The sequence below is a fragment of the Amycolatopsis sp. NPDC049253 genome (assembly GCF_040678995.1).
GTDB lineage: Bacteria > Actinomycetota > Actinomycetes > Mycobacteriales > Pseudonocardiaceae > Amycolatopsis.
This window is the reverse complement of the sequence record NZ_JBFAQX010000022.1, coordinates 1-111,094: the sequence shown is the minus strand read 5'-3', so window position 1 is coordinate 111,094 and position 111,094 is coordinate 1. Positions and strand designations below refer to the sequence as shown.

At 71.2% G+C, this 111,094-nt stretch carries 111 protein-coding genes, 1 tRNA gene and 1 pseudogene (1 of these 113 cut by a window edge); 42 read left to right on the top strand and 71 right to left on the bottom strand.

Features of this window, described 5'->3' with window-relative positions:
- Together uvrA and AB0K15_RS35380 are read right to left on the bottom strand one after the other, a co-directional pair.
- On the bottom strand, window positions 1-1,702 hold the 5' portion of the coding sequence (gene uvrA, locus AB0K15_RS35385; RefSeq protein ID WP_364060633.1) for an excinuclease ABC subunit UvrA. Its footprint begins 1,160 nt before the window's first position; the window shows 1,702 of its 2,862 coding nt (coding positions 1-1,702); it begins with the start codon at window positions 1,700-1,702; its stop codon lies beyond the left edge, outside the window.
- 76 nt (window positions 1,703-1,778) lie between these two features.
- A complete protein-coding gene (locus AB0K15_RS35380; protein ID WP_364060630.1) occupies window positions 1,779-2,927 on the bottom strand; it encodes an acyltransferase in 1,149 nt (382 codons plus the stop codon).
- A 168-nt stretch (window positions 2,928-3,095) separates the two neighbouring features.
- On the opposite strand from AB0K15_RS35380, the gene AB0K15_RS35375 reads away from it, so the two are divergent.
- Window positions 3,096-3,773 (top strand): MBL fold metallo-hydrolase, encoded by a 678-nt coding sequence (locus tag AB0K15_RS35375; protein ID WP_364060627.1) that lies wholly within the window; start codon window positions 3,096-3,098, stop codon window positions 3,771-3,773.
- A 159-nt stretch (window positions 3,774-3,932) separates the two neighbouring features.
- A complete protein-coding gene (locus tag AB0K15_RS35370) occupies window positions 3,933-4,466 on the top strand; it encodes a hypothetical protein (RefSeq protein WP_364060624.1) in 534 nt (177 codons plus the stop codon).
- 323 nt (window positions 4,467-4,789) lie between these two features.
- On the opposite strand, the gene AB0K15_RS35365 is transcribed toward AB0K15_RS35370, so the two are convergent.
- The 18 genes from AB0K15_RS35365 to AB0K15_RS35280 all read right to left on the bottom strand — a co-directional run bounded on the left by AB0K15_RS35365 (window position 4,790) and on the right by AB0K15_RS35280 (window position 23,271).
- Window positions 4,790-5,758 (bottom strand): hypothetical protein, encoded by a 969-nt coding sequence (locus AB0K15_RS35365; protein ID WP_364060621.1) that lies wholly within the window; start codon window positions 5,756-5,758, stop codon window positions 4,790-4,792.
- Window positions 5,759-5,782: 24 nt separating this feature from the next.
- Window positions 5,783-6,286 carry a hypothetical protein gene (locus AB0K15_RS35360; RefSeq protein ID WP_364060618.1) on the bottom strand — a complete coding sequence of 168 codons (504 nt, stop codon included), beginning with the start codon at window positions 6,284-6,286 and terminating at the stop codon, window positions 5,783-5,785.
- A gap of 97 nt (window positions 6,287-6,383) precedes the next feature.
- Window positions 6,384-7,643 (bottom strand): MlaD family protein, encoded by a 1,260-nt coding sequence (locus tag AB0K15_RS35355; protein WP_364060616.1) that lies wholly within the window; start codon window positions 7,641-7,643, stop codon window positions 6,384-6,386.
- Entirely contained in the window at window positions 7,644-8,810 is a 1,167-nt protein-coding gene (locus AB0K15_RS35350) for an MCE family protein (RefSeq protein ID WP_364060613.1), read from the bottom strand.
- Window positions 8,807-9,979, bottom strand: coding sequence for an MCE family protein (locus tag AB0K15_RS35345; RefSeq protein WP_364060610.1), 1,173 nt, complete (start codon window positions 9,977-9,979; stop codon window positions 8,807-8,809). The genes AB0K15_RS35350 and AB0K15_RS35345 overlap by 4 nt, the downstream gene beginning before the upstream one ends.
- Complete coding sequence (locus tag AB0K15_RS35340; protein WP_364060607.1) at window positions 9,979-11,007, bottom strand: MCE family protein; 1,029 nt, start codon at window positions 11,005-11,007, stop codon at window positions 9,979-9,981. The genes AB0K15_RS35345 and AB0K15_RS35340 overlap by 1 nt, the downstream gene beginning before the upstream one ends.
- Window positions 11,004-12,038, bottom strand: coding sequence for an MCE family protein (locus AB0K15_RS35335; RefSeq protein WP_364060604.1), 1,035 nt, complete (start codon window positions 12,036-12,038; stop codon window positions 11,004-11,006). Before AB0K15_RS35335 ends, AB0K15_RS35340 begins: the two co-directional genes overlap by 4 nt.
- Complete coding sequence (locus AB0K15_RS35330; protein ID WP_364060601.1) at window positions 12,035-13,309, bottom strand: MCE family protein; 1,275 nt, start codon at window positions 13,307-13,309, stop codon at window positions 12,035-12,037. The genes AB0K15_RS35335 and AB0K15_RS35330 overlap by 4 nt, the downstream gene beginning before the upstream one ends.
- On the bottom strand, window positions 13,306-14,157 hold the full coding sequence (locus tag AB0K15_RS35325) for an ABC transporter permease (protein WP_364060598.1): 852 nt from the start codon (window positions 14,155-14,157) through the stop codon (window positions 13,306-13,308). The genes AB0K15_RS35330 and AB0K15_RS35325 overlap by 4 nt, the downstream gene beginning before the upstream one ends.
- Window positions 14,157-14,888, bottom strand: a complete 732-nt coding sequence (locus AB0K15_RS35320; protein WP_364060765.1) for an ABC transporter permease — start codon at window positions 14,886-14,888, stop codon at window positions 14,157-14,159. The genes AB0K15_RS35325 and AB0K15_RS35320 overlap by 1 nt, the downstream gene beginning before the upstream one ends.
- 50 nt (window positions 14,889-14,938) lie before the next feature.
- On the bottom strand, window positions 14,939-16,027 hold the full coding sequence (locus AB0K15_RS35315) for an ATP-binding cassette domain-containing protein (RefSeq protein ID WP_364060595.1): 1,089 nt from the start codon (window positions 16,025-16,027) through the stop codon (window positions 14,939-14,941).
- 22 nt (window positions 16,028-16,049) lie between these two features.
- Window positions 16,050-16,457, bottom strand: coding sequence for an SCP2 sterol-binding domain-containing protein (locus AB0K15_RS35310; protein WP_360606121.1), 408 nt, complete (start codon window positions 16,455-16,457; stop codon window positions 16,050-16,052).
- A 32-nt stretch (window positions 16,458-16,489) separates the two neighbouring features.
- The gene (locus AB0K15_RS35305) at window positions 16,490-17,752 is read right to left on the bottom strand and encodes a cytochrome P450 (RefSeq protein ID WP_364060592.1); all 1,263 of its coding nucleotides are present in this window, start codon (window positions 17,750-17,752) and stop codon (window positions 16,490-16,492) included.
- Window positions 17,749-19,197: an aldehyde dehydrogenase gene (locus AB0K15_RS35300; protein ID WP_364060589.1), complete on the bottom strand. Its 1,449-nt coding sequence runs from the start codon at window positions 19,195-19,197 to the stop codon at window positions 17,749-17,751. Before AB0K15_RS35300 ends, AB0K15_RS35305 begins: the two co-directional genes overlap by 4 nt.
- Window positions 19,197-20,411, bottom strand: coding sequence for an FAD-dependent oxidoreductase (locus AB0K15_RS35295; protein ID WP_364060586.1), 1,215 nt, complete (start codon window positions 20,409-20,411; stop codon window positions 19,197-19,199). Before AB0K15_RS35295 ends, AB0K15_RS35300 begins: the two co-directional genes overlap by 1 nt.
- A 13-nt stretch (window positions 20,412-20,424) precedes the next feature.
- Complete coding sequence (locus AB0K15_RS35290; protein WP_364060583.1) at window positions 20,425-20,616, bottom strand: ferredoxin; 192 nt, start codon at window positions 20,614-20,616, stop codon at window positions 20,425-20,427.
- A gap of 4 nt (window positions 20,617-20,620) precedes the next feature.
- A complete protein-coding gene (locus AB0K15_RS35285) occupies window positions 20,621-21,724 on the bottom strand; it encodes an NAD(P)-dependent alcohol dehydrogenase (RefSeq protein WP_364060580.1) in 1,104 nt (367 codons plus the stop codon).
- 35 nt (window positions 21,725-21,759) lie between these two features.
- Window positions 21,760-23,271 (bottom strand): acyl-CoA synthetase, encoded by a 1,512-nt coding sequence (locus AB0K15_RS35280; protein ID WP_364060577.1) that lies wholly within the window; start codon window positions 23,269-23,271, stop codon window positions 21,760-21,762.
- 212 nt (window positions 23,272-23,483) lie between these two features.
- On the opposite strand from AB0K15_RS35280, the gene AB0K15_RS35275 reads away from it, so the two are divergent.
- Window positions 23,484-24,122 carry a TetR/AcrR family transcriptional regulator gene (locus AB0K15_RS35275; RefSeq protein WP_364060574.1) on the top strand — a complete coding sequence of 213 codons (639 nt, stop codon included), beginning with the start codon at window positions 23,484-23,486 and terminating at the stop codon, window positions 24,120-24,122.
- A gap of 6 nt (window positions 24,123-24,128) precedes the next feature.
- Here the strand turns inward: AB0K15_RS35275 and AB0K15_RS35270 are convergent, their stop codons facing one another.
- Genes AB0K15_RS35270 through AB0K15_RS35260 form a run of 3 tightly spaced genes read right to left on the bottom strand, consistent with a single transcriptional unit; the run spans window position 24,129 to window position 26,573 of the window.
- A complete protein-coding gene (locus AB0K15_RS35270) occupies window positions 24,129-24,791 on the bottom strand; it encodes a TetR/AcrR family transcriptional regulator (RefSeq protein WP_364060571.1) in 663 nt (220 codons plus the stop codon).
- 43 nt (window positions 24,792-24,834) lie between these two features.
- On the bottom strand, window positions 24,835-25,590 hold the full coding sequence (locus tag AB0K15_RS35265; protein WP_364060568.1) for a 3-hydroxyacyl-CoA dehydrogenase: 756 nt from the start codon (window positions 25,588-25,590) through the stop codon (window positions 24,835-24,837).
- 11 nt (window positions 25,591-25,601) lie between these two features.
- Window positions 25,602-26,573 (bottom strand): nitronate monooxygenase family protein, encoded by a 972-nt coding sequence (locus AB0K15_RS35260; protein WP_364060565.1) that lies wholly within the window; start codon window positions 26,571-26,573, stop codon window positions 25,602-25,604.
- 140 nt (window positions 26,574-26,713) lie between these two features.
- Between AB0K15_RS35260 and AB0K15_RS35255 the strand changes: the two genes are divergently transcribed.
- The 3 genes from AB0K15_RS35255 to AB0K15_RS35245 are packed head-to-tail and all read left to right on the top strand — an operon-like array spanning window position 26,714 to window position 30,086.
- Window positions 26,714-27,868 (top strand): acyl-CoA dehydrogenase family protein, encoded by a 1,155-nt coding sequence (locus tag AB0K15_RS35255; RefSeq protein ID WP_364060562.1) that lies wholly within the window; start codon window positions 26,714-26,716, stop codon window positions 27,866-27,868.
- 31 nt (window positions 27,869-27,899) lie between these two features.
- Complete coding sequence (locus AB0K15_RS35250; protein ID WP_364060559.1) at window positions 27,900-29,288, top strand: 4-hydroxyphenylacetate 3-hydroxylase N-terminal domain-containing protein; 1,389 nt, start codon at window positions 27,900-27,902, stop codon at window positions 29,286-29,288.
- 36 nt (window positions 29,289-29,324) lie between these two features.
- On the top strand, window positions 29,325-30,086 hold the full coding sequence (locus tag AB0K15_RS35245) for an enoyl-CoA hydratase-related protein (protein ID WP_364060556.1): 762 nt from the start codon (window positions 29,325-29,327) through the stop codon (window positions 30,084-30,086).
- 3 nt (window positions 30,087-30,089) lie between these two features.
- On the opposite strand, the gene AB0K15_RS35240 is transcribed toward AB0K15_RS35245, so the two are convergent.
- Window positions 30,090-30,884 carry a DUF1684 domain-containing protein gene (locus tag AB0K15_RS35240; protein ID WP_364060553.1) on the bottom strand — a complete coding sequence of 265 codons (795 nt, stop codon included), beginning with the start codon at window positions 30,882-30,884 and terminating at the stop codon, window positions 30,090-30,092.
- 67 nt (window positions 30,885-30,951) lie between these two features.
- Here AB0K15_RS35240 and AB0K15_RS35235 point away from each other — a divergent pair, with 67 nt between their 5' ends.
- The 4 genes from AB0K15_RS35235 to AB0K15_RS35220 all read left to right on the top strand — a co-directional run bounded on the left by AB0K15_RS35235 (window position 30,952) and on the right by AB0K15_RS35220 (window position 34,218).
- Window positions 30,952-31,794 carry an alpha/beta hydrolase gene (locus tag AB0K15_RS35235; RefSeq protein ID WP_364060550.1) on the top strand — a complete coding sequence of 281 codons (843 nt, stop codon included), beginning with the start codon at window positions 30,952-30,954 and terminating at the stop codon, window positions 31,792-31,794.
- A gap of 86 nt (window positions 31,795-31,880) precedes the next feature.
- Window positions 31,881-33,356 carry a glycosyltransferase family 39 protein gene (locus AB0K15_RS35230; RefSeq protein WP_364060547.1) on the top strand — a complete coding sequence of 492 codons (1,476 nt, stop codon included), beginning with the start codon at window positions 31,881-31,883 and terminating at the stop codon, window positions 33,354-33,356.
- A gap of 21 nt (window positions 33,357-33,377) precedes the next feature.
- Window positions 33,378-33,848: a ribonuclease HI gene (gene rnhA, locus AB0K15_RS35225; protein WP_255638179.1), complete on the top strand. Its 471-nt coding sequence runs from the start codon at window positions 33,378-33,380 to the stop codon at window positions 33,846-33,848.
- A complete protein-coding gene (locus AB0K15_RS35220; RefSeq protein ID WP_364060544.1) occupies window positions 33,835-34,218 on the top strand; it encodes a YchJ family metal-binding protein in 384 nt (127 codons plus the stop codon). Before rnhA ends, AB0K15_RS35220 begins: the two co-directional genes overlap by 14 nt.
- A 34-nt stretch (window positions 34,219-34,252) precedes the next feature.
- Here the strand turns inward: AB0K15_RS35220 and AB0K15_RS35215 are convergent, their stop codons facing one another.
- Window positions 34,253-35,674: a carboxylesterase family protein gene (locus AB0K15_RS35215; protein WP_364060541.1), complete on the bottom strand. Its 1,422-nt coding sequence runs from the start codon at window positions 35,672-35,674 to the stop codon at window positions 34,253-34,255.
- Between the two features lie 95 nt (window positions 35,675-35,769).
- On the opposite strand from AB0K15_RS35215, the gene AB0K15_RS35210 reads away from it, so the two are divergent.
- Window positions 35,770-37,644 carry a Na+/H+ antiporter gene (locus AB0K15_RS35210; protein ID WP_364060538.1) on the top strand — a complete coding sequence of 625 codons (1,875 nt, stop codon included), beginning with the start codon at window positions 35,770-35,772 and terminating at the stop codon, window positions 37,642-37,644.
- Window positions 37,645-37,684: 40 nt separating this feature from the next.
- A complete protein-coding gene (locus tag AB0K15_RS35205; protein WP_364060535.1) occupies window positions 37,685-38,371 on the top strand; it encodes a histidine phosphatase family protein in 687 nt (228 codons plus the stop codon).
- Here the strand turns inward: AB0K15_RS35205 and AB0K15_RS35200 are convergent.
- The 3 genes from AB0K15_RS35200 to AB0K15_RS35190 all read right to left on the bottom strand — a co-directional run bounded on the left by AB0K15_RS35200 (window position 38,347) and on the right by AB0K15_RS35190 (window position 40,396).
- Entirely contained in the window at window positions 38,347-39,153 is an 807-nt protein-coding gene (locus tag AB0K15_RS35200; protein ID WP_364060532.1) for an ABC transporter permease, read from the bottom strand. The two genes, AB0K15_RS35205 and AB0K15_RS35200, sit on opposite strands and share 25 nt — an antisense overlap.
- Before the next feature lie 49 nt (window positions 39,154-39,202).
- On the bottom strand, window positions 39,203-39,700 hold the full coding sequence (locus AB0K15_RS35195; RefSeq protein WP_364060529.1) for an MmpS family transport accessory protein: 498 nt from the start codon (window positions 39,698-39,700) through the stop codon (window positions 39,203-39,205).
- Between the two features lie 297 nt (window positions 39,701-39,997).
- Entirely contained in the window at window positions 39,998-40,396 is a 399-nt protein-coding gene (locus AB0K15_RS35190; RefSeq protein ID WP_364060526.1) for an NUDIX domain-containing protein, read from the bottom strand.
- 39 nt (window positions 40,397-40,435) lie between these two features.
- On the opposite strand from AB0K15_RS35190, the gene AB0K15_RS35185 reads away from it, so the two are divergent.
- Entirely contained in the window at window positions 40,436-41,107 is a 672-nt protein-coding gene (locus AB0K15_RS35185) for a helix-turn-helix domain-containing protein (protein ID WP_364060523.1), read from the top strand.
- Here the strand turns inward: AB0K15_RS35185 and AB0K15_RS35180 are convergent.
- Complete coding sequence (locus AB0K15_RS35180; protein WP_364060520.1) at window positions 41,089-42,588, bottom strand: FGGY-family carbohydrate kinase; 1,500 nt, start codon at window positions 42,586-42,588, stop codon at window positions 41,089-41,091. The genes AB0K15_RS35185 and AB0K15_RS35180 overlap by 19 nt on opposite strands.
- A 90-nt stretch (window positions 42,589-42,678) precedes the next feature.
- Between AB0K15_RS35180 and AB0K15_RS35175 the strand changes: the two genes are divergently transcribed.
- From AB0K15_RS35175 to AB0K15_RS35165, 3 genes are all read left to right on the top strand, one after another.
- Window positions 42,679-43,656, top strand: a complete 978-nt coding sequence (locus tag AB0K15_RS35175) for a LacI family DNA-binding transcriptional regulator (protein ID WP_364060517.1) — start codon at window positions 42,679-42,681, stop codon at window positions 43,654-43,656.
- Window positions 43,657-44,066: 410 nt separating this feature from the next.
- Complete coding sequence (locus tag AB0K15_RS35170; protein ID WP_364060514.1) at window positions 44,067-44,648, top strand: DNA-binding protein; 582 nt, start codon at window positions 44,067-44,069, stop codon at window positions 44,646-44,648.
- Window positions 44,649-44,698: 50 nt separating this feature from the next.
- Entirely contained in the window at window positions 44,699-45,355 is a 657-nt protein-coding gene (locus AB0K15_RS35165; RefSeq protein WP_364060511.1) for an RES family NAD+ phosphorylase, read from the top strand.
- A gap of 4 nt (window positions 45,356-45,359) precedes the next feature.
- Here AB0K15_RS35165 and AB0K15_RS35160 read toward each other — a convergent pair whose 3' ends face one another.
- The gene (locus AB0K15_RS35160; RefSeq protein WP_364060508.1) at window positions 45,360-47,318 is read right to left on the bottom strand and encodes a S9 family peptidase; all 1,959 of its coding nucleotides are present in this window, start codon (window positions 47,316-47,318) and stop codon (window positions 45,360-45,362) included.
- A gap of 38 nt (window positions 47,319-47,356) precedes the next feature.
- A complete protein-coding gene (locus tag AB0K15_RS35155; protein WP_364060505.1) occupies window positions 47,357-48,322 on the bottom strand; it encodes a TerC family protein in 966 nt (321 codons plus the stop codon).
- A 417-nt stretch (window positions 48,323-48,739) separates the two neighbouring features.
- Between AB0K15_RS35155 and AB0K15_RS35150 the strand changes: the two genes are divergently transcribed.
- The 5 genes from AB0K15_RS35150 (at window position 48,740) to AB0K15_RS35130 (ending at window position 55,388) form a co-directional block, all read left to right on the top strand.
- A complete protein-coding gene (locus AB0K15_RS35150) occupies window positions 48,740-51,631 on the top strand; it encodes an alpha/beta fold hydrolase (protein WP_364060502.1) in 2,892 nt (963 codons plus the stop codon).
- Complete coding sequence (locus tag AB0K15_RS35145) at window positions 51,628-52,566, top strand: ABC transporter permease subunit (protein ID WP_364060499.1); 939 nt, start codon at window positions 51,628-51,630, stop codon at window positions 52,564-52,566. The genes AB0K15_RS35150 and AB0K15_RS35145 overlap by 4 nt, the downstream gene beginning before the upstream one ends.
- A gap of 57 nt (window positions 52,567-52,623) precedes the next feature.
- On the top strand, window positions 52,624-53,376 hold the full coding sequence (locus AB0K15_RS35140; RefSeq protein ID WP_364060496.1) for an enoyl-CoA hydratase/isomerase family protein: 753 nt from the start codon (window positions 52,624-52,626) through the stop codon (window positions 53,374-53,376).
- Window positions 53,377-53,484: 108 nt separating this feature from the next.
- Entirely contained in the window at window positions 53,485-54,888 is a 1,404-nt protein-coding gene (locus AB0K15_RS35135; protein ID WP_364060493.1) for a S28 family serine protease, read from the top strand.
- Between the two features lie 104 nt (window positions 54,889-54,992).
- A complete protein-coding gene (locus tag AB0K15_RS35130) occupies window positions 54,993-55,388 on the top strand; it encodes a VOC family protein (protein WP_364060490.1) in 396 nt (131 codons plus the stop codon).
- 78 nt (window positions 55,389-55,466) lie between these two features.
- On the opposite strand, the gene AB0K15_RS35125 is transcribed toward AB0K15_RS35130, so the two are convergent.
- The 3 genes and pseudogenes from AB0K15_RS35125 to AB0K15_RS35115 all read right to left on the bottom strand — a co-directional run bounded on the left by AB0K15_RS35125 (window position 55,467) and on the right by AB0K15_RS35115 (window position 59,379).
- Entirely contained in the window at window positions 55,467-55,826 is a 360-nt protein-coding gene (locus tag AB0K15_RS35125; RefSeq protein ID WP_364060487.1) for an MmcQ/YjbR family DNA-binding protein, read from the bottom strand.
- A 95-nt stretch (window positions 55,827-55,921) separates the two neighbouring features.
- Window positions 55,922-58,081, bottom strand: a complete 2,160-nt coding sequence (gene uvrB / locus AB0K15_RS35120; protein WP_364060484.1) for an excinuclease ABC subunit UvrB — start codon at window positions 58,079-58,081, stop codon at window positions 55,922-55,924.
- 79 nt (window positions 58,082-58,160) lie between these two features.
- A pseudogene (locus AB0K15_RS35115) lies at window positions 58,161-59,379 on the bottom strand (DUF5685 family protein).
- Window positions 59,380-59,532: 153 nt separating this feature from the next.
- Between AB0K15_RS35115 and AB0K15_RS35110 the strand changes: the two are divergent.
- The 8 genes from AB0K15_RS35110 (at window position 59,533) to AB0K15_RS35075 (ending at window position 67,550) form a co-directional block, all read left to right on the top strand.
- Window positions 59,533-60,051 (top strand): DUF402 domain-containing protein, encoded by a 519-nt coding sequence (locus tag AB0K15_RS35110; RefSeq protein WP_364060481.1) that lies wholly within the window; start codon window positions 59,533-59,535, stop codon window positions 60,049-60,051.
- A gap of 141 nt (window positions 60,052-60,192) precedes the next feature.
- A complete protein-coding gene (locus AB0K15_RS35105) occupies window positions 60,193-61,098 on the top strand; it encodes an ABC transporter ATP-binding protein (protein WP_364060478.1) in 906 nt (301 codons plus the stop codon).
- Between the two features lie 26 nt (window positions 61,099-61,124).
- Window positions 61,125-61,850: an ABC transporter permease gene (locus AB0K15_RS35100; RefSeq protein WP_364060475.1), complete on the top strand. Its 726-nt coding sequence runs from the start codon at window positions 61,125-61,127 to the stop codon at window positions 61,848-61,850.
- A gap of 125 nt (window positions 61,851-61,975) precedes the next feature.
- Window positions 61,976-63,364: a glycosyltransferase family 39 protein gene (locus tag AB0K15_RS35095; protein WP_364060762.1), complete on the top strand. Its 1,389-nt coding sequence runs from the start codon at window positions 61,976-61,978 to the stop codon at window positions 63,362-63,364.
- 111 nt (window positions 63,365-63,475) lie between these two features.
- Entirely contained in the window at window positions 63,476-65,002 is a 1,527-nt protein-coding gene (locus AB0K15_RS35090; RefSeq protein ID WP_364060472.1) for a glycosyltransferase family 39 protein, read from the top strand.
- Window positions 64,999-66,330 carry a sensor histidine kinase gene (locus tag AB0K15_RS35085; protein WP_364060469.1) on the top strand — a complete coding sequence of 444 codons (1,332 nt, stop codon included), beginning with the start codon at window positions 64,999-65,001 and terminating at the stop codon, window positions 66,328-66,330. The genes AB0K15_RS35090 and AB0K15_RS35085 overlap by 4 nt, the downstream gene beginning before the upstream one ends.
- Window positions 66,327-66,953 carry a response regulator transcription factor gene (locus AB0K15_RS35080; RefSeq protein WP_364060466.1) on the top strand — a complete coding sequence of 209 codons (627 nt, stop codon included), beginning with the start codon at window positions 66,327-66,329 and terminating at the stop codon, window positions 66,951-66,953. Before AB0K15_RS35085 ends, AB0K15_RS35080 begins: the two co-directional genes overlap by 4 nt.
- A gap of 21 nt (window positions 66,954-66,974) precedes the next feature.
- Complete coding sequence (locus AB0K15_RS35075; protein ID WP_364060463.1) at window positions 66,975-67,550, top strand: HD domain-containing protein; 576 nt, start codon at window positions 66,975-66,977, stop codon at window positions 67,548-67,550.
- A gap of 4 nt (window positions 67,551-67,554) precedes the next feature.
- Here the strand turns inward: AB0K15_RS35075 and thrS are convergent, their stop codons facing one another.
- Both thrS and coaE read right to left on the bottom strand, forming a co-directional pair.
- Window positions 67,555-68,796, bottom strand: a complete 1,242-nt coding sequence (gene thrS / locus AB0K15_RS35070) for a threonine--tRNA ligase (RefSeq protein WP_364060460.1) — start codon at window positions 68,794-68,796, stop codon at window positions 67,555-67,557.
- A gap of 154 nt (window positions 68,797-68,950) precedes the next feature.
- A complete protein-coding gene (gene coaE, locus AB0K15_RS35065; protein WP_364060457.1) occupies window positions 68,951-70,138 on the bottom strand; it encodes a dephospho-CoA kinase in 1,188 nt (395 codons plus the stop codon).
- Window positions 70,139-70,353: 215 nt separating this feature from the next.
- Here coaE and AB0K15_RS35060 point away from each other — a divergent pair, with 215 nt between their 5' ends.
- Window positions 70,354-70,569 (top strand): hypothetical protein, encoded by a 216-nt coding sequence (locus AB0K15_RS35060; protein ID WP_220242033.1) that lies wholly within the window; start codon window positions 70,354-70,356, stop codon window positions 70,567-70,569.
- Between the two features lie 45 nt (window positions 70,570-70,614).
- Here AB0K15_RS35060 and AB0K15_RS35055 read toward each other — a convergent pair whose 3' ends face one another.
- The gene (locus AB0K15_RS35055) at window positions 70,615-71,604 is read right to left on the bottom strand and encodes a DJ-1/PfpI family protein (RefSeq protein WP_364060454.1); all 990 of its coding nucleotides are present in this window, start codon (window positions 71,602-71,604) and stop codon (window positions 70,615-70,617) included.
- An 18-nt stretch (window positions 71,605-71,622) separates the two neighbouring features.
- A complete protein-coding gene (locus tag AB0K15_RS35050) occupies window positions 71,623-72,063 on the bottom strand; it encodes an OsmC family protein (protein ID WP_364060447.1) in 441 nt (146 codons plus the stop codon).
- Between the two features lie 224 nt (window positions 72,064-72,287).
- Between AB0K15_RS35050 and AB0K15_RS35045 the strand changes: the two genes are divergently transcribed.
- On the top strand, window positions 72,288-72,920 hold the full coding sequence (locus AB0K15_RS35045) for a TetR/AcrR family transcriptional regulator (RefSeq protein ID WP_364060444.1): 633 nt from the start codon (window positions 72,288-72,290) through the stop codon (window positions 72,918-72,920).
- Between the two features lie 157 nt (window positions 72,921-73,077).
- Here AB0K15_RS35045 and rpsA read toward each other — a convergent pair whose 3' ends face one another.
- The gene (rpsA, locus tag AB0K15_RS35040; protein ID WP_364060441.1) at window positions 73,078-74,580 is read right to left on the bottom strand and encodes a 30S ribosomal protein S1; all 1,503 of its coding nucleotides are present in this window, start codon (window positions 74,578-74,580) and stop codon (window positions 73,078-73,080) included.
- A 302-nt stretch (window positions 74,581-74,882) separates the two neighbouring features.
- On the opposite strand from rpsA, the gene AB0K15_RS35035 reads away from it, so the two are divergent.
- From AB0K15_RS35035 to AB0K15_RS35010, 6 genes are all read left to right on the top strand, one after another.
- Window positions 74,883-75,746, top strand: a complete 864-nt coding sequence (locus AB0K15_RS35035) for a class I SAM-dependent methyltransferase (RefSeq protein ID WP_364060438.1) — start codon at window positions 74,883-74,885, stop codon at window positions 75,744-75,746.
- Window positions 75,747-75,765: 19 nt separating this feature from the next.
- Complete coding sequence (locus tag AB0K15_RS35030) at window positions 75,766-76,680, top strand: GNAT family N-acetyltransferase (RefSeq protein ID WP_364060435.1); 915 nt, start codon at window positions 75,766-75,768, stop codon at window positions 76,678-76,680.
- A gap of 142 nt (window positions 76,681-76,822) precedes the next feature.
- Window positions 76,823-77,539 carry an ABC transporter ATP-binding protein gene (locus AB0K15_RS35025; protein WP_364060432.1) on the top strand — a complete coding sequence of 239 codons (717 nt, stop codon included), beginning with the start codon at window positions 76,823-76,825 and terminating at the stop codon, window positions 77,537-77,539.
- On the top strand, window positions 77,536-79,461 hold the full coding sequence (locus AB0K15_RS35020) for a YhgE/Pip domain-containing protein (protein ID WP_364060429.1): 1,926 nt from the start codon (window positions 77,536-77,538) through the stop codon (window positions 79,459-79,461). Before AB0K15_RS35025 ends, AB0K15_RS35020 begins: the two co-directional genes overlap by 4 nt.
- Window positions 79,458-80,030 carry a TetR/AcrR family transcriptional regulator gene (locus AB0K15_RS35015; protein ID WP_364060426.1) on the top strand — a complete coding sequence of 191 codons (573 nt, stop codon included), beginning with the start codon at window positions 79,458-79,460 and terminating at the stop codon, window positions 80,028-80,030. The genes AB0K15_RS35020 and AB0K15_RS35015 overlap by 4 nt, the downstream gene beginning before the upstream one ends.
- A 279-nt stretch (window positions 80,031-80,309) precedes the next feature.
- Window positions 80,310-81,137: a DUF72 domain-containing protein gene (locus tag AB0K15_RS35010; protein WP_364060759.1), complete on the top strand. Its 828-nt coding sequence runs from the start codon at window positions 80,310-80,312 to the stop codon at window positions 81,135-81,137.
- 115 nt (window positions 81,138-81,252) lie between these two features.
- Here AB0K15_RS35010 and AB0K15_RS35005 read toward each other — a convergent pair whose 3' ends face one another.
- The 3 genes from AB0K15_RS35005 to polA all read right to left on the bottom strand — a co-directional run bounded on the left by AB0K15_RS35005 (window position 81,253) and on the right by polA (window position 85,300).
- Entirely contained in the window at window positions 81,253-81,750 is a 498-nt protein-coding gene (locus tag AB0K15_RS35005) for a MarR family transcriptional regulator (protein WP_364060423.1), read from the bottom strand.
- Window positions 81,751-81,808: 58 nt separating this feature from the next.
- On the bottom strand, window positions 81,809-82,363 hold the full coding sequence (locus AB0K15_RS35000) for an EF-hand domain-containing protein (protein ID WP_364060420.1): 555 nt from the start codon (window positions 82,361-82,363) through the stop codon (window positions 81,809-81,811).
- Between the two features lie 195 nt (window positions 82,364-82,558).
- A complete protein-coding gene (polA, locus tag AB0K15_RS34995; protein ID WP_364060417.1) occupies window positions 82,559-85,300 on the bottom strand; it encodes a DNA polymerase I in 2,742 nt (913 codons plus the stop codon).
- A gap of 62 nt (window positions 85,301-85,362) precedes the next feature.
- Between polA and AB0K15_RS34990 the strand changes: the two genes are divergently transcribed.
- Entirely contained in the window at window positions 85,363-85,806 is a 444-nt protein-coding gene (locus AB0K15_RS34990) for a hotdog fold thioesterase (protein ID WP_364060414.1), read from the top strand.
- A 58-nt stretch (window positions 85,807-85,864) separates the two neighbouring features.
- Here the strand turns inward: AB0K15_RS34990 and AB0K15_RS34985 are convergent, their stop codons facing one another.
- The 6 genes from AB0K15_RS34985 to AB0K15_RS34960 form a co-directional block, all read right to left on the bottom strand.
- Window positions 85,865-86,578: an ABC transporter ATP-binding protein gene (locus AB0K15_RS34985; RefSeq protein ID WP_364060411.1), complete on the bottom strand. Its 714-nt coding sequence runs from the start codon at window positions 86,576-86,578 to the stop codon at window positions 85,865-85,867.
- Window positions 86,565-87,494, bottom strand: coding sequence for an ABC transporter ATP-binding protein (locus AB0K15_RS34980; protein ID WP_364060408.1), 930 nt, complete (start codon window positions 87,492-87,494; stop codon window positions 86,565-86,567). The genes AB0K15_RS34985 and AB0K15_RS34980 overlap by 14 nt, the downstream gene beginning before the upstream one ends.
- Window positions 87,491-88,639: a branched-chain amino acid ABC transporter permease gene (locus AB0K15_RS34975; protein WP_364060405.1), complete on the bottom strand. Its 1,149-nt coding sequence runs from the start codon at window positions 88,637-88,639 to the stop codon at window positions 87,491-87,493. The genes AB0K15_RS34980 and AB0K15_RS34975 overlap by 4 nt, the downstream gene beginning before the upstream one ends.
- Window positions 88,636-89,646, bottom strand: a complete 1,011-nt coding sequence (locus tag AB0K15_RS34970) for a branched-chain amino acid ABC transporter permease (protein ID WP_364060402.1) — start codon at window positions 89,644-89,646, stop codon at window positions 88,636-88,638. The genes AB0K15_RS34975 and AB0K15_RS34970 overlap by 4 nt, the downstream gene beginning before the upstream one ends.
- A gap of 93 nt (window positions 89,647-89,739) precedes the next feature.
- Window positions 89,740-90,918, bottom strand: coding sequence for a branched-chain amino acid ABC transporter substrate-binding protein (locus tag AB0K15_RS34965; protein ID WP_364060757.1), 1,179 nt, complete (start codon window positions 90,916-90,918; stop codon window positions 89,740-89,742).
- Between the two features lie 447 nt (window positions 90,919-91,365).
- Window positions 91,366-91,977 (bottom strand): response regulator, encoded by a 612-nt coding sequence (locus AB0K15_RS34960; protein ID WP_220242049.1) that lies wholly within the window; start codon window positions 91,975-91,977, stop codon window positions 91,366-91,368.
- 171 nt (window positions 91,978-92,148) lie between these two features.
- Between AB0K15_RS34960 and AB0K15_RS34955 the strand changes: the two genes are divergently transcribed.
- Window positions 92,149-92,222 (top strand) — tRNA-Leu (locus AB0K15_RS34955).
- Between the two features lie 145 nt (window positions 92,223-92,367).
- Here the strand turns inward: AB0K15_RS34955 and AB0K15_RS34950 are convergent.
- The 14 genes from AB0K15_RS34950 to AB0K15_RS34885 form a co-directional block, all read right to left on the bottom strand.
- Window positions 92,368-93,777, bottom strand: a complete 1,410-nt coding sequence (locus tag AB0K15_RS34950) for an integrase (protein WP_364060399.1) — start codon at window positions 93,775-93,777, stop codon at window positions 92,368-92,370.
- Window positions 93,774-93,974: a helix-turn-helix domain-containing protein gene (locus tag AB0K15_RS34945; protein WP_364060396.1), complete on the bottom strand. Its 201-nt coding sequence runs from the start codon at window positions 93,972-93,974 to the stop codon at window positions 93,774-93,776. Before AB0K15_RS34945 ends, AB0K15_RS34950 begins: the two co-directional genes overlap by 4 nt.
- Before the next feature lie 399 nt (window positions 93,975-94,373).
- Entirely contained in the window at window positions 94,374-95,981 is a 1,608-nt protein-coding gene (locus tag AB0K15_RS34940; RefSeq protein WP_364060392.1) for a hypothetical protein, read from the bottom strand.
- A 75-nt stretch (window positions 95,982-96,056) separates the two neighbouring features.
- On the bottom strand, window positions 96,057-96,980 hold the full coding sequence (locus AB0K15_RS34935; protein WP_364060389.1) for a hypothetical protein: 924 nt from the start codon (window positions 96,978-96,980) through the stop codon (window positions 96,057-96,059).
- Window position 96,981: 1 nt separating this feature from the next.
- Entirely contained in the window at window positions 96,982-97,320 is a 339-nt protein-coding gene (locus AB0K15_RS34930; RefSeq protein ID WP_364060387.1) for a hypothetical protein, read from the bottom strand.
- On the bottom strand, window positions 97,320-97,610 hold the full coding sequence (locus AB0K15_RS34925) for a hypothetical protein (protein WP_364060384.1): 291 nt from the start codon (window positions 97,608-97,610) through the stop codon (window positions 97,320-97,322). The genes AB0K15_RS34930 and AB0K15_RS34925 overlap by 1 nt, the downstream gene beginning before the upstream one ends.
- Window positions 97,610-98,515 carry a bifunctional DNA primase/polymerase gene (locus AB0K15_RS34920; protein WP_364060381.1) on the bottom strand — a complete coding sequence of 302 codons (906 nt, stop codon included), beginning with the start codon at window positions 98,513-98,515 and terminating at the stop codon, window positions 97,610-97,612. The genes AB0K15_RS34925 and AB0K15_RS34920 overlap by 1 nt, the downstream gene beginning before the upstream one ends.
- Before the next feature lie 265 nt (window positions 98,516-98,780).
- A complete protein-coding gene (locus tag AB0K15_RS34915; protein WP_364060378.1) occupies window positions 98,781-99,167 on the bottom strand; it encodes a hypothetical protein in 387 nt (128 codons plus the stop codon).
- Between the two features lie 300 nt (window positions 99,168-99,467).
- Complete coding sequence (locus AB0K15_RS34910; RefSeq protein ID WP_364060375.1) at window positions 99,468-101,786, bottom strand: FtsK/SpoIIIE domain-containing protein; 2,319 nt, start codon at window positions 101,784-101,786, stop codon at window positions 99,468-99,470.
- 129 nt (window positions 101,787-101,915) lie between these two features.
- Window positions 101,916-102,242 carry a hypothetical protein gene (locus tag AB0K15_RS34905; protein ID WP_364060372.1) on the bottom strand — a complete coding sequence of 109 codons (327 nt, stop codon included), beginning with the start codon at window positions 102,240-102,242 and terminating at the stop codon, window positions 101,916-101,918.
- A gap of 16 nt (window positions 102,243-102,258) precedes the next feature.
- Complete coding sequence (locus AB0K15_RS34900) at window positions 102,259-103,467, bottom strand: hypothetical protein (protein ID WP_364060369.1); 1,209 nt, start codon at window positions 103,465-103,467, stop codon at window positions 102,259-102,261.
- Between the two features lie 93 nt (window positions 103,468-103,560).
- Complete coding sequence (locus tag AB0K15_RS34895; RefSeq protein ID WP_364060366.1) at window positions 103,561-104,280, bottom strand: hypothetical protein; 720 nt, start codon at window positions 104,278-104,280, stop codon at window positions 103,561-103,563.
- A gap of 77 nt (window positions 104,281-104,357) precedes the next feature.
- Window positions 104,358-104,600: a hypothetical protein gene (locus tag AB0K15_RS34890; RefSeq protein WP_364060363.1), complete on the bottom strand. Its 243-nt coding sequence runs from the start codon at window positions 104,598-104,600 to the stop codon at window positions 104,358-104,360.
- 92 nt (window positions 104,601-104,692) lie between these two features.
- A complete protein-coding gene (locus AB0K15_RS34885; RefSeq protein ID WP_364060360.1) occupies window positions 104,693-104,890 on the bottom strand; it encodes a hypothetical protein in 198 nt (65 codons plus the stop codon).
- Window positions 104,891-105,040: 150 nt separating this feature from the next.
- Here AB0K15_RS34885 and AB0K15_RS34880 point away from each other — a divergent pair, with 150 nt between their 5' ends.
- Window positions 105,041-105,496, top strand: a complete 456-nt coding sequence (locus tag AB0K15_RS34880) for a hypothetical protein (RefSeq protein ID WP_364060357.1) — start codon at window positions 105,041-105,043, stop codon at window positions 105,494-105,496.
- Between the two features lie 7 nt (window positions 105,497-105,503).
- Here AB0K15_RS34880 and AB0K15_RS34875 read toward each other — a convergent pair whose 3' ends face one another.
- The 9 genes from AB0K15_RS34875 to AB0K15_RS34835 all read right to left on the bottom strand — a co-directional run bounded on the left by AB0K15_RS34875 (window position 105,504) and on the right by AB0K15_RS34835 (window position 109,376).
- Window positions 105,504-106,004, bottom strand: coding sequence for a transglycosylase SLT domain-containing protein (locus AB0K15_RS34875; RefSeq protein WP_364060354.1), 501 nt, complete (start codon window positions 106,002-106,004; stop codon window positions 105,504-105,506).
- Between the two features lie 136 nt (window positions 106,005-106,140).
- Window positions 106,141-106,479 carry a hypothetical protein gene (locus AB0K15_RS34870; RefSeq protein WP_364060351.1) on the bottom strand — a complete coding sequence of 113 codons (339 nt, stop codon included), beginning with the start codon at window positions 106,477-106,479 and terminating at the stop codon, window positions 106,141-106,143.
- A 12-nt stretch (window positions 106,480-106,491) separates the two neighbouring features.
- Complete coding sequence (locus AB0K15_RS34865) at window positions 106,492-106,695, bottom strand: hypothetical protein (RefSeq protein WP_364060348.1); 204 nt, start codon at window positions 106,693-106,695, stop codon at window positions 106,492-106,494.
- Entirely contained in the window at window positions 106,692-106,943 is a 252-nt protein-coding gene (locus AB0K15_RS34860) for a hypothetical protein (protein WP_364060345.1), read from the bottom strand. Before AB0K15_RS34860 ends, AB0K15_RS34865 begins: the two co-directional genes overlap by 4 nt.
- A gap of 79 nt (window positions 106,944-107,022) precedes the next feature.
- Window positions 107,023-107,475 carry an RRQRL motif-containing zinc-binding protein gene (locus AB0K15_RS34855; protein ID WP_364060342.1) on the bottom strand — a complete coding sequence of 151 codons (453 nt, stop codon included), beginning with the start codon at window positions 107,473-107,475 and terminating at the stop codon, window positions 107,023-107,025.
- Window positions 107,476-107,539: 64 nt separating this feature from the next.
- Window positions 107,540-107,962, bottom strand: a complete 423-nt coding sequence (locus tag AB0K15_RS34850; protein WP_364060339.1) for an SsgA family sporulation/cell division regulator — start codon at window positions 107,960-107,962, stop codon at window positions 107,540-107,542.
- Between the two features lie 37 nt (window positions 107,963-107,999).
- The gene (locus AB0K15_RS34845; RefSeq protein ID WP_364060336.1) at window positions 108,000-108,710 is read right to left on the bottom strand and encodes a hypothetical protein; all 711 of its coding nucleotides are present in this window, start codon (window positions 108,708-108,710) and stop codon (window positions 108,000-108,002) included.
- Window positions 108,711-108,810: 100 nt separating this feature from the next.
- Window positions 108,811-109,029, bottom strand: a complete 219-nt coding sequence (locus AB0K15_RS34840; protein WP_364060333.1) for a hypothetical protein — start codon at window positions 109,027-109,029, stop codon at window positions 108,811-108,813.
- Window positions 109,029-109,376 carry a hypothetical protein gene (locus AB0K15_RS34835; RefSeq protein WP_364060330.1) on the bottom strand — a complete coding sequence of 116 codons (348 nt, stop codon included), beginning with the start codon at window positions 109,374-109,376 and terminating at the stop codon, window positions 109,029-109,031. Before AB0K15_RS34835 ends, AB0K15_RS34840 begins: the two co-directional genes overlap by 1 nt.
- Before the next feature lie 123 nt (window positions 109,377-109,499).
- Between AB0K15_RS34835 and AB0K15_RS34830 the strand changes: the two genes are divergently transcribed.
- A complete protein-coding gene (locus AB0K15_RS34830) occupies window positions 109,500-109,844 on the top strand; it encodes a winged helix-turn-helix domain-containing protein (protein WP_364060327.1) in 345 nt (114 codons plus the stop codon).
- Window positions 109,845-109,962: 118 nt separating this feature from the next.
- A complete protein-coding gene (locus AB0K15_RS34825; protein WP_364060324.1) occupies window positions 109,963-111,012 on the top strand; it encodes an XRE family transcriptional regulator in 1,050 nt (349 codons plus the stop codon).
- The last annotated feature ends 82 nt before the right edge of the window (window positions 111,013-111,094 follow it).

Below are 111,094 nucleotides of genomic sequence, written 5' to 3'. Positions count from 1 at the left end.
CCCAGTCGCTCGCGCGGATCGTGTCCTCGTCGTGCTCCACGACGATCAGCGTGTTGCCGAGGTCGCGCAGGCGCGTGAGTGTCTCGATGAGGCGGTGATTGTCGCGCTGGTGCAGGCCGATCGACGGCTCGTCGAGCACGTAGAGCACACCCACCAGGCCCGAGCCGATCTGCGTGGCCAGCCGGATGCGCTGCGCCTCGCCGCCCGACAGCGTGCCCGACGCGCGGTCGAGCGAGAGGTAGGTGAGGCCGACGTCGAGCAGGAAGCGCAGGCGCGCCTGGATCTCCTTGAGCACCGCGCCGGCGATCATCGCCTCGCGCTGCCCGAGCACCAGCTCGTCGAGGAACTTCGACGCCTCGTCGATCGACAGGGCGCAGACCTCGGCGATCGAGCGCTCACCCTGCGTCGCGTGCTCGAGGGTGACGGCGAGGATCTCCGGCTTGAGCCGCGTGCCCTGGCACGTAGGGCACGGCACTTCGCGCATGTAGCCCTCGTACCGCTCGCGCATGTACTCGGACTCGGTCTGCTCCTGGCGCCGCTCGAGGAACGGGATCACGCCCTCGAAGTTGGCGTAGTACGAGCGCTGCCGGCCGTAGCGGTTGCGGTAGCGCACGTGGACCTGCTCGTCGACGCCGTGCAGCACCGCCTTCTGGACCTTCGCCGGCAGCTGGCGCCACGGCGTGTCCATGCGGAAGCCGATGGCCTCCGACAGCGATTCCAGCAGGCGGATGAAGTAGTCGGCGCTCTGCCCGCCGGCCCACGGCGCGATGGCGCCCTCGCCCAGCGACAGCTCGTCGTCCGGGACCACCAGCTCCGGGTCGACCTCCTTGCGGATGCCGATGCCGGTGCACACGGGGCACGCGCCGTAGGGCGAGTTGAACGAGAACGACCGCGGCTCGAGGTCCTCGATCGCGAGCGGGTGCCCGTTGGGGCACGCCAGGTTCTCGGAGAAGCCGCGCACGCGCCGCGGGTCGTTCTCCGGCAGGTCGACGAACTCCAGCTCGACCAGCCCGTCGGCCAGCCGCAGCGCCGTCTCGACCGAGTCGGTGAGCCGCTGGCGCGAGCTCGTCTTCACGCTCAGGCGGTCGATGACCACGCCGATCTGGTGCTTCTCCTGCTTCTTCAGCTTCGGCGGGTCGGTGAGCGGGTGCACCTTCCCGTCGACGACCACACGCGCATAGCCCTGCTGCTGCAGGTTCTGGAACAGGTCGAGGTACTCGCCCTTGCGCCCGCGCACGACCGGCGCGAGCACCTGGAAGCGCGTGCCCTCGTCCATGTCGAGCACCTGGTCCACGATCTGCTGCGGCGTCTGCTTGCTGATCAGCTCGCCGCACTGGGGGCAGTGCGCCTTGCCCGCACGGGCGTAGAGCAGCCGCAGGTAGTCGTAGACCTCGGTGATCGTGCCCACCGTGGAGCGCGGGTTGCGCGAGGTGGACTTCTGGTCGATCGACACCGCGGGCGAAAGGCCCTCGATGAAGTCGACGTCCGGCTTGTCCATCTGCCCGAGGAACTGCCGCGCGTAGGCCGAGAGCGACTCGACGTAACGGCGCTGCCCCTCGGCGAAGATCGTGTCGAAAGCGAGGCTCGACTTGCCCGACCCGGACAGGCCCGTGAACACGATCAGGCTGTCGCGGGGCAGATCGAGGTCGACACCGCGGAGGTTGTGCTCGCGGGCCCCGCGAACAACGAGGCGATCAGCCACGCCCACGTCCCTTCAACTCAAATCTCGGCTCGGAGGCCGGCCCGGTGGAAGTCCTGCACGGGCGGCCGCGTCCATGCTAGGACGCACCACCGACAGAAACGGGCTCCGGCTCTTCGACCTGGGCTTTTGCGGGTTCCTGGGCGGGTTTGCCCGCCCGCCGGGCGGTCAGGCGCCGGTGCAGCGGCCGTTCCACCCACGCGGTGAGCGCCCAGCCGGCCAGCACGGCGCCGGCCAGCACCGCGGAGAGCCGCAGCCAGCCGGGGACACCGATGTCCAGCAGGGCGCGCGCCAGGATGTAACCCAGTTCCTGGTGCACCAGGTAGAGACCATACGAGATCCCGGCGAGCCAGGTGAGCGCCGGGGCGACCCGCGCGAGACCCGGGAACCGCCAGTCGGGGCCGCGTGCCGCGAGGCAGATCACCAGCAGCAGCACGGCGAAGCCGATCGTGGAGGGCCAGCGCGCGGGGTCCTGGGGCATCGCCCGGTGGAACGGGAAGACGTGCAGGTCCTGTACCACGATACAGGCCGCGACGAGCAGTCCCAGGTGCCAGGACTTCAGCCGCTTCCGGCTCCACAGCCACAGCGCGATGCCCATGGCGAACAGGTGCGTGCGCTGCAGGCCGAGCCCGAAGAAGACGTTGACGACCTGGATCGGCGTGCGGCCCGGGTCGAAGATCAGGAACCGGCCCACCGCCGGCGCGACCATCAACACCCAGACGAGCCACATCATCACTCGATCGGTGCGCCACCGCCGCGGGAACAACCACGCGGCGGCGCAGAACGCGAACAGCTGGACCGGCAGGGTCCACCACGAGCCGTCGAGGTAGTGGAACCCGTAGTAGTCCCACGCCTGGACCATCCCCAGGTTCGTGAGCAGGTCCTGCCACGTCGGGATGTACCACGGGGACGGGTCCGCCGGCGGGCCCTGCGGCACGCCGAACAGGAAGTCGGTGAACCCGCCGGGCATGGGCAGGCCGCTGAAGCGGAGGGCGGCGTAGCGCGTGACGACGTAGGTGACGAGCACCGCCACGAGATACGCCGGCACCAGCCGCGCGACGCGGCTCCACAGCCACCGGCCGGGGTTCGCCTTACGGACGCTCACGCACACGAAGTACACGGAGATCACCATCAGCCCGGCTGCCCCGAACTGCACGGGCACGCGGAACGGGTAGCCGGTGAGCTCGCCGTGCAGCAGCGCGCCCTGGTGCGTGACGTGGCCGAGCACAACGAGACGATGGCGATGACTCTGAGGAGGTCCCAGCTGATCCGTCGGGTGGACTGGCGCGGTGACGCGCTGTTCGGCACTGGTTCCCTGGGGTCGCCCGGCTGGTCGCGCCGAGCCTACGTGCGCGGGGGTGGGACAGACCGCGTTTGCCCCGGCTACCGTGTGGACGTGAACATCGCCGACACCTACACCGGGCACGTCGAACCGGGCGGCGACGCCGCCCGCCGGACGCTGGACGCGCTGACCATCACCAAGCTCTCCGTGGGGCCGATGGACAACAACGCGTACCTGCTCGTCTGCCGCGCCGAGAACGAAGCGCTGCTGATCGACGCCGCCAACGACCCCGAGCGCATCTCCGACCTCATCGGCCACGGCCCCGACCGGCCCGCGCTGCGCACCGTCGTGACCACCCACCAGCACCAGGACCACTGGCAGGCCCTGGGCGCCGTGGCGGGCGCGAACGGCTCGAACACCGCCGCGCACCCGCTGGACGCCTCGCCGCTGCCCGTACCCCCCGACTTTTTGGTCGAACACGGCGACACCCTCCGGGTGGGCCAGGTCACGCTCGAGGTGATCCACCTGCGCGGCCACACGCCGGGCTCCATCGCCTTGCTGTACCGCGACCCGGGCGGCCACCCTCACCTGTTCACGGGCGACTCGCTGTTCCCGGGCGGAGTGGGGAAGACGTCCTCGCCGGAGGACTTCACGTCGCTGCTGGACGACGTTTCGGCGCGGATCTTCGACGAGCTGCCGGACGAGACCTGGTTCTACCCGGGACATGGGGACGATTCGACGTTGGGGGCCGAGCGGCCGAAGCTCGCGGAGTGGCGTTCGCGGGGCTGGTGAGCTGAGGATCGACCCGTCCGGACTGGGCTGCCTGGTTTTCAGGCAGCCCAGTTCTGTTTCGCCGCAACGAACCCGCCTGGCCGGGACGCGGTTGTGACCCGCTGTAACGGGCGAACGGCTCCGCACGACTATCGGGCACACCACGTCGAGGGGCCCGCCATGACCAAGCGCACCATGCTCTTCACCGCTGTAGCCGTCGCCGCGCTCGCGCTGATGACAGGCTGCGGTTCCGGCGGAAATCTGGGCGTCGCGGTTCAGCAGGCTGTGGAGACTCCGGCCTCTCCCAGCACTTCCGTGCCGTCCTACCAGCCGCAGGGATCCTGTCCCGCGCTCCAGGAAGGTCAGTCCTGTGTGAACGGCGAGCTCGTCGACACGCCGCCGCCCGCGATCGACCCCGCGAAGTTCACGATGTCGCTCAAGGTGCTGAGCAAGCATTGCTTCGGCTCGGCAGGCTGCAACGTCGAGGTGATCCCTGACGAGTCGCTCAAGTACGACGGTCCGCAGAGTGACCTGGCGTACTCCGGCGGCTGCAGCCTCACCTACGAGATCGACGGGGACGAGTCCGGCGAGGTCGTCGAGACGGCACAGTCGTCCGGGGCCGGGTCGTGGCAGGTGCACTCCACGTTGCTGGCCACGGCTTCGGCCGAGACGAAGATCGCGGCGAAGGTCACCGACGTCAGCTGCAACTCCTGATCTCGGGGGGTCTTCGGCTCGGCGTGCAGCAGGAGCCACAGGTGTGCCGACGGCGCACCGCCGAGGGAGCTTGGCCAGGGCGGCCACAGGGCCAGGATCAGGCTCGTCCGATCGAACTCCGTCTCCAGCTCCCACCCCGGCGGGCAGGAACCGGCCGAGTGACGGGAGCAGTTCGAGCGCGCTGATCGAGCGGGCGGCGGCGGTGGGATCGGCGCCGGTCACCTTCGCGCGGACGGTCGCGGCCGAGGTCAACTTCGCCCGTCGCCGGGGACGGCAACGTGGTCGAAAGGGTCGTCGCGGCGAGACGAATGGCCGGTTTTCGCTTACAGGACCTCGATGTCGCTGATGCGCCAGTGGCCGTTGTCCTCCGTGGCGGTGAGGCGGACCTGCGCGCCGCCGCTGGAGGTGTCGGGGGTGCCGGCGCGGGAGGTCGTCTGGTCGGCGAAGACGAGGACGTGGGCGGTCGTGCCGGTGATGTCCTTGATGCCGATGGTGCGGACGCGGCTGGTGAGGGTGAGGTGGTGGGGGACGGCCTGTTGCTGGACGGCCGAGAGCAACTGGCGGTATTGGGTGACGGCGTTGCCGGTGAGGTATTGGTCGGCGGCCCGTTGGGTTTTGGCGACGTCCTGGTAGTCCAGGGAGAAGACGGATTCGAAGGCGGCGCTGAGCTGGCCGGTGACGGCGGAGGTGGCGGCGCTGTCGGAGAAGGCGGTGTTGGCGGCCGGGCCGGAGGTCGTGGACCGGTGGGCCTGGAAGGCGAACCAGCCGGCCGTGGCCAGGAGGACGACGGCCAGCGCCGACAACCCGATTGTCACCGGACTGCGACGGGGTTTGCCGGGCCCGGCGGTTGCCGGTTCTTCGGTGGGTTCGGCAGAGAGTTCCTCGGCATCCGTTGTGTCGGCAGCGCGGCTGGGCGGGGCGGTGTCGGAGTTCGGCACGACCACACCGCGAGTCGTCGACACGACGTCGGAGTCCGGCCCGACCGCAGCACGGCTGCGCGGGTCAGCATCGGCGCCCGGCACGACCGCATCCCGAGGCGGCGACTCCACCGCGGTGTCCGGCCCGACCACAGCGCGGCCGCGCGGGTCAGCATCGGCGCCCCGCGCGGCCGCACCCCGAGCCGGCGACTCGACGTCGGACTCCGGCGCGGCGGCCTCGGCGGCAAGATCCGGCCCGCCGACCGGCGCCACCACGTCGACGGCCGAAGCGGCGGCCTGCGCAGCGCGCGGCTTTCCGGCCACCGCGGTGCGGCGCGGGCGGGGGGACGGCGGGCGGTGGCGGGTGAGGGCCATGGCGGGAATCCGTTCGGAGGGGTCTCAGAGGCTGACGGTGACCGGCTGGACGGCGGAGAGCTTCCAGCCGTCCGGGGTTCGCGTGACGGTCGCCTGGAAGCGGTTGCGTTTGACGGCCGCGGGGGTGGTGCCCTCGCGCGCGGTGACTTCGACGACGGCCATGAGCTGCGCGGTGCCGGCCTGGGGGTCGAGCTGGGACAGCGCGGCGTCGAGCACGCGGGCGGTGGTGGTGCTCTTGGCGGTCTGCAAGGCCGTGACGCCCTGGGCGTGGCCGGCGCGGATCTGGTCGAGCAGCGGGCCGGTGGTGACGGTCTCCCACTTGCGCAGGTCGGCGTCCGCGGTGGTGTAGTTCGCGGTCGTCAGGGTGGCGACGGCGGTTTCGCCCGCGGACTCCGCCGCCTCGCGGTCGGCGGCGATCGAGACGGGGTCGCTGTGGGCCGCCGAGGCCCACCACCAGCCGGTGCCGGCGGCAGCCAGCGCCGCGATCACCGCGAAGGTCGCGGCCAGTCGTTTTCCGGAGAAGTGCATGGGAATCCTCATTTCGCGCGAGACCCGACGGCCGAGGTAGTGATCCAGGGCAGGGACGGGCCGAGGGCGACAGCCGGGACAGGGCGCACCGGTATCCTCATTTCGCACCGGAGAGGCCGAGCAGCCCGGCCAACGACGTGGGCCCGGAAAGCGCCGGGGCACCGAGCAGGCCCGGCAACGGCGCACCGCCGGCGGGAGAGCCGCTGGAAGACACGGCAGCGGGAGGCGGCACGGCCACCGGCTTCCCGCCGTAGGGAGCGTTCTGCGAACCCCGCACCGAGGTCGGGCTCCCCTGCGGCAGAGCGCAGTAGGCCGTGGTGTTCGCCGGCGCCGGCGAAACCTGGTCGGCGGGCCGGCGGACGGTGTTCTCGTAGCCCCGCGTGCAGACGTAGGGGTCGAAGAAGTTGAGCACCAGGCCCAGGTGCGCGGTGCCGTCGCCGGGGACGACGGTATTGGCGAGGGTCATCAGCTGCGGGTACGACACCAGGATGTCCTCGATGCCGTCGCGGCGGGGCGCGATCACGTCGGCGGTGGTCAGCACATTCGCGAGCAGCACGCCGAGCTGCGGGCCGGTCTCGGTGAGCACGGCGTCGATCTGCTGCGCCGCCTGCGGGGCGGCCGTGATGAGGTGGCGGAGGTCGCCGTCGGAGGACTTCAGCTGGGCGGCCAGGACCCGCAGGTTCGCCGAGAAGTCCTTGATCTGCCCGGACTGCGCATTCTGCGTGTCGAGCACGACGCGCGCGCTCGACAGCAGCTGCCGGGTGTCGTCGAGGTGGTCGAGCGCGGCCGAGGTGAAGGTGTCCGTCGAGTCCAGCAGCTGCCGCAGGTCGGGCGCGGCGGAGCCGGAGAGCGCGTTGTCGAGCTCGTCGACGACCGTGCGCAGCTGGCCGGTCGGCACGCTGCCGGCGAGTGCCTCCACGTGGTCGAGCAGCTGCTCGGTGGGCACCGGCGTCTGGGTGTCGCCCGAGGCGATGACGGAGCCGTCGCCCAGGAACGGGCCGGAGCCGGTGCGCGGCAGCAGGTCCACGTACTGCTCGCCGACCGCGGAGCGGTTCGCCACCACGGCCTCGACGTCGGCGGGCACGGGCGGCGCATCGCGGTCGAGGACGAGGTCGGCCTCCGTGCCGCCCTGCGCGCCGAGGCGGACGGCGCCCACCTTGCCGACGGTCACACCGCGGTAGGTGACGTCGGCGTCGGGGTAGATGCCGCCGGAGTCGGCCAGCTCCAGGTGCACGGTGGCGCCCTGGCCGCCGAAGAACCGGCCCAGCCCGGCGTAGCGGACGCCGACGTAGCCGACGGTCACCAGCGACAGCACGACGAACACGAGGATCTTGAACCGGGTGCCACGCGTCAGCATCTACAGCCCTCCCAGGATCGCGCCGAGCACGCCGCCGAGACCCGGCGCGGCGGGCGGCGGCGCCGAGGGGCCCGACGGGACGGCCGTGCCCGGCAACGGCAGCACGGGTGAACCCGGCGGCAGCGACCGCGAACCCAGCACCGAGATCGGCAGCCGCGGCGCGCCCAGGATGTTCGGCAGCACCGAGTCGAGGTCCAGGTCGAGTTTCGCGGTGAAGTTCGTGTAGTCCCCGCGGATCGAGTCCAGCGACTTGGTGTTGAACGGGAACGTCAGCAGGTAGTCGAGGCTGCGCGGAATGTCCTGCCCGGTCTTGGTGAGCTGCTCCAGCGTCGGCCCGAGCGAGCGCAGGTCGGCGACGAGGTCGGCCTGGCTGCGCCGAACCGTGTCGACCGTGACGCCCGACAACGACGTCAGCGCCTGCAACATCCCGACGAGCTGCCCGCGTTGCTGCTCCAGCACCTGCAGTCCGGGCCCGAGGTCCGAGAGCGCGCGGCCGAGGTTGTCGCGCTGGCCCTCGAGCGTGGTGGCGAGCCGGTCGAGCCCGTCGAGCGCGCGCACGATCGTGCCGCGCTGGGCGTCGAGGGCGGACACGAGGGAGTCCACACTGGACAGCAGTCCGCGCAACTCGCCTTCGTTGCCCTTCAGCGCCTTGGTCACTTCCTGGCTGATGGTGCGGATCTGCTCCACTCCCCCGCCGTTGAGCAGCAGCGACAGCGCGCCGAGCACCTCCTCCACCTCGGGGTAGCGGTTGGTGCGGTCGGCGGTGATCACGGCGCCGTCGGCGAGCGTGCCGGCCGGTTGGCCCGTGGCGGGCGGGGAAAGCGCCACGTACTTCTCCCCCAGCAGGCTCGACTGCACGAGCTGCGCGTCGGCGTTGGCGGGCAGGTGCACGTCGCCGTTCACCGTCAGGCGCACCTGCACCGTCCAGCCGTCGTCGCCGAGGTCGACGGAGTCCACGCTGCCGACGGGCACGTCGTCCACCTTCACCGCGGCGTGCGGCACGAGGTCCAGCACGTCGGGGAACTGCACGGTCACGTGGTACGGGTGGTCGCCGGTGTCGGCACCGCCGGGCAACGGCGCGTCGTACAGCCCGGAGTAGTCGCCCGCGCCGCAGCCGGACACCAGCAGGCAGACCGAACCCAGGGCGAGCACGCGGAACCGGTTCATCGGGCGCCTCGGGCGGTCACGAGCGGCAGCGGCAGGTTCCCGGTCTGCAGGCCGTTGAGCACCTGCGCGCCCGACGGCAGCGGCACCACGCCGTTGAGAATGGGTGCGAGCCGGTCGCACGCGTCGGCGAGCGTGGCGGGCAGCTGCTTCGGGGTGCTCTGCCGCACGAGCTTGCACACGGTGACCAGCGGCGGCGAGGTCAGCTCGTTGATGTCGAGCCGCGCGTCGAGGGTGCCGCTGGTCTCGTTGTACGCGTTGACGAGGTTGTTCAACGCCAGCGGCGCGACGTCCAGGATCTCCGCGAGCGACGCGCGCTGGTCCGAGAGCACCTGCGTCACCGCCGCCAGGTTGTCCACATTGGACTTGATCCCCGAGCGGTTGTCCTGGATGAACCCGCGCACCCGGTCCAGCGCTCCGCTCAAAGTGGACAACGCGGCCGCGAGCTGGTCCTTCTGCCCGGCCAGGAAGCCCGACGCGTCGGACAGCCGGCCGGTCAGCTCGCGGAACTGGCCGTCGCTGCGGGCGAGCGTGGTGGTGAACTTCTGCAGGTTGTCCACGGTGCTGAACAGGTCGCCGCTGTTGTCCGACAACGTCTTGCTCAGGCTGCTGAGGTCGTGCAGCGTCTGGTTGATCGTCTCGCCGGTGCCGTCGAGGTTCTTCGCGGCGGTGTCGAGCACGTCGGTCAGCGCGCCGCCGGAGTTGGCGCCTTTCGGCCCGAGCGCGGTGCTCAGCTGGTCGAGGCTCTGGTACAGCTGGTCGATCTCGGCCGGCGTCACGGTGCGCTCCCGCGGGATCACGGCCCCGTCGGCGAGCACCGGGCCGCCCTGGTACACCGGCGTGAGCTGCACATACCGGTCCGCGACCAGGCTCGGCGCGACCACGACCGCACGCGCCCCGGACGGCACCGCCACGTCGCCGGACACCGACAGCACCACCTGCACGTCCGCCGCCCGCGGCGTCACGCTCTCGACACTGCCCACCTTCACCCCGAGCACGCGCACGTCGTTGCCCGGGTACACGCCGATGGCGCGCGCGAAGTACGCGGTGAACTGCCGGTCACCCGGCCGCGACGAGAGCCACCACAGGCCCGTCGCGGCCACCAGCCCCAGCACGACGGCGACCACGGCGTAGCGGAACGCGTGCCGACGCACCGCACCGACGAAACCCATCAGTTACCTCCCGGCACGCCGGAGTTGGTCCCCGCCGGCAGGCAGCCCTCGGGGTTCACGACGAGGAGATCGAGGTTCACGTTCGGCGGGACCACACCGCACGCGTAGGTGTCGAACCAGCGGCCGTTGCCCAGGGTGTTGGTGAAGACCCGGTAGAACGGCGCGAGGTTGCGCAGGCCCGCCGCCAGGTTGTCCTGGTTGTTCTCGAGCAGCGTGGTCACCTGGTTCAGCTGGTCGAGCGCGGGTTTCAGCTGCGCCTCGTTGTCCTGCACCAGCCCGCTCACCTGCATGGCGAGCGACTGCGCGCCCGAGAGCAGCGCCGCGATCGCCTGCTCGCGCGCCTGGATCTCGCCCAGCAGCAGGTTTCCGTCCGACAGCAGCTTCTGGAACTGCTCGTCGCGGTCGGCGAGGATGCCGCTCACCTGACGGGTGCTCGCCAGCAGCGCGGCCAGCTGCTGGTTGCGCGAGGACACCGTCTGCGACAGCGCGGACAGCCCGCCCAGCGCCTCCTTCAGCGATTCCGGTGTGCCGCGGAACGCGTCGGAGATCGTGGTGAAGCTCTGCGCCAGCTGCCGCGTGTCGATCTGCCCGACGGTGTCCGACAGGTGCTCGACCGCCGTCGTCACGTCGTAGGGCGACACCGTGCGCGAGCGGGGGATCGCCACGTCCGGGTCGAGCGGCGAGGTGCCCTCGGGGTCGAGCGCGAGGTACTTCTGGCCCAGCAGGGTCTTGATCTGGATCGACGCCGACGTCTGGTCGCCCACCCACGCGTTCTTCGCGGTGAAGGCCACGCGCACGTGGTCGTGCTCCAGCGAAACGTCCTTGACGGCACCGACCTTCACCCCGGCGATCCGCACCTCGTCACCGGAGGCCAGCCCGGCCGCCTCGGAGAACTCGGCCGAGTAGCGTGTGCCGTCGCCGATCACCGGCAGGTCCTCGTAGAAGTACGCGGCGAGGCTGCCGAGCAGGATCACGACCACCCCGACGATGCCGATCGGGACCGGGTGGCGTTCTTCGAAGGCCTTCACCGCGTGCACCTCGCCGGCTGCTGCGTGGTCGGCACCGGCAGCACCGGGACCTCCACGTCGAGGGAGCTGATGCCGACCTGGCCGGTGACCTGGCAGGCGTAGAAGTTGAACCACGACCCGTACGTCGCGGTCGGCGTGATCTTGGCGGCGTTCTCGGGCAGGTGCCGCAGGAACTGCTGCACGAGGTCCTGGCCCTGGTTGAGGTTCGCCGCGAGCGAGCCGAGGCCCGCGATGTCGCGTTTCAGCGGCTCCCGCCCCTGCGCCAGCAACCCGGACACGGAGTCGCTGACGTCGGCGAGCGCGCTGACCGAGTCGCCGATCGGCTTGCGGTCCGCGGCCAGGCCGGACACCAGCTGCTGCACGGTCGTGACCAGGCCGGAGAGCTGGTCGCCGTGGCTGGTGACGGTGTCGAGCACCGAGTTCAGGTTGTCGATCACTCGCCCGATCACCTCGTCCTTGCCCGCGATGGTCGACGCGAGCGACGCCGTGTGCTGCAGCAGCGAGGTGATCGTGCCGCCCTCGCCCTGCAGCACCTGGATCAGCTCGAAGGACAGGCTGTTCACGTCGTCGGGCGAGAGGGCCTGGAACAACGGCTTGAACCCGTTGAACAGCACGGTCAGGTTGAGCGCCGACGTCGTCTGCGCGAGCGGGATGGTCGCGTCGGCCGCCAGGACCGGGCCGGGCGCGGCGGAGTCGCGTTCCAGCGCGATGTAGCGCTGCCCCACCAGGTTGCGGTACTTGATCTCGGCGTGCACCGCGGCCGGCAGCTTGCGCCGGCTGTCCACGGTGAACTCGACGAGCGCCAGCTTCCGGTCCGTGATCCCGATCTCGGACACCGAGCCGACGCGCACGCCGTTGATGCGCACGTCGTCGCCGGTGTTGAGCGCGGTCACGTCGGAGAACACCGCGCGGTAGCTCGACTCGCTCGAGAACGTGATGTTGCCGATCGTGAATGCCAGCAGCGCCGTGGTGAGCACGGTGACGGTGACGAACACGGCGATCTTGAGCAGCGTCGGCGTGAGGCTCCTCATCGGACGGTCACCTCCGTTCCCCGGTACAGCGGGCCGACGAGCAGCGAGCTCCACGACGGCACCTCGGTCTGCGGCACGCCCAGCTGCGGCGCCAGCAGCGCCGACAGCAGCTGCTGCTCCGCCCCCGAGTTGGCCAGTGAGGCGCCGCCGCCGACGGGCGACGAGCCGTCCTGGATCGGCCGGCCCTCGGGGTACTGCGGCGCCTTCTCCCCCGGCGGCATCGAGTAGCAGCGCGGGCCGCGGTGCTCGTCGTAGGCCGGCGTGTCCTGCCCGGGCACGTACTTGCCGCGGCTGTTGGCGATCTCGATCGTCAGGTGCAGCTTGTGGTCGCCGGCAGCGCCGCCCCAGACGTCGTTGAGCTTCGGGCCGAAATCGGCGAGCTGCTTGGTCAGGCACGGGTACTCGGGCGCGTAGCGCTCCAGCAGGTGCAGCGTCGGGCGCGAATCGCTCGTGACGCGGATCAGGTTGTCCTTGTTGGCGGCGAGGAAGTCGCGCAGGTTCAGGCCCGTGGTGGTGAGGTCGGAGTACAGCGAGCGCAACGAGTCCTGTTGCTGCGCAATCGTTTTCGTGGTCGTGGTGAGGTCGCTCAGCGCCTGCAGCAGATCCGGCGCGGCCTGGGCGTAGGTGTCCGCGACGCCGGGCAGGGCGGCGAGGTCGGCCGTCAGGTCGGGCACCGACGGGTTGATCCGGTGCACGTAGTCACCGAGCCGCGTCAACGTCTGCCCGAGCTGCTCGCCGCGGCCGTCCAGCGCGTCGGACACCGCGCTGAGCGTGGTCGAGACCTTCTGCGGCTGCACGGCCTGCAGCACCGGCATCAGCTTGTCGAGGATCTGGTTGAGCTCCACGGCCTCGGCGCTGGTGTCCTGGTGGATCACCGCGCCCTCGGCCAGCCGCGCGCTCGTGGGGTGAGCCGGCTCGACGAGGTCGACGTAGCGCTCGCCGAAGAGCGTCTTCGGCAGCAGCCGCGCGGTCACGTCCGCGGGGATCAGGCCGGCCTGCGCCGGGTCCAGCGCCAGGGTGAGCGAGGTGCCGTCGCCGGAGGTGCTGATGTCGCGCACCTCCCCCACGAGAACGCCGCGCAGCTTCACGTCGGCGAGCCGGGTGAGCTGGTTGCCGATGTGTCCCGCGCGCAGCGTCACCGTGGTGACGGACGTGAACACCTTGTCGTAGGCGGCGATCGTCAGGCCCAGGAAGGCGAGGATCGCGGCGAAGTAGGCCAGCCCCATCAGGCGCCGGGGCACGGCGGGCAGGCGCCCGCGCTCGGCGGTCATCCCGCGATCCGCACGGTCGTGGTGGTGCCCCAGATGGCGAGGCTGAGGAAGAAGTTCAGCACGACCACCGTCACGATCGCGCTGCGCACGGCCTTGCCCACGGCCACGCCGACCCCGGCGGGCCCGCCGTTCGCGGTGTAACCGTGGTAGCAGTGGATGAGGATCAGCACCACCGCGAACACCAGCACCTTGCCGAAGGACCACAACACGTCCCCCGGTGGCAGGAACAGGTCGAAGTAGTGGTCGTACGTCCCAGCTGACTGTCCATTGAGGACCACCGTGATCTCGCGCGAGGCGACGTAGGAGCTCAGCAGCCCCAGCGCGTAGAGCGGGATGATCGCCACGAACCCGGCGATCATCCGCGCGGTGACGAGGAAGGGCAGGCTCGGGATGCCCATCACCTCGAGCGCGTCGATCTCCTCGGAGATCCGCATCGCGCCCAGCTGCGCGGTGAAGCCGGACCCGACCGTCGCCGAGAGCGCGATGCCCGCGACCAGTGGCGCGATCTCGCGCGTGTTGAAGTACGCGGACACGAACCCGGTGAACGCGGCGGTGCCGATCTGGTTCAGCGCCGCGTAGCCCTGCAGGCCCACGACCGTGCCGACGAACAGGCTCAGCGCCATCATCACGCCCACCGTCCCGCCGATCACGGCCAGCGCGCCGGTGCCGAAGCTGACCTCCGACAGCAGGCGCGTGATCTCGCGCGGGTAGCGGCGCAACGTGCGCGGGGTCCACAGCAGCGCGCGCAGGTAGAACCACAGCTCGTCCCCGTGCCGGTCGAGCGAGCGCACGGGGACGCCGGCCAGGCCGAGGAAGTCTTCGCGCAGGGCGCGCGTGGTGGTCGTCATCAGCTCCCCTTCGCGGGAACGACCTGCAGGTAGATCGTGGTGATCACGAAGTTGGCGAAGTACAGCAGCAGGAAGGTGATGACCACGGCCTGGTTCACCGCGTCGCCGACCCCCTTGGGCCCGCCCGAGGGGTGCAGCCCGCGGTAGCAGGCCACGATCCCGGCGGTGAACCCGAAGATGAACGCCTTGAGCTCGCTCACCCACAGGTCGGGCAGCTGTGCCAGCGCGTTGAAGCTCGCCAGGTAGGCACCGGGTGTGCCGTCCTGGAGGAAGACGTTGAAGACGTACCCGCCGGCGACGCCGACGATGCTGACCAGGCCGTTGAGGAGCACGGCGACGCCGACCATGGCCAGCACGCGCGGCACGACCAGGCGCTGGACCGGCGAGACGCCCAGCACCTTCATCGCGTCGATCTCCTCGCGGATGGTGCGCGCGCCCAGGTCCGCGCAGACAGCGCTTCCTCCGGCTCCCGCGATGATCAGCGCGGTCACGATCGGCGCGGCCTGCTGCACCGTGGCCAGCACCCCGGCGGCACCGGTGAACGACTGCGCGCCCAGCTGTTTGGTCAGCGAACCGAGCTGCAAGGCGATCACCGCGCCGAACGGGATCGCCACCAGCGCGCTCGGCAGGATCGACACACTGGCCACGAACCAGAACTGGCCCACGAACTCGCGCGTCTGGAACGGCCGGCGCGGCACGAGCCGCAGCACGTCGAGACCGAGGGCGAACATCCGGCCGGTGTGGCCGAACGCGCGCGAGCCGGGAAACGTCCACGTGGTGCTCACGAGACCTCCTCGACGCGGTGGCGGCCCTCGTCCACGCGGTCGACGCGGTCGACGCGGTCCACGCCGTCCAGACGGTCCAGGCGGGCCACGCCGTGGCGGCGCCGTTCCTCGGGGGTGAGCGACGCGAGGATCCCGTCCTGCGCCGCTTCGGGCAGCGTCGGCAGCAGGCGCAGCACGCGTTCCTTGCGCCGCACCTCACCCGGCCGCGCCGGCAGACCGGGCGCGGGCTGCATCTGCGGCGGGATGCCGGCGACCTCCTCGACACCACCGGCGTGGTGCCCGGCCGCGAACTTCGCGCGTTCCGCGGCCATGGTCGCCGAGTCCTTCTCCTCGCTCATGCCGATCGGGCCGTCCATGCGGCCGTTGAGGAACTGGCGGACCACCGGCTCCTCGCTGGTCAACAGCACTTCGCGCGGCCCGAACATCACCAGCTCGCGGCGGAAGAGCATGCCGAGGTTGTCGGGCACGGTCCGGGCGAGGTTGATGTTGTGCGTGACGATGAGGAACGTCGCGTCGCTCTGGGCGTTGACGTCGAGGAACAGCTGCGAGATGTAGGTGGTGCGCACCGGGTCCAGGCCGGAGTCGGGCTCGTCGACGAGCACGATCTCCGGGTCGAGCACGAGCGCGCGGGCCAGCCCGGCGCGTTTGCGCATGCCGCCGGAGATCTCGCCGGGCAGCTTGCGGTCGGCGCCGGCCAGGCCCGTGAGCTCCAGCTTCTCGTGCACGATCCGCCGGATCTCCGTCTCCGACTTGCGGGTGTGCTCGCGCAGCGGGAACGCGATGTTGTCGAACAAGGTCAGCGAGCCGAACAGCGCGCCGTCCTGGAACAGCACCCCGAACAGCTTGCGCACCTCGTAGAGGCGGTGCTCCGAGCAGGTGACCACGTCGACGCCGTCGACCACGCAGCGGCCGCGGTCGGGCTTGAGCAGCCCGATCAGCGACTTGAGGAACACCGACTTCCCGGTTCCCGAGGGACCCAGCAGGACGGACACCTCACCCGGGGGCAGGGTGAGGGTCACGTCCCGCCAGATCGTCTGGCGCCCGAACGACTTCGTCAGGCCCTCGACGACGACTTCCGCACCCACCGTTGTGCTCGCCCTTCCCGGCTCAGCCGACGATCAGGTCCTCGCGCCCGTCGGCGCGCAGCTTTTCGACGTACACGGGGAAAAGCTTCTTCGACAGCGGGGCGAGCTTGATCAGCTTCGACACCGGACCGTCCACCTTGACCTTGCCGCGGGCCATGGCGAACGTGAGGTTCACCTTGCCCTGCCAGTAGCCGTTGGCGACCTCGCTGTCCATCGTCATGGTCGCGTCGGCCGGGGCGTCGAACGCGTCGCCGGTCACGCGGCGGTTCTGCGTGTCGATCAGCAGCGCGGACTCGGGGTTGGTGCACACCATCTTCAGCACCAGTCCGGTGCCCGCGAGCTTGGCGGCGAGGTCGGCGTCGGCGAACGCGGTTTCGAAGATGCCGCCGATGTACTGGTAGATCTCTTCGGGCTTGCTGAACGCGGGCATGGCTGGCCTCCGGTCTGTTCGGGAACGTGGTCTCAGAAGAAGCAGGGCATGGCGCGCACGGCGTGCACGAAGTTCCCGGCCAGGTAGTCGGGCTCGCCGGCCGTGATGGCCGGCAGGGTGCGCAGCAGCTCGCCGAACAGGGCGCGCAGCTGGGCCTTGGCGACCTGGTTGCCGAGGCAGAAGTGCGCGCCGCCCCCGCCGAAGCTCACGTGCGGGTTGGGGCTGCGGCTGAGGTCGAAGCGGCCGGGCTCGTCGAACACCTCGGGGTCGAAGTTGCCGGACGCGTAGAACATCACCACCTTGTCGCCGGTGCTGATCCGCTGCCCGCCCAGCTCGAAGTCGGCGACGGCCGTGCGGCGGAACGTCATCACCGGCGAGGCCCAGCGGACGAACTCCTCGAGCGCGCTGCCGATGCGGCCGTCGAAGTCGGCCATCAGCCACTCGCGCTGCTCCGGGTGGTCGGTGAGCGCGCGCAGCGTGTGGCTGGTGGTCTGGCGGGTGGTGTCGTTGCCCGCCACCGACAGCAGCACGAAGAAGGCCGCGATCTCCTCGTCGGTGAGCCGCTCACCGTCCACTTCGGCCTGCACGAGGTTGGTCATCAGGTCCTCGGCCGGGTGGGCCCGGCGGTGCTCGGCCATCTCGAACGCCACGCCGTGCAGCGTCATCTGGGCCTCGAAGATCATGTCGATCGGGTCGCGCCCGGCGAGGTAGACCGGGTCGGCCCAGGACACCGACGCGTCCGCGGCGTGGGCCACGCTCTCGCGGTGGGACTCCGGGATGCCGACCATGTCCGACAACGTGCGGATCGGCAGCTGCCCGGAGCACTGGCGCACGAAGTCGGCGCCGCTGCCCGCTTCGGCCAGCTCGCGCACGATGTCGCGGGCGTTGGCCTTGATCTGCTCCTCGATGCGGCGCACCTGCTTCGGCGTGAACGCGGCACTGACGAGCTTGCGGATCTTCGTGTGCCGCGGCGCGTCCATCGCCAGGAACGACTGCGACGCCTCGAGCATCTCCTCGGGGATGTTCTCGAACATCACGCCCTGGCCGGACACGAACACGTCGCTGCGGCGGCTCACGTCGACGATGTCGGCGTGGCGGACCACGGCCCAGTAGCCGGGGTCCTCGGGGTCCTCCATCAGCGCGTCCTCGACCGGCCGGTGCCAGGACACCGGACGTGCCTGGCGCAGCGTGGCGAAACTGCGCTCGCGGTCGGCGGCGCGGGTCGACCAGAAGGCCCGCGACGAAAGGTCGATCTCGTCGTACTCGCGCTGCTGCGGGGTCACGATGGCGGTCATGCGGGGATCTCCTGTCCCAAGTAGACGGACTTGAGCTGCTGGTAGGCGGCCAGGCCCTCCGGGCCGAGCTCGCGGCCGACGCCACTGGCCTTCACGCCGCCGAACGGGGCGCCCAGGTCGAGGTCGTAGAAGTTCACGCCGACGCTGCCGGTCTCCACGCGGCGCGCCACGTCGAGGCCCTTCTCCACGTCGGAGGTCCAGATGGTGCCGCCGAGGCCGTAATCGGAGTCATTGGCGATAGAGACCGCTTCGTCGACATCGGTGTACGGGATCACGGTGAGCACCGGGCCGAAGATCTCCTCGCGCGCGATCCGGCTGCCGTTGTCGACGCCGCCGAACACGGTCGGCTGCACGTACCAGCCCCGGTCGCGATCGGGCCGCCCGCCGCCGGCCGCCAGCGTGGCGCCGGACTGTCGGCCCACCGCCACGTACTCCTCGACCTTGCGCCGCTGCTTGTCGCTGACGAGCGGGCCGACGTGCGTGCCGGGGTCGAGCGGGTCGCCGACGGTCAGCGCCGACGCCAGCCCCGACAGCGCGGCGACGACCTCGTCGTGGCGCGAGCGCGGGGCGAGGATGCGCGTGGAGAGGTAGCACGTCTGGCCGTTGTTGAGCAGGCTGGCGGTGGCCAGGCCCTGCACGGTGGCCGCCAGGTCGGCGTCGTCGAGCACGATCGCGGCCGACTTCCCGCCCAGCTCCAGCGTCACCGGGCGCAGCAGGCGGCCGCAGGCTTCGCCGATCTTGCGGCCCACGGGGGTGGACCCGGTGAACGCGACCTTCTGCACACCGGGGTGTGCCACGAGGTACTCGCCGATGTCGGCGCCGCCGGAGATCACGTTGAGCACGCCCGCGGGCAGGCCGGCGCGTTCGGCGGTGGCCGCCAGTTCCAGAGCGTCCAAAGTGGTCTCGGGCGACGGCTTGAGCACCACGGTGCAGCCCGCGGCCAGGGCCGGCGCGAGCTTGAACATCGTGAGCACCTGCGGGAAGTTCCACGGCACCACGAGCGCGACCACGCCGACCGGCTCCTTGCGCACCACGGTGACGCCCTGCCCGTCCAGCCGCGGCCGGCGCGCCTCGGCGGGCGCGGCCCCGAGCGCGGCGTAGTACTGCAGGATCCCGACCGGGCCGGCCCCCTCGGCCGCGGTGGCGACGGTGATCGGCATGCCGTTCTGGATCGTGGTGAGCTCGGCGCGCTGGGCCACGTTCTTGCCCAGCTCCTCGGCGAACGCCATCAGCAACCCGGACCGGGCTTCCGGCGTGAGCCCGCCCCACTCCGCGGACCGCAGCGCGCGGCCGGCCGCGGCGACGGCGGCGTCCACTTCGGGCTCCCCGGCGAGCGGCACCGTGCCGATGCGTTCCTCGGTGTCCGGCGAGACCACGGCGAGCGTGGCACCGCCGGCCGGGCGCACCCACGCGCCGTCGACGTACAGGGCTTCGTGTTCGTGCATCAGCGCACTCCTTCGGACACGGGTTCCCGCCGCCGGGCGGCGAAGTCGAGCGCGCCGGACCAGTCGGTGCGGCGTGCGATGAGGGCCCGGAACTTCATGATCTCCCGCTGCTTGTTCACCGCGAGCACGCCGGTGAGGCGGTCGCCGGAGCGGTACAGCGCGACGAACCGGCCCTCGTCCGGATCGCCCAGCACCACCCGGATCTCGTCGGCGTCGGGCACGCCGGCGAACTGGATGCGGGCGTCGTACCAGTCCGACCAGAAGTAGGGCACGGTCTCGTACGGCTTGGCCGTCCCCGGCAGCGCGGCAGCAACGCCCGCCGCGGCCCCCTGCTCCGCGGCGCTGCTCCAGTGCTCCAGGCGCATGGCCCGGCCGAACAACGGGTTGGCCCACCGGGCGACGTCACCCGCGGCGTAGACGCCCGGCAGCCCCGTCGCGAGCGTCTCGTCGCACACCACGCCGTCCTCCAGCGTGAGCCCGCTGCCCGCGAGCCAGTCCGTGGCCGGGACCGCGCCGGCACCGACCACGACGAGGCCGGCGTCGAGTGTGGTGCCGTCGGCCAGCCGCACGCGCTCGACGCGGCCGCGGCCCTCGACCCCGGTCACGGCGACACCGCAGCGCAGGTCCGTGCCGTTCGCGCGGTGCAGCGCCGAGCACGGTTCGCCCATGGCACCGATCGCGCGCAGCAACGGCGTCGGCGCCGCCTCCACCACGGTCACCGGCAGGCCGCGTTTGCGCGCCGCCGAGGCGACTTCCGAGCCGATGAACCCGGCGCCGATCACGACCGTGCGCGAGCCGGCGTCGAGGGCCGCGCGCACGGCGAGCGCGTCGTCGAGCGTGCGCAGCGTGTGCACGCCGGCCAGGTGGCTCGTGCCGGGCAGCGTGCGGGCGGTCGCGCCGGTGGCGATCACGAGGCCGTCGTAGGGGATTTCGCCCTCGCCCGCGTGCACCACGCGCCCGGCCGGATCCAGGGCGTGCGCCCGGGTGCCGAGCACCAGCTCGACCCCCAGCTCGTCACGCAGCACCTGCTCCTCGCGGAACACCGGCGCGGCGACCGGGCCGTCGAGGAACGCCTTCGACAGCGGCGGCCGGTCGTACGGCAGGTGTTCCTCGGCGCCGACGAGCGTGACGGACCCGGTGAACCCGGCCTTGCGGGCGCCCTCCACGGCCCGCAACCCGGCCAGGGAGGCACCGACCACGACGAGACGGGTCACTTCTCGAGCCCCGTCACTTTTCAAGCCTCAGCGCCTCGGTCGGGCAGCCCGTCACGGCTTGCTCCACTTCGGACTCGAGCCCGTCGGGCACGGTCTCGGACGACACCACCAGGTCACCGTTGTCGTCCACCTCGAACACCTCGGGCGCGAACGATTCGCAGATGCCCAGCCCGGTGCAGCGGGCGCGGTCCACGACGATCTTCACGTGCTCACTCCTTCCGCGCGGCGGGAACCAGGACGGGCTTCACGACCTCGCCCTTCAGGCTCGCCTGCTCGGCTTCGTTGATCTCCTCGAACGGGAACGTCTCCACGAGCCGGTCGAACGGGAACCGGCCCTGGCGCCACAGCTCGATCAGCCGCGGGATCATCACCTGCGGCACGGCGTCGCCCTCGAGGATTCCCATCACGTTGCGGCCCACGGCGAGCGCCGTCGGGTCGAGCACCAGGTCGCCCTGCTGCACGCCCACGAGCCCGCAGGTGCCGGTGGGGCGCAGCACCGCGATCGCCGTGGTGATCACCGAGGGCACGCCGGTGGTGTCCAAGGTGTACTGAGCGCCGCCGGTGGCCGCCAGCAGCTGCTCGACCAGGTCGGCCGCGGCGCCGTCGACGGTGTGCGTGGCGCCGAGCTCCTTCGCCAGCTCCAGCCGGCGCGGGTTGAGGTCCACGGCGACGATCCGCGCGGCACCGGCCACCCGCGCGGCCATCACCGCGGACAGGCCCACGCCGCCGGCGCCGAACACGACGAAACTCGTGCCGGGCTCCACGCCGAGCGCGCTGAACACCGAGGCCGCGCCGGTCTGGATGCCGCAGCCGAGCGGGCCGAGCAGCTCCAGCGGCAGCTCCGGGTCGACCTTCACCGCGTTGCGCGCCGCGACCACCGAGTGCGACGCGAACGACGACTGCCCGAACCAGCGCGCCGCCACGGCCTCGCCGGCGGCGTCGAGCACGGGCTGCTCGCCGTCCGGGTCGTGGCCGGTGAGGTTGCGCGGGAAGAACGTCTCGCAGTACGACGGGTGCCCGGCGACGCAGTTGGCGCAGTGGCCGCAGAAGTCGAACGACAGCACCACGTGGTCACCCGGCGCCAGGCTCGTCACGTCGGCACCCACGGCCTCGACGATCCCCGAGCCCTCGTGGCCGGTGATGATCGGCGGCGCCGCCAGGAAACCCGGCGCGCGCGGCAGCAGGTCCGTGTGGCACAGCCCGGCGCCGGCGATGCGCACCAGCACCTGGTCCGCGCCCGGTGCGGGCAGCTCGACGTCCTCGATCCGGTAGGGCCCGTCGGCGGCGCGCAGCACCGCGGCCTTGATCTGCATGGTCTTCTCGCTCCTGGTGAGTCCGAGGTGGTCGGTCAGCGGGTGAGCTCGCCCTTGACGAGCTTTCCGGTGGGAGTGCGGGGCAGCCGGTCCACGAACGTGAACGCCCGGGGGACCTTGTAGTGCGCGATGCGCTCGCGCAGGTACTCGCGCAGCTCGTCGCCGAGCCCGGGCGCGGCCTCGCCCGCGGGTTCGACGAACGCCTGCACCGCCTCGCCCATCTCCGGGTCGGGCACGCCGACCACGGCGACGTCGAGCACCTTCGGGTGCAGCGTCAGCGCGTTCTCGATCTCCTGCGGGTAGATGTTCACCCCGCCGGAGATGATCATGAAGGCCTTGCGGTCGGTGAGGAAGAGGAAACCGTCCTCGTCGACGTACCCGACGTCACCCGTGGTGGTCCACGTCGGGTGCTCCGGGTGCTGCGCCTCGGCGGTCTTGCCCGGGTCGTTGTGGTAGGCGAACGGCAGCGCGTCGCGTTCGAAGTAGACGGTGCCGATGCCGCCCGCCGGCACCTCTTCGCCGTCCTCGCCGCAGATCCGGATCACGCCGACGCCGGCCGGCCCGACCGAGCCCGGCTTGCGCAGCCACTGCTCGCTGTCGATGAACGTGATGCCGCTGCCCTCGGTGGACGAGTAGTACTCGTGCAGGACCGGGCCCCACCAGTCGATCATGGCGCGCTTGACGTCGACCGGGCACGGCGCCGCGGCGTGGACGGCCACGCGCTGGCTCGACAGGTCGTACTTCGCGCGCGTGGCTTCGGGGAGCTTGAGCATGCGGACGAACATCGTCGGCACCCACTGGCTGTGTGTCACGCGGTGGGTCTCGATCGCGGAAAGCGCTTGCTCCGCGTCGAACCGCTCCATCAGCACCACCGTGCCGCCCAGCGCCTGCACCACACCGCCGAACCGCAGCGGCGCCGCGTGGTAGACCGGCGCGGGCGAGAGGTAGACCGTGTCGGGGCCGAAGCCGTACAGGGGACCGAAAACCGCGGTGTAGACGTCACCCGGCTCGTCGACCCGGCGCTCGGGCAGCGGCGGCTTGATGCCCTTGGGCCGGCCCGTGGTGCCGGACGAGTAGAGCATGTCCATGCCGCGCGGCTGCTCCGGCAACGGCTCGGCCGAGACGCTCGCCAGCGCGTCCTCATAGGACTCGTAGCCGGCCGCGCTCCCGCGGTAGGCCAGGCGGATGCGCACCTTCGGCGTGTCGGCGACGACAGCCTCGGCCACGTCGGCGAGCCCGGCGGACACGATCAGCGCCTCGGCGCCGCAGTCGTCGACGATGTAGGCGACCTCGGCCGGCGACAGGTGCCGGTTCACGGCCGTGATGTAGAGGCCCGAGCGCAGCGCGGCCCAGTAGACCTCGAACACTTTCGGGTCATTTCCCGAAAGGAGCGCGATGTGGTCGCCGCGGCGCAGGCCCGCTTCGTGCAAGTAGCGCGCCAGCCGCGCCGAACGCTCCTCCAGCTGCCCGTACGTGAGCACCTCGCCGCCCGCCACGACGACGGCGGGCTTGTCGGGGAACTGCTCGGCGTGGACACCGGGGTACATGGGCGCTCCTGGCAGGGGAACCGGACGGGGAGCCGACCGGTGCGCCGCGGGCGCCCGAACCGGTCGACTGTGACCTCGGGAGAGCTATCTAGCGTTCGTTAAGTTGAGCGTATGGCCCAGCTCACATGTTGTCAAGACAGTATGTCTGGATTCTCTGTCCAGTCAATTCGAGCGGCGAGCCGGTAGGGTGAGAGCGAGGACAAGGAGGCTGGATGCCGTCGGTGACCCGCAAGCCCCAGACCGCTCGCAAGCAGCAGCGCCGGGAGACCCTCGGCCGCCAGTTGCTGGAGGCCACCGAGCGCCTCATGGGCGAGGGACTCACGTTCACCGAGCTGAGCGTCGACCGCCTGGCGTCGGAGGGCGGTATCTCGCGCGCTACGTTCTACGTCTACTTCGAGGACAAGGGCCAGCTGCTGCGGCTGTTCGCCCAGCACGTGTTCGCCGACCTCACCGAGGCCGCGCAACGCTGGTGGAACAGCGCCGACGCGCGCGACCCCGAGGACCTGCGGGCGTCGATCACGGAGATCATCGCCCGCTACCGGGACCACCGTTCGGTGCTCTACGCCGTGATCGAGATGGCGGCCTACGACTCCGAGGTCGACGAGCTCTACCGCGGCATCATGGACGGCCTCGTCGATGCCATCGCGGCGATCATCGAACGCGGCCAGGCCGCCGGCACGATCGCCCCGATGCCCGTGCGCGCCACGGCTTCCGCGCTCACGTGGATGGTCGAGCGCACGTGTCACCAGACGCTGCGCTTCACCCCGGAGTCCGAGGACGGCGCGCTGGCCGACTCCATGACCGAGGTCATCTGGCGCACCCTGTACCTGGAGCCCGCACCGCGTCCGTGACGCGCCTCAGCGCTTGCGCTTCACCGCCCGCGCGCCGACGGTGCGCAGCGCCAGGTCCACGTACCGTTCGGCGAGCTCTTCGGGCTTCAGCGGCCCGCCGGGCTGGTACCAGCGCGCGATCGACTGGCACATGCCGAGCACTGCGCGCACGGTCTCCTCGGGGTGGGCCACGGTGAACACCCCCTCGCGCGCGCCGTCCTCGATGATGCCGGTCAGGACGGTCTCGATCTCCTTGCGGCGCGCGGCGTACCGCTTGCGCGAGTCCGGCGAGAGGTGCCGCAGCTCGAGGTCCAGTGCGGCCAGCCGCGTGCGGTGCGTCATGTGCAGCACCACGGCTTCGACGACGTTGACCAGCTGCGCACGCGGGCCGGACGCGTCGGCCGCCGCCGCGATGACCCGGCTGACGGCTTCGCCGGTGCCCAGGTCGAGCAACGCGACGAAGGCGCCTTCCTTGCTGTCGTGGTGGTAGTACAGCGAGGGCACGGTCTGCCCGACCCGGCGGACGATGTCGCGCACCGACGTGCCGTGGAAACCGTGCTCGTAGAACGCGTCGAGCGCGGCGGCGAGCAGGGGCGTCAGCTCCAGCTCGTCGTAGTGCCGCCAATCGGCCCCCGGCTCGACCTCGATCGAGACCGAAGCGGAGGCCACCGCCTCCCGCGCACGCACCATGTTCCACCCATCGAGTCCGGAAGCTTCCCCGCCGAGTCTAGGCTCAGCGCGGGGCCATGCGGATGGCGCCGTCGAGCCGGATGGTCTCGCCGTTGAGCATCGGGTTCTCCACGATGTGGCAGGCCAGCGCCGCGTACTCCGCCGGATCGCCCAGCCGGGACGGGTGCGGCACCTGCGCGCCGAGCGACTCGACGGCCTCGTCGGGCAGGGTGGCGAACAGCGGCGTGTGGAACAGCCCCGGCGCGATGGTCATCACGCGGATCTTGAGGCTGGCCAGGTCGCGCGCGATCGGCAGTGTCATGCCGACGATCCCGCCCTTCGACGCCGAGTACGCGGCCTGCCCGACCTGACCGTCGAACGCCGCGACGGACGCCGTGTTCACGATGACCCCGCGCTCCTCCCCCACCGGTTCGGTCTGCGCCACCCGCTCGGCGGCCAGCCGGAGCACGTTGAACGTGCCGATCAGGTTGACCGACACCACCTTCGTGAACGCCTCCAGCGGGAACGCGCCCTTCTTGCCGACGGTCTTCACCGCGTTGCCGATGCCCGCGCAGTTGACGACCACCCGCAGGTCGCCCAGCGACGCGGCGGTGTCGACGGCGGCCCGCACGTCGGCCTCGCTCGTCACGTCGGCCGGGGCGAACACGCCGGCCAGCTCCGCGGCGACCGCGGCACCGTCCGAAGTGGGCAGATCGACCACGACCACCTTCGCACCACGCCGGTGCAGCTCCTTCGCGGTGGCCAGGCCCAGCCCCGACGCCCCGCCGGTCACGAGCGCGACCGTGTTCGCGATGTCCATCCGTGTCCTCCTCAGGCCAGCACGCCGGCCAGGCGGCCGGCGATGATCTCGTGTGCCTCGGCGACGATGCGGGAGACCAGCTCCGCCACCGTCGGCACGTCGTGGACCAGTCCCTGCACGACACCGGCGGACCAGATGCCGAGGTCGGTGTCGCCGGTCTCGTACACCTTGCGCCCGCGGCTGCCCGCCACCAGGTCGCGCACGTCGTCGAAACCACCGCCGCCCGCGAGGATGTCGACCACCTCACGGCTCGTGGCGTTGGACGCCACCCGCGCGGTGTTGCGCAGCGACCGGAAGATCAGCTCCGTGTCGCGCTCGGTGGCCTCGACGAGGCGCTGCTTCACGTTGTCGTGCACCGGCGCCTCGGCCGTGGCGAGGAACCGGGTGCCCATGTTGACGCCGTCGGCGCCGAGCGCGAGGGCGGCGACGAGGCCGCGGCCGTCGGCGAACCCGCCGGAGGCGATCATCGGGATGGTGACCTGCTCGGCCGCGGCGGCGATCAGCACCAGTCCCGGGACGTCGTCCTCACCGGGGTGCCCGGCGCATTCGAACCCGTCGATGGAAACCCCGTCCACGCCGAGGGCCTGCGCCTTCACCGCGTGGCGGACGCTGGTGCACTTGTGCAGCACCTTGACCCCGGCCGCGCGGAACGCGGGCAGGTGCTCGGCGGGGTTGAACCCGGCCGTCTCGACGACGGGCACGCCGGAACCGGTGATCACGTCGCGGTACTCGGCGTACGGCGGCGGGTTGATCGACGGCAGGATCGTGAGGTTCACCCCGAACGGTTTGTCCGTGAGCTCCCGGCAGCGGACGATCTCCTTCGCCAGGTCCTCCGGCGTCGGCTGCGTGAGCGCGGTGAGGAACCCGAGCGCGCCCGCGTTCGCCACGGCGGCCACGAGCTCCGCGCGGCCCACCCACTGCATGCCGCCTTGGACGATGGGGTGCGCCACCCCGAAAACCTCGCAGAAGCGCGTGCGCAGCATCCGGACTCCCTTGTTCGGCCCACGGTTTCGGTACCGACGGTAACTTAGCGATCGTTAGATATACAGTGACCCGTGTCTCTTGACAGCGGCGGACGTGTTTAACGATCGTTAGATAACTTTCGACGACGCAGGGGGCACCCGTGCAGCGCCAGCTCTTCACCGCCGACCACGACGCCTACCGCGAACTGGTCCGCGAGTTCGTCTCGCGTGAGGTCGTGCCGAACCTCGACCGGTGGGACGCCGACCGCCTGATCGACCGCGAGGTCTGGCGCGCCGCCGGCAAGCAGGGCGTGATCGGGCTGGCCGTGCCGGAGGAGCACGGCGGCGCCGGGCAGCCCGACTACCGCTACCGCGTGGTCGTGGCGGAGGAGCTGGCGCGGGCCGGGGCGGCTTCGCTGCACTCGAGTTTCGGGCTGCAGGACGACATCGTCATCCCGTATGTGCAGGACCTCGGCACCGACGAGCAGCGGCGGAAGTGGCTGCCGGGCATGGCTTCCGGCGAGCTGATCGGCGCCATCGCGATGACCGAGCCCGGCGCGGGCAGCGATCTGCAGGGCGTGCGCACCACGGCCGTGCGCGACGGCGGCGAATGGGTCCTCAATGGACAGAAGACGTTCATCACCAGCGGCATCAACGCCGATTTCGTGATCGTGGTGGCGCGCACCGACCCGGCGGCGGGGTCGCGCGGGTTCAGCCTGATCGTGGTCGAGGACGGCACCCCCGGTTTCACGCGCGGGCGCAAGCTCGACAAGGTCGGCCTGCACGCGCAGGACACCGCGGAGCTGTTCTTCTCCGACGTTCGGGTGCCGGTGGCGAACCTTCTCGGCACCGAGGGCCGCGGGTTCGCGCACCTGATGGAACGGCTGCCGCGCGAGCGCATGTCGATCGCCGTCGGCAGCCTCGCGAGCATCGACGCGGTGTTCGCCGAAACGCGCGAATACTGCTTCAGCCGCACGGCGTTCGGCAAGCCGATCGGCGACTTCCAGAACACCCGCTTCGTGCTCGCCGAGATCGCCACCGAGCGCGACGTGACGGCCGCGTACCTCGACGCGTGCGTGCACGGGCTCAACGCCGGCACGCTCACCGCGGTCGACGCGGCGAAGGCCAAGTGGTGGGCCAGCGAGCTGCAGAAGCGCGTCGTCGACCGCTGCGTGCAGCTGCACGGCGGCTACGGCTACATGCTGGAGTACCCCGTCGCCCGGGCTTTCGTGGACTCCCGCATCCAGACGATCTACGGCGGCACCACCGAGATCATGAAGGAGATCATCGGCCGTGATCTCGCCGCAGGCAACTGACCACCCCACCGACACGGAAAGCGGACGACACATGGGTTTGCGCACGGCGAAGGAGTACCGGGACGGGCTGCGGGACGGCCGGCGCGTGTTCTACCGCGGGCAGCGGGTGACGAGCGTGGGCGACCACCCGGAGCTGACGCTCGCGGTGGACCACTCCGCGCACTGCTTCGGCATCGCGCAGTCGCACCCCGAGCTGGCCGTGGCCGACGGGTATTCGGCGTTCTACCGGGTGCCGCGTTCGGCCGAGCAGCTGCGGGCACGCGGTGAGCTGATCGAGACCGTCTCCCGATTGGGCGGCGGCATCATCGTGCTCAAGGAAGTGGGCAGCGACGCGATGTTCGCGCTGCTGCGCACACTCGAAGGTGAGGAGCTGGAGCGCGCGAAGGCGTTCCACGAGCGCGTGTGCCGCGACGACCTGGCGCTGGCCGTGGCGCAGACGGACGTGAAGGGCGACCGTTCGCTCGCGCCGCACCGGCAGGCCGACCCGGACCTGTACCTGAGGATCGTCGACGAGGACGCCGACTCGATCACCGTGCGCGGCGCGAAGTGCCACACGTCGTACTCGGCCAACGCCGACGAGCTGATCGTGCTGCCGACGCGCGCGATGGGACCCGACGACGCGGACTACGCGGTGTCGTTCGCGATCCCGGTCGACACGCCGGGCCTGAACATCTACGTCTCGCCCTACCTCGCCGGCGAGCGCAACGAGTTCGAGTTCCCGTTGTCGTCGAAGCACAAGATGCTCGAGAGCCTGACGGTGTTCGACGACGTGCGCGTGCCGAAGGAACGCGTGTTCCTGAACCGGCGCCCGGAACTGGCGGGACCGCTGGCGATCGCGTTCGTGGACTACCACCGGTTCACCGCGATCAACTACAAGCTGCCGCTGCTCGACCTGCTGGTGGGTTCGGCGTCGCTGATCGCGGAGTACAACGGCATCGCGCGCGCCGGGCACGTGAAGGACAAGATCACGCAGCTCATCGCGTACGCCGAGACCGTGCGGGGGCTCGCGGAGCTGGCGGCGCTGCGGTCTCGGCCCGGGCAGGACGGCATCCAGCAGCCCGACCCCGTCGCGGTGAACACGGCGAAGTACACCTTCGCGCACGGCTTCCACGACGCGGCGGCGAAGCTCATGGATCTCGCGGGCGGGCTGCTCGCCACCGGCCCCGGTGGTGAGGACTGGGCGAACCCGGAGATCCGCGCCGTGCTGGAGAAGTACTACGCGGCCGCCGTACCGGCCGAGCCCCGGCTGCGGTTGCTGAACCTCATCGCCGACCTCACCGCCCGCGACTACGGTGGCTACCAGGCCGTGCTCGCCACGCACGCGGAAGGTTCGCTGGAGGCGGAGAAGCTGCAGATTGCCCGTACCTACGACCCGACGCGCGCCCGGGCGTACGTCAGCCACCACGCCGGACTCGCCTGAAAGGGGCCTTCCTTGACCGCGCCAGTTGATGTGCCAGTGAAGATCGCGCAGGACGGTGCCGCGCTGCGCATCGAGTTCGACCGGCCCGACCGGCTCAACGCGGTGACCACCGCGATGCTCGTGCGCGCGGGCGACGCCGTGGCGGAGGCAGTGGCGGACGCGAGCGTGCGGGTGGTCGTGCTGACGGGCGCCGGGCGCGCCTTCTGCGCCGGCGCCGACCTGGCCGGCCGCGACATCGAGGCCGACCCGGACACCGGCACGATCGACGCCGCCAACCGGCTCACCCGCCTGTTCCGCGACATCCCGAAGCCGGTGGTGGCCGCCGTGAACGGCCCGGCCGTGGGCGTGGGCTGCTCGTTCGCGCTGGCCGCGGACCTGTGCGTGGCGCGGGAGTCGGCCTACTTCCTGCTGGCGTTCGCCAACGTCGGCCTGATGCCTGACGGCGGCTCCACCGCCCTGGTGCCCGCCGCCATCGGCCGCGCCCGGGCGGCGCGGATGGCGATGCTGGCCGAGCGCATCGCCGCTCCGCAGGCCCTGGAGTGGGGCATGATCTCCCACGTCGTGCCGGACGCCGGCTTCGACGCGGAGGTCGCCCGCCTCACCCGGCGGCTCGCCGAGGGCCCCACGGCTTCCTTCGCGCAGACGAAGCGGGCGCTGGCCGCGTCTTCCCTGGCCCAGCTCGACGGCGCGTTCGAGCTGGAGCGGGCCGGTCAGTCGTCGTTGTTCGCCACCAAGGACTTCGCCGAAGGCCTGGCCGCCTTCCGCGCCAAGCGTCGCCCCGAGTTCCGCGGCGAGTGAGGCCTACTGCCGCTCGTAGGGCAGCTTTTCCCCCGCCTCCACGGCGAACGGGAGCCGGTTGCCCTCGGGCGGCAGCGGGCAGGTCGCGAAGTCGGTGAACGCGCAGGGCAGGTTGCGGGCCCTCGTGAAGTCCACCGTGACGCGGCCATTCTCGTCCGGCTTGTCCACGGCGAGCGACCGGTTGGCGGCGTAGGTGGTCACGCCGCTGGTGGCGTCGGTGAACAGGATCGTGAAGCCGCCTTCGCGCCCGTTGAACGCGGTGAGCGTGTACTCGGTGCCTTCGTGGGTGAACCGGACCTTGCCGGGCGCGGTGTACACGTGCGACAGCCCCTCGACCACCGCCCCCACCGTGACCGGCCTCGGCTCCTCGAACGCCTCGAACCGCCCGGTGACGGACCACTTCTCGTCGGGCTCGTACGCCGGCACACCGCGGAACGTCTTCAGCACCGGCGCCTCGGGATCGTGCACGCGGATCAGGTACCCCGACCGCCTCGCGATCTCCACTTCGACGGCCCCGGCCGTCACCCGCGTCCCGGCGCCGCTGTTCACCAGCTCGATCCGCTTGACGCCGGTGATCTTCTCGCCCTCGTGCTCGAGGTCGGCACCGTCAGGGTCGACGTACGCGGCTTCCTCGTCCTGCCACCACTTCCCGGGCAGGTCCCCGTAGCTCCGCGGCTCGTCGTCCAGCCAGTCGAGGGACACCAGCGCCAGCCAGCCGTAGGGATCGGCCAGCTCCTTCTCGCGCTGGAGCTTCCAGTCCTGCCAGGCTTGGGTGAAGTCCCTGGTGCTCGCCGTCATGCCTGCCCCTTCCGTCGACCCGTGCCGGGAACAACGCGGCGCCGCGGGCGTTGTTCCACGTCCCATCATGCGGGCACGGTCCGGCACCGGTGGGCCGCCCGCGGTGTTCCTGGCCGGTGGCGGCATGTTCGGCCTCTACTACTGGACCGTGCACAACCTCGTCGCGGAGTTCACCACGAGCGTGCTCTACGACCGGCTCGGCACGGGCTGGAGCGACCTGGTGGACCTCCCCCGCAGCGGCACGCAGGTGACCGACGACCTGCGTGGGCTGTTGCGCCGCGCGGGTGTGCCCGGCCCGTACGTGCTGGTCGGGCATTCGCTCGGCGGGCTCTACGCGCGGCTGTACGCGAAGCGGTTCCCCAGTGAGGTCGCCGGCCTGGTCCTGCTCGACCCGACGCACGAGGACATCGCCGGCTACCTGCCGGAGGAGAAGGCGCGGCTGCTGCGGAACTCGAGCACCGACGACCTGTTCTCGCCCGAGCAGCTGGACGCGATGCGGAACGCGTACCGGGCCACGTTCGGCCGGGCGCTCGCTGGCCGGCCTGCCGAGATCCGCGAACCGCTGCTGGACCAGGGGTTCGGCCGCGAGCGCTACCGGCAGTCCCTGCGCGAGCCGATGAACCTGCCGCGGCTGTTCGGCGAGGTCCGCGACGCCGGGCCCGATCCCTACGTGCCGCTGATCTTCGTGTCCGCCATGGGGGTGGACCGGTTCGCCGAGGAGCTGGTGCCGCCCGAGGCGCGCGCCTCGCCGGCCGAGTCCACCCAGGCCAAGCACCGGCTGTACACCGACCTGGCCGCCGCGCTCCCCCGGGCCGAGGTGCGCCGCCTGGACGACGCCGGGCACGCGGGTCTCGCCTGGCTCCGGCCGGACGCCGTGGTCCAGGCGGTCCGCGACGTGTCGTCGCGCTGACCCGGCCGCCGAGTCTCGGGTCGGAAACGGGGGCCCTGTCGATCTCGGGGCGGCGTTACGATCCGCCTTCCGGGTGAGGGGGAGCCATGGGGGAAACCGCTTCGGAGACCGCGACGAAGACCCGGGCGCCGTTTGCGGCGGGCGGGGTCGGGATCGTGGTGCTGGTGCAGGCCGCCGTGCTCACGGTGTTGTCCGGCGGGTACGGGTTCCACCGCGACGAGTTCTACTACGTGGCCGCCGGGAACAGGCTCGCGTGGGGTTATGTGGACCAGCCGCCGTTGACGCCGGCGCTGGCGAGGCTCGCGACGAGCCTGTTCGGGGACACCGCGCCCGGGCTGAGGGTGGTCGCGACACTCGCCGGGGTGGCGACCGTGGTCGTCCTGGCGTCGCTCGCGCGGGAGTTCGGGGCCGGGTATGCGGGCCAGGTGATCACCGCCGTGGTCACGGCGCTGTCCGGCTACGTCCTCGTCGTCTCGCACATGCTGTCCACCACCACGATCGACATGCTCGTCTGGTCGGTGCTGGGGCTGTTCACCGTCAAGCTGCTCAAGACCGGCGACCACCGCTGGTGGCTCGCGATCGGTGCGGCGACGGGCGTCGGGCTGCTCAACAAGTGGCTCGTGCCCCTGCTGCTGCTCGCGCTGGGCGTCAGCGTGTTCATCACGGGGCCTCGCAAGGTGTTCCGGACGTGGTGGCTGGCCGCGGGCGCCGCGATCGCGCTCGCGGCGGTCGCGCCCGTGCTCGTCTGGGAAGCCCGCAACGGCTGGCCCATGGTCGCCTTCGCCGGCGGCATCAGCGAGAACGACGGCGCCGAGAACCGCCTGATGTTCGTCCCGCTGCAGATCGCGTACCTCTCCCCCGCACTGGTGCCCGTGTGGATCGCCGGGATCGTGCGGCTGTGGAAGACACCGCGATTGCGGTCGCTCGCCCTCGCGTACCCGGTCCTCTGCGTCGTCCTGCTCGCGCTCGGCGGCAAGGCGTACTACTCGCTGCCGCTGCTGATGCTGCTGACCGCCGCCGGCGTGCAGCCCGCGCTGGAGTGGTTCGCGCGCCGCCGCGCGAGGCGGTGGTGGCTGGCGGCCGCGGCGCTCGGGGCGGCCGTCTCCCTCGCCATCGGGCTGCCGATCGTGCCGGCGCAAGCGCTCGGCCCGGTGCTCGCGCTGAACAAGGAGCAGGGCGAACAGATCGGCTGGCCCGGGTTCGTCACGACCGTCGCCGACGCGTGGCGGCAGATTCCCGAGAAGGCCAACGCCGTCGTGTTCACCAGCAACTACGGCGAAGCGGGTGCGATCGAGCACTACGGCCCGGCCCACGACCTGCCCGCGCCGTACTCGGGTCACATGTCCTACGCGGACTGGGGCCCGCCGCCCGACCGGATAGACGGGGCCGTGGTGCTCGTCGGCTCGTTCGACCGCCCGGCCCGCGCGTTCACCGGCTGCCGCGAGGTCGCCGTGCAGGACACCGGGATCGACAACGACGAGCAGGGCACCCCTGTCGCCCTGTGCACCGGGACCACGGCCGCGTGGTCGGCACTCTGGCCGAGCCTCCGCCACTTCGGCTGACCCGCTCGGTAGGGTCGCTGCGTGAGTGAAGAGGCCGTGGAGATCTACACCGACGGAGCCTGCAGCGGCAACCCTGGCCCGGGCGGCTGGGGCGCCTTCCTGCGCTACGGCCGCCACGAGCGCGAGCTCTACGGCGGCGAGGACACCGTGACCACCAACAACCGCATGGAGCTGATGGCGCCGATCCGCGCCCTGGAAAGCCTCACGCGGCCCTCGGTCGTGCGCATCTACACCGACAGCACCTACGTGCGCAACGGCGTGATGCAGTGGATGCCGCGGTGGAAGAAGAACGGCTGGCAGACCGCGGCGAAGCAGCCCGTGAAAAACGCCGACCTGTGGCAGCGCCTCGACGCCGCGGGCGAGCGCCACGAGGTCGAGTGGCTGTGGGTCAAGGGCCACGCGGGCCTGCCCGAGAACGAGCGCGCCGACCGGCTGGCCGTGAAGGGCGCGCAGGAGTCCGCTCAGGCCGGGGTCAAGCGTGCCCGCGGCTGACCCTCGCTGTCCCTGCGGCCTGCCGCAGGCCTACGCCGAGTGCTGCGGCCGCTTCCACGACGGCCGCCAGACCGCGCCGACCGCGGAGCTGCTGATGCGCTCGCGTTACAGCGCGTTCGCCGTCGCCGATCCCGCGTACCTGCTGGCGACCTGGCACCCGGAAACCCGCCCGAAACGGCTGCGCCTCGACGACGGCCAGGAGTGGACCGGCCTCGACATCCTCGGCGGCACGGGCGGCGGGCTGCTGCAGAATGAAGGCACCGTGGAGTTCCGCGCGCACTACCGCTTCCGTGGCCACGAAGACACGCTGCACGAGAACAGCCGCTTCGTCCGCGAAGCCGGCCAGTGGTTCTACGTCAGTGCCCTCTGAAACTGCGCGCTGAACCTGCCCTGGGAAACCGCGCTCACAGGGAATCCCACAGCAGGCGCTGCTCGGCGTCCGGGTCGGACACGGTCGTGCTCACGTCGTCGAACAGCCGCGTGATCCGCGACCCGGGCTCGTACGGCGCCCAGCCGGGGTCGCCCGTCGCGACGAAGCGCACCCACACGTCGAACATCTGCGTGGCCAGCGCCTGCAGCCGCGCCGGATCCGGTTTCGCCAGCGCGAACAGGAAGCGCCAGTTCTTGTTGCCGATGTCGTCGAACATCAACGGCAGGTCGAGCCCGTGCACGGCGCCGAGCCCCTTGCCGCGCGGCGCGATCCGCCAGTCGAGCCGGTACATCCACGCGGTGCCGCCCGCGGCGTGCTGTGCCTCGGCCAGCCGGATGGCGGGCAGCCACCAGTCGCCGGCCGTCCGCACGCGGTTGCGCAGCTGGTCCTCGGGCCAGTCCGGCAGCAGCTCGCGGTAGGCGGCGACGCCCTTGGCGATCGTCTCGTCGTCGAGCATCGTCGACCCGGTGCCCAGCAGCTTCGCGCGACCGGTCTGCAGCCAGGTGAACAGGTCCTGCTCGTCGGCCGTCGTGCCGGTGAGCACCCGTACGTCGCGCGCGGCGCCGTCGGCCACGGCTTCATCCGGGTACCGCGGCAGCAGGTCGCCGTCCACGATCACGCGGTAGGTCACGAGCGTCCCCGAAGCGGCCGCGACCCGTTGCTGCGCCTCGAGGATCCGCGGCGCCGGAAGCGCGGCGAGCTCGCTCGCGGACACGCCGAGGTCGGCCAGCAACGCCGCCGCCACGGCCTCGCCCTCGGCCGGCGTGTGCACGACCGAGCCGACGCCCGTGCCGCTCTGCACGATCGCTTGGTGGACCAGGCCCCGCGTCCGCGGCACGGCCAGCAGCGTGCCCACCGTGCGCCCGCCGTTCGACTGCCCGGCGAGTGTCACCCGCTCCGGGTCGCCGCCGAACGCGGCCACGTTGTCACGCACCCACTCCAGCGCGAGCACCTGGTCGTGCAGGGAAAGATTGCCTTCGGACACGCCCGGCAGCCGCAGCATGCCCAGCACCCCGAGGCGATAGCCGACGGTCACCACGACCACGCCGCGGCGCGCATACGCCGACGCGTCGAACTGGTGCGGCGAGCCCATCACCCCGCCACCGCCGTGGATCCATACCAGCACCGGGTACGGCCCGGGCGAGGCCGGCGCGTAGACGTTGACGTGGAGGCAGTCCTCCTCGCCGGTGAACCCGCGCCCGGTCACCTCCGGCTGCGGGGCCCGTGCGGAGAACTGCGTCGCGTCGCGGACGCCGATCCAGCGGCCGACCGGCCGCGGCGGCCGGAACCGCAGCGGACCCACGGGCGGCTCGGCGTAGGGCACGCCCAGGAAATACCCGACCCCGTCGCGCACTTCGCCACGCACCGCACCGGCCCGCGTCTCCACCGTCGTCACGCGGGCCAGCCTAGTGATCGGGGTGGACACGCGGGCCGGTGGCGAGTTCCGTGTCCCGCGAGCACCCGCGGCCGCGAGCGGGTCATGATTACCCCGTGCACATCGCGGCGGAATTGGTGGCGCTGGTCGTGACGGTCCTCGTCGTCACGGTCATCGCGCGGCGTCTGGACTGGTCGGCGCCCCTGTGTCTGGTCGCGGTGGGGGTCGCGGCGTCGTTCATCCCCAGCCTGCCCGACTACCAGCTCGACCCCGAGGTCGTGCTGATCGGGCTGCTGCCCCCACTGCTGTACTCGGCGTCGATCCAGACGTCCCTGGTGGCGTTCAACAAGCTGCGCGGGCCGATCCTCGTGCTGTCGGTGGGGCTGGTCGTGTTCACCGCGTTCGGCGTCGGCGTGGTCGCCTGGGCCGTGGTGCCGGGGCTGCCGCTCGCCGCGGGGATCGCGCTCGGCGCGGTGGTCGCGCCGCCCGACGCGGTGGCGGCGAGCGTGGTCGCGCGCCGGGTCGGCATGCCGCGCAAGCTCGTGCGGCTGCTGGAGGGCGAGAGCCTGTTCAACGACGCGGCCGCGCTGGTCACCCTGCGCACCGCGATCGCGGCCATCGCCGGGTCGATCAGCCTGTGGCAGGTCGGGCTCGACTTCCTGCTCGCCGCGGTCGGCGGGATCGTGGTCGGCCTGCTGGTCGGCCTGGTCGCGACCCAGCTGCGCAAGCGCCTGGAGGAACCGGTCACGGACACGGCGCTCTCGTTCGCCGTGCCGTTCGTCGCCTACCTGCTGGCCGAGGTCGCGCACGGCTCAGGGGTGCTCGCGGTCGTCGTCTGCGGTCTCATGCTGGGCCACGAGTCGCCGCGCATCCTCTCCGGCTCCACGCGGCTCGCGTCGCGGCTCAACTGGCAGACGGTGCAGTTCCTGCTGGAGAACATGGTCTTCCTGCTGATCGGCCTGCAGCTGCGCGGGATCCTCATCGAGGTCTCCAAGACGGGCCTGTCGGTGTGGGAGCTGGTCGGCATCTGCGCCGCCGTGCTCGGCACGGTGATCCTCACGCGCGTGCTCTGGCTCGTGGGCATCGGCGTGCAGAAACGCCTCACCGCCCGCTTCGTGAAGAAGCCGAAGATCTGGCCCTGGCGCTACTCCGCGGTGATCGCGTGGGCCGGCATGCGCGGCGTCGTCACGCTCGCCGCGGCGTTCGTGCTCCCGGCCGACACGCCGCAGCGCGCCGTGCTGGTGCTGGCCGCGTTCGTGGTCGTGGCGGGCACGCTCGTGGTGCAGGGCATGACGCTGCCGACACTGATCCGCCGCCTGCGCCTGCCGCGGCCCGACCCGGCCGAGGACGCGCTGCAGGAAGCCGCGGTGGTCAACGACATGACCCGCGCCGCGCTCGCGAAGCTCGAGGAGATCAGCACCCCGGACGACCCGCCGGACATCATCGAACGGCTGCGCGACCGCCTCCAGTACCGCGCCGACTCGGCGTGGGAGCAGCTCGGCCGCCAGAGCGCGCTCGCCGAGACGCCCAGTGACGCCTACCGCCGGCTGCGCCTGCAGCTGCTGGAGGTCGACCGCGAGCAGTTCCTGCTGGCGCGAGACAACGGCACGGCCGACGACACCGTGCTGCGCCGTGTGCTGGCCCGGCTCGACATCGAGGAGTCTCTGCTCGACCGCGTCGAAGAAGAAGCGCCGGTCGTCGAACGCGAGCTGAGCACGCCGGCCGTCACGGCGCGCTCGTGCAAGCACCTGGCGCACCCGTGGCGCGACGTGGACCCGAGCTCCGCCGACGTCTGCGCCGCGTGCATCGCGGAAGGCACGACCTGGGTCCACCTGCGCATGTGCCTCAAGTGCGGCAACGTCGCGTGCTGCGACTCCTCCCCGCGCAAGCACGCGACGCTGCACTTCCACGACAGCCGCCACCCGGTGATGCGCAGCTTCGAACCGGGCGAGACGTGGCGGTGGTGTTTCGTGGACAAACAGCTGGGCTGAGGACGCCGGCTCGCAACCCGGCCCGGATAGGGTCGGGGCCATGAGCACGCCCGAGCAGGAAGTCGAATACCGCCAGCACCGGTTCAGCCCCCCGCCGGGAGCGACCGAGATCTTCCTGGTGCGCCACGGAGAATCCGCGCCCGCGCGGATCAGCGCACCGTTCGACCTCGTCGACGGCCAGGCCGACCCCGACCTCGCCCCCGAAGGCCGCGACCACGCCCTCCGCATCGGCGAACGGCTCGTGGGCGAGCGCATCGAGGCGCTCTACGTGACCACGTTGCGGCGCACGGCGCAGACCGCCGCGCCGCTGGCCGAGAAGCTGGGCCTCACGCCGGAGGTCGTGCCCGAGCTGCGCGAAATCCACCTGGGCGAGTGGGAGAACGGGCTCTTCCGCCAGTACACGACCGAGGGCCACCCGATCGTCGACCGGCTCTGGACCGAGCAGCGCTGGGCGGTGATCCCGGGCGCGGAGTCCGACGAGGCGTTCGGCCGGCGCATCCGCCGGGCGCTCACGCGGATCGCCGCGGCCAACCCCGACCGGCGCGTCGCGGTGTTCACCCACGGCGGCGTGATCGGCGAAGTCTTCGCGCAGGCGAGCCGCGCGGTCGACCGCTTCTCGTTCCTGGGCGCGGACAACGGGTCCATCTCCCACCTCGTGGTGCACGGCGACCGGTGGCTGGTGCGGCGCTTCAACGACACCGCTCACCTGGCGGCCCCGCTCGGCTGACGCCGCGGCACCCACGCGAAGGTCCACCGGCGGCGCACCGGCTCGTCGCGGCGGATGAACCCCGCCGCGACGAGCTGCACCGTCGTCAGCACGGCCACGGCTTCCGCGGCCAGCAGCCCGATCAGCACCAGCGCCTGCGCGATGCCGGCCTGGATCGGGCCCGCGCCGCCGAGCAGCAGACCGACGTACGCACCCGGCAGCGTCACCAGCCCGACCGTGCGCGTCTGGTCGAGCGCCGGGATCAGCGCCTGTCCGGCCGAGGGACGGCAGATCTCCAGCGCGGCCAGCCGGGGCAGGAAACCCAGTGCCAGCGCGGCTTCGTACTCGCCGTGGCGCTGGGCCAGCTCGTCGAGCGCGCGGCGGGCCGACTGCGAAGTGGCGGTCATCGTCCCGCCGATCACGATGCCGGCGATCGGCACGACCGTGATCGGTTCCGGCGGCACGACTCCCGAAGCGAGCACCAGGGCCAGCACCGGCGCGACGCCCGAGGCCAGCGCCAGCGCGACCCAGCCGATCCGGCGTGGCACGCCGATGCGGGACGCCGACGTGACCGCCGCGATCGCGAACATCAGCAGCACGAACAGGCCGGTGAGCCAGCCCGACCGCAGGATCAGCGCGATCACCAGGGACACGAGCGCGAGCTGCGCGACCGCGCGGACCGCCGCCACCAGCACCGCACGGCCTTGCCCCAGCCCGCCGAAGCGCACCACCGCGGCCCCCGCCAGCGTGAGCACCGCGAGGACGATCACCAGGACGGGCCCGAACCCGATCGCACCGTTCACGCCCGTGATCCTGCCCCAGGAACGGCCCGCCCGAGGCTCACCCGGAGGTTCAGGCCGTGCAGCTGAGCTGCGCGCCCTCCCCTGACACGGACTTCTCGGCGACGACAGCGCCGTCCACGGTGATGCGGCAGGTCAGCCCGCCCGGCCCGGCGCTCTGCGCGGCAAGGCTCGCGAACTCGGCTTCGCCGGCCGGCGCGGTGCGCGTGACGGTGACCGACCACGGCGTGGTGACCTCGGTCTGCTGCTCGAGGCCCGCGTCGGCCGCGACGTAGGTGAGGTTGCGGGCGCCGCCTTCGCCCTCGAGCGAGTAGACGATGGTGCGGGTGACGTTCCGGACGGCCACGGGCTCGGCCTGCGCGACCTCGGCCGGGGACGCCTGGCCGGGTTCACCGGCCGTCGGCGCCGCTTTGGGCGTGACGTACGAGGCCACGGCGATCGCGACGGCGATGACGCCGACCACGACGACCACGCTGCCGAGCGGCCTGAGCCGGCCCGGACCACCCGCACCCGGCGGCGATGCCGGAGGGGTCGCGGCAGGAACACTCATGGAGAGGTCTTCTCTCGTTCGAGCGCACTTCTTACGAGCACGTTGCCTGGTTCTCGTCCGAACGTCACTCGGCGTTAGCCAACCGCGCAAAGTTGGTGAAACTTCACCCTTACGGGTGCCCCCTGTGGACCAATCACCAGTGTGGTCACCACGGACGAGGCCAATACTGGGCTGACCGTTGCCAATCCGACCACAGTCACGGCCGAATGGCTTCGTAGCAACGGTTACCTGCCGCGTGGGGGTCGGCCTGCTTTTGGCCGGATCAGCAACACCGTCGTGACAGCCGGTCACGGAGAGTCAGTCCACAACGCCGAGCTCGGCCAGCATCCGCAGCACGCGCTGTCCGGCGGGCGGACACGCCGCGGCGTCGGCGGAGCCCAGCCACGCCGCCTCGGCGATCTCGGCCGACGGCATCGGCTCCCCCGTGTATCCGGCCGTGTAGCAGGTCATGCGCACGCGGCGGCCGTCGGCGAACCCGTCGGCCTGCTCGTCGAGCAGCGCGAAGAAGCGGAAGGTCAGCGGGTCGAGCTCCACACCCAGCTCTTCGCGGATCTCGCGGCACAGCCCCGCGACATCGCCCTCGCCCGGCTCGCGTTTGCCGCCGGGCAGGTAGAACTTCTCCTTGCCGCGCGTGCGCACCGACAGCAGCCGCCGGTCACGGACATGGACCCAGGCCAGCGCGTCGATGGGGGTCATGGGTCGCATTCTGTCGTACCGGGAGGGGATGATCGGGGGGTGTACTCGGAGACGCTCGCGCCCGAGCCGGTGCGCGCCGTGGTCCGCTGCCTGTGGCGGTCGGTCCCGGCGGGCCCGAAGCGGATCGTGCCCGACGGGTGCGTCGACCTCGTCGCCGGCGACGGCGAGGTCTTCGTCGCGGGCCCGGACACCGCGGCATGGTCGTCGACCACCTCGCCCGGCGCCACGCTCCACGGCTTGCGCTTCCACCCCGGGGCGGCGCCCGCCGTGCTCGGCGTCGCGGCCGACGAGCTGCGCGACCGCCGGCTCCCGCTGGCCGAGGTGTGGGGCCGCCGCGGGGAGCTGCTGACCGACGCGGTGCTCAGCGGCGCGCGGTGCCTCACCGACGTCGTGGCCGGCCGGGCCGCCGAACCAGACCCGGCCGTGGCCGAGCTGCTCTCGCACCTGCACACCGCGCCGGCCCGCGTGGGCACCCCGGGAACGGCCGTGGGCGAACGGCAACTGCGGCGGCGCTTCACCGTGGCCGTCGGCTACGGACCGGCGACCTACCTGCGCGTGCTGCGGTTGCAACGCGCCATCGCCCTCGCGCCGTGCGCACCCGGGCTGGCCGGCCTCGCCGCCGGTGCCGGGTACGCCGACCAGGCCCACCTGTCGCGGGAGTGCCGCGCGCTGACCGGGCTCACGCCGAGCGCCTACTTCTCCGGAACCTGAGCCGCGCGTTCCTGTTGTGCGGCAAGGAAGTGCAAGATGTCCGCCGTCGCGGGGTACAGGGCGCGGTAGCGGCGGTAGAACTCGTCGTAGACATCCGCCCGCGCGGGATCCGGCCGCACGACGGCGGCGACCGGGTTCCACGCGTCGACGTCGGGCTCCAGCCCCACGGCGAACGCGGCCAGCAGGGCGTCGCCGAAGGCCGCGCCGATCGTTTCGGTGGGCACATGCTGCTCGGCGCGCGTCACGTCGCTCACGATCTGCGTCCACACGCGACCCTGCGTGCCGCCGCCGACCGCGACGAGACGGCGGCCCTCTGCGGGGCCCATCGTCTCCAGGTTGTGCCGCACGCCGTACGCGGTGCCTTCCAGCGCGGCGCGGTAGATGTCCGCTTTCGTGTGCGACAGCGTCAGCCCGGCGAGCACCCCGCGCGCGGCCGGGTCCGGTACCGGGGTGCGTTCGCCGGCGAAGTACGGCAGCATCAGCAGCCCGCGGCTCCCGGCGGGCACGTCGCCCGCCTCGGCGACCAGGTCGGCGAACTCGCCGCCGACGAGGTCGCGCAGCCAGTCGGTGATCGCACCGGACGTGGCCATGCCGGCGGCCAGCGAGTAGGTGCCTGCGAACGCGCCGCGCGTGGTCCACAGGCCCGGTACCGGTCGCGGCTCGGCGGCGGTCTGCACGAGGAACATCGTGGTGCCGTACATGAGCATCGTGTCGCCGGGCGCCCGCACGCCGGCGCTCGCGGCCTCGGCCCACGCGTCGACCGTGCCGCACGTGACGGGCAGGCCCGCGGGCAGCCCGGTCGCCGCGGCCGCCGCCGCGGAAACCGTGCCGGCCACTTCCGTCGGCCACGCCAGCCGCGGCAGCTCCACGCCCGGCGCGACGAACCGGGCCCAGTCCTCGGCCCACGCACCGGCGCGCAGGTCGTACATCGGGTCGCACTGGCTCGCCGAGTGGTGGTCGAGCACGTACTCGCCGGTCAGCCGCAGCACGAGGTACGAGCTCGCCATGAGGAACAGCTCGGCGCGCCGCGCGACCTCGGGCTCGTGCCGGAACAGCCAGCGCCACTTGGGTCCCACGGCCTGGCTGGACAGCGCACTGCCACCACGCTCCACAATAGACTCTTCGCCCAGCTCCGCCGTGAGCTCGGCGATCTCGGCGCCCGCGCGCGTGTCGACGCCGTAGAGGATCGCCGGGCGCAGCGGGCGACCGGCGGCGTCGGCGGGCAGCAGCACCGCCCCGATGCCGCTCACGGCCAGCCCGGCGAGCGGCCGGTCGCCCGCCGCCGCGGTGAGCTCGCGCGCGAGCGCGGTGAAGTCGGCCCACCACACGGTTTCCGCGTCGTGCTCGAACCAGCCGGGCCGCGGGCGGGAGGTGGTGTGCGCGCGGCCGGCGCGCGCCAGTATCGTCCCGTCGGCACCGACGAGAACACCCTTCGAACCGGACGTGCCGATGTCGATGCCGAGCAGCAGGCCCGGATCCACCGCGACTCCCCGTATGCGGACGGTAAACGATTACCCGGGACGCTATTCTTCGGGGGACGAGGGTGTCAAGGACAGCCGGAGGAGGTCACGGTGGCCACGATCAGCGACGTCGCCGCGCGCGCCGGCGTCTCCACCGCCACGGTGTCCCGCGCCCTCAACGGCAAGTCCACAGTGGACCCGGAGCTCGCCGCGCGGGTCCTCGTGGCGGCCGAGGAGCTGGGCTACCACCCCAACGGCCTGGCCCGGAACCTGCGCCGCCAGGAGACGGCGGTGCTGGCGCTGATCATCTCCGACGTCGAGAACCCGTTCTTCACGGCGATCGCGCGCGGCGTCGAGGACCTCGCGCAGATTTCGGGCTACTCAGTGGTGCTGTGCAACTCCGACGAGAACGAGGACAAGGAGCGCCGTTACATCGACGTCGCACTGCAGGAACGCGTCGCCGGCGTCGTGCTCTCCCCCACGGGCCGCTCCACCAACGTCGACCGCCTGCGCCGGCAGGGCACGCCCGTGGTCGCGGTCGACCGGCCGCTCACCGGCCCGGACGGTGACCAGGTCCTCGTGGACACCCGCCGTGCCGCGAGCGACGCGACCCGCCACCTCGTGGCCGGTGGCTACCGACGCATCGCGTGCCTGACCGGCCCCGCCGGCGTCCGCACGGCCGACGACCGCCTCGCCGGCTACCTCGACGCCGTCGGCGAGGAGAACGCGCTCTTCCGCCGCGCCGAGTACCGCGCCGAGGGCGCGCGCGTGGCTGCCACCGAACTACTGGAGCTGGCTGAACCCCCGGACGCGCTGCTGGTGGCCAACAGCACCATGACGATCGGCGTCCTGGAGACCCTCGCGAGCCGCGGCGTGCGCCCCGGTCGCGACGTCGGCATCGTCTCCTTCGACGACGCGCCCTGGACGACCCTGATCGACCCGCCGCTGACGGTCGTCGCGCAGCCCGCCTACGAAGTCGGCCGCGTCGCCGCGCAGCTCCTGCTCGCCCGCATCACCGACGGCACCCGCCGCCCCACCACGACGACACTGGAAGCCCGGCTCATCCAACGGCAGAGCTCCCGCCGCTGACGCGCACGGGATTCACGTCGCGCAATTCCGCTCCCTCAGCTCCGAATTGCGGAAACGCCGACGCGAAACTGCGCCCGAAACCCCGGAAAGACGACGTGCCTGGTGGACCGGCCAGTACCGGTCCGCCAGGCACGTCCCACCCCCTGTCCCCCCAGCACCGGCGGCCGGAACCACCGGAGCCCGCAACAGCACGAGGCGGGAAATCGATTACCAACCGAACGTAAAGGGGCCGCGGCGGAGTGTCAAGGGCACGAAAGCCTGGACAGCACCACCACCGGCCGGGCAGACTGACGCGAAATCGCCTACGCCGCGTGTTGGGTTCCGTGCACCGCGTGTCGATCTCTGGTGAATTCACCCACAGATCCGGTGATGAACCGCACGAACCCGCACACGCGAGCTAGTCTGAGCGCATGTCAGTCGCGCTCGAGAACGTCCTCGCCAAGGCGGGGCTCAAGGCCGACGCAACGGAGTTCCTCACGCTCGTCGAGGACGCGGCGCGCAGGCTGTCGCCACCCAACCCGGACCCGTCGCACTACTTCTCGCCCGACCAGCAGGCCGCGCTGGCGGACGTGGGGCTCGACCTCACGGCGCACGGCGAGGACGAGCCCGACTTCCGCGCGCGCACCGTGGCCGCCCACGCCGTGCTCGCCGATTCGGCGCTCACCGTCACCCAGGCCGCGAAAGCGCTGAAGGTCGACGACAGCCGCATCCGCCACCGCCTCAAGGAAGGCAGGCTCACGGGCTGGAAGGACCAGGGCTGGCGGCTGCCGTCGTGGCAGTTCAACGGATCCGGCGTGCTGCCCGGCCTCGAAGTGGTGCTGCGCGCGGTCCCCGAGGACCAACCCGCGCTCGTCGTCGCCGCGTTCATGAACACGCCGCAGGACGACCTGGTGATCAGCGACCGGCCGGCCACGCCGCGCCAGTGGCTCCTCTCGGGTGGCGACCCCGAGCAGGTCGCGCGCCTCGTCGCCACGCTCGGCTCGCCGTTTTAGGCTGGCCCGACGACCAAGATCACCGACACAGGACGGACGACCCCCGACGCATGGCCCGGCTCCCCCTGCCGCCCGCGCGATCCGTGCTGGTCAAGGAGCTGGACCGCGCCCACGACGTGGTGGCGGTACAGCCCGAGACCAGGCTGGTCCGGATCTTCACCGCGCACGGCAACCACCCGCAGCAGTGGAACTCGTTCCGCTACACCGGCCCGCTCCCGCACGGCCGCTTCGACCAGCAGCCGCCCGGCCGCGGCGGCCAGCCCGTGACCGACCCGGGCAACGGCGTGCTCTACTTCGGCCTGACCGTGCGCACGAGCGTCGCCGAGGTGTTCCAGACGAGCTCGACGGTCGACCGCAAGACGCGCGGGCCGCGGCTCGTGGTCGTGCGCCCGACCCGCCCGCTGCGGCTGCTCGACCTCACCGGCCTGTGGCCCACGCGCGTGGGCGCGTCGCAGGAGATCTCCAGCGGCCCGAAGAAGATCACCCAGGCCTGGGCGCGCGCGATCCGCAGCGCGCTGCCCGACCTCGACGGTCTCTGGTACCGCTCGTCGATGGACTCCGGCGACCCGGCCGTGTGCCTGTGGGACCCGCCGGCGGGCGCCGCGCTGCCGATCGCCCCGGATGTCCTGCTGCCGCTGGACCACCCGGGGCTCGACGTCCCGCTCGGCCGGGTCTGCGAAGAGCTGAACTACACGCTCCTCAACTGAGGGCTCAGCCCAGGTGGCGCGACCACCATTCCAGCACCGCGTCGAAGCGCTGCACGCGGTGTCGCGGGCGCCCCGAGCGCGACAGCTCGTGGCCCTCGCCCGGGAACAGCAGGAACTCGGCGTCGGCACCGGCGCGGCGCAGCGCCACGAACATGCGCTGCGCCTGCTCCAGCGGGCAGCGCCAGTCCTGTTCGGAGTGGACGACCGCGAACGGGATGGTGATGTCGGCCGCGTAGGTCAGCGGGCTGCGGTCGCGCAGCACCTCCGGGTCGGTGCCGATGTAGGAGTCGACGAAGAAGTAGCCGATGTCGGAGCTGCCGACCATCGAGTCCCACGCGTTCACCGCGCGCTCGCTCCACGCCGCCTTGAACCGCTCCGGGTGGTGGGAGGCGACCCAGCTGGTCATGAACCCGCCGTAGGAACCGCCCATGATGCCGACGCGCGAGGAGTCGAGGTCGGGCCGTTCGAGCGCCTTGTCCAGCAGCGCGAGCACGTCGTCGACGTCGACCGTGCCGAAGCCGAAGGTGATCGCGCGGCCGTGGCTCTGCCCGTAGCCCGCCGAACCGCGCGGGTTGCCGAGCACCACGGCGTAGCCGGCGGCGGCGTAGACCTGGGCCTCGTCGAACACGGCCCAGTCCTGCTGCGCGAACGGCCCGCCGTGCACGACCCGCAGCACCGGGTGCGGGCCCTCGCCCTCGGGCAGCACGAGCCAGCCGTGCACGGGGTAGCCGTCGGGCGAGGTCGTGGTGAGCTCCTCGACGGGGCGCAAGCCCTTGTCCCGCAACGGCTTCGAGTAGTCGGTGAGCACGCGCGGCCCGCCGGCGCCGAGCACGACGACGTCACCCGAGGTCTCCGGCGTGGCGACCACCGCGACGATCGTGTCGCCGTCGGCCGCGAAACCGCGGACCACCACGTGGCCGTCGTGCAGCACGCGCAGGTCGGCCAGCACGGCGGCGTCGGCGGACGCCGGGACCGCGCGCAGCTCCACGGCGCCGCGGTTGCGCACCGCCATGAGCACCTCGCCGTTCACGGGAACCGCGGGGCCGGAGCCGCTCTCCACGTCGACGGTCTCGATGTCGGTCAGGCGCCGCGCCTTCACGGGGCCGCCGGTGCCGATCGTGGCCGCGTACAGACCCGTGTTGCAGGCCTCGCGGTGGCCGTCCTCGTAGGACGAACCGTAGAAGAACAGGGTGCCGTCGGGACCGAACACGGGCTGCTCCGCGTAGCCGTGGCACGCCACGAGCAGCTCGGGCTCCCCGCCCTCGGCCGGGAACGCGACCAGGTCGCGGTAGTCGGTCTCCACGCGGTCCCAGTCCTGCGGCACCGCGACGACCACGCGCTCGCCGTCGGGCGTCCACACGGGACCGTCGACGTCGTAGGTGACCGGCGAGATCGGCTCGAGCGCGGGGAGTTCGGCGGCGTCCAGAGCCGCGACGGCGTCGAGCACGAACAGCCGCTTCATCCGGTCGCGCAGGAAACCGACGTCGTCGATGCGGTAGTCGAACCGCGTGATCCGGCGCGGTGCCTCGGCGGGCGGCTCCGGCTTTTCGCCGTCGGCGTCCTCGGTGCCGTAGCGGCCGGCCTCCGGCACGCGCGCGGTGAACGCGAGCCGCCGCGAGTCCGGTGCCCACACCGGCGCGTCGGCGCCCAGGTGCACCGCCGTCAGCCGCTTGGCCTCGCCGCCCGCGGCCGGCATCACGTGCACCTGAGCGCTGCCTTCGGCGCCTTCACCGTCGCCGGCCCGCAAGAACGCGACCCAGCGCCCGTCGGGCGAGATCGCCGGGGCCGCGTCGTGCGGACCCTGCGTCCACGAGGTGTCCCCTCCCCCGAGTCCCACCCGCCGCAGCGCGCTGTGGTGGGCATTGGACTCGAGGTCGGGGTGCTTGACCGCGGTCAGGAGCAGGTCACCCCGGAGTGCGGGGCGGCCGGGGACGACGAGGGTTTCGATGTCGGCTGGTCGCATGCCGACGACCGTACCGGATCATTAGCAAAGCGAAAGACTTATTCGGCCGGTACGCTCGCCCGCTCGTCCTTTTTCGCCTTGGCGAGGCTCGCCACGGTGGTGACCGCCAGCACGACCACGATCACGCCGAGGGACACCCAGTTGTTGATGTCCAGCCAGTCGGGCGCCACGTGGTACTCGTGCAGCGCGTGCACCACCAGCTTCGCGCCGATGAACGCGAGGATCACCGCGAGACCGTAGGACAGGTACACCAGCTTCTCGACGAGCCCGCCGAGCAGGAAGTACAGCTGGCGCAGGCCCATCAGCGCGAACGCGTTGGCGGTGAACACCAGGAAGGCCTCCTGGGTGATCCCGAAGATCGCCGGGATCGAGTCCACCGCGAACAGCAGGTCGGCCGAGCCGATGGCGACGATCACCACGAGCATCGGCGTGATCATCCGCTTGCCGTTGACCCTGACCGTGTACTTGTGGCCGTGGAAGTCGTCGGTCACCGGGGCGATCTTGCGGACCCACCGGGTCACCGCGTTCTCGTGGTACTCCTCTTCCTCGTCCTTCTTGCGCAGCATGCTGATCGCGGTCCAGATCAGCACCGCGCCGAAGAGGAAGAACACCCACACGAACTGCGCGATCAGCGCCGCGCCCACCGCGATGAACACACTGCGCATCGCGAGCGCGAGCAGGATGCCCACGAGCAGCACGCGGTGCTGGTGGATCGCCGGCACCTTGAACGACGCCATGATGATCATGAAGATGAACAGGTTGTCGACACTCAGCGAGTACTCGGTGATGTACCCGGTGAAGAACTCGACTCCGGGGTCGTGCCCGGCGAAGACCCACACGCCGATGCCGAACACGACGGCGCAGGCGATGTAGAAGATCACCCACCGCGCGGCCTCGGCCGGTTTGATCGCATGGGGCTTGTGGTCGACGATCACCAGATCCAGGGCGATCAGGGCCAGCAGGCCACCGACCGTGGCGATCCACAACCACAGGGGAACAGTCATCACAGCACTTACCTCCGGATAGTGCGTAGCAGCAACTAACCGGAGGTCTCTTCCGCCGGTTCCTTTCTACCGGCCGACGGTGCCGGGGGCCACGCCACCGTGCTGACGACACCGCCGCGAAGGAATACTCCCCTCACAGCGAGTCCAGTTTGCCGGTTACGGCGCGCGAACGCCAGCGGAGGTTGCCTTCGTCACCGAACCGGTGGTGTTACCTCCGTCACCGGGACCGGAGATCACCCGTGCTCCCGTGACTGTGCCAATCGTTACTGATCCGACCACAGTCACGGCCGAATGCCTTCGTAGCAGCGTTACGTGCTGCTGGGGGTCGGCCTACTTTTGGTCGGATCAGTAAAAGAGATGTCTGATCCGTGTGAGCCCCGCGCGCGGCTCTCAGCGAAGCTCAAATAACGTCAGCACGTGCCCCGAATCCCGTTGCCGCGCACGCGCGGTTCCCGGCTGACCGCGCTGGCCGCGGTCGTGGTGGTCGTCGCCGCCGTCATGGCCGTCTGGACCACGAGCGGCTCGCAGCCGGCTCCCGTCCGGACCCAGGACGCCTTCCTGCAGATGCCGGCCGCGCCCGGCTCGGCCGAGCAGGTCCGCATCGACACGACCACCTACTACCCCGAGAAGACCCCCGCCCCCGCGGTGCTGCTGGCCCACGGCTTCGGTGGCGACAAGTCCAGCGTGGACCCGCAGGCCCGCGAGCTGGCCGAGCGCGGGTTCGTCGTGCTGACCTGGTCGGCGCGCGGGTTCGGCCGCAGCACCGGCAAGATCGGCCTCAACGATCCCGACGCGGAGGTCGCCGACGCGAGCCGGCTCATCGACCACCTCGTCGCGAGCCACGACGTCGCCACGCGCGCGGGCGGCGCGCCGGAGATCGCCGTCACCGGCGCGTCCTACGGTGGAGCGCTGTCGCTGCTGCTCGCCGGCACCGACAAGCGCGTGGCCGCCGTCGCCCCGGTGATCACCTACAACGACCTGGCGCAGGGCCTGATCCCCAACGCCGGCGCCACCGCGCCACCCGCGGCGAAGACCCCGGCGGCGGGCGAGTTCGCGCCCGACGGCGTGTTCAAGAAGAGCTGGGCGGGCATCTTCTTCTCCTCGGGTTCGGGCGCGCCGAGTGCCGGCGCGTCCTCCTCGGCCGAGGCGCCCGAGGCCGGGCAGGAGACCGACGACAACGGCGGCTCGGTCGGCGGTACCGCGGGCACGGGCGGCGGCACCGATCCGCAGGCCGCGACCGCCCCGGCCGCCGGGCAGGCCCAGCCGGGCCAGGCGCCGGCCGCGGACCCGTGCGGCCGCTTCACCGCCCAGGTCTGCCAGGCGTACACGGAGCTGGCGACCACCGGGAAGGTGAGCGCGCAGACCGTCGCATTGCTGCACCGCGTCTCGCCCGTGTCCGTGACGGACAAGATCACCGTGCCGACGCTGCTCGTTCAGGGCGAGAGCGACACGCTCTTCGGTCTCGACCAGTCCGATGCCACCGCGCGCCAGATCGCCGCGGCGGGCGGGAAGGTCCGCACCATCTGGTACACCGGCGGCCACGACGGCGGCGTCCCCGGCCCGCAGCTGCGTGCGAAGATCGGCGACTTCCTGTGGTCGGCGCTGACCGGCGACGGCGACCCGGGCACCGGCTTCAGCTACGACGTACAGGGCACCTTGCGGGCCAACGGCGCGCCGTCCGTGCGGACGGTCAGCACCGACGCGTACCCGGGGCTCGCGGGCGCGGGCACCGAACGCCGCCAGGTCGCGCTCACCGGTCCGCCGCAGCCGGCCGTGCGGCCCGCGGGCGCCAACCCCGCGGCCGTGAGCGGCATCCCCGGTCTCAACGGGCTGGCGGCGGGTTCGTCGCGGCTGGCGCCGTTGTTCAGCACCGACCCGCCGGGCCAGGCCGCGCAGTTCCGCAGCGCGCCGTTCGACAGCCAGGTCCTGATCGCGGGGTCCAGCACCGTGCGGCTGCAGGTCGCGACCGACCCGGCACACCCGCTGCCGGAGGCGGTGCTGTTCGCCAAGCTCTACGACGTGGGTCCGGACGGCACGCGGGTGCTGCCGGCCAACGCCGTCGCGCCGTTCCGCGTGGCGAACCTGCCCGCGAACGGCACCCCGGTGGACGTGACCGTGACGCTGCCGGGCATCGTGCGCCCGATCGAGGCCGGGCACTCGCTGCGGCTCGTGGTCGGCACCACGGACCAGTCGTTCTCGACGCCGACCGCGCCGGGCGTGTTCCGCATCGCCCTGGCGTCGGGTTCTTCGCTCGCCGTGCCGGTCGTGCCCGGGACGTCGGTGGGCACGCCGGCGCCGAAGGGGCAGCTGATCGGCATCGGCGTGACGCTGCTCGTCGGCATCGTCGCGCTGGTGTTCGCCGCGATCCGCCGCCGGCGCGCGCACGACGTCGACCCGGACCTGGCGGGCACGCCGCTCGTCATCACGGGGCTGCGCAAGCAGTACGCGGGCGGGTTCGTGGCCGTGAAGGACCTGTCCTTCCGCGTGGAGCCGGGCCAGGTGCTCGGCCTGCTCGGCCCGAACGGCGCCGGCAAGACGACGACGCTGCGCATGCTGATGGGCCTGATCACGCCGACCGCGGGCGAGATCCGCGTGTTCGGCCACAAGATCTCGCCCGGCGCGCCCGTGCTCTCGCGCATCGGGTCCTTCGTGGAGGGTTCCGGGTTCCTGCCGCACCTGTCGGGCAAGGCGAACCTCGAGCTGTACTGGGCGGCGACCGGGCGGCCCGCCGAGAAGGCCCACTTCTCGGAAGCGCTCGAGATCGCGGGCCTGGGCGACGCGGTGAACCGCCGCGTGAAGAACTACAGCCAGGGCATGCGCCAGCGCCTCGCGATCGCCCAGGCGATGCTCGGCCTGCCGGAGCTCATGGTGCTCGACGAACCCACCAACGGGCTCGACCCGCCCCAGATCCACCAGATGCGCGAGGTCCTGCAGCGCTACGCCGCCACCGGGCGCACGGTCGTCGTCTCGAGCCACCTGCTGGCCGAGGTCGAGCAGACCTGTTCGCACGTGGTCGTGATGCACCGCGGGACGCTCGTGGCCTCGGGCGAGGTCGGTGAGCTGGCGGCCGCGAGCGGCGAGGCGACGTTCCGCGTCGGCGACCCGGCGGCGGCCGCGGCGGCGCTCAAGGGCTTCGGCGGCGTCACCGACATCGACGTCGAAGGTGACCTCGTGCACGCGAACCTCGACGGGATGGCGCGCGCCGACGCGGTGGCGGCACTCGTGCGCGCCGGTGTCGCGGTGGAGCAGGCCGGGCCTCGGCGCCGGCTGGAAGACGCGTTCCTGCAGCTGGTCGGAGACAACTCATGAGCAACACCAACGGTTCGGGCGGGGTCCACACCGACCCCGCCGCCCTGCGGGAGCTGAGCGAGCTGGCGACGGCCGAGCAGGCGGAGGTCGGCCCGGACGGCGCCGTCGCCGGCTACCGCGCCGAGCGCACGCTGCGCCTCGGCGTGGAGCTGAAGCGGCAGTTCAAGCGCCGGCGCACCCAGCTGGTGCTGGGCTTCGTGGCGATCCTGCCGTTCATCCTCGTGGTGGCGTTCGAGGTCGGGCAGTCGAACCCGAACCGCCGCTCGGGCGGGTTCGTGGACCTCGCGACGGCGAGCGCGCCCAACTTCGTGGTGCTCGCGCTGTTCGTGTCCGGCACATTCCTGCTGCCGATGATCGTAGCGCTGTTCTTCGGCGACACGATCGCGAGCGAGTCGTCGTGGTCGAGCCTGAAGTACCTGCTGGCGATCCCGGTGCCACGGCACCGGCTGCTGCGGCAGAAGGCGATCGTGTCGGGCCTGCTGTCCGCCGCGGCGCTGGTGCTGCTGCCGCTGGTGTCGCTGCTGGTGGGCGTGATCTGGTACGGCGCGGGCGACGCGATCAGCCCCACGGGCGACGCGGTCACCTTCGGCGACAGCATGATCGCGCTGGCGCTGTCCACTGTGTACATCATCATCCAGCTGGCGTGGGTGGCCGGGCTGGCGCTGCTGCTGAGCGTGTCCACCGACGCCCCGCTGGGCGCAGTGGGCGGCACGGTGCTGGTGGCGATCCTGTCGCAGATCCTCGACCAGATCACGGCGCTCGAGGGGCTGCGCAACTACCTGCCCACGCACTACTCGTTCGCCTGGATCGACCTGATCTCCACCGACATCGACTGGTCGAACATGGCCAGCGGCGTGCTCTCGTCGCTCATCTACACCACGGTGTTCCTGCTGCTGGCCGGGCGGCGGTTCGCGATGCGGGACATCACGAGCTGACCCACCGGCGTCCGGCCGTCCCGCACGGGCGGCCGGACGCCGGTAACGTCTCCTCGCGTGACCATCCACCTCGCAGTCGAAGACGGCGTCGCCGTGCTCACGCTCGAGCACGGCCGCGGCAACACCCTCGACACCGCCACCTGCCGGGAGCTCGTGCTCAAGCTCGAGGAGGCGGCCGACGTCGCGAAAGCCGCGGTGCTGACCGGCTCGGGAGACATGTTCTCCGCGGGCGTCGACCTGGTCAGCGTCGACGCCGGTGGATCGAGCTACGTCGGTGAGTTCCTGCCCGCGCTCTCCGACGCGCTTCTGGCGGTCTTCGGCTTCCCGCGCCCGCTCGTGGCCGCCGTCAACGGCCACGCGATCGCCGGCGGGATGGTGCTCGCCGCCGGGTGCGACCACCGCGTGGCCGCCGCCGGCCCCGGGCGCATCGGCGTGACCGAACTGCTCGTCGGCGTGCCCTTCCCGCTGGCCGCGACGGAGATCCTGCGCTGCGCCTACGGCACGAACCCACTCGCCGCGCTCATGTACAGCGGTGCCACGCTGACCATCGACGACGCCCTCGCCCGCGGCCTGGTCGACGAGGTCGCGGCGCCGGAAGAGGTGCTCGGCCGCGCGCGTGAGCTCTCCGCCCGCCTCGGCGAGCTGCCGGCCGAGGCGTTCGCCCACACCAAGGCGCAGCTGCGCCAGCCCTACCACGAGCGGATCGCGGAGAACCGCGCCGCCGACGACGTGCACGTGGACCGGATGTGGCGGTCGGCGCAGTCGCTGGCGAGCATCAAGTCCTATGTGGAGCGTGTGCTGAAGCGCTAGATCCGACCCTACGGAAGTCGGCGCCCGACCGGATGGCGCGCCTTGCCGGGCGCGGCCGGGTCTGTGAGGATCCGGAAGTTGATCTCGGGGCCGTCGAGAGGGAACCACGTGCGCAGGCTGCTCACCGTCTTGTCCGCCGCCGTGCTGGCGGCCGTGGGGCTCGCACCGGTCGCGAGCGCGGCCGGCGACGGGGACATCGCCGCCGCGCTGGCCACGATCCCGGGCCTCACGGTGGTGAAGGAGGACCCGGCGCCCGCGGGGTACCGGTTCTTCGAGTTGACGTTCACGCAGCCCGCCGACCACCGCCGCCCCGACGGGCCGAAGTTCGAGCAGCGGTACACGCTGCTGCACCGCGACTTCGCCGCGCCGACGGTCGCGTTCACCAGCGGGTACAACGTGTCCCTGTCGCCGAACCGCTCCGAGCCGACGCGGATCGTGGACGGCAACCAGCTTTCGATGGAGTACCGCTACTTCACGCCTTCGCGCCCGCAGCCGGCGAACTGGTCGCGTGACCTCACGATCTGGCAGGCCGCGGCCGACGAGCACGACGCCGTGCAGGCGTTCAAGAAGATCTACCCGGGCAAGTGGCTCGCGACCGGCGGCAGCAAGGGCGGCATGACCGCCACGTACTTCCGGCGGTTCTACCCGGACGACGTGAACGGCACGATCCCCTACGTCGCGCCCAACGACGTGATCGACCCGCTCGACAAGTACAACCACTTCCTCGCGAACGTCGGCGACCCCGCGTGCCGCGCTTCGCTCAAGGCGATCCAGCGAGACGCGCTGAAGCGGCGGGACGAGCTGGGTGCGCTGGCGGCCGACGACGCTGCTCGCAAGGGCTACACGTTCACCACGGTGGGCTCGATCGACGAGTCGCTGGAGATCTCGGTGATCGACTCGTACTTCGCGTTCTGGCAGTACCAGCCGGCGTCGGCGTGCGCGTCGATCCCGAAGCCGGGCGCGCCGACGGCCGACGTGTGGGCGTGGTTCGAGCAGGTGGAGAGCCTCAACACGTACTCCGACCAGGAGCTCGAGCCGTTCGTGCCGTACTACTACCAGGCCGCGGTGCAACTCGGCTCCCCCGAGGCGTACGACAGCTACCTGCGCGACCTGCTGCGCTACCCGGGCACGGACGTGCCTTCGACGTTCGTGCCCGCTTCGGTGAAGCTGCCGCGCTTCGACTTCCTGGCGATGCCGGACGTCGATTTCTGGGTGAAGGCGCACGGACGGCAGCTGCTGTTCGTGTACGGCTCGAACGACCCGTGGGGCGCCGAGCCCTTCGAGCTCGGGTACGGCTCGCGCGACTCCTACCGCTACTTCGTGCCGGGCGGCAACCACGGTTCCACCATCGCGCAGCTGCCGGCCGCGCAGGCGGCGGAGGCGACCGCGACGATCCGCCGCTGGGCCGGCCTGCCGGCCGCTTCCTCGCGGTCACTGGCTTCGGCCGCGGCTCCGGCGGGGTTCCCGGATTTCGACGCGAACCAGGTCATGGCGGACCGCCCGCGCCTCTGAGTCCTTTGTGGATCTTGGCGGATCCGCTCTTCGCGTGACGGCGGGCGGGGGCGCGAGGGCGTAGTGTCGGGCGCGCCCTGTCGGCCCGGTCTGAGGAGGCAGCCATGCCCCGGCCCGTCCACTTCGAAATCCACGCCGGCGACCCGCAGCGCGCGGTCGCCTTCTACACCGCCGTGTTCGGCTGGAAGATCGAGCAGTGGGGCGAGGTCCCGTACTGGGTCGTCTCCACCGGCGACGGCGAAGGCATCGACGGCGGCCTCCTCCCCCGCCGCGGCCCCGCCCCCGCCGAGGACGCCCCGGTCTCCGGCTTCGTCAACACGATCGAGGTCGCCGACGTCGACGCCACTATCGACGCAGTCGCCAAGGCCGGCGGCACCATGGCGCTCGCGAAGGACCCCGTCCCGGGCGTCGGCTGGCTCGCGTACTGCAAGGACACCGAGGGCAACATCTTCGGTGTGCTCCAGCCGGACGAGAACGCTCCCGCGCCGTCCCGCCCGTGACCGTCCGGCCCTTGCCCAGCCCGGTCGTGACCGCTCGGTTCTGACCCGCTCAACTCTGCCCGCGCGGTCCTGTTGCGCTCAGGGCCGGCGCGCCTTGGGCAGCTTCGCCCGCACAGCCGCATAGGAAGCGTCGAGCAGCTCCTTCAGCTCCTCGCCGGGCACCGCGGCTTCCGGGTGCGCGCCCAGATCCACGCGATTCCACCCGTAGCGACCGAGGTAGTCCAGCACACCCACCGACTCCGGGTAGCGCTCCCGCAGCTCGGCCGCCTCCTCACGGGTGCCACCGCACTTGAGCCCCACCGAACCCGGCCGCTCCAGCCCGATGAACGCGAAGGCCTTGCCCGAGACCTTCACCACGAGCACGTGCTCCCCGAACGGGTAAGTCTCCACGACCCCGGGCTTGCCCAGGCAGTGCTCGATCACCTCGTCGAGCCGCACCGCCGCTCACCTCCGTCCAGCCCCGCGAGACCCGGCCTGAGCCGCTGCCCCCCTGGGCCCGCGCGACCGGCCGCATCCGGAGGGCCGCGAGGGCGTCAGCGGATGCCGGCCGCGTCCATGCCGCGCAGTTCCTTCTTCAGGTCCGACACCTCGTCGCGCAGGCGGGCGGCGAGCTCGAACTGCAGGTCGCGGGCGGCCTGCATCATCTGGTCGGTCATCTGCTGGATGAGGTCGGCCAGCTCGGCGCGCGGCATGCCCGACACGTCCTTGTCCACGAGCATGCCGGAGCTGCGGACGCGGTCGCCCTGTTCGGGTTTCTTGCCGCGCGAGGTGTTGCGGCCCGAGCCGCCGACGGCGACCGCCTGGTCGGAGTCGTCGGCTTCGCTGTAGACGCGGTCGAGGATGTCGGCGATCTTCTTGCGCAGCGGCTGCGGGTCGACGCCACGTTCCTCGTTGTAGGCCACCTGCTTGGCGCGGCGGCGGTCGGTCTCGTCGATGGCGTGCTGCATCGAGTCGGTGATCTTGTCCGCGTACATGTGGACCTCACCGGACACGTTTCGCGCCGCGCGGCCGATCGTCTGGATCAGCGACGTGCCGCTGCGCAGGAAGCCTTCCTTGTCCGCGTCGAGGATCGCCACCAGCGACACCTCCGGCAGGTCGAGGCCCTCGCGCAGCAGGTTGATGCCGACCAGCACGTCGAAGTCGCCCGCGCGCAGCTGGCGCAGCAGCTCGACGCGGCGCAGCGTGTCGACCTCCGAGTGCAGGTAGCGCACGCGGATGCCGAGCTCCAGCAGGTAGTCGGTGAGGTCCTCGGCCATCTTCTTGGTGAGCGTGGTGACCAGCACCCGCTCGTCCTTCTCGGCGCGCTCGCGGATCTCGTGCACCAGGTCGTCGATCTGGCCCTCGGTGGGCTTCACGACCACCTTCGGGTCGACCAGGCCGGTCGGCCGGATCACCTGCTCGACGAACTCGCCGCCGGTCTGCCCCATCTCGTACGGCCCCGGCGTGGCCGACAGGTACACCGTCTGCCCGATGCGGTCGGAGAACTCCTCCCACGTCAGCGGCCGGTTGTCGACCGCGCTCGGCAGCCGGAAACCGTAGTCGACGAGGTTGCGCTTGCGCGACATGTCGCCCTCGAACATGCCGCCGATCTGCGGCACGGTCTGGTGCGACTCGTCGATCACGAGCAGGAAGTCGTCCGGGAAGTAGTCGATCAGCGTCGCGGGCGCCGACCCGGCCTCGCGGCCGTCGATGTGGCGCGAGTAGTTCTCGATGCCGGAGCAGAACCCAACCTGGCGCATCATCTCGATGTCGTAGGCCGTGCGCATGCGCAGCCGCTGTGCCTCCAGCAGCTTGCCCTGCTTCTCCAGCTCCGCGAGGCGCTGCTCAAGTTCCGCCTCGATGCCCTTGATCGCCTTCTCCATGCGCTCCGGCCCCGCGACGTAGTGCGTGGCCGGGAAGATCCGCACCTCGTCGACCTCGCGCACGATGTCGCCGGTCAGCGGGTGCAGGTAGTAGAGCTTCTCGATCTCGTCGCCGAAGAACTCGACCCGGATCGCCAGCTCCTCGTACGCCGGGATGATCTCCACCGTGTCACCCCGCGCGCGGAACGTGCCGCGCGCGAACGCGATGTCGTTGCGCGTGTACTGCACGTCGACCAGCGCGCGCAGCAGCACGTCGCGGTCCACCTGCGCGCCGACCGCGAGCTTGGTCGAGCGGTCGAGGTAGGACTGCGGGGTGCCCAGGCCGTAGATGCAGGACACGCTGGCCACCACGATCACGTCGCGGCGCGAGAGCAGGTTCATCGTGGCCGAGTGGCGCAGCCGCTCGACGTCGTCGTTGATCGACGAGTCCTTCTCGATGTAGGTGTCCGTCTGCGCGATGTACGCCTCGGGCTGGTAGTAGTCGTAGTAGCTGACGAAGTACTCGACCGCGTTGTTCGGGAAGAGCTCCCGCAGCTCGTTGGCCAGCTGCGCGGCCAGGGTCTTGTTCGGCGCCATGACCAGCGTGGGCCGCTGCACGCGCTCGATCAGCCACGCGGTGGTGGCCGACTTGCCCGTGCCCGTGGCGCCCAGCAGCACGACGTCCTTCTCGCCCGCCTTGATCCGGCGTTCGAGCTCGTCGATGGCCGCCGGCTGGTCGCCGGCGGGCGTGTACTCGCTGATCACTTCGAACCGGCCGCCGGAACGGGGAACGTCGGAAACCGGCCGGAAGTCGGACTGCGCGAGGACGGGGTGTTCGGTTGCGAAAGCCACGTCCACCAGAGTAGGCCGACCCCCCGACAGTTTTCAGCCGAGCGCCGCGTCGACCCCGCTGACCTGCGCCGGGACCCGGTCAGCAGCCGCCACCGCAGGCGCAGAGCAGCTCACACGGGTCGCAATCGCAGTGGTTCTGCCGCACCTTCCCGCTCCACGGCCCCGGGAACGGGTCGCGGCAGCAGAACTGGCAGCTGCAGCACAGGTAGGTCGCGACCGCGCAACCCTCGAAGAACCCGCGCGGGGCGGCACGGCGAACCTCGGCACCCAGCAGCCACCGCCGTCCCCGTCTTCGGGCCCCTCCCCGGGCTTGCGCTTCTTCTTCGGGGGCTTCGGCGGAGGCGGGGGCGGCGGCAGGGGCGCCGACGGGGGCGGCCCCCACCCCGGCCGACCGCCCGGCGGCACCCCGGCGGCACCGGTCTCGGCCCGAGCCATCCGGGCGGCGGCTCCTGCCGGTGCCCGAACGCCCGGGTCACGGCCTGGCGCAACTCGTGCACCAGCAGCGCGTGGACCAGCGCCGGCTGCGCGAACGACGCCTCGTGCACGGCCAGCTCGACCCCGAGCACCGCGTCCACGGCGAGCCGCTGCGCCTCGGCGAGCCCGGTTCCGGTGACCGTCAGCGGGTTCCAGGTCCCCGCCGCGTCGTCTGCGGGCTGGTCCTCCACCGCGTCGAGCAGGTGCGCGACCCGCCCGAACAGCCGCCCGGCCTCGGCGGGCGGTGCCACGTTGCCGGGCCGCCCCGCCAGCACGGCCGTCTGCGCGAACGCCGCCGACGCGGCCGCCTCGGCCGGCTCGGTCACCGGCAGCAGCGAGTCCCCCGCGATCACCCCGTGTTCCAGCGTGCTCTGCCGCGCCACCGCGTCCACCATCACCCTCGTGTCGAAGCCGATGGCCGCGCCGGTGCGCGCGCCCTGCGCGGCCCACCGCGCCGCGAGCCTCTTCGCCGGTGTGCGCAGCGCCGCCCGGCCGAACGCCCCGTCACCGTCGGCCACGTGATCACCCACCTTCGCCGACGCGAGCACCAGCGACACCGCCGCGGCGAGCTGCGCCCCTTCGCCCCGCGCGACGGACGCCGAACGCATCCCGCGCAACGCGCACGGCCCCGCGTTCCGGCGCCGGCCCGCGGCCTGTGCCTCCACGAGAGCGGAGATCACCAGCGAGTCGTAGTTCGTCACCACTCGCGCGAGGTGCCCGTGCTCGTCGCGCAACGCGAGGCAGAGCCCGCACAGGTGCGCGAGCCAGTCGGCGTGCAGCCGTGCGGACAGGCGGTGCCGGCATGGCCGGATGATTCCGAACACGATCCCTCCCCAGGTCCGGGTCACCGTAACGGGCGAACAGGACTTCCGGCGCTGAAGTGGCCGAGCCGTGACCACCCCGGCAACCGGGTGGATTTCGCGGACACCCGGCCGCGCGGGCCGCTCCCCGCGCCCCGCGCCCGGCAGGATGGGCGGATGACCGACGTGCACCCGCCGAAGGTGGAGAGCTTCGACCCGGCCGCCGGCGTCAACGTGGACCCCAAGGGCATCGAACGGCAGGTGGAGGAGTTCCGGACCGAGCCGTTCGGGCTGTACCTCGCGCGCCCGACGCCGGGGCGCGAGCAGTTCCGCTACCTGGAATCCTGGCTGCTGCCCGGCCTCGGCCTGCGCATCACCGACTTCTGGTTCAACCCCGGCCACGAACGCGACCAGACCTTCTACCTCGACGTGGTGCGCGTGCGCCGCGAAGGCACCCGGTGGTTCTCCACGGACCTCTACCTCGACCTCGTGCTCAAGGACAAGGTCTCCGTGCGGGTGATCGACTCCGACGAGCTGCTCGCCGCCGTCTCCGCGGGCCTGCTGCCCCAGGCCGAAGGCGAGTACGCGCTCGAAACCGCCTACGCCGCCGTGGAAGGGCTGGCCGCACACGGCTACGACCTCGCCGCCTGGCTGTCCACAAAGGACATCACCGCGACCTGGCGCCGGCACCCCTAGGGGTCCCCGGGTCCACCGATCGGTGGATGCCCGCCGCCTGGCGGTGGATGCCGGTTCTGGCCGTTCCGGCGATCCGCCGCACCCCTTCCCCGCGGGACTCTTCTTCACGACGGAAGAAGAGCTCGAGAGGGGACGGCGGACATGCCGGTGACCGAGGTCCAGCACCTCCACAAGACCTACGGGGACAAGGTGGCGGTGGACGACGTGTCGTTCGCCGTCGAGCGGGGCGAGATCTTCGGGATCCTCGGCCCGAACGGCGCGGGCAAGACCACCACGGTCGAATGCCTCGAAGGCCTGCGCACGCCCGACGGCGGCACGTTGTCGGTGCTCGGGCTCGATCCGCGGCGCGACCGGCACGAGCTGCGCCAGCGCCTCGGCGTGCAGCTGCAGGAGAGCCGGCTGCCCGACCGGCTGCGCGTGGGCGAGGCGCTGGAGCTGTACTCGTCCTTCTACCGCAAGCCGGCGGACACCGAGCGGCTGCTCGACCTGCTCGGGCTCGCGCACCAGCGCGACACCGCCTACAAGAAGCTCTCGGGCGGGCAGCAGCAGCGCCTGTCGATCGCGCTCGCGCTCGTCGGCAGCCCCGAGATCGCGGTGCTCGACGAGCTCACCACGGGCCTGGACCCGCAGGCCCGGCGCGACACCTGGGACCTGGTCGAGGCGGTGCGCGACGAGGGCGTGACGGTCGTGCTCGTCACCCACTTCATGGAGGAGGCCGAGCGCCTCTGCGACCGGATCGCCGTGATCGACACGGGCCGCGTCGTCGCCATCGACACGCCCGCCGGGCTCGTCCGCCAGGTCGGTGACGAGCAGCGCATCCGGTTCCGCCCGTCGGCGCCGGTCGACCTCGCGCAGCTCGCGGCGCTGCCCGACGTGCTCGAGGTCGAGCGCCACGGCTCGCAGCTCGTGGTCACGGGGCGCGCCACCGCGCTGCAGACCGTCACGTCGTTCCTCGCCCGCAACCAGGTGCTCGCCGGTGACCTGCGCGTGGACCAGGCGAACCTCGACGACGCCTTCGTCGCGCTGACCGGCCGGAAACTGGACTGAGGGGACTCGAAGACATGCTCACGAAGATGACCGCCGTCGAGGCGAAGCTGTTCCTGCGCGACCCGGCGGCACCCGTCACCGTGGTCGGCATCCCGCTCGCGCTGCTGCTCGTGTTCGGCCTGATGCCGGGTTCGAGCAAGCCCAGCGCCGCGTTCGGCGGCCACGCGCCGCTGCCGACGCTGATCGCGCCGATGGCCGTGGCGATCCTCATCGCGATGCTCGCGGTGATGATGTTCCCGGCCGCCGTGGCCACCTACCGCGAGAAGGGTGTGCTCAAGCGCCTTTCGGCCAGCCCGGTGCCACCCGGGCGGCTGCTCGCCGCGCAGCTGCTCGTGAACCTCGCCGCCGCCGCGGTCGCGATCCTGCTCGTCCTGGGGGTGGGCAGGATCGCGCTCGGCATGGCGTTGCCGGAGAACCTCGGCGGGTTCCTGCTCGTGATGGTGCTCGGCGCACTGGCGCTGTTCTCCGTCGGGACGCTCATCGCGGCGCTCGCGCCGACCAACCGCGCGGCCAGCGGCATCGGCGCCGCGGCGTTCTTCCCGATGCTCGCGCTCGGCGGGGTCTGGGTGCCGAAGGAGCAGCTGCCTCCGGTGCTGCAGCACGTGGCCGACGTCCTGCCCCTCGGCGCGACCATCAACGGCCTGCGCGAGGCGGCCGCCGGAAACTCGCCCGAGCTGCTGCAGCTCGGTTCGCTCGTCGCCTTCGCCGTGGTCTGCTCGGCGATCGCGGCCCGCGCCTTCCGGTGGGAGTGACCGTGTCCTTGACGACGCTGCCCGCCCCGCAGCGCGTGGCCGCCCCGTTCGCCCGCGTCCCGGTGTTCGTGCTCGCCGGCCTGCTCGGCGTGGCGTTGCTGCTCACCGCCGGCCGCTACGGCTACATGGGCGACGAGCTCTACTTCCTCGCCGCCGGCAGGCACCTGGCCTGTGGCTACGTGGACCAGCCGCCGATGCTGCCGTTGCTGGCGCGGGCCATGGACACGATCGCGCCCGGCTCGGTCTTCGTGCTGCGGCTCCCGGCGATGCTCGCGATGGTCGCGGCGGTGGTGTTCGCCGCCCTGATCGCCCGCGAGCTCGGCGGCCGCGCGAAGGCCCAGGCCCTGACCGCGGCCACGTGCGCGGTGAGCACGCAGTTCATCGCGTCGGGCCACTACCTGGCCACCTCGACGCTGGACCCGTTCCTGTGGACCGTGGTGATCTGGCTGCTGGTCCGCTGGATCCGCACCCGGAGCGACACCCTGCTGCTCTGGGCCGGGGTGGTCACGGCCGTGGCGCTGTACGGGAAGTTCCTGATCGGCGGATTCTGGGCCGTCGCGATCATCGCGCTGCTGGTCTTCGGGCCGCGGGAGCTGCTGCGGCGCCCGAAGCTGTGGGCCGGCGCCGCCATCACCGTGGCCGCGCTGGTGCCCACGCTGATCTGGCAGGCCACGCACGGCTGGCCGCAGCTCGGCATGGGCGAGGCGATCTCGGCCGAGGTGGACCAGACGTGGGGCGGGCGGCTGCTGTGGCTGCCTTCGGCGCTGCTCGTCGCCGGGTTCCCGATCGGGATCGCGCTGCTGTGTTACGGCGTGTGGCGCCTGCTGCGCTCGCAGCAGCTGCGGCCGTACCGCTTCCTGGCGTGGACCACGCTCGGCCTGGCCGCGGTGTTCATCCTCGTAGACGGCCGCTCCTACTACATCGCCGGGATGTTCGCGCCGTGCTGGGCGGCGGCCGCCGTGGAACTGGAGACCGGCCGGGCCTCGCGCTGGTGGCGCTGGCTCGCGACCTGGCCGGTGTACGTCCTCGCGGCGCTGCTGGCCCTGCCGATCTCGCTGCCGGTGTGGCCGCAGCCGTGGCTCGCCGCGAACCCGAAGCTGCCCTCGCCGACGTTCGCGTTCGCCGAGATCGGCTGGCCGGAGGCCGCGCGCTCGGTGGCGGACCAGTTCGCGAAGCTGCCCGACCCGGCGCACACGGCACTGGTCGGCGAGTCCTACTGGTCGGCCGGCGCGCTCGACCACTACGGCCGTCCCCTCGGCCTGCCGGAGCCCGCGAGCCCGAACCGCGGTTACGCGACGCTGGTCGTGCCGCCGGATTCCGACACCAGCGTGCTGTTCATCGGCGCGGACCCGCGGCCGCTGCTCGGCCACTTCGCCGATCTGCGCCGGATCGGGAAGGTCGACACCGGCACGGCCCTGCCGAGCGTCGCCGACGACACGCCGCTGTGGCTCGCCACCGGCCGCCTGCAGCCGTGGCTGCAGATCTGGCCGCACCTGGTGAACACGCACAGCTGATCCCGGGTGTGCCCGGCGCCACACACCAGCCGGTGGTGCCGGGCCCCGGGCCGTAGGGTGCCGCGCAACGGGCCCGGCCGGCGACGGTGCCCGAACGACGACAGGAGCACGATGGAAGCCGTGACCACGGCAGGCGCACCCACCAGGCCGGACACGGCCGTGGCCGGGTTCGCCCGGCGTCCGGTGGCGCTGCTCGCAGCCGGGACCGCGGCGGTCCTGCTGGCCACGGCCGGCCGTTACGGCTACTTCGGCGACGAGCTGTACTTCCTCGCCGCCGGCAAGCACCTGTCCTTCGGGTACGCCGACCAGCCCCCGGTGCTGCCGCTGCTCGCCGCGCTGATGGACGCGATCGCGCCCGGCTCGCTCGTCGTCTTCCGGCTGCCCGCGATCCTCGCCACCGCAGCCGGGGTCGTGGTGACGGCGCTGATCGCGCGGGAGCTCGGCGCCGGCCGCAAGGCCCAGACCCGAGCTGCCGCCGCGTACGCGATCTGCGGCCAGTTCGTGGGCAGCGGCCACTACCTCGCGACCTCCACCGTGGATCCGCTGCTGTGGGCGCTGGTGCTGTGGCTGCTCGTCCGCTGGCTGCGGACCCGCGACGACAACCTCCTGCTGTGGCTGGGCCTGGTCACCGCCGTCGCGCTGAACGTCAAGTTCCTCATCGGCGCGTTCTGGGCGATCACCGCCGTGACGGCACTCGTGTTCGGCCCGCGCGACCTGCTGCGCCGGCCCAAGCTCTGGGCCGGCGCGGGGATCGCCGCGCTCGCGTGCGTGCCGACGCTGCTGTGGCAGTCGCTCAACGGCTGGCCGCAGCTGGGCATGGGCGACGCGGTCTCGCGCGAAGTCACCGAAGGCGGCGGCCGCACCGAGTTCCTGCCGGGCCTGCTCGCCGGCGCCGGGCTCGTGATCGGTGCCCTCGGGGTCTGTTACGGCCTCGGCGTGCTGCTCGCCGCGCGAAGCCTGCGGCCGTACCGGTTCCTCGGCTGGACGACGATCGGCGTGGTCCTGGTGTTCCTCGCCGCCAACGGCCGCTTCTACTACGCCGCCGGCATGTTCCCGCTCCTCTGGGCTGCCGCGGCCGTGCACCTGCAGGACCACCGGCCCGCTCTCTGGTGGCGGTGGGTGCCGACGTGGCCGGTCTTCGTGCTGTCCGCGCTCTACAGCCTCCCGTACGCGCTGCCGGTGTGGCCGGCGCAGTGGCTCGTGGAGCACCCCGACGCACCGCATCCCGCCTACGCGACCGAAGAAGTCGGCTGGCCGGACCTCGCGACCTCCGTCGCGGACGTCTACCGGCTGCTGCCACCCGAGCAGCGCTCGCACACCGCGCTGGTGACCGCGGGCTACTGGCAGGCGGGCGCGCTCGACCGTTACGGGCCGGAAGCCGGCCTGCCGGAGGCCTACAGCGGCAGCCGCGGCTTCTGGTACTTCGGGAAGCCGGCCGACGACGCCGACACCGTGCTGTTCGTGGGCGCCGATCCCGCCAAGCTCGCGCCGCACTTCCGCGACGCCCGCGTCGCCGGCTCGGTGCGGAACCGCCTGGGCGTGCTCAACGCCAGCGAGCACCTGCCGATCTGGCTGCTCACCGGCCGCACCGAAAGCTGGCCCGTGATCTGGCCGCAGGTGAAAGATCTGAAGGCATGAGGCCGGAAGACGCGCGGGGCGTGAAGCTCGACTGGCGGGGCTCGCTCCTGGCGCCCCTGTCGCCGCGCGAAGGGGATCCGCCGCTGCGGTGGCACTCGTGGTTCAACCGCGCCGAGACGACCGCGCCGTTCGTGCTGCTGGCGATCCCCACCGTGCTGAGCCTGCTGCGCGTCGACCAGACGGGCGCCCACCGGCTCACCACGCTCGCGATCGCGGCCGGCGCCGCGGTGTGGCTCCTGGTGACCCACAAGCTGCCCGGCGCCCGGGTGCGCGAGAACGCCGCCTTCGCGGCGCTGAGCTTCGCCGGCGTCGTGAGCTTCGGCTCGGCGCTCGAAGCGCGCGAGACCTACTTCCTGATCTTCATGGTCCACGGCTTCTTCGCGGCCATGCGCATGCGGCCGTTGGTCGTGTCGCTCCTCGGCGTGGCCGTCACGTCGCTGCTCATCAACACCGTCGCCAACGGCGGCCCGATCGAGGCGCTGGCCACGGCCCCGGCGATCTGGGTGACGCTGGTGATCGTGCAGACGGCCGCGATCGGCGGCGGCGGCGCGGTGTTCGCGGCCGTCGGCAGGCAGAGCGCGGAACGCAAGCGGGCGCTCGACAAGCTCGCCGCCGCCGAGGCCGAAAACCGGGGCCTGCAACGGCAATTGCTCACGCAAGCGCGCGAAGCCGGCGTCCTCGACGAGCGCCAGCGGCTGAGCCAGGAGATCCACGACACGCTCGCGCAGGGCTTCACCGGGATCATCACCCAGCTCGAAGCCGCCGCCCAGGCCCGGGAGAACCCCGCCGAGTGGCAGCGGCACCTCGACACCGCGAAGGCACTCGCGCGGGAGAACCTGACGGCGGCGCGGCGGTCCGTGCACGCGTTGCGGCCGGAGCCACTGGAGTCGGCGACGCTGCCCGACGCGCTCGCCGAGGTGACCCGGCTGTGGAGCGAGCGCACCACCGTGCCCGCCACGTTCTCGACCACGGGCACGGCCGAGGCGCTGCACCCCGAGATCGAGGCGACGCTGCTGCGGATCACGCAGGAAGCACTGTCCAATGTGGCCAAACACGCCCGGGCCGGCCGTGTCGGGCTCACGCTCTCGTACATGGGCGACGAGGTCACCCTCGACGTGGTCGACGACGGCGTCGGCTTCGATCCCGAAAACCCGCCCCCGAGCGAAGGCGGCTTCGGGCTGCCAGGAATGCGAAGCCGCGTGCAGCGGCTCGCGGGCACGCTGCACGTGGAGTCGGAACCCGGTGGCGGCACGGCGATCTCGGTGAACCTGCCCGCCGTCCCGGCTGCCACACTGGGCGGGATCGAGAACGAGGGGGCGTCCGCATGACCGTCACACTGCTCATCGCCGACGACCACCCGATCGTCCGCGACGGCCTGCGCGGCATCTTCACCGGCGAACACGGCTTCGAGGTGCTCGGCGAGGCCGCGAACGGCGCCGAGGCCGTGACCCTCGCGGTGTCGCTCGAACCCGACGTGGTGCTGATGGACCTGCGCATGCCGGGCACCGACGGCGTCTCCGCCATCACCGAGCTCGCCCGCCTCGGCAACCCGGCGCGCGTGCTGGTGCTGACCACGTACGACACCGACTCCGACGTGCTGCCGGCCATCGAGGCCGGGGCCACGGGCTACCTGCTCAAGGACGCGCCGCGCGAGGAGCTGTTCCGCGCCGTGCGCGCGGCCGCCCGGGGCGAGGCCGTGCTCTCCCCCGCCGTCGCGAGCCGGCTCATGGGGCAGATGCGCGCCCCGGCGAAGGAACCGTTGTCGCAGCGCGAGATCGAGGTGCTCACGCTCGTCGCCCGCGGGTCCACGAACAAGGACGCGGCGAAGAAGCTCTTCATCAGCGAGGCGACGGTGAAGACGCACCTGATCCACGCGTACGCGAAGCTCGGCGTGAAAGACCGGGCCGCCGCCGTGGCGGTGGCGTTCGAGCGAGGCCTGCTCGGCTCCTGATTCCTGTGCGAAGCTGAGCGCATGTTCCCGGAGACGCCCGCCGCCGCGGCCGCGCTGGCCGTGGCCACGCGGTTCTGCTCGCCCGCGCTGCTCAATCACTCGGTCCGCTCCTACCTCTGGGGCGCGCACTACGCGGCGGCACACGGGATCGCGTTCGACGACGAGCTCTACTACGTGTCGGCGCTGCTGCACGACCTCGGGCTCACCGCCGAGTTCGACAACCACCGCCTCCCGTTCGAGGACGCGGGCGGGCACCTGGCGTGGGTGTTCGGGGCCGCAGCCGGGTGGCCGGCCGACCGTGCCGCGCATGTCGAGGAGATCATCGTGCTGCACATGCGCGAGGACGTCTCGGCGAGCGTCGACGCCGAATCCCACCTGCTCCAGGTGGCCACGAGCTGGGACGTCTCCGGCCGGCGCCCGGAGGAGTTCCCGCTCGAGGCGCGGGCCAAAGTCCTCACCGCCTATCCGCGGCTGGACTTCGGCACGGAGTTCCTGGCGTGCTTCGAAGACCAGGCGGCGCGCAAGCCCGACAGCGCGGCGGGCGGCGCCGTCGCGGACGGCATCGAGGGCCGGCTCGCCGCGAACCCGCTCGGCTGAGGCGTCACGGCCACAACACCGCCCCGCGCGCCGCGACCCGCTCGGCGACGGCGGCCACGAATTCCGCCACCGGCAAGGGATCCCGCCGCCGGGCGTCACGCAGCCGGAGCGCGACGAGGTCCGCCTCGGCCTCCCGGGCGCCGATCACCGCCTGGTAGGGCACGAGCCGGTGGTCGCGGATCCGGGCACCGAGGCTCCCGCGATCGGGGCCGGCGAGCTCCACCCGCAGACCGGCTTCCTGACCGCGCCGCACGAGCGCGTCCGCCTGCGGGAGCTCCGCGTCGGACACCGGCAGCACCACCACCTGCACCGGCGCGAGCCACGGCGGCAGGGCCCCGCCGTGCTCTTCGAGCAGCTGGGCCATCGCGCGTTCCAGGCTGCCGAGCAGGCTGCGGTGCACCAGCACCGGCCGGTGAACGGCGCCGTCGGGGCCGACGTATCCCAGGTCGAACCGCTCGGGCTGGTGGAAGTCCACCTGGACGGTGGAAAGGCTGGCCGAGCGCCCGGCGCTGTCGGTGACCTGGACGTCGACCTTCGGGCCGTAGAACGCCGCTTCGCCCGGCGCCACGTCGTAGTCGAAGCCCTCCAGCGCCTCGACGAGCAGCGCTTCGGCGCGCGCCCAGTGCTCGGCTGAGCCGACGTAATCCCCCGAGCCGCCGGCGAGGGAGAGCCGGTAGCGCGCCGGGCGCAGCCCCAGGTCCGCGTGGACACGGCGGATGAGTTCCAGCGCGCCGCGGGCCTCGTCGGCGACCTGGCCGAGGCGGCAGAACAGGTGGGCGTCGTTGAGCTGGATCGCGCGCACCCGGCCCAGTCCGCCGAGCACTCCCGACAGCTCCGCGCGGTACATCCCGCCCAGCTCGGCGATCCGCAGCGGCAGCTCGCGGTGGCTGCGTGACCGGGAGCGGTAGATCAGCGCGTGGTGCGGGCACAGGCTGGGCCGCAGCACGAGCTGCTCGCCGCCGAAGTCCAGCGGCGGGAACATGTCGTCGCGGTAGTGCGCCCAGTGCCCGGAAATCTCGTACAGCTCGCGTTTGCCGAGCACCGGCGAGTAGACGTGGCGGTAGCCCGCGCGGCGCTCGACGTCGCGGACGTACTCCTCCAGCTCGTGCCGGACCACGGCACCGTCGGGCAGCAGGTAGGGCAGGCCGGCGCCCATCAGCGGGTCGGTGCCGAACAGGCCGAGCTCACGGCCGATCCTGCGGTGGTCGGGCATCGGGGTCTCCTCGCGGACGGCCGAGGCGGACACCCGCGGGACACGACGAAGCCCCGGGGGTGACCACCCCGGGGCTGGGTTCGCTCAGGTTTCAGCGCGCCGGGACGGTGTCCGGCGTCGTCGTGCTGACCGAGCGCTGCATGCCGGCGACGCTAACAGCGCCGCTGCCGGTCGCGCACCCGGTTTTTCACGGCTGCCACGACGTCTGCCCGGCCCAGACCTCGGCGCGCGTGAACGCGTCGTTGACCCAGCCCTGCTTGGCGTCGGCGTAGTCCGCGACGGTGCCGTCGGCCGAGTGCTCGCGCGCGAGCTGCTCCTTCACCGCCGCGTACGCGTCACGCTCGGCCGGGTGCGCGCGGATCCAGTCGCGAAACAGCAGCGCAAGGCGCCACGCCGGGGTCTCGGGGGTGCGGACGTGGAGGTTCACCGGGCGCTTCGGGTCGGCCCCGACGTGGAGGCGCTTCGGCCACGGCGCGGCCGAGCCGTCCTGCGGGTCGTCCCACCAGTCGCCCTCCAGCCGGGGGAAACCGGCGTCGGCCAGCGGTTCGGCGAGCGCGTCGGCGTCGGCCAAGGTGGGAACGGTGAGCTGGAGGTCCAGGACGTCCTTGGCGGGCAGCCCGGGCACGGCGGTGGACCCGATGTGGTCGGCGCGCAGCAGCCGTTCCCCCGCGATCTGCCGCAGGCGCGCAAGCCGGCGCTCGGCCTGCAGCGGCCACGTCGAGTCGTAGGGCGCGATCACGGGCGACATCGGCGGGCGGGGCTTGCGCAGCCGCAGGTTGGCCTCGAACGGCACGAGCCGGTCGGCCCACAGCGCGTCGACCTCGGCGAGCACGGCGTCCTGCGCGCCGCCGTTGTCGAGCCAGACGTCGGCGACCGCGCGGCGCTGCTCGTCGCTGGCCTGCGCGCGGATCCGCGCCCGCGCGTCGGCCTCCGCCATGCCGCGCACCTCCACGAGCCGGCGCACGCGGACCTCCACGGGAGCGTCGACGATCACCACGAGGTGGTACGCCGGCGCCAGGTTGCCCTCCACGAGCAGCGGGATGTCGTGGACGATCACGGCGTCGTCGGCGGCCTCGGCCATCAGCTCGGCCGTGCGCTTGCCCACGAGCGGGTGCACGATCCCGTTGAGGCGCTTGCGCGACGCGTCGTCGGCGAACGCTTTCGCGGCCAGCGCCGGGCGGTCGAGCGAACCGTCGGCGGCGAGGATGTCCTCGCCGAACGCCTCCACCAAGGCCGCCAGCCCGGGTGTGCCCGGCTCGACGACCTCGCGCGCGATCCGGTCCGAGTCCACGAGCACGGCGCCGTGCTCCGCGAACCGGTTCGCCACCGTCGATTTCCCCGCGCCGATCCCGCCCGTCAGACCCACTCGCAGCATGACCTCACCCTAGCCAGCGCCGCCCGCCACCCGATCAGGGGACGTCAGAGCCCTGCACGTGCACTCGCACGGGTAAAGGCACACCCCAAGTCGAAAATCAAGGGCGTTGTCCGAAACTGGCTGACTGATCCGGGTGACACGCCGGGCGGCTACCCGGTTTTACCGGCGCCATTGCGTACCGTGCGCGGCGGAAGGGTCGCCCACACGGAGGAACGATGGCGGAAAAGCACGTCGGGAAGCACCGGCTCGGAACGCCGGGACTGGTGCACTGCGTCGGCTACCGCCCCGTGGCGGAAGCCCTCGCCGAATACCGGCGCACGTGGCTCAGCGCCCTCCTCGTACCCGCCCAGCACAGCTTCGCCGGCCTCCGCCGCCGCGCCCGCGCCGCGGCGCTGGAACGCATCTGGGTTCCGGTCGTCTCGACCTCGTAGCTCCACGGCGCCACAACGGTCGGGCCACGCGGTCACGGCCCGGCGCTACCGCCCGGCGCCCGCCAGCGCCGGGGCGCCCGTGCTCCGGAAGCGGGCCCGGTAGGCGCTCGGCGGCACCCCCAGCTCCCGCGTGAACACCCGGCGCAGCGTCTCCGCCGAGCCGAACCCCGTGCGGCGCGCGACCACGTCGAGCGGGTCCGTGCCCGTCTCCAGCAGCTGCCGGGCGGCCTCCAGGCGGGTGCTTTCCACGAACCGGGCGACCGAGGTGCCCATCTGGTCGCGGAACAGCCGCGTGAGGTGGCGGACGCTGACGCCCGCGTCGTCGGCGAGCAGCGACAGGCTGTGGTCGGCCGAAGGGTCCGCGGTGATGCGGTCCATGATCCTCCGCAGCAGGTCGTTGCGCGCGGGCTGGGCCGCGAGGCGGACGCTGAACTGCGACTGCCCGCCGGGCCGTTGCAGGAACACCACGAGGTGCTTCGCGACGAGCCGCGCGGCCTCGGAGCCGAGGTCCTCCTCCACGAGGGCGAGCGACAGGTCGATGCCCGAGGTGACACCGGCCGAGGAGATCACCGGACCGTCGCGCACGAAGATCGCTTCGCAGTCCACCTCGACGCCGGGGTAGCGGCGCGCGAGCTGGTCGGCGAGCTCCCAGTGCGTGGCCGCGCGGCGGCCCTCCAGCAGGCCAGCGGCCGCGAGCGTGAACGCGCCCGCGCACACCGACGCCGTGCGCCGCGCCTGCCGGGAGAGGCGGCGGACCTCGTCGAGCAGGTGCTCGTCGGTCACGGTGACCTGCCAGTTCGGGCTGCCCGGCACCACGAGCGTGCCACCCTCGACGTCGACGTCTTCGAGCGCCACGTCGGCACCCAGGCGCGTGCCGGTGGTGGTGCGCACGTCGGTGCCGCCCGGCGACGCGGTGAGCAACTCGTAGTGCGCGCCGTGCTCGTTGGCCATCCCGAACACCTCGAGCGGCCCGGTCACGTCCAGGAGCCGCACCGCGTCGTAGACGACCACGACGACCCGCTCGCTCCGCTCCATGGCGCGCACCCCGTTTCCTCAGACCAGCTTCGTCTGGACGTCGATCTCGTGCTCCAGCGTGCGGTGCACGGGGCACTTCTCCGCGATCTCCAGCAGCCGCGCGCGCTGCTCGTCGTCGAGGTCGCCTTCGAGCTCGATCTCCCGGGTGATGCGGCTGATCATGCCGACCTCGGTCTCGCAGCGCTCGCAGTCGCGCGCGTGGATGCGGTCGTGGCGCAGCCGCACGCTCACGTTCGCCAGCGGGATGTTCTTGCGGTCCGCGTACATCCGCAGCGTGATCGCCGTGCAGGAGCCGAGCGCGCCGAGGAGCAGGTCGTACGGAGTCGGGCCGCTGCCGTCGCCGCCGACCGACTTGGGCTCGTCCACGACGAGCTCGAAACCGCCCGCGGTCACGTGCTGGGTGAAGCGGCCTTCGCCTGCTTCACTGACGACAACAGTGCCCGGTTCCGGCTCAGTCATCCGGTTTGCCTCCTGCTCGGGTTCTCGACGGTGCCGCTGCACCCCTGCAGCTCACCCAACGTCGCTTGTGGACGAAGTGGTGCCCCGCCGTGGCGAGGTCCACAGGACGAAGATCCCACAGATCCGGCCGCATGGCGAAGTTCCCAAGCGAGCGTGAATATCGTATCTTCGGCAGGCGAGACGCGGACCTGTCCTGCGCGGCACGGGCGAAGGGGGTAAGGGTCGTGGCCACCCGCCATCTGTCGACGCAGCCTGTCGACCAGCACAACCGGAGCCGGTTCCTCGACGCCGCCCTCAACGTGCTCACCGACCGCGGCGTCGGCGGGCTCACCGTGCGCGGCGTGGCCGAGGCGGCCGGCGCGTCCACGATCACCGTCTACACGCGCTTCGGCGGCCGCACCGGCCTGCTCGACGCGCTGTACGAGCGCGCGTTCGACCTCCTGCGCGACGAGCTGCTCGACGTGCCGCCGGAGACCGACGACGGCGTCGCGGACCTGCTCGAGGTAGCGCTGGCCTACCGCCGCTTCGCGCTGGAGAGCCCGGCTCGCTACGCGATGATGTTCGAACGCTCGGTCCACGGTTACGACCCCGACCCCGAGTTGCGCACGGCGGTGCTGCGGACGACGTTCGCGATGTTCGTCGGCAAGATCCGCCGCGTCAGCGATCCCGGCACGGACTCGCGCGACTACGGCTATCTGCTGTGGACGGCCATGCACGGCCTGGTCAGCGTGGAGCTCACGATCCGCTCGCAGACGCCGCTGAGCGACTGGTTCATCGAGCCGACCGACGAAGCCAATGAGGACATGTACCGCACCGGCGTGCTGTCGATGATCACCGGGCTCGGCCTCCACAACTGACACCGGCCCGCGCCACCGCCGGGTTCCGCCGGCACTCCGGGCTCGGGATCGTCCACTTCGAACACTGTGAGTACTGACGAAAACACCGCGGCCCCCGTCCGGTTCGGACGGGGGCCGCGGTGTTTTGGCTCAGTGGTGCTCAGCGATCAGGCGTGACTCAGCCCTGGCCGCCCGACAGCTTCTCGCGCAGAGCCGCGAGCTGCTCGTCGCTGGCCAGCGTGCCGCCGCTCTTGGCCTCGGCCGGAGCGGAGGTGTAGGTCTGGTCGCCCCCGCTGCCACCCTCGATGCCGGTGGCGGCATCGGCAGCGGCTTCGGCGTCGGCCTCGGCAGCCTTCTTGACCTGCGCCATGTGGGCCTCGTAGCGCGTGAGGGCCTCGGCGTACTGCCGCTCCCACTCCTCGCGCTGCTTGTCGAAGCCGTCCTGCCACTCCTGGGTGTCCGGGTCGAAGCCTTCGGGGTAGATGTAGTTGCCCTCGGCGTCGTACTCGGCGGCCATGCCGTATTGGGTCGGGTCGAACTCGGTGTCCGGCGTGACGCCCTCGTTGGCCTGCTTCAGCGACAGCGAGATGCGACGACGCTCGAGGTCGATGTCGATGACCTTGACCATCACGTCGCCGTTGACCTGGACGACCTGCTCCGGGATCTCCACGTGGCGCTCGGCCAGCTCGGAGATGTGCACCAGGCCCTCGATGCCCTCCTCGACGCGCACGAACGCACCGAACGGGACGAGCTTGGTGACCTTGCCCGGCACGATCTGGCCGATCGCGTGGGTGCGGGCGAACTGGCGCCACGGGTCTTCCTGGGTCGCCTTCAGCGACAGGGACACGCGCTCGCGGTCCATGTCGACGTCGAGGACCTCGACCGTGACCTCCTGGCCGACCTCGACGACCTCGGACGGGTGGTCGATGTGCTTCCAGGACAGCTCGGAGACGTGCACCAGGCCGTCGACGCCACCCAGGTCCACGAAGGCACCGAAGTTGACGATGGAGGACACGACGCCCTTGCGGACCTGGCCCTTGGCGAGGTTGTTGAGGAACTCGCTGCGGACCTCGGACTGCGTCTGCTCGAGGTAGGCGCGGCGGGACAGGACCACGTTGTTGCGGTTCTTGTCCAGCTCGATGATCTTCGCCTCGAGCTCGCGGCCGACGTACGGCTGCAAGTCGCGCACGCGGCGCATCTCGACCAGCGAGGCGGGAAGGAAGCCGCGGAGGCCGATGTCCAGGATGAGACCACCCTTGACGACCTCGATGACGGTGCCCTTGACGGGCTCGTCCTTCTCCTTGAGCTCTTCGATCGTGCCCCAGGCGCGCTCGTACTGAGCGCGCTTCTTGGACAGGATCAGGCGGCCTTCCTTGTCCTCCTTCTGGAGAACGAGAGCTTCGACCTCATCGCCGACGGAGACAACCTCAGCCGGGTCGACATCGTGCTTGATGGAAAGCTCGCGCGAGGGGATGACACCCTCGGTCTTGTAGCCGATGTCGAGCAGGACCTCGTCGCGGTCGACCTTGACGATCGTGCCCTCGACGATGTCGCCATCGTTGAAGTACTTGATGGTCTTGTCGATAGCCGCGAGGAAGTCTTCCTCCGACCCGATGTCGTTGATGGCGACCTGCGGGGCCCCGATGGGGGCGGTCGGGGCGGTGGCGGTGTCGGTGGTCATTAGGCGGGTTGCTCCGGTGGATGGGATCGTAGGGTGTCCAGTTGGCGGCGCGATGGGGCGTGAGACGGGAACATGCGACGACCCCACGAGCAACGTCCACCAGTGAACGACCGCGGCATGACCCGCAAACGGTGCGCTCCCCCGGCAAGTGAAGACCCAGGCAGCGCGAACCCACTGCGCTAACACGTATCGTACGCGGGCCCCGGTAGGGCACACAATCAGGGTCCCCACAGCTCCCGGTACCCTTCCGGCAACGTTTCGGCCGGTGCCGGCATTCCCCGTCATTCCCGGAAGGACCCAGCATGTCCGACCACTCGGTTGCCCCCGCGGCGGACACAGCCGATCGCCACGCGCACGCCGAGCTGCAGCTCGGCACGGCCGGCGTCGCGTACCGCGCGGTCGGCGGCGGCGAGGCGGCCGCGGCGAACCTCGCCTGGTGGGACGCCGACGCCGACGACTACCAGGCCACCCACGGCGAGTTCCTCGGCGACGCCGACTTCGTCTGGTGCCCGGAGGGCGTGCGCGAGGAGGACGTGCGGCTGCTCGGCGACGTCCGCGGCCGGCGCGTGCTGGAGGTCGGCTGCGGCCAGGCGGCGTGCTCGCGCTGGCTCACGTCGGCGGGCGCCGACGCGGTGGCGACCGACCTGTCCGGCGGGATGCTGCGCCACGCGCGCGAGGGCAACGAGCGCACCGGCGTCGCCGTCCCCCTGGTCCAGGCCAACGCCGAGTACCTGCCGTTCGCGTCGGGCAGCTTCGACGCCGCGTGCTCCGCGTTCGGCGCGCTGCCCTTCGTGCCCTCGCTGGCGACGGTGTTCGCCGAGGTCCACCGCGTGCTGCGCCCCGGCTCGCCGTGGGTGTTCTCGGTGACCCACCCGATGCGGTGGATCTTCCCCGACGACCCGGGCCCGCTCGGGCTCACCGTCACCCAGCCGTACTTCGACCGCACGCCGTACGTGGAGGTCGACGACGACGGCGAGGCCACCTACGTCGAGTACCACCGCACGCTCGGCGACTACGTGCGCGCGCTCGCCGCCGGCGGCTTCACGCTCGAGGACCTGCTGGAGCCCGAGTGGCCGGAGGGTCACACGCGCACATGGGGCCAGTGGAGCCCGTTGCGCGGCAAGCTCTTCCCTGGCACGGCGATCTTCCGCACGCGCCGCTCCTGAGCGGCTACGCTGCGCTTCCGTGGCCACCACCGAACCCGCGGCGCGGTTCGCCGCGCTCGACCCGCTGCTGCCGCCCGCGCCGTCGATCAGCGACACCGCCGGCGAGCCCGTCGCCGCGGTGACGGCGGCGGGCGCACGCGTGTCCGGGGTCGTGCAGCGCCACCGCCACGGACCCGGCGACACTCCCCTGCTGTGGTCGGCCGCGCAGGTGTGGCAGCTGTTCCCCGACGCGGACACCGCCGGCACCGAGGGATTCGACCTCCTGCTGGGCGAGCTGCGGTCCCTCGTGGACACCGAGCCCGCCGACGCCGACTCCGCGTGCGTCGTGAACTGGCCGAGTCGCGACGCGGAGGCGATCCGGGCGTTCCTCGACCACGGGCTCGCCCCGATGTCCGCGCTCGCCGTGCGGACGGACCCGCCACCACGCGCGGCCGCGGACACCGACGGCATCGCCGTGCGCCTGGCCGGGCCGGGCGACTTCGACACCGTGCTCCGGCTGTGCGCGGCCACGTTCGACTACACCGGGCTGGTGGCGCACCGCCGCCGGGACCAGACCGCAGAGCTGCTCGCGCCCGCGTTGCGCCGCGCGCTCGACGAACCGGCCACCTGGCTCGCGGAAGCCGGCGGCCGCCCCGTGGCCCTGGCCCAGTGCGCGTGGGTGGACTCGGCACCGGGCACCGAGGCGGCCGAGCTCCTGCCACCGGGACTGTGGGCGTACGTGAACAACGTCGTGACCGCGCCCGGCCACCGCGGCGGCGGGATCGGGCGGGTCCTCATGGACCACGTGCACCGCGAGCTGCTGCGTCCCGGCACGGTCGGCGCGTACCTCTACTACAACCCGATGAACCCCCTCTCCTCGGTGTTCTGGCACCGCCAGGGCTATCGTCCACTGTGGACGTCGTGGGAAGCCCACCCGGCGACCGCGCTGCGCTGACCAGGACCGCTCACCGGGGCACCGCCACCACGGTCGTGTGACGTGCGACCGCCCGCCTTGCCGCCCGTTGATCATGTGCGCTAGTTTTTGCACTGACCGGTCAGTTCAAAAGTCCGGTCAGTGGAGAAACTGGAGTGTCCCCGTGCAGGTACGAGCCGACCGGGTGTCCCTGGAGGGGCCCCACGGCACACTGTTGCCACCCACCTCGCTGACCGTCGAGGACGGCTGCGTGACGCTGGTCCACGGCGAGCCCGGCGTCGGGATCACCGCGCTGGGCCTGGCGCTGGCCGGCCGCGTCAAGCCGAGCACCGGCACGGTCACCGCGGACGTGCCCGGCCTGCTGCGCGACCTCGTCGCCGTGGTCGACGCCCCGGGCGTGAGCGAGCCCGACGAGGCGCTGCCGCTGCGCGTGGTCGCCGGCGAGGAGCTCGCGCTGGCGCACCGCCCGGCGGGCAAGGAGGACGTGGCGCGCTGGCTCGCCGAGCACGACGCCGCCCCCTTCGCCGGCACCCGCTTCGAGAACCTCGAGCCCGCGCTGCGCACCCGGCTGCTCGCCGAGCTGGCCGCCGAGCGCACCGGCGTGCGGGTGCTCGTGCTCGACGCCCCCGACCGGCACACGAGCCTCGTCGAGACGTGGACCGCGGTCGCCGAGGAGCACGCGAAGCGCGGCCTCGCCGTCGTCGTGCTCACCGCGACGACACCCGCGTCCGCCCTGCCCTACGCCCCGGCCCGCATCGGGTCGACCGACCAGCCCGGACCGGTGCGCCTGCTCGCCCTCACCGAAGAGCCGGCTGCCGAAGATCCCGCCGTCGAAGAGCCCGTCGCTGAACACGTCAGCGCTGAAGGAGAACCGGCATGACCGCCCCCGACAAGCGGGCCGGCGGCCTCAACGCCTTCCGCATCGCCCTCAACGAGCTGCGCCGCCTCTCGGCCGGCACGCTGCCGAAGCTGGCGATGGCCGCACTCGTGCTGGTGCCGCTGCTCTACGCGTCCTTCTACCTGTACGCGAACTACGACCCGTACGGCCGCCTCGACAAACTGCCCGCCGCCGTGTTCACCAGCGATGCCGGCGCGAAGGACTCGACGGGCGCCACCCGCAACGTCGGGCGTGAGGTGACCGACGAGCTGGTCAAGTCCGGCACCTTCCAGTGGCACGAAGTGTCCGAACAGGACGCTCGCGACGGCGTGCGCGACGACAAGTACTCCTTCGCCATCGGCATCCCGCGCGACTTCTCCACCGCGCTGCTGTCGTCGGGCAACTTCACGCCGCAGCAGGCCACGATCACGCTGACCACCAACGACGCCAACAACTACCTCGCGGGCACCATCGCGAAGCAGGTGGCCGACCAGGTGCGCAAGACCATCGCCGAGAAGGTGGGCGGCGAGGCGGCCGACCGGTTCCTCGTGGGCTTCTCCACGATCTACGGCAAGATCTCCGACGCCGCCAACGGCGCGAAACAACTGGCCGACGGCGCCGCGCGGCTGCAGACCGGCCAGCACCAGCTCGCCGACGGCGCCAGTCAGCTGGCCACCGGCTCCGGCACGCTCGCCACCGGCTTGAACACGCTGAAGTCGAGCACCGCGCAGCTGCCGAGCCAGACTCAGCAGCTGGCGACCGGCGCGGGCCAGGTCGCCGACGGCAACCAGCAGGTGGCCGACGCCGCCTCGCTCGCGGCGTCCGCGTCGTCCGACATCCAGGGCAAGCTCGACGGCTACCGCGCCCAGCTGAACACCGACCTGCACAACGCCGGCCTCTCCGACACCCAGGTCAACGGCATCCTGGCTCAGCTCGATCAGCTGCGCTCCCCCGTCGACCAGGCGAACACCAAGATCCAGACCGCCAACGGCGATCTCGCCAAGCTGGCGAGCGGCGCCCGTCAGGTGTCGGACGGCGCGCACCAGCTGGCCGCGGCCACACCGCAGCTGACGAACGGCATCGCGCAGGCGTCCGACGGGGCGAACCAGCTGCGCGACGGCGCGGCGAAGCTCGACGACGGGGAGAAGACCGCCGTCACGGGCACCGACCAGCTCGCGAACGGCGCGAACCAGCTGCGCGACGGGCTGTCCTCGGGCCTGTCGCAGATCCCGAACCCGGACGACCCCACGCGCACCGCCACGGCGAACACCATCGCCGACCCGGTCGCGGTCACGGCCAACGGCGTCGCGTCAGCCGGCACGTACGGCGCGGGGCTGGCCCCGTTCTTCATCTCGCTGGCCACGTGGATCGGCGCGTTCGTGCTGTTCCTGCTCATCCGGCCGCTGTCCACCCGGGCGCTCACCGCGGGCGCCGCGCCGCTGCGGGTCGCGCTCGGCGGCTGGCTGTCGTCGGCCGTGCTCGGCATCGCGCAGGTCATCGTCCTGTTCGCCGCGGTGACGTGGCTGGTCGGCATCCACATCGCGCACCCGTTGGGCGCGATCGGGTTCGCGATCCTCGTCTCGCTGGCGTTCACGTCGGTGGTGCACGCGCTCAACGCGTTCTTCGGTGCCGTCGGCAAGTTCCTCGGCCTGGTGCTGCTGGTGCTGCAGCTGGTGAGCGCGGGCGGCACGTTCCCGTGGCAGACGATCCCCGACGCGCTCTACCCGCTGCACGTCGTGCTGCCGATGGGCTACGCCATCGACGGCTTCCGGCACCTGCTCTACTCCGGCGCGTCACTGCAGATCCTCGGTGACGTCGCGGTGCTGCTGGCCTACCTCGTCGGCGGGATCGTGCTGTCGACCCTGGCGGCCCGCAAGCACCGGGTCTGGACGGTGGCCAAGCTCAAGCCCGAGCTCAGCCTGTGAGAGAGACGACCAAGCGGAAGCTCTTCGAGGCGACCCTGCGGCTTTCGGCCAGCAGGGGCCTCGTGGGGCTGACGGTGGACGAGATCGCGACCGAGGCCGGCGTCGCCAAGGGCACGGTGTACTACAACTTCGGGTCCAAGGACGGGCTGGTCGACAGCCTGCTCCGCTTCGGTGTCGACCTGCTGGCCGGGCGCCTGCGCGCGGCCGTCACGGACGGCGAGCCCCTCGACGTGATCGAGGCGCAGGTCGACACGACGCTGCAGTTCATCGCCGAGTACCCGGGGTTCTCGCAGATCGTGGTGAGCGAGCTGTGGCGCACGCCGGGCCAGTGGCACGACACGCTGGCGCTGCTGCGCGAGGAGATCATCTCGATCGTGAAGGCGCAGCTGCACCGCCTCGACGAGGCCGGCCGGCTGCCCGCGGGCGTCGCGATCGAGACCGCGGCGGCGGGCCTGTTCGGGACGATGCTGGTCGTCGCGCTCGACTGGCAGGTCTTCCAGCCGACTCGTACCCGGGCCGACGTGCGCGACTCGGTGATGGTGCTGATCCGGGGCCTCGGCCGCGGCTGAGACCCCGGACTGTTCTTTCGCGCGCCGGGTCAGCCGCAGTTGGCGCAGCAGCCGCAGCCCTTGCCGGTGCACGCGGCGCAGCAGCCGTGGCGCATGACGAACTTGAAGAGCCGCTTGATCATCTCTCGGTCCTCCGCTATCGATCGACACCTGCGCATGTCACGCTAAGTGAGGCGGCCGTGACGCGGGTACCGCTGTCCGGGCGGGTGACCCGGGTGAATCACCTCACCGCGGTGTCCCCACTAGGCTGGCGGCGTGAAACTCCACGTCGGCTGCGCGATGTGGACGCACGCGCCCTGGCAGGGACGGCTCCTGCCGCACCCCCTGGCACCCCGCGAGCGCCTGCGCGCGTACGCGACGTGGTGCAACGCGGTCGAGGGCAATACGACGTTCTACGCCACGCCGTCCCGCGCCACGGTCGAGACCTGGGCCGAGCAGACGGCGGCCGATTTCCGGTTCGTGCTCAAGCTGCCGAAGCCGATCACGCACGAACGCGGTCTCGGCGACGCCGACGCGGTGCTGGCCACGTTCCTCGCGGCGATCGAGCCGCTGGGCGAGCGCGCCCACACCCTGTGGATCCAGCTCCCGCCGTCGTTCTCACCGGAGGCCCTCGGCGCACTCGCCGGTTTCCTGCGGCGCCTGCCCCGCGAGTACCGCTACGCGGTCGAGGTCCGCGACCGCGCCTTCTTCGAAGACGCGCGCGCCGCCCAGGCCCTGGAACGCGTCCTCGCCGGTGCCGGCGCCGAGTGGATCACCTTCGACACGACGGTGTTGTTCTCCCGGCCGCCGACGTCCGAAGCCGAGCAGGAGGCGTGGCTCAAGAAGCCTCGCATGCCCCGGCGGATCCGCGCCCTCACCGCGAACCCCGTGGTCCGCTACCTCGGCCGCGACGACCCCGACGAGACGGCCGCCGGCTGGCACCCCTGGGCCGACGCCGTGGCGCACTGGCTGCGCGAAGGGCGCTCCCCCACGGTCTTCCTGCACACCCCGGACAACGCCGACGCGCTGGTGCTCGCCCGCCGCTTCCACGACGACGTGCGGGCGCGCGTGCCCGAGCTGGCGCCCCTGGCCGAACCGATGCCGGTGGGACCGCCGACGTTGTTCTGAGCCGCACCGTCCACACCGGACACTCGGTCGCACGCCCGGGCGGCACCGTCGCGGCGCCATTTGGTGCTTGGTCTCGCGCTGCCCCTCCACACGGGCCTTCACGATCACCGCGCACTCACTCGTTCGGCGCCGCCCGCAACGCTTCCTCGGCGGTGAGTGGTCCGGGCCTCCCGCGGCGTTCCGCGACGGAGCGGAGTTCGCGGGCGAGGCGCTGGGCGGCGGGGCCGAAGAAGGCGCTGTCGAACTCGGTCGCGATGGCCGCCGCGTCGGCGGCCAGATCGCGGCCCGCCGGGGTGAGGGAGACGCGGACGGCGCGGGCGTCGCGTTCGTGGGCGGTGCGGATGAGCAGGTCGCGGACTTCCAGTGCCCGCAGGACTTTCGACGTCATCATGCGGTCGGCGCCGGCGTGTTCGGCCACTTCCTGCTGGGTGGCGGGGCCGGCGGTGCGCTCGAGGCGGGCCACCGCGGACAGCAGGAGGAACTGCGTGGGCGTGAGGCCCAGCGGGCGCAGGCGGACGTCGAGCGCGGCGCGCCAGGCCAGGGCCGCCTGGTGGAGCCAGAAGCCGGCACCGGAAGCGGCACCGGTCTCCGTGGGATCGGAGATCTCGTACATCACGTCTCCCCGTCCGCGGGCCGCGGCCGCCGGAGGTGCGGCCGCGGCACACGGGTCGTCAGCGGACGCCCAGCGGCAGGTCGAACCGGCCGAACACCCAGGTACCCGGGGCGTCGGCGTTGTCGCCGGCCCAGAACTCGAGCCAGTGCTCGGTGAACTCGTCGGCCGTGAGGTAGCCGTCGCCGTTGAGGTCCAGCACCGGGAAGACGGTGTCGGTGTCGGTGGCCGTGCCGTTCCAGGTCTCGATGAGCCGGCGGTACTCCTCGCGCGAGATGCGCGCGTCGCCGTTCTCGTCGATGGCCTCGAACATCGCGGCCGCGGTGCCGCGCACCGAGTCGGGCATGTCCCCCAGCTGGTCCACCACGAGCAGGACCTCGTCGAGCGTCACCTTTTCGTCGCGGTCGATGTCGGACGCGGCGAGCAGCGTGGTCCACCAGCCCATCATGATCTCGCTCAGGCGCGTGGCCTGGGGCGAGTCGGGAGCAAGGCCGCGCGCCTTCGTCCAGCGGTCGGTGAGCGCCTGGAAGTCGGCCTCGGTGAGGAATCCGTCGCCGTCGACGTCCATCGCCCCGAACACCGTGGAGATCTTGCGTCTCTGCAGTTCACTCGCCATCGTTCGCCGTCCTTTCTCCGATCCCCCTTGGCCGGGGACCTCGTGGGCGAAGCTCAGCGTTGTCGCGACTCAAGATCACCTGCACCGGCACCCGGGTTCTCCCGCGTCCCGACCCGGTGATTTCGTTAGTGACGCGAAGTAACCAAAAAGGCTCCCTCCCCGCGGGGAAGGAGCCTCTCTGGTCCGTTCGGAGTCCTAGTGCGCCGCTTCGTTCCACGAACGGCCGTAGCCGACGGAAACCTCGAGCGGCACGGCGAGGTCGTAGGCCGACCCCATGCCTTCGCGCACGAGCTTCTCGACCTCGGCGCGCTCGCCCTCGGCGACTTCCAGCACGAGCTCGTCGTGCACCTGCAGCAGCACGCGGCTGCGCAGCTTCGCCTCGACCAGCGCGCGGTGCACGTTGAGCATCGCGACCTTGATGATGTCGGCCGCGCTGCCCTGGATCGGCGCGTTGAGCGCCATCCGCTCCGCCATCTCGCGACGCTGGCGGTTGTCGCTGTTGAGGTCGGGCAGGTAGCGGCGGCGGCCGAAGATCGTCTCGGTGTAGCCCGTCTTCGCGGCTTCACCGACCACGGACTGCAGGTAGTCGCGCACGCCGCCGAAGCGGTTGAAGTACGCCTCCATCTGCGACTTCGCGTCCTCGGTCGAGATCCGCAGCTGCTGCGAAAGCCCGTAGGCCGACAGCCCGTAGGCCAGGCCGTAGGACATCGCCTTGACGCGGTAGCGCTGCTCCGCCGTGATCTCCTCCGCGGGCACGGAGAAGGCGCGCGACGCGACGAACGTGTGCAGGTCCTCGCCGCTGTTGAAGGCCTCGATCAGGCCCTCGTCCTTCGACAGGTGCGCCATGATGCGCATCTCGATCTGGCTGTAGTCCGCGGTCATCAGCTCGGCGTAGCCCTCGCCGACCACGAACGCGTCGCGGATGCGGCGGCCTTCTTCCGTGCGCACCGGGATGTTCTGCAGGTTCGGGTCGACCGACGACAGGCGCCCGGTGGCCGCGATCGTCTGCTGCAGCGTGGTGTGGATGCGCCCGTCGTCGGCGACCGACTTGATCAGGCCCTCGACGGTGGTGCGCAGCCGCGTGGCGTCGCGGTGCTCCAGCATGTGCTGCAGGAACGGATGCTCGGTCTTCTCGAACAGGCTCTGCAGCGCCTCGGCGTCGGTGGTGTAGCCGGTTTTGGTGCGCTTGGTCTTCGGCATGCCGAGCTCTTCGAACAGCACGACCTGAAGCTGCTTCGGCGAGCCCAGGTTGATCTGCTTGCCGATCACCTTGTACGCCTCTTCGGCGGCCTGCGTGACGCGGCTGAGGTAGTGGGCCTCCAGCTCGGTGAGCTGCTCCACGTCCACGGCGATGCCCGCGGCCTCCAGCTCGGTGATGACCTCGAGCAGCGGCAGCTCCAGCTCGGCGAGCAGCTTCGCCCCGCCGAGGTCCTCGAGCTCCTTGCCGAGCGCGCCGGCGAGCTCGAAGATCGCGCGGGCCTTCACCAGCTCGTCGGAGACCTCCTTCTGCTCCAGGCCTTTGGCGCCGCCGTCGAGCAGCGACAGCTGGCCGTCGCCCTCGGCGGCCTCGGAGCGCAGCTCGCGGTGCAGGTAGCGCAGCGCCAGGTCGTCGAGCTCGAAGGTGCGCTGACCGGGCCGCACGAGGTAGGCCGCGAGCGCGGTGTCGAGCACCAGCCCCGCGAGCGTCCAGCCGCGGGCGCGCACCGCGTGCAGCGCCACCTTCAGGTCGTGGCCGATCTTGCGGATCTTCTCGTCGGCGAGCCACGCGGCCAGCGCGGTGTCGTCAGCCTCGTCCATCGCCGTGACGTCGACGTACGCGCCTTCGCCGTCGGCGCACGCGAAGGCCAGCGCCCGCAGGTCCGAACGGATCGACGTGCCCGTGGCGCGGAAGGCCAGCGCCACCGGCTCGCCCTCGCCGGCGTGCGCGGCCAGCCAGGCGCCGAGCGCGCCGGGCGCGAGCGCTTCACCCGAGACGTCGAAGCCCTCCTCGGCCTCCGGCTCGGCGCTGCTGAGCGTGGCGAAGAGCCGGTCGCGCAGCACGCGGAACTCCAGCTCGTCGAACAGGCGGTGCACCGCGTCGCGGTCCCACGGCCGCAGCTCCAGCTGGTCGGGCACCAGGTCGAGCGGCACGTCGCGCACCAGCTCGGTGAGCTGCCGGTTGAGCGCGACCGACGTCAGGTTCTCGCGCAGCGCGTCGCCGACCTTGCCCTTGACCTCGTCGACGCGGTCGATGAGGTCGGCCAGCGTGCCGAACTGCCGGATCCACTTCGCCGCCGTCTTCTCCCCCACCCCGGGGATGCCGGGCAGGTTGTCCGACGGGTCGCCCCGCAGCGCCGCGAAGTCGGGGTACTGGGTCGGGGTGAGGCCGTACTTCTCCTCCACCGCGTCGGGCGTGAAGCGGACCAGGTCCGACACGCCGCGCTTCGGGTAGAGCACGGTGACGTGCTCGTTGACCAGCTGCAGCGCGTCGCGGTCGCCGGTACAGATCAGCACGTCGAAGTTCTCCGCGCCGGCCTGCGTGGTGAGGGTGGCGATGATGTCGTCGGCCTCGAAGTTCTCCTTCGTGAGCGACGGGATGCCCAGCACGTCGAGCACCTCCTTGACCAGGTCGACCTGGCCGCGGAACTCGTCGGGCGTGGTGCTGCGGTTGGCCTTGTAGTCGGCGAACGTCTCCGACCGGAAGGTCTTGCGCGAGAGGTCGAACGCCACCGCGAGGTGCGTGGGCTCCTCGTCGCGCAGCAGGTTGATGAGCATCGAGGTGAACCCGAACACCGCGTTGGTGACCTGGCCGGTCTTGGTCTTGAAGTTCTCCGCGGGCAGCGCGAAGAAGGCGCGGTAGGCCATCGAATGACCGTCGATGAGCAGCAGGCGGGGCCGCTCGGCCGTGGTCGTGGCTGCTGTGGCGTTCGCTACGGTTCGGTTCTCACTCGGGCTCACGGGAGCGAGTCTAAGGTGAGGGTCCGACACTCTTACGTGTCGCATAGGTTGAGGAGCATTGCGTGACCGAGCAGGCCGGCGACTTGGCGCTGGAAACCCGCGCGGGGATCGACCCCGCCGCCGCCGACCAGCAGCTGAACGACAAGATCGGGCTGAAGATCCTCGAGGCCACGCCCGAGCGCGTCGTCGGCACGATCCCGGTCGAGGGCAACCTCCAGCCCTACGGCCTGCTGCACGGCGGAGCCAACGCCACCGTCGCCGAGGCGCTCGGCTCGATCCTCGCCGCGCTCAACGCGGGCACCGACCGCGCCGCGATGGGCCTCGAGCTGTCCTGCACCCACCACCGCGCCGTGCGCTCCGGCACGGTCACCGGCGTCGCCACCCCGCTGCACGTCGGACGCGGCACCATCACCGCGGAGATCGTGCTCACCGACGACGAGGGCAGGCGCACCTGCACCGCCCGCCTCACGTGCGTCGTCCGGGACAAGCCGCCGGGCGCGAAATAGGAAACCGGCCCCGAGCGCCGAAGCGCGCGGGGCCGGTCCGTGGAGCGGGTTTCCTGCCTCAGCCGACGCCGAGGTAGGCCTCCTTGATGCTGGTGTCGGCCAGCAGTTCCTTCCCGGTGCCGGACTTGGTGATGCGCCCGGTCTCCAGCACGTACGCGCGGTGCGCCCGCGAAAGGGCCTGCTGCGCGTTCTGCTCCACCAGCAGCACCGTGGTGCCCTGGCGGTTGATCTCCGTGATGATCCGGAAGATCTGCTGGATGAACTGCGGCGCGAGCCCCATCGACGGCTCGTCGAGCAGCAGCAGCCGCGGCTTCGCCATCAGGGCCCGCCCGATGGCGAGCATCTGCTGCTCGCCGCCGGACATCGTGCCGCCGACCTGGGTCTTGCGTTCCGCGAGCCGCGGGAACAGCTCGAAGACGCGGTCGAAGTCCGGCTGCAGGTTCTTCCGGTCCTTGCGCGCGTAGGCACCCATGTCGAGGTTCTCGAGCACCGTCATGCCGGGGAAGATCCCCCGGCCCTCGGGCGACTGCGAGATCCCGCGGACCACCCGCAGGTCACCGCGCAGCCGCGAGATGTCCTCGCCGTCGAAGCGGATCGCGCCGCCCGAGATCGGCCGGATGCCGGAGATCGCGCGCATAGTGGTGGACTTGCCCGCGCCGTTGGCCCCGATCAGCGTGACGATCTCGCCCTCGTCGACCGTGATGGACAGGTCCGACACGGCCTGGATCCGTCCGTAGTGGACGGAGACCTCGGACAGCTCAAGCAACGTCATCGTCGGGCACCCCCAGGTAGGCGGCGATCACGGCCGGGTTGGCCCGGATCTCGGCAGGCACCCCTTCCGCGATCTTCTTGCCGAACTCCAGCACCACGATCCGGTCGGTCACGCCCATGACCAGCTTCATGTCGTGTTCGATCAGCAGGACGGTGTAACCGTCCTCGCGGATCGTCCGGATCAGCCCCATGAGCTCTTCCTTCTCCGCCGGGTTGAACCCGGCGGCCGGCTCGTCGAGGCACAGCAGCTTCGGCTCGGTCGCGAGCGCCCGCGCGATCTCCAGGCGCCGCTGGTAGCCGTAGGGCAGGTTCTTCGCGCGGTCGGCCGCCCGGTCGGCGATGCCGACGAACTCCAGCAGCGCCATGCCCTTCTCGATCGCCTGCTTCTCCTCGCGGTGGTGGCGAGGGGTGCGCAGCAGCGCGCCGACGAGGCTGGTCTTGTGGCGGGCGTCGGTGCCGACCACCACGTTCTCCAGCGCCGTCATCTCCGAGAAGAGCCGGATGTTCTGGAACGTGCGCGCGATGCCGAGCTGCGTGATGGCGTGCCGGGAGGCCTTGCCCAGCGGCTTGTCCTCCAGCAGCACCCGGCCCGAGCTGGGCCGGTAGACGCCGGTCATCGCGTTGAAGCACGTGGTCTTGCCGGCGCCGTTGGGCCCGATCAGGCCCAGGATCTCGCCGCGGCGGATGTCGAACGACACGCTGTCGAGCGCCACTAGACCGCCGAACCGCACGGTGACGTCGTCGACCTTCAGCAGCGTCTGCCCGACCGCGACGTCGATCTCACGGTCCGGTGCGACGACCTCGGCGACCTCCGCCTCGTGCTCGGCGAGCTGCTCCGCGCTCATCCGGGCGACCTCGGCCACGAGGCCGCCCTCGGCCGGGACCTCGGGACCCGTGCCGTTGCCAGGGACGGTCATGCCTTCTCTCCCGGGGTGTCGGAGGCCAGTGAGCCGTCACTGCTGACCTGTTCGCCGCGGCCGAGCAGCCGCTGGTACGCCTGCCTGCCGTACGTGAGCAGCCGTTGCCGCGCACCGAGCAGGCCCTGCGGGCGAAAGATCATCAGGATGATCAGCGCCAGCCCGAAGATCAGGTACTTGTACTCGGCGATCGCCTGGAACCGCAGCGGGATGTACGCCACCACGATCGCGCCCAGCAGCACCCCGACCTTGTTGCCCGCGCCACCGAGGATCACGGCGGCGAGGAACAGCATGGAGGTGACGACGTCGAACTTCTGGTTGTTCACGAAGCCCAGCTGCCCGGCGTAGAGCGCGCCGGACAGGCCGCCGACCGCGGCGCCGGACACGAACGCCCAGATCTTGAACTTGTACGTCGGCAGGCCCATGATCTCGGCGGCGTCCTCGTCGTCGCGGATCGCGACCCAGGCGCGGCCGACGCGGCTGCGTTCCAGGTTCCCGACGAGGAACAGCACCAGGATGATGAGCGTGACGCACAGCCAGTACCACGGCGTTCCGTCGGAGTTGTTGAACAACGGGGTGCCGTCGGCGTTCGTGCCCGGCGGGTGCCCCACCGACTGGAAGCCGCGGTTGCCGCGCAACGGGTCGACGTTGTCCGCCAGCAGGCGCACGATCTCGCCGAACCCGAGCGTGACGATCGCGAGGTAGTCCCCGCGTAGTCGCAGCGTCGGTGTCCCGAGGATCACGCCGAAGATCATCGTGACCACCATGGCGATCGGGAGCACGACGAGGAACGGCAGCTTGTGCAGCGTCGAGTCGGGGCTCGTGAACAGCGCCATCACGTAGGCGCCGACCGCGAAGAAGCCGACGTAGCCGAGGTCCAGCAGACCGGCCTGGCCGACCACGATGTTGAGGCCGATGGCGACCAGCGCGTAGCGGGACACCTCGAACATCGCGATCGGGAAGTCGTAGCCGGGCTGCGTGCTGATGATCGGCGGGTTGAGCACGGGCAGCAGGTAGATCAGCGCCACGAGGGGCACGAGGACGAGCCACTGCTGCACGCGCGGCAGGTTGTTCCACCAGTCCGAGATCGGCCGTTTGCGTTTGGCGGGGACGGCCGCGGCCGGCGGCGTCGAGGTGACCGTCATACCCGTGCCTTTCCGAGCGATTCGCCGAGGATGCCCGTCGGGCGGACCATCAGGATCAGCACGAGGAGCACGAACGCGACGACGTCGCGCCACTCCCCGCCGAACAGGGACTGGCCGTAGTTCTCGGCGACCCCGAGCAGCAGGCCGCCGAGCAGCGCGCCGCGCAGGTTGCCGATGCCGCCCAGCACCGCGGCGGTGAACGCCTTGATGCCGAGGATGAAGCCGCCCTGGTACGAAGCGCCCTGCGGGATCTTCATCATGTAGAACAACGCCGCCGCGCCGGCGAGCAGGCCGCCGATGAGGAACGTGAGCGTGATGACGCGTTCCTTGTTCACGCCCATGAGCGTGGCGGTGTCCGGGTCCTGCGCCACCGCGCGGATGCCGCGGCCGAACTTGGTGCGGTTCACGAACGCGTTCACCGCGAGCATCAGCACGACCGACGCGACGATCGTGATGATCGTGACGTTGGTGACGTCGGCGCCGAAGATCTTGAACAGGGGTTCGTTGCGCAGCAGCCGGATGCCCTGCTCCGCGTTGCCGCCACGCCAGATGAAGAGGATCTGCTGCAGCACGAAGGAAGCACCGATCGCGGTGATCAGGAACACCAGTTTCGGCGCCCCGCGTTTCCTCAGCGGACGGTAGGCCACGCGTTCCAGGAGCACCGCCGTGCCACCGGACACGGCCATCGCCGCGAGCAACGCCAGCAACAGGAATCCGATCACTTCGAGGACCGGGAGCTGCGCCGTCGCGCCGGGCCGGAAGCCGAGGCCGAAGAAGGTGAACCACACCGCGTAGGCGCCGTAGATGAACACCTCGGAGTGGGCGAAGTTGATGAGCTTCAGAACGCCGTAGACGAGGGTGTAGCCCAGCGCCACGAGCGCGTAGATGCTGCCGTAGGCAAGACCGTCGATCGTGTTGGCCCAGAAGTTCTCAACGAAGGCGCCCACGTCGAAGGTGATCCAGCTGTCGCCCTGCGCGAGGACGAGCGAGCTCAGGTCATGGGTCATCGACACACTAGTTCTCCATGTGGGTCCGGGGTGCGTGTCCGGCGGGATCGATCCGCCGGACACGCACCCCGGTAATTGGAACGGGAGCTCGGGCTACTTGATCTCGGTGTTGCGGACGATCTTTCCGTTCTCGACCTTGTAGGTCCACACGGTCGTCGACGCGAGCTCGCCCTTGTCGTCCCACTTGAAGTGCTTCGTGAGGCCCTGACCGTCGTAGGTCTTGACGAAGTCGAGCAGCGCCGGGCGCGTGGTCTTGCCGGAGTCGATGCCCTTCAGCAGGATCGTGGCCAGGTCGTAGGCCTCGGGCGAGTAGGTGCCCGGGTCCTTGCCGGTCGCGGCCTTGTACGCGTCGGTGAACTTGGTGAACTGGTCCGCCGGCACGCACGGGCAGGTGAAGTACGCGTTGGCGGCGGCGTCGCCGGCGCCCTTCACGAACTCGTCGTCCTTGACGCCGTCCGGGCCCACGAACTTCGCGGTGACGCCGGCGTCGTTGAGCTGCTGCGCGAACGGAGCGGCTTCCTGGTAGTAGCCGGAGTAGAACACCGCGTCCGGAGCGGCGGCCTTCACCTTGTTGACCACGGCCGAGAAGTCGGTCTGCTTCGTCTTGACCTTGTCCTCGCACGCCAGCGCGCTGCCGAGACCCTGCTTGGTCGTCGCCGCGAGACCGGTGCCGTACTCGGAGTCGTCCTCGATGACGCAGACCTTCTTGGCGCCGAGCTCACCGGTCATGAACTTCGCGGCGGCCGGGCCCTGGCTGTTGTCGTTGCCGAGACCGCGGAAGAAGGTCTTCCAGCCGTTGGTGCTCAGCGCGGGGGCGGTGGCCGACGGGGTGACCGTGACCAGGCCGGCACTGTTGAAGATGTTGCCCGCGGCCTTGGACTCACCCGAGAACGGGAGGCCCACGACGCCGATGATGCCCGGCGTGTTCACGATCTGGGTCACGATGCCGGGCGCCTTGTCGGGCGTGCCCTCCGTGTCGAACTGCTCCAGCTTGACCTGGCAGCCCGGGTTCGCCTTGTTGTGCTGGTCGACGGCGAGCTTGGCACCGTTCAGGATATTGATGCCGAGAGCCGCGTTGGCGCCGTTGATGGTGCCGGCGTAGGCGATGGAGGTCGGCGAACACTGCGCCTTGCCGTCACCCGCCGGGTCGGCGGCGTCGGCGGCGGCCGACGGGGCCGCGGCCTGGGGCGCGCTGCTGTCGGATCCGCCGGATCCACTGTCGGTACGCGCCGCGCACGCGCTCAGGGAGATGGCCCCCGCAGCCGCCAGCACGAAGATCTTCGTGAGTCGTGCTCTCTGCACTCTTCCTCCAAATGCCACCCAACCGTTCGAAGTGAACGGCTCGTCCCATGTGGGAACTGACTGGCCGCTGAAAGTAGCCGCCCCGTGAGGTGTTGCACAGAGTTACCCACCGTCTTGTATCCACATCGTGACGGTCGTCACCGGCAGTAATAGACGTTCTCCACCCGATTGTCGCAATCTGACAACCGGGTGAAAACACTGAGTACTCGGATGGCGCCTCAATCGGGGCACTTGATGTGTGGCCAGATCGATGGTGGCAGTCTAGGGACTCCGCTCAGCAGGTGAAGAAGCAACGAGCCATGATCAGCCTCGAAGGTAGCAAACTTGCCCTCCTGAACCGCCCAGAGCGACCGAAACCGCACCAGAACGGGCGCGACCCCCTGGTCGCGCCCGTTCTGTCACTCGGATGGGTGAGGCCTAGCCGATGCTCTCCACCACGGCCTCGGCCACCGCCTTCATCGTCGTGCGGCGATCCATCGCGGTGCGCTGTATCCACCGGAAGGCATCCGGCTCGGTGAGGCCCTGACGGCTCATCAGCAGGCCCTTCGCCCGGTCGATGACCTTGCGGGTCTCGAGCCGGTCGGTGAGGCCCGCGACTTCCGCCTCCAGCGCCTGCAGCTCGGAGAAACGGCTCACGGCCAGCTCGATGGCCGGCACGAGGTCGCGCTTCGCGAACGGCTTGACCAGGTACGCCATCGTGCCCGCGTCGCGGGCCCGCTCGACGAGGTCGCGCTGGCTGAACGCGGTGAGGATCACGACGGGCGCGATGCGGTCGCTCGTGATCTTGGCAGCCGCCTCGATGCCGTCGAGCTTCGGCATCTTGACGTCGAGGATGACGAGGTCGGGCTTGAGGTCGGTGGCCAGGTTGATGGCTTCTTCACCATCGCCGGCCTCGCCGACCACCTCGTAGCCCTCCTCACGCAGCATCTCGACCAAGTCGAGCCTGATGAGCGCCTCGTCCTCGGCGACGAGCACCCGACGCTGCGGCACGGTGGCGGCACCGTTGGCCTCGGTAGCCTGTTCGGTCACCGGGGTCCTCCTGAAGGCTCGGCGGGACGGTTGACTCGCGGTGACCCGCGAAAGGTCAGCCTACCGGGAACGATCCAGTTCCCAAGATGGCGTTCACCACGAAGTGGCGACCGCGACACCCTGCCCCGCCACACGCGCGTCACCGGTGATCGCGTAAAGTTCCCCGCGCTCGCCCCCGTAGCCCAACTGGCAGAGGCAACGGATTCAAAACCCGTCCAGTGTGAGTTCGAATCTCACCGGGGGCACGCACTCCGACCAGCACAGACCGGCCCCGCGACCAGCGAAAACTGGTGCGGGGCCGACTTCGTTGTGTCCGGCTGTGCCGGGCCATATCGGGCCGTCCACGGGCATCCACCCCCAATACGCCCCCAAAATTTCGAACGCCTGCGTTCACTCGGATGTACCAGTGTCTTCGTTCCAGTCGAGCGCTCGCTCGATCCGCTGGTGCGCCTCCGACTCCAGGCCGGCGATCACCGCGGCGTAGGTCTGGTGAAGAACCGCCACCGAGTGCCCCGCCCACTCTGCGCATTGGGTCGACGGCACGCCCGCAGCGAGCCAGGTTGACACGCACGCGTGCCGCAGGTCGTACGGCCGACGCGCCAACGGCGAGGCGTACTCGGCTTCCGACAGCGCGGCTCTCCTCGCGTTGTCCCAAACCCGCGAGACCGTCGACTCCGCGACGTCGCCGCCGGTGAGGTTGCGGAAGAGCCGGCCGTCAGAAGCCGTGCCGACGGTCTTCAGGTGATCGTGCAGGATCGCCGTCAGCGGCGGCGGCGACGGCACCGGCCGAACTTCTCCTTCGGCTCGTTGCTTGAGCTGGCGCCGGCGGTCACGCCGCTCCCCCGAGTCTGTCCAGGCAGCTCCAGCGATCGGCGCGGGGGTCGAGAGCAACAGCTCCCCCCATCCGCGTTCGGGGAGCTGCAAATCGGACTTGCACAACGTCGCTGCTTCCTCGGGCCTCAGCGCGGCGTAGTACATGACGGCGAAGAACGCCTTCAGCATCGGGCCCGAGGAACGGCGCGGCACACCGTCCACTTTCTGCGCTTCGACGGCCGCCAGCAGGCTGCCGGCCTGAGTGGGGTTGATGACCACGCGCTTGTCGATGGCTCGCATCGTTTTCGGCGCCTTCCACTTCACTTCAGACAGCCGGTTGGCATCCAAGATCTTCAACTCCACCCCGTATTCGAGCGCGTTGTTGACCACAGCACGTTTCCTGCCGACCGTCTTGGCAGCGGCTTGCCTTCCATCGAGCTTCTGCGAGATTTCGTCCAGGACCTCGCGCAACTTGGCCGGGTCGTTCAGCCTCGACGTGGGCAAGGTGTTCGCCTGCACCCATCGCAGCGCCTGCTCGATCTCAGGGGGCTTCGCGCTCGCCCGGCGCTTCATGTTGAATGCCCAACCGGTCAGAGCGCGCCGAAGAACCGCGTCATCGGGCTTGCCGCGAGTGGTGGCGAGCATCGCGGGCAATGCGGACGCCAAGGTGTCCGCATTGCCCGCACGAGACTTCGCCGCCGCTCGCGGCCACTTCATGTCGACGTACTTGCACGCGAAGTCGAAGAACGACAGGTCTGCCTTGCTGCGCAGCATGGAGACCGGGAGCCCTTCCGTCCGGTCAAATGCCTCACCCCGACGGGCCGCCGCAACAAGATCAGACCGGAAGCTCTCCATCAGCGCGTAGGTTTTGGCTGGTTCGTCGAACCTCTTCTTCGCCACGAACCACGTCAACCGGTACGACTTCTTCGTCTTCCCTTGTCGCGTCTCGATGTTCCAGATCGTGACGTCATAGCTGGTTTCATTCACGCGGCCTCCTCGGTGCGGCTTTCGAGCCATCGATCGAATTCCGAACGGCGAACCCGGATTTCGCCGTTCGGGAGCTTGATGCACTTCGGCGCCTGGTTCTTCGCGCGCCATTCGTAGAAGGTGGAGCGAGCGACTTCCCCACCAAGTTCGGCAAGGACCTCGGGGACGGTGAGCAACTTGCCGTTTGCGGTGGCCATGGTGGTGACCCTTCGGTGCGGTGTGGGCAGCGATCTGGGCAGAACGAGGTAGGCCCCGCCGTGCGTCCGGCGGGGCCTTGTCGGTTACTGACAGTGTTGGGCGGGTGTGTGTGCTGGCAGGAGGTGGGGGCTGGTGAGTGTGGGAGGGCGAAACCAAACCCCGCAACCCCGCAAACCCCGCAAAATGTATCGTGAGCTGGGGATCTGTCTGCGGGGTTTGGAGTGGTAGAGCCGAGGTGCAAACCCCGCAAACCCCGCAACTTGCGGGGTTTGCGGGGTTTGGTGGTCTCGGCGGGGTGAGCAAACCCCGCAACCCTCTTCGTGCTGTTTTCCCAGTTCAGCCCTTGTTTCGGTGACTGGCTGCGGGGTTTGCGGGGTTTGCGGGGTTTGTTTGGGGGGTCAGCTCGAATCGGCCTGACGCTCGACGCGGTAGACCTTGATCTTGGTGTGCTGGTCGACTTCGCTGCGTAACACCAGGTCGCCTCGCCACCGGTCCACTTGCCCTGCCAGCCTCTTGCCCAGCGCCTTCGGCGACAGGGGCTGCTTGCCGGTGGAGGTGGTTGGGAACGTTCCCTTCCACAGGTCGGGTGCGCCGTATTCGGGTTCGGCCCCTTCGCGCAGCTGCAGCGCGGTCATGGGTTCCTCGTCGTGGAGGTGGTGCCAGGTGGACAGGAACGCGTACCACTCGGCGTGGTCGTCATCCAGGCCCCGGCCGACGTCGGCGTTGCTGAGGAAGTTCTGGATTCCGTGGTGCTGGAGGAATCCGCCGAGGTATTGGGCCCAGCGGGTGAACTGGCGCATCTGCGGGACGTCGCTGGCGGTGGGTGCTCCTTTCGCGGTCCAGTCCAGGACGAGGGTCAGCACGTGGCGTAGCACGGTGGCCCGGTTACGGGGGTCGAGGATCCACGTGTCGAGGTTCGGGATGGTGAACCCGGTGCGGGCCTCGGGGCGGGGGCAGTTCGGGTCGAGCCGCACCCACACCGAGCGCGAGGCCATGTCCCCGCCGGTGCGCAGGTTGTTCCCGGTGGCGAGCCACAGCCGGTCGTTGGGGATGTTCGCGGCCGAGTTGGTGCCGAGCTTGCGGTCCGTCCAGGTCCGTTCAGTGACCAGCCGCGCGAGCACGGCGGAGCTGACCACTTCACCCTCGGGGAGGTTGTCGAACACCACGACCCCGACCGAGTCGGCCAGCACGGTGGTGATGGCCTTGCGCAGCTCCTCCTCCGAGTCCGTCCAGGTCAGCACCCGCTGCCCGACCAGCAAACCGACGCAGCCGGCCAGGATGGTCTTGCCGGAGCCGGGCATGGAGGCCTCGATCATCCCGAACGGCGAGAGCGCGCGGGTGAACGGCCGGATCAGCGGGGTCACCAGCAGCGCCAGGTAGTTCGCCTGGTCCGCCGGTGACCGCCACGGGAAGTCCCGCAGGAACCGATCCAGCAGGAACGTGCGAGACTCGGCCACCTGCTCCGGGCTGGGCCGGTCGGGGATGGGGTCGAGGTGGGTGTTGGCGGTGAGGTAAAAGCCGGTGGCCGGGTCGTAGCCGGGGGTTTGCAGCAGGGTGCCGTCCGGGCGCAGCACCGGGGTCGAGATGATGCGGCGCAGCACCGGCAGCCCCGGCCAGGACTGGCGGGCGAGCACCGCGGCGAGCACCGCGGCCGGGGGTGAGATCTCCACGTCGTAGGTTTCTCCCTTCTCGTTCACTTTGGACTGGACCACGTCGGTGTGTTGGGCCAGCAGCCCGGCCAGCAGTGCCGGTTTGAGCGTCGAGGACGACAGCGGCAGCACCACGTCGTCGTCGCCCGCGGTCGGGTCCGCCGCCCCCGAGACCTCTTCCACGACGACGGGTGCGCCGTCGCTGACGTAGGTGTCGGGGATGATGCGGGCGTCCAGCGCGGCGGTGAGCACCCGGATGGTTTCGGGGGCGGCGCCGGTGCGCAGCCGCGGGCGACCGCCCGCCCCCACCGACCACAGGTGCTTCGGTGAGGGCGAGCTGTCAGGCGTGCTGGGCATGACGGTTCTCCAATCGAGCAGGTGGTGCGTCGGTGGTGCTGCCGCACACGGCGAGGCGGGCCGAGCGGTGCGGCGTCAGGCAGCTGGTAAGGCGCCGTCTCCTGTGTGGCTCCAGAGCGTCAATTGCTCAGCGCGGCTGCGGTGGAGGCGAAGCTTTTGCGCGAGCGCCGCGCGCCACGTGAGCAGGTAGTGCAGGTGGTTGGCGCAGTTCTTCACCCACGGCCGCGGGCAGTCCTCGGTTGGCCTGCCACGGCGGCGGGCATCGTCGGACCAGGCCAGCGAGTCAGCCGAGTCGATGTAGGCGTGATGCTTGAGCAGACCGAGCGTTTTGAACCCGAACCCGTGGATGCGCTGGACACCGTGGCGCCGCACGGCTCGCAGGATCTCTCCCGCGAGCGTGGTGTCCTGCAGCCGGCACACACTGCCGACGCACACCAGCGGTTCGGCGGTGACGTCGATGCCGGCCAGCTGGTCGTAGAGGTCGGCGTGACGGCGGTAGTCGTCTGGGGTTCGGCCCTGCAGCACGACCCGCCACGGCAGTTCCGGCGCGAGCATCCGCAACTCGACCGCGTTGATCACGCTCAGGTATTGGTGCTCCGGCACCGACTTCTTGGTGCCGTGGAACCACTGCCCACCCCACCATCCGCCCTGGATGATCGCCTCTTCACACATCCAGTCCTGCGGTGCCGCCCACAGCAGTTGCCCAATCTCGTCCCGGTAGCGGCGCACCCGGGCCACGTACTCCCGAGGTGGCACCGAATCCCAACTGCCCTCCTTCTGCAGCTGGCTGAACCCACCCGAGTCCAGGCCGAATGGCGCGATCGCCCGCGGCAACGTTTTGCGGCGCCGGAGGCGGGTGTCCGACACGAACAGCCGGACACCCGCCTTCTCTAGATGGCTCGGCTCATGCGTTCCGGTGAGGAAGTCGAGGGCGCCGAACTCGTTCGTCTGCCGTTGAAGTGCGGATGTGCTGACCATGGTTCTCTCCTGTGCCACCACATCAGCGGTCTTCCTTGCTCCCGGGCACCAGCCGGATCGGCTTGCCGAGTTCGAGGGCGTAGGCGAGTTCAGCCCGGGTCGAGGGCCCCATGTAGCCGCCGGGCGCGACGAACACGACTTCGTCGGCGAGGCGGATCTTGGCCCGGTGCAACCGGTCCAGCGCCGTCTTCGCCTCTGCGTCGAGCACCACCCCCTCGGGCGGCCGGGTGGAGGAGACGACCTCGGGGCGCACCACGATCCGCCCGGCCAGGGTTTCGGCCTGTGCGACGCGGGCGATGGCATCCATGAAGCGGGTCGAGCCGCACAGGCACACCACGAGCGGTCGATCAGGATGGGACATCAGCGGATCTCCTTGAGGGTCTGGTTGTAGAGAGCGCGGCAGTCCGGGCAGCCGCACAAAGTCGGCAGACCGGCGCCGGCGATGCCGGGTTCGACCGGGTCAGGGTCAGGAACCGCGCCCGCGGTGGCGTCGGCGGCATCGCTGCGCCAGGACGGGATCACCTCGGGCGGCCCGAACTCGTGTGTCCCGCCGGTGCAGCCGGTACAGGCCTCGGCGGTGAGCTCGTCGGTGCGGCCGTGGTGGAACAGGTCGATGTGTCCGCAGTGGCAGCGGTGAACGATGAGGGCCATCAGGCGGCGGTCCTTCCCAAATTGCGGCGGGGGTTGGCTTTTCCCGCGGCGAGCGCGGTGGCGATCACGCCGCGCGGGCCGAGGTCTTTGGCGGCCGAGGCGTCGTCGCCCCAGGTGGCCCAGGCGTCTTCGAGTGCGGCGAGCGCGTCGGGTTCGGGCAGGGCGTGGGCGCCGACGAGTTGGCCGAGGGCGTAGGCGGAGCGGGACAGGGTGTCGTTGCGGGTGCCGGGGGCGGCGGCGCGGATGGCGGCGGTCTCGGCCGCGACCACGGCGGCCACGTACGCCGACGTCGCCTCGCCCGGCCGTGCCCTCGGTGTCGCGGGCCGGGTGGTGCGCGCGGCGGTGACGCCGGCTCGTTCGGTGCACACCTGCACCACCCAGGCGGGCAGCTCAACCGGGTCGGTCTCGTCGGTGACCCGGTAGACCCCCTGCTCGGTCGCGGAGCCGGGGGCTGCGACGTAGCCGCCACCGGCTCGGATGTCGACGCGCGGAGCGATCCGGCCGGCTGAGTTGCGCAGCCGGACCCCAGGCGGGGCGAGGTAGTAGCGGTGCGTCCCGCCCGAGGGGGTGGTTACCGTCCACGTGGCCGGGAGCGGTCCGCCACGTGTGGCGGCGACCTCGGCGAGCGCGTCGGCCCCGGCGGGCCCGTCCTGTCCGGGTTTGGGCACGTCGCAGTCGACGACGACGAGCCTGGCCGGGCCGGTCGCGACGGCGACGTTCCACTTCCTGCCCTGCCAGCATCGGTGCAGCCGTGCCGGGTCGGTGGTGGCGCGGTGTTCCCAGTCCTTGACCGCGGGCTGGTTCTTCGTGCCCGGGTGCAGCGGGAACACCGGCCAGCCGCGCCGCGCCAGGTACAGCGCCCACGCCAGATGAGGATCACGCGCGGTCTTGTCGGTGTGGTCCAACGGTTTCTCCTTCTCGGTCCGAGGGCGGGGTCAGTGGCGGGGGCGGATCTGGCGGCAGGTGTGGCAGCAGCGCTGCCGCATCCGATTGCGGGCACCGCAGCTACGGCAGCCCCAGCGCTGGCGCGGCGCGCGGCCGGGACCGGAGTGGAAGGCGGCGGGCAGGGTGATGCGGGTCGTCATGCGGGGATCTCCTCCTGTGGGTGTCGCCGGGCCGACGGGGCGTTTCCCGGCCGCCGGCCCGGCGGCGCTTGCGGGGTGGGGCGGGTCAGTGCTGGAAGCCGCCGCGGGTGTCGGCGATCGCGCGGCCGACGGGCGGGGCGTCGGCGTGCGGGCGCCAGATCTGGTCCGGGAACGCCCCCGGCGCCGCCGGGTCGACGACGCTCACCAGCGGCTCGTCTTCGGTGGCGGGGTGGGCGTAGGCGAACCAGCGCAGCCGGAACCCGGGCAGGTCCGCGCTCGTCGGGTACGGGCCTCCCTCGTCCTCGGCGGCGGCCTGGATCAGCGCGAGCGCGGCGGCCGGGTCGGCGACCCCGACGGCATGCCAGACGTCGGCGAGCTCGTCGTAAAACGCGTGCGGCCCCTCCAACCCGGTGCACACGGTCAGGTCGGTGGCGGTCAGGTCGAGGGCAGCAGCGGTGCGGGCGACGGTCACAGAGAGTTTCTCCTCGGGGCAGAACGAGGCCCACCCAGTCCGCTACTTTCAGTAGTGATCGGGTGCGCTGCAGAAGGGGGGCGTCCCCAACGGGTGGGGCGCGCGGCGAATGAGCCGGGGATGAGTCGGCGGATGAGTTTTGCGAAAGCGAATGAGCTGGCTCATTCGGCCGATGAGTTGCCTGGTCGGCGGTGTGATCTGCGGAAATGCGCTGGAATGCGTCGAATGAGCCGGATGAGTCGCCACCGTCGGACCCGCTCACACCCCCGGTTTCGGGGTGTGAGCGGGCCGGGCCGGGGCTCATTCCTCGTCGGCGGAGTCCCGGGCGGCCAGCGCCTCAGCAACCCGCGCCGGGTCGACCGGAAAAATACGGTCCGTAGTGGGGACCTTGTAGCCCTCGTCTTTGAGCAGATCGGTGACCTGCTTGATCTGCCACCCGCTGTAGTGGTTCCAGCGGGCTGCCAGGGCCGCGGCGACGGCTGCCGCGCGCGGGTGCTGCTCGCCCTCGCGCGGGGTGATCTCGGCCAGCACGGTGAGCATGTCGGCCAGCTCGTCGCGGGCCACCACCACCTCGGCACCGCGGCCGACGCCGCGGGCTTCGGCGGCCCGTGCCGCGATCTGCGCCATCTCCCCCGACCCGATGTGATACGAGCGCAGCGCGCCGGGCTCGTCCATGAACCCGATCGTGATCAACGTGCCGCAGTCATTCAGCGCGGTGTCGGTCTTGGGTTTGAGACTGAGTGCGGAGATGCCGTTCTCGTGCGCCTTCTCCCCGAGCACGACGTTGTTGCGGCCCTTGTCGCCGATCGCGCCGCACGCCTTGTTCGTGGTGACCGCGAGCAGGTCCCGCGGCAGCGACTGATCCGACGGGCTGGGGGTGAGAAACGCCAGGTGAATGGCGTATTTTCGGGCGGCCATGAACAGGTTGACCACCAGGTTGACGACCTTCTTGCGGTCCTCGGGCTTGTCCTGGCGGAACAGCCGCTGGCATTCCTCCAGCACCACGATCCGCGGCCGAAGTCCCGGTTCCGCGGCGACGATCGCCCGCCCGGCCTCCAGCACGCTGTTCACGTTGTGCTTTTGCAGCAGCCGGCCGCGTTCGGTCAGCTGGTCGTAGAGGTCCTCCAGGTGGTCCAGTGCGGCATCGACGTTGGAGTCCTCCTTGCCCGCGGCGTAGGTGTTCAACACCGGCTTGAGCGCCTCGTAGTCGTTGTTGTCGGCGAAGACGAACACGTCCACGTCCACCAGCGGATCGAGCACCGCGCCGGCGGCCAGCGTCCGCATCAGCGTCGACTTGCCCGAGCCGGGCGCCCCGGCCATCGCGAAGTTGCGCTCGGCGATGGTCGCGATGACCTCCTCCCCGCGCAGGTTGACCCCGGCAGGGAAGCCCTTCCAGTAGTCGGTGGCGCCCTCGTGCAGCAGCGGGTACGGGTCGACCGGTTCCCGGAGCACGCCGCGGTTGAGCCGGAACAGGTCCAGGACCTGCGGGTCCTCGCTGTCGGCTTGCATGAACAGCTCCACCGGACGACAACCGAGGTTGTGCGCCAGGGTCGGGGCCTTCTCCTTGATCTTGATCACCGGCGCCCCGAGCGGCAGCCGGATCTTCGCCGACCAGCCCTTCTTCCCGTCGATCATCGGGAACTGCACCCAGGCGTTGTCGGTGTCGCGGTAGGGCCAGCCGTCCTTGATCACCGCGTTCAGCTTGGCGTTGCCGATGTTGGCCAGCGCCTGCACCATTGCGGACTCGGTCAGCTCTCCCTGCCGACTCTGGGTGGCCTGTTTGCGCAGGTGCACCGGCAGAACCTGGTCCCCGAGCCGGTTTCCGTCCCGCCACCAGCGCGAGAGCTTCAGCAGCACCCACGCGGTGGGAGACGCCCACCACCAGGTCACCACGATGACCCCGATGGTGTAGACGACGGTCAGGGCGTCGCGCCAGACGGCGAGGACGTCGTTGGCGTTGAACACCCCCAGCCAGTGGCCGAACCCGTTGATCAACCCGACCAGCACCGACACCACGAACAGCACGCCGAGCGCGGCGGCGCCGCGCCAGGTGAGCGACCAGACCAGTTCGGCCTTCTTCTGCGCCGTCTCCACCCCGACGTGACGGCCTTCGTGGTGCAGCCGGGTCAGGGCCTCCACCGCAGCGGTGTCGCCCTTCTCGTTGGCCTGTGCCCGCGCGGTCTTGAGGTCGGTGTACTCGCGGTCCGCGCGGCGGCGCTGCCGGGCGGCCTCGATGCCCTTGCCGATGATCCGGCAGTGCCGGTTGGCGAACCGGCCGCCCCGGCGCAGGGTCCGCGCACCGGTCCGCAGGCCGGCCCCGGTGGAGTAGGACAGGTCGATGGTGCGCTCCGCCAGCCGGGCGCGGGTCTCGTCTGACGGTCCGGACAGCACCCGGCCGGTGCCGTGCAGCACCCGTGTGCCCCACGTCGCCCGGGCCTCGCTGACGGTCACGTCGGTGCCGGTCTCGATCACCTGCCCCTCGATCGTGTCGGCCGGTTCGCGACGGCGGAACTGGACCACCGTGGCCCGGCCCGAACCGGTCTGGTCCGGACCGCTCAGATCCGGTCCGGTGGTGCTGTTGTCCCCGGTCCCGGGGGGTGTCGTGTCGTCCTGCGCCATGTCGGTTGTTCCCTTCTCGAACCCGCGTCGGGCCGTGCTGTCTGGACCCGGTGCGGACCGGTTCCGGCCCGCACAGACCCCCGTCTGTGCGGGCCGGGCCGGACTGGACCGGGGTGGTGCGTCGGGCTGCTACAGCGGGCCGTCGATGCGCAGGCCGGTCACTGACGCGCCGCGTTCGATGACGGAGGCACGCATGCTCACCGAGATGCCGCCGCCGGGCGTGCGGGTGACGCTTGCGCCCGGCGCGGCGGTGGCCTGCGTCTCGGAGTCGGTGGTGTCGTCGTAGGCGAACTTCTCCAGAGCGCCCAGCAGCCGGGTGAAGTCCGCGGCGGAGCCGAACTCCGGGAATCCCGCGCGCATGATCGCCGTGGCGACCGTGATCACCAGGCTGGTCGGGATCTCGCGGCGCTCGCCGGGCGGGACGCTCAGGGGGTAGGTGGGCTGATCGATGGTCATGGCCGGTCCTTCCGGGTCAGTCGTGGGTGGGGTTGTCGAGTTCCGCGCGCAGCCGCTTCGCGGCTGGTTTCCCGCACCGCAGCGTCTTGGCGATGGCGTAGATCGAGGCGGTGTCGGGGTCGATGTCCCCGGCCACCACCGCCTCGGAAAGCCGCGCCCGCAGCCGCTCCCAGCGGGCGTCCCGGCCCGTCTTGGCCGGGCGGGACCGGGTAGCCCGCTGGGTGTTGCGGGCGGTCCGGCGGGGTGCCGACGGGTCCGACTCGGCCGCACTGCCGCCGCTGGCCGGGTCCGGCCGACGGTCCGGCGACGCGTCCGGGGCGGTGGCGACACCGCCGCCCGACCCGAGTTCGCGTCCCGGGTTTGAGTCGATCCCGGCCGGGTTCGCCAGCAGTGCGGCGATCTCGGCGTCGAGCGCGTCGGGCGGACCCGGCACGTCGAGGTCGGGCACGGTCGGCACCAGCCGGCGCCGCCAGTTCAGCCGGTAGGTCCCGGCCGCGTAGGTCAGGCGGGCGTGGCCGTCGGCGTCGATCTGTGCGGCGGCGGCGCGGACCGCGGCCCGCGCCGCGGCGGCGGCCTTCCCTGCCGCCAGCCGCTCGATCCGGTCGGTGCGGCGCTCGGTCCGCGAGCGCGGCGGGGTGGCGATCGCCAGCTGGTGGGCGACCACGCCGGCCACCGACACCACGCCCATGATCGACGCCGGGCCCCAGCCGCGGTCGAGGCCGTGCAGGGCGTTCGAGCTGAACGCGACCGCCCCGAACACCCACACCCCCGCTTGCAGGCCCCACACCGAGCGGTCCGGCTTCTTCCGCCGCGAGACCAGCACCGCGACCGCGAACGCCCACATGCCCAGCTCGGTGATCAGGGGCAGCAACCCACCCCGCGGCGAGGCGTACACGGCGGCGCCGTAGTCGCTCATGGACGGGGCGGCCATCGCGAACGACACCGCCGCGATCGCGTAGATCAACCCGTCGACCACGTGCGCGGTCGTGAACGCCCACACCGCGCCCGCGAACGCCCGCAGGGTCTCCTTGCGCCGGGCCCGGTCTTCGCGGCGCTTGTCGGCCTGCTCAGCCTCCAGCTTGGCCGCGGCTTCGCGGTCGGCGCGGGCTTGCTCGCCGGACGCGCGCATCAGGGCGATCTGGTCGCCAGTGCGGGCGGCCTGATCCAGGCGAGCTTGTTCGGCCTTGGCCGCACGGTTCGCCCGCTGCTCTTCCTGCCAACTCATGGTCAACCTCTCTTTCGTCGCCGAGGAACACCCAGCGGCCAGGGCCGGAATGTCCACAGTGGTCACTGACTCGTCTCGTGGTGCGCGGAATGTCTAGGGACGGTTGACGCGGATGACTCCGGCTCGCTCGTACTTGGCGGTGAGCGCGTAGAGCCGGTCGCCGAGGGCGATGAGCTGGGCGGCGGTGCTGCTCGATCGCTTGGCGCGGGTGTCGGCTTCCGCGGCGCGGCTGATGCGGTCGTCGGTGATGGCCGCCGCGGTGCGGGCGATGTCGTTGAGTGCTGCGCGGTCGGGCCCGGACAGCAGGGCCGCGGCCTGGTTGAGCGCGGCGGCGTTGTGGACGATCTCGTCGCGGTGCTGGCGGTGGTGGTGGTTCCAGTCCTTGATCTGGGCTTGCTGGGCGCTGGATTGGGCCTGCTTCCACCAGCCGGGCAGCTCGCTGCCGGTCATCGACGGGGCGGTGGCGGGTGTGGTCTGCGGTCGTGCCTGAGCGGCTGGTGTGGGTCGGGTCCGCGGTGCCTTCGGGCGGCGGGTCGCCGGGGCACGCCGCGGCGCGGCAGGCTTGGCCGGTACGGACTTGTGCTGGGACCGCTGCCGCAGGTCGGCGGCGCAACGCTTGCGGCCACAGATCCGCAGCGTGGTGTTGGTCTGCTTCCGTTCTCCGCACACCACGCACATCGCCCGCGTCTTGCGCACCGGGGCGGCCTTTCTCGTCGAGCCGGTGGCCTTCCGCGCGGTGGTGCGTTTCGGCGCGGCCTTGCGCGCGGTGGACTTCTTGGCGGGCTTGGTCTTCTTCTTGCCGAATCCGAACATGGTGGTGTCCTTCCGGTCGGGGGTGGTGGGCACCGGCCCGGCCCACCGGATCTGGCGGGCCGGGCCGGCGGCGGGGGTCAGGGGGTGGGCACCACGACGCCGGGGCACGGGTCGCCGCGCCGCAGCCACACCGCACGGGTCGCGGTGACCGTGGTCGTGGTCGTCAACGGGGGCGGGCCGGGCACGGTGGTGACCGGCGGTGGGCAGGTGACGGTCGCGGGTGGCGGCACCACGTGCGGGGTGCTGACTCGCCAGCCGAGGACGAACAGGAACGCGGCCCAGAGCACGACGAACGTGATCAGGCCCAGGACAAAGCGCATAGGCGGCAAGCCCTTTCGGTCGCGCGGCAACGGAGGTGCACCGCGGCCCGGGCCGCGCTGGGGTGCGCGGCCCGGGCGGGCGGTGCGGGGGTTCAGCTGCGGGCCTTGGACTTCGCCGAGGTGGCGGCCTTGCCGAAGAACAGCACGACCAGGCTGACCAACGCGATCGCGCCGAGGATCAGCATCGGGGTGGCGCCGTGGTGGATCGGGTCCTTCTGGTGGAGGCTGCCCGCGCCCCAGGCCAGCCACGCGGACACGGCGAACACGGCGAGAGCGATGATCTTCTTCATGGTGGTTTTCTCCTGTGGTGTCGGCAAAAAAGGGATGGGTTGGGCGTGACGAGATGGCGCGGCGGTGCCGCGCTGTCTTGTTGTTGCGGTGGTGATGCGGCCGAGCCTGCGGTGCTGCGATTCCGGTCCGCAGGTCGATAAGGTGTGGTGGTGCCGCGTTTGTTAGCTATCGAGGTCTCGCCTGCGGATGGTCAGGTCGCGATGCTCGACGCGACTTGGCAGGACTACCCCGTATGGGACAGCGATGACGAGTGGGTCGCGTTCAGGGCGCCGTCGCTGGCGGACCCGGATCGTCCGCCGTACCCCGGGTTCGCGGTTGCGGCCGGTGGTCGCATCAGGAGGCGAGGGGCGCGGACGGTGGTGGTGGAGGTGTGGGGCCGAGAGGCTCCAGCTGGTGGGCACGAGGTGTTTCGGAGTGTCCTTTCCGTCGGTCGCCATGGAGTGGAGGTCGGTAATGAGGACAGCGGTGCCTTGACCCGGCTGGCCATTCCCGAAGGTCAACACGATCTGCAGGTGTGGGTGGATGGGCACCAGCCCGATCAAGTCACGTGGATCGGGTTCGTTCTTCCGGAGCTGACGATGACGAGCAGGCTTGTGCGGTGGTGATTGCAGCTCAGGCACTGCGTCGGTAGGCGGCGGCCTGGTCCTGGACTTTCGCGACGTACCAGCCGGCGTGGTTGTAGGCGTAGATCGCCTGCCACTCGTTCCCGGCCGCCAGGCCGGAATCACACAGGTAGTGCGCCGCCGCGGGGATCGCGTCGGCCGGGTCGTAGATGTCCGACCCGATCCCCGGGTGCCGGGCGCGCACGGCGTTGAACGTGGGTGTCAGGAACTGCATCGGCCCCTTCGCGCCCGCCGAGTTCGCCCCGGATCTCACCCCGGCCGCGCGCAGGCGGCCGTGGTTGGTTTCGACCTTGCCGATACCGGCCAGCAAGGCCCAGTCCAGGTGCGGGCAGGTGTCGCCCGCGTCGCGGTACTGGGCCAGGTAGTCGGCCGGGATGTCCGCGATCCCCGGGCCGCTGGCCTGCGCGTCTGCGCCTTTCAGGTAGCCCACGGCGATCGAGGCAGCTGCGAACAGCACCACGGCCGTGCAGGTTTTGCTGAGCAGGGACAATGGACACTCCGTTCCTCAGGCAGGGACTGGAAGACCCGGTCAGGCGCGCAGGTTCTTGCCGGAAGCGGCGCGCCTGGCCAGGGCTATCGGGCGTGGGCGCTCACCTCCTCCCCTCGGGTGGGCAGGCGGTGCGCCCTCATGAGGCGACCTCGTCGTGCTGCCCGGCCGCATCCATGTGTGGGGCCGGGTCGTCGGTGCGGCGCCGGGCCGGGGCGGTGATCCGCCCGGTCAGGGCCGTGACGGCGCGGGCGGTGCGCCGTGTGGGCGGCCACTCCCACGCGATCCGCGCCACCAGCGCGGCGCCGATCACGTAGATCAGGAACGGCACCCCCGCCCATGCGGCCAGCCCGGCCAACAGGCCGGCCACGCAGGTTTCGGGCAGCCACCAGCCCAGGGCGCCGATCGCCCGCTCGGCACGGCTGCCGTCGGGGATCCGCGCGACCCGGGTGTCGCTGCGGGGTTCGATCTCACCCACGCTGAACTCCTTTCAGGTGACGGGGTTCGGGGTCAGCGGACCGGCGAAACAGGTCGTGATCCGGCGGTCCAGACCGGCCTGCAAGCCGCGCAGGATCCAGGCGATCGCCACGAACGGCGACCGCAGCAGCCCCAGCGCCAGGAACAGCAACACCGAGACCGCGAACGCGGCCAGCCGCCACGGACCGTGCCGCTCGGCGATGTCGAACACGCTCATGACCCACCGCCCCGGCGACGATTCAGGGCACCCGGGCGGGGCCGGAAAGCGTCCTCGGTCAGGCGCAGGTTGGCGGCCAGCGCTTCGGCCAGGGCCGCGGCGCGGCCGTAGGCGTCGGCGGCCTCGGTGTCGGTCGGGAGCGGCCGCCCGTCTTCGGGCGGCCGGTTCTTGTCGAGCTCGCGGAGACGGTCGTAGGCGGTGTTCAGGGCAGAGTCGATCGGCTCCAGCCGAGGGTCGATGAAGCTCATGGCACGTTTCCCTTTCAGGTCAACGGATATCGGCGGTGTGGCGCGGCGCGAGGCGCGCCGTCCGGTGCGGACGCTGCCGCTACGCGGCGAGCGCGAACTGGTCGTCGGCGGTCACGGTGGGTTCGCCGACCAGGTAGTCGTGCAGGTAGGAATCCGGGGCGAGTCCGGCGGTGTAGAGGCAGGCCTCGCAGGTGCGGTGCGCCTTGGGCAGCTCCGCCCAGCCGGTGTCGCCGCACTCGCGGCAGGTCCGGCGCGCGGCTATCGCCTTGTCCAGCGCCGCTTGCCGCGCCGGCGTCATCGGCCGGACCGGCTTGGCCTTCTCGATCAGGTACAGGTCGGCGAACACGAGCTTCCCGGCCTTGCGGCAGCGGAAGTACAGGAACGCACTGGGATCCTGTCCGCCGGGTCGCTTCCCCATCGCCCGCAGCTGCCGCTTGGTCGCCAGCACGCTGCGGTCGGCGATGTTGTGGGAGAACAACGGTTTCCCGTGCCACGTCCCGCGGGTGAAACAGGTCTGGCTCGACCAGGGCACCGATGCCAGCACCCACGGGAACCGGCGGCTCACCGCTTCGGAACGCGGTGGGTGATCACGGGGGTCATGCGATCTCCCCGGTGAGCAAGTCCCACTCGCGGTCCCAGTCGAAGAACTCGGCCTCGGCACCCGGCGGCACCAGGTCCTCGGTCGCCTCCAGCGCCTTTTCCAGCGAGGCGCGGGAAAAGGCCAGCTCGGCGCGGCCGGTCGGTGAGCGCAGCTCGATCCAGACCCGGTCGTCTTCGGGGGTGACTCGCACGTCGCCCTCGCCGACGGCCAGCAACATGCCCTCGGTCAGCAGATCCCGGCCCAGCAGCCATTCCCGCTCGCCACCGGCGCCGCAGTCCAGCACCAGCGTCACGGCCCACGGGTCGCCCTGCTCATACAGCAGGCGGGCCGGTACCGGGGTGATGTCGTTGAGGCGTGCGGTCGTCTCGATCTCCACCCAGTCCTCGGACGGGTAGAGCTCGACAAAGCTCGTGAACATGGGGGCTCCCTTCAGTGAGCCGTGGACGGTGAACAGGTCAGGCGGCCAGCGAGCGAGCCCGGCGCGGGCTCACCTCCGCCCCCGCCAGCAGGTCGGTCACGTAGGCGACGAACGAGCGCTGCGCACACGGGTGCACCTGCTCGGTCTGCGGGTCCCGCAACGCGGTGCGCAGCCACAGCGCCAGCCGCGCCACCGACCAGCCCTGACGGCGCCGGCGGGCGATCGCCTCCACCAGCGACTCCAGGAACTCCGGCCGCACCCGGGGCACCCGCGTCGCCGCCTTCGTCACCACCGGGCTCAGCGGCGCAGTATTGGACAGCGGCGCCCGGGTCGCGGCCCGGGGGCGCAGCACCGCCCGCTCCATTTCGGCGTCGGCGAGCGTCCGGATCTGGGAAGCAACGTCGCGGTAAACCGCGGCCCGGCGCGACAACCCCGCCTCGGCCGTACGACGGGTCAGGAGCCGGGCGTTGGCGCCCAACAGGCCAGCCACGTACCCGAACCGGCGAGCCACCGCCGCCGCGATCTCGCCCTCGCCCGCCTCAACCACCAGCGGGTTGCCCTCGGCCGGCACGGCCTCAGCCTCGGCCAGCAACCGCAGCTGCGCCGCGACGTCGCCGTAAACCCGCGCCCGGACCCCGGCCACGATCTCCGGCAGGCCGGCGGTGCTGAGGAACCCGGCGTTGCGGGTCAGGGTGTCGGCCAGGTCGCGGAATCGAGCCGCGACAACGGTGCTCAACGTGTCAGACATGTGCGGTCCTCTCGTGCGGGCCGGGCCGGGAGCAGACATGGCTGTCCCCAGGGGCGAATGCGGGAAATGCGGGAAAAGGAAGGGAAATCGTGCGGGCCGGTCAGGCCGCGATAGCGGTGGTGCCGTTCTCGATGAGCTGTGCTGCGTAGCGGTGCGCGGACTCCGCCGCCCCGGCCGCGAACGCGCTGCCCGTGTTCTCGGCCGCCAGGTGGTCCAGGACCACCGCGCGGCGCTCGTGCCAGGCGGCGACGGTCGCCTTCGGCGCATCTGCCGCGGGGCGGCTGAACTGCAGCTCCCCCAGCTCGCTCAGCGCGTACATCACGCCACCTCGCCTTCCGTCTCGATGGTCGCCAGGTCGATCACCGCGTGCAGTAACCCGGCGGTCTTGCCCTGGCCCGCAACGCCGGCCACCACCCAGTCCCCCAGCGCCACCACGTCCGCGAACGCGTCAGCGGGAACCTCGGCCGTCTCACGGGCCGCCAGCTCTGCGTCGAACTCCGCCAGCAGATCCGCGACCTCGGCCAGTTCCTCGCACTCCGGGCCGGTCTCGACCAGCACCGCGGCAGCGTCGTGGTGACCCGCCAGCAGCTCGGTCAGGTCCAGGTCCTCGTCCAGCCCGTCAAACCGAAGCTCCAGCTCGCGGCGGGTGGGGTGTGCGTTCCTCATCAGTGGTTTTCCTCGTTCCTCGTCGTGATGACATGGCTTAGCCTAAGTCAGCGTGAGTCATCTTGTCGTTAGCCCATTCGAGTGTTCTAGGTCAGCCTCAGTCAGGCTGGGTATGCTGATCGAATGGATGTCGAAGCGGCAGGTCTGGCGCCGTACGAACGCGTCGCAGAGTCAGTACGTCGAGCAATCCGAGTTGGAGATTGGAAACCCGGACAGAAGCTTCCGAGCAACCGTGACCTGGCCAAAGATCACGGCGTATCGCTCAATACCCTCCAGAAGGCCGTCGGCCGCCTGCAAGATGAGGGCTGGTTGATCTCGCGTCCGACGATCGGGGTGTTCGTAGCAGCCACCCTGCCGCAGGACACGCCGCCGATCTCCTTGGTGGAGGTCCAGCGCCAACTCGCCGACTTGCGCGCAGCGCAGGAGGAGCTCCAGCGCCGGGTCGAGGAACTCGAGCGCCGGCCGTAGCGCCTGCCCTTGCGGGAATCGGTTCGTGTTCATGCCTCTATGAAACAGGCCGCTGACCTGCACTAACAGGGCACACTCGGGGGCACACTCGCACACTCAGGCACAGTCGGGAGGTGACGTGGACGGCAATGCGCAGCTCGCAGCACTGATGCGCGAGGCCGGCTTCCTGAAGGACGACGGGTCAGTCGGCCTAAAAGTCTTCGCACGCGCGGTCGGCCAACACGCCAACCGGACGTTCACGCACACCTACGTCAGGCGCTGGCTCGATGGCATGGTCCCCCGCGATGCCGCCACCCGCCAGGCGATCGTGCGCGCGCTGGGAAGCCGTCTTGGCAGGTCAATCGCCGTGGACGAAGTCGGCTTCGGGGCGGCGCTGAAGGTCAGTCCCGACCTGGGTCTCACCTACCCCAATGAATCGGCTGACAACGTCAAGACGGTCGCCCGCCTCTGGCAGGGCGACCTCGACAGCGTGTCCGCCCTGCTGAACGCCCCGGCGAACGCGGCAGCGTGGAACGAAGCCGCGTTGTCTTGGCTGGTCAGCACGCGCCAAGACGTTTTCAGTGACACAGGGAAACGCAAGGTCAACCAGGCAGACGTTGACGGCATCCGCAGCACGACCGAGATGTTCGACCAACTCGACGGCGAGCACGGTGGAGGACATGCCCGCCGGGCGCTCATCGAGTTTCTTCGAACAGATCTGGCCGGCCTCCTCGGCGGGACCGCTCGGGATGCAGCTGTCCAACGGGACCTGTTCAAGGCCGGGGCGCAAGCGACACTGCTTGGTGCGTGGATGTCTTACGACGCCGGCATCCACGGGATGGCCCAGCGCTACTTCATCCAGGCCTTGCGCATCGCTGAGTCGACGGGCGATCGACTTCTCGGTGCCAGCATCCTCGACGCTATGAGCCATCAAGCAACGTTCCTCGGGCGGTATCGAGAAGCTGCCAATCTCGCCCGCTCGGCACGAATGGGCACAGCGAACGCAGGGTCGGCCAGCGCGGCGGCTCATTTCTACGCCATGGAAGCTCGCGCTCTGGCGCGGCTTGGCGATGCCGCCGAGTGCGACCGTGCCATGAGTGCGGCCGTTCGCGAATTCGAACGGCGCGACCCAGCGAACGACCCTGCCGATTGGTTCGGATACTTCAATGAGTCCGAGCTAGCTGTATGAGGCCTTGACGTTGGTGACGCCTGCGTGGAGCCGGGTGGCCGGGGGCCGGTTTCCGGCGGCGGTGTGTGGTCGATGGTAGTTG

Bases quoted from the DNA above. Each gene is read 5' to 3' on its own strand.
- AB0K15_RS35370 (WP_364060624.1), top strand. From the start codon at position 3,933: ATGACCAAGCGCACCATGCTCTTCACCGCTGTAGCCGTCGCCGCGCTC.
- AB0K15_RS35365 (WP_364060621.1), bottom strand. From the start codon at position 5,758: ATGGCCCTCACCCGCCACCGCCCGCCGTCCCCCCGCCCGCGCCGCACC.
- AB0K15_RS35360 (WP_364060618.1), bottom strand. From the start codon at position 6,286: ATGCACTTCTCCGGAAAACGACTGGCCGCGACCTTCGCGGTGATCGCG.
- AB0K15_RS35355 (WP_364060616.1), bottom strand. From the start codon at position 7,643: ATGCTGACGCGTGGCACCCGGTTCAAGATCCTCGTGTTCGTCGTGCTG.
- AB0K15_RS35350 (WP_364060613.1), bottom strand. From the start codon at position 8,810: ATGAACCGGTTCCGCGTGCTCGCCCTGGGTTCGGTCTGCCTGCTGGTG.
- AB0K15_RS35345 (WP_364060610.1), bottom strand. From the start codon at position 9,979: ATGGGTTTCGTCGGTGCGGTGCGTCGGCACGCGTTCCGCTACGCCGTG.
- AB0K15_RS35335 (WP_364060604.1), bottom strand. From the start codon at position 12,038: ATGAGGAGCCTCACGCCGACGCTGCTCAAGATCGCCGTGTTCGTCACC.
- AB0K15_RS35330 (WP_364060601.1), bottom strand. From the start codon at position 13,309: ATGACCGCCGAGCGCGGGCGCCTGCCCGCCGTGCCCCGGCGCCTGATG.
- AB0K15_RS35325 (WP_364060598.1), bottom strand. From the start codon at position 14,157: ATGACGACCACCACGCGCGCCCTGCGCGAAGACTTCCTCGGCCTGGCC.
- AB0K15_RS35320 (WP_364060765.1), bottom strand. From the start codon at position 14,888: ATGTTCGCCCTCGGTCTCGACGTGCTGCGGCTCGTGCCGCGCCGGCCG.
- AB0K15_RS35310 (WP_360606121.1), bottom strand. From the start codon at position 16,457: ATGCCCGCGTTCAGCAAGCCCGAAGAGATCTACCAGTACATCGGCGGC.
- AB0K15_RS35305 (WP_364060592.1), bottom strand. From the start codon at position 17,752: ATGACCGCCATCGTGACCCCGCAGCAGCGCGAGTACGACGAGATCGAC.
- AB0K15_RS35300 (WP_364060589.1), bottom strand. From the start codon at position 19,197: ATGCACGAACACGAAGCCCTGTACGTCGACGGCGCGTGGGTGCGCCCG.
- AB0K15_RS35285 (WP_364060580.1), bottom strand. From the start codon at position 21,724: ATGCAGATCAAGGCCGCGGTGCTGCGCGCCGCCGACGGGCCCTACCGG.
- AB0K15_RS35280 (WP_364060577.1), bottom strand. From the start codon at position 23,271: ATGTACCCCGGTGTCCACGCCGAGCAGTTCCCCGACAAGCCCGCCGTC.
- AB0K15_RS35275 (WP_364060574.1), top strand. From the start codon at position 23,484: ATGCCGTCGGTGACCCGCAAGCCCCAGACCGCTCGCAAGCAGCAGCGC.
- AB0K15_RS35270 (WP_364060571.1), bottom strand. From the start codon at position 24,791: ATGGTGCGTGCGCGGGAGGCGGTGGCCTCCGCTTCGGTCTCGATCGAG.
- AB0K15_RS35265 (WP_364060568.1), bottom strand. From the start codon at position 25,590: ATGGACATCGCGAACACGGTCGCGCTCGTGACCGGCGGGGCGTCGGGG.
- AB0K15_RS35260 (WP_364060565.1), bottom strand. From the start codon at position 26,573: ATGCTGCGCACGCGCTTCTGCGAGGTTTTCGGGGTGGCGCACCCCATC.
- AB0K15_RS35250 (WP_364060559.1), top strand. From the start codon at position 27,900: ATGGGTTTGCGCACGGCGAAGGAGTACCGGGACGGGCTGCGGGACGGC.
- AB0K15_RS35240 (WP_364060553.1), bottom strand. From the start codon at position 30,884: ATGACGGCGAGCACCAGGGACTTCACCCAAGCCTGGCAGGACTGGAAG.
- AB0K15_RS35235 (WP_364060550.1), top strand. From the start codon at position 30,952: ATGCGGGCACGGTCCGGCACCGGTGGGCCGCCCGCGGTGTTCCTGGCC.
- AB0K15_RS35230 (WP_364060547.1), top strand. From the start codon at position 31,881: ATGGGGGAAACCGCTTCGGAGACCGCGACGAAGACCCGGGCGCCGTTT.
- AB0K15_RS35205 (WP_364060535.1), top strand. From the start codon at position 37,685: ATGAGCACGCCCGAGCAGGAAGTCGAATACCGCCAGCACCGGTTCAGC.
- AB0K15_RS35195 (WP_364060529.1), bottom strand. From the start codon at position 39,700: ATGAGTGTTCCTGCCGCGACCCCTCCGGCATCGCCGCCGGGTGCGGGT.
- AB0K15_RS35190 (WP_364060526.1), bottom strand. From the start codon at position 40,396: ATGACCCCCATCGACGCGCTGGCCTGGGTCCATGTCCGTGACCGGCGG.
- AB0K15_RS35170 (WP_364060514.1), top strand. From the start codon at position 44,067: ATGTCAGTCGCGCTCGAGAACGTCCTCGCCAAGGCGGGGCTCAAGGCC.
- AB0K15_RS35165 (WP_364060511.1), top strand. From the start codon at position 44,699: ATGGCCCGGCTCCCCCTGCCGCCCGCGCGATCCGTGCTGGTCAAGGAG.
- AB0K15_RS35160 (WP_364060508.1), bottom strand. From the start codon at position 47,318: ATGCGACCAGCCGACATCGAAACCCTCGTCGTCCCCGGCCGCCCCGCA.
- AB0K15_RS35155 (WP_364060505.1), bottom strand. From the start codon at position 48,322: ATGACTGTTCCCCTGTGGTTGTGGATCGCCACGGTCGGTGGCCTGCTG.
- AB0K15_RS35145 (WP_364060499.1), top strand. From the start codon at position 51,628: ATGAGCAACACCAACGGTTCGGGCGGGGTCCACACCGACCCCGCCGCC.
- AB0K15_RS35130 (WP_364060490.1), top strand. From the start codon at position 54,993: ATGCCCCGGCCCGTCCACTTCGAAATCCACGCCGGCGACCCGCAGCGC.
- AB0K15_RS35110 (WP_364060481.1), top strand. From the start codon at position 59,533: ATGACCGACGTGCACCCGCCGAAGGTGGAGAGCTTCGACCCGGCCGCC.
- AB0K15_RS35105 (WP_364060478.1), top strand. From the start codon at position 60,193: ATGCCGGTGACCGAGGTCCAGCACCTCCACAAGACCTACGGGGACAAG.
- AB0K15_RS35100 (WP_364060475.1), top strand. From the start codon at position 61,125: ATGACCGCCGTCGAGGCGAAGCTGTTCCTGCGCGACCCGGCGGCACCC.
- AB0K15_RS35095 (WP_364060762.1), top strand. From the start codon at position 61,976: ATGGGCGACGAGCTCTACTTCCTCGCCGCCGGCAGGCACCTGGCCTGT.
- AB0K15_RS35090 (WP_364060472.1), top strand. From the start codon at position 63,476: ATGGAAGCCGTGACCACGGCAGGCGCACCCACCAGGCCGGACACGGCC.
- AB0K15_RS35085 (WP_364060469.1), top strand. From the start codon at position 64,999: ATGAGGCCGGAAGACGCGCGGGGCGTGAAGCTCGACTGGCGGGGCTCG.
- AB0K15_RS35080 (WP_364060466.1), top strand. From the start codon at position 66,327: ATGACCGTCACACTGCTCATCGCCGACGACCACCCGATCGTCCGCGAC.
- AB0K15_RS35075 (WP_364060463.1), top strand. From the start codon at position 66,975: ATGTTCCCGGAGACGCCCGCCGCCGCGGCCGCGCTGGCCGTGGCCACG.
- coaE (WP_364060457.1), bottom strand. From the start codon at position 70,138: ATGCTGCGAGTGGGTCTGACGGGCGGGATCGGCGCGGGGAAATCGACG.
- AB0K15_RS35060 (WP_220242033.1), top strand. From the start codon at position 70,354: ATGGCGGAAAAGCACGTCGGGAAGCACCGGCTCGGAACGCCGGGACTG.
- AB0K15_RS35055 (WP_364060454.1), bottom strand. From the start codon at position 71,604: ATGGAGCGGAGCGAGCGGGTCGTCGTGGTCGTCTACGACGCGGTGCGG.
- AB0K15_RS35050 (WP_364060447.1), bottom strand. From the start codon at position 72,063: ATGACTGAGCCGGAACCGGGCACTGTTGTCGTCAGTGAAGCAGGCGAA.
- rpsA (WP_364060441.1), bottom strand. From the start codon at position 74,580: ATGACCACCGACACCGCCACCGCCCCGACCGCCCCCATCGGGGCCCCG.
- AB0K15_RS35035 (WP_364060438.1), top strand. From the start codon at position 74,883: ATGTCCGACCACTCGGTTGCCCCCGCGGCGGACACAGCCGATCGCCAC.
- AB0K15_RS35020 (WP_364060429.1), top strand. From the start codon at position 77,536: ATGACCGCCCCCGACAAGCGGGCCGGCGGCCTCAACGCCTTCCGCATC.
- AB0K15_RS35010 (WP_364060759.1), top strand. From the start codon at position 80,310: ATGTGGACGCACGCGCCCTGGCAGGGACGGCTCCTGCCGCACCCCCTG.
- AB0K15_RS35005 (WP_364060423.1), bottom strand. From the start codon at position 81,750: ATGTACGAGATCTCCGATCCCACGGAGACCGGTGCCGCTTCCGGTGCC.
- AB0K15_RS35000 (WP_364060420.1), bottom strand. From the start codon at position 82,363: ATGGCGAGTGAACTGCAGAGACGCAAGATCTCCACGGTGTTCGGGGCG.
- AB0K15_RS34985 (WP_364060411.1), bottom strand. From the start codon at position 86,578: ATGACGTTGCTTGAGCTGTCCGAGGTCTCCGTCCACTACGGACGGATC.
- AB0K15_RS34980 (WP_364060408.1), bottom strand. From the start codon at position 87,494: ATGACCGTCCCTGGCAACGGCACGGGTCCCGAGGTCCCGGCCGAGGGC.
- AB0K15_RS34975 (WP_364060405.1), bottom strand. From the start codon at position 88,639: ATGACGGTCACCTCGACGCCGCCGGCCGCGGCCGTCCCCGCCAAACGC.
- AB0K15_RS34970 (WP_364060402.1), bottom strand. From the start codon at position 89,646: ATGACCCATGACCTGAGCTCGCTCGTCCTCGCGCAGGGCGACAGCTGG.
- AB0K15_RS34945 (WP_364060396.1), bottom strand. From the start codon at position 93,974: ATGGCCACCGCAAACGGCAAGTTGCTCACCGTCCCCGAGGTCCTTGCC.
- AB0K15_RS34940 (WP_364060392.1), bottom strand. From the start codon at position 95,981: ATGCCCAGCACGCCTGACAGCTCGCCCTCACCGAAGCACCTGTGGTCG.
- AB0K15_RS34930 (WP_364060387.1), bottom strand. From the start codon at position 97,320: ATGTCCCATCCTGATCGACCGCTCGTGGTGTGCCTGTGCGGCTCGACC.
- AB0K15_RS34925 (WP_364060384.1), bottom strand. From the start codon at position 97,610: ATGGCCCTCATCGTTCACCGCTGCCACTGCGGACACATCGACCTGTTC.
- AB0K15_RS34910 (WP_364060375.1), bottom strand. From the start codon at position 101,786: ATGGCGCAGGACGACACGACACCCCCCGGGACCGGGGACAACAGCACC.
- AB0K15_RS34905 (WP_364060372.1), bottom strand. From the start codon at position 102,242: ATGACCATCGATCAGCCCACCTACCCCCTGAGCGTCCCGCCCGGCGAG.
- AB0K15_RS34900 (WP_364060369.1), bottom strand. From the start codon at position 103,467: ATGAGTTGGCAGGAAGAGCAGCGGGCGAACCGTGCGGCCAAGGCCGAA.
- AB0K15_RS34895 (WP_364060366.1), bottom strand. From the start codon at position 104,280: ATGTTCGGATTCGGCAAGAAGAAGACCAAGCCCGCCAAGAAGTCCACC.
- AB0K15_RS34890 (WP_364060363.1), bottom strand. From the start codon at position 104,600: ATGCGCTTTGTCCTGGGCCTGATCACGTTCGTCGTGCTCTGGGCCGCG.
- AB0K15_RS34885 (WP_364060360.1), bottom strand. From the start codon at position 104,890: ATGAAGAAGATCATCGCTCTCGCCGTGTTCGCCGTGTCCGCGTGGCTG.
- AB0K15_RS34865 (WP_364060348.1), bottom strand. From the start codon at position 106,695: ATGAGCGTGTTCGACATCGCCGAGCGGCACGGTCCGTGGCGGCTGGCC.
- AB0K15_RS34860 (WP_364060345.1), bottom strand. From the start codon at position 106,943: ATGAGCTTCATCGACCCTCGGCTGGAGCCGATCGACTCTGCCCTGAAC.
- AB0K15_RS34850 (WP_364060339.1), bottom strand. From the start codon at position 107,962: ATGTTCACGAGCTTTGTCGAGCTCTACCCGTCCGAGGACTGGGTGGAG.
- AB0K15_RS34845 (WP_364060336.1), bottom strand. From the start codon at position 108,710: ATGTCTGACACGTTGAGCACCGTTGTCGCGGCTCGATTCCGCGACCTG.
- AB0K15_RS34840 (WP_364060333.1), bottom strand. From the start codon at position 109,029: ATGTACGCGCTGAGCGAGCTGGGGGAGCTGCAGTTCAGCCGCCCCGCG.
- AB0K15_RS34835 (WP_364060330.1), bottom strand. From the start codon at position 109,376: ATGAGGAACGCACACCCCACCCGCCGCGAGCTGGAGCTTCGGTTTGAC.
- AB0K15_RS34830 (WP_364060327.1), top strand. From the start codon at position 109,500: ATGGATGTCGAAGCGGCAGGTCTGGCGCCGTACGAACGCGTCGCAGAG.